At 67.9% G+C, this 112336-nt stretch carries 111 protein-coding genes and 1 riboswitch (2 of these 112 cut by a window edge); of the genes, 43 read left to right on the top strand and 68 right to left on the bottom strand.

What is annotated here, in order from left to right:
* Positions 1 to 946, top strand: the 3' portion of a protein-coding gene (locus KOF26_RS05295) for a multidrug effflux MFS transporter (protein ID WP_216321206.1). It extends 305 nt beyond the left edge of the window; the window shows 946 of its 1251 coding nt (coding positions 306-1251); its start codon lies beyond the left edge, outside the window; its stop codon occupies positions 944 to 946.
* A gap of 85 nt (positions 947 to 1031) precedes the next feature.
* On the opposite strand, the gene KOF26_RS05290 is transcribed toward KOF26_RS05295, so the two are convergent.
* The 16 genes from KOF26_RS05290 to KOF26_RS05215 form a co-directional block, all read right to left on the bottom strand.
* A complete protein-coding gene (locus KOF26_RS05290) occupies positions 1032 to 2327 on the bottom strand; it encodes a dihydrolipoamide acetyltransferase family protein (RefSeq protein WP_216321203.1) in 1296 nt (431 codons plus the stop codon).
* A gap of 3 nt (positions 2328 to 2330) precedes the next feature.
* Positions 2331 to 3335, bottom strand: coding sequence for an alpha-ketoacid dehydrogenase subunit beta (locus KOF26_RS05285; RefSeq protein WP_301183117.1), 1005 nt, complete (start codon positions 3333 to 3335; stop codon positions 2331 to 2333).
* 10 nt (positions 3336 to 3345) lie between these two features.
* Complete coding sequence (locus tag KOF26_RS05280) at positions 3346 to 4629, bottom strand: thiamine pyrophosphate-dependent enzyme (RefSeq protein WP_216321198.1); 1284 nt, start codon at positions 4627 to 4629, stop codon at positions 3346 to 3348.
* Between the two features lie 166 nt (positions 4630 to 4795).
* Complete coding sequence (locus KOF26_RS05275; protein WP_216321195.1) at positions 4796 to 6328, bottom strand: efflux transporter outer membrane subunit; 1533 nt, start codon at positions 6326 to 6328, stop codon at positions 4796 to 4798.
* Positions 6325 to 9522 carry an efflux RND transporter permease subunit gene (locus tag KOF26_RS05270; protein ID WP_216321190.1) on the bottom strand — a complete coding sequence of 1066 codons (3198 nt, stop codon included), beginning with the start codon at positions 9520 to 9522 and terminating at the stop codon, positions 6325 to 6327. Before KOF26_RS05270 ends, KOF26_RS05275 begins: the two co-directional genes overlap by 4 nt.
* The gene (locus KOF26_RS05265; protein WP_363181857.1) at positions 9519 to 10709 is read right to left on the bottom strand and encodes an efflux RND transporter periplasmic adaptor subunit; all 1191 of its coding nucleotides are present in this window, start codon (positions 10707 to 10709) and stop codon (positions 9519 to 9521) included. The genes KOF26_RS05270 and KOF26_RS05265 overlap by 4 nt, the downstream gene beginning before the upstream one ends.
* 110 nt (positions 10710 to 10819) lie before the next feature.
* Positions 10820 to 11845 (bottom strand): tRNA preQ1(34) S-adenosylmethionine ribosyltransferase-isomerase QueA, encoded by a 1026-nt coding sequence (queA, locus tag KOF26_RS05260; RefSeq protein WP_216321188.1) that lies wholly within the window; start codon positions 11843 to 11845, stop codon positions 10820 to 10822.
* Between the two features lie 12 nt (positions 11846 to 11857).
* Positions 11858 to 12619 (bottom strand): peptidylprolyl isomerase, encoded by a 762-nt coding sequence (locus KOF26_RS05255; RefSeq protein WP_216321761.1) that lies wholly within the window; start codon positions 12617 to 12619, stop codon positions 11858 to 11860.
* 94 nt (positions 12620 to 12713) lie between these two features.
* Complete coding sequence (gene coaD / locus KOF26_RS05250) at positions 12714 to 13217, bottom strand: pantetheine-phosphate adenylyltransferase (RefSeq protein ID WP_216321759.1); 504 nt, start codon at positions 13215 to 13217, stop codon at positions 12714 to 12716.
* Entirely contained in the window at positions 13217 to 14083 is an 867-nt protein-coding gene (locus KOF26_RS05245; protein ID WP_216321745.1) for a polyprenyl synthetase family protein, read from the bottom strand. Before KOF26_RS05245 ends, coaD begins: the two co-directional genes overlap by 1 nt.
* A 44-nt stretch (positions 14084 to 14127) precedes the next feature.
* Complete coding sequence (locus tag KOF26_RS05240) at positions 14128 to 14391, bottom strand: exodeoxyribonuclease VII small subunit (protein ID WP_216321185.1); 264 nt, start codon at positions 14389 to 14391, stop codon at positions 14128 to 14130.
* Positions 14392 to 14436: 45 nt separating this feature from the next.
* Positions 14437 to 14616 (bottom strand): hypothetical protein, encoded by a 180-nt coding sequence (locus KOF26_RS05235; RefSeq protein WP_216321182.1) that lies wholly within the window; start codon positions 14614 to 14616, stop codon positions 14437 to 14439.
* Between the two features lie 149 nt (positions 14617 to 14765).
* Positions 14766 to 16472 (bottom strand): long-chain-fatty-acid--CoA ligase, encoded by a 1707-nt coding sequence (locus KOF26_RS05230; protein ID WP_216321179.1) that lies wholly within the window; start codon positions 16470 to 16472, stop codon positions 14766 to 14768.
* A gap of 89 nt (positions 16473 to 16561) precedes the next feature.
* The gene (locus KOF26_RS05225; RefSeq protein WP_253201104.1) at positions 16562 to 17260 is read right to left on the bottom strand and encodes a DUF1013 domain-containing protein; all 699 of its coding nucleotides are present in this window, start codon (positions 17258 to 17260) and stop codon (positions 16562 to 16564) included.
* A 97-nt stretch (positions 17261 to 17357) separates the two neighbouring features.
* Positions 17358 to 17975: a glutathione S-transferase family protein gene (locus KOF26_RS05220; RefSeq protein WP_216321176.1), complete on the bottom strand. Its 618-nt coding sequence runs from the start codon at positions 17973 to 17975 to the stop codon at positions 17358 to 17360.
* Between the two features lie 9 nt (positions 17976 to 17984).
* Positions 17985 to 18995: an NAD(P)H-quinone oxidoreductase gene (locus KOF26_RS05215; protein WP_253201103.1), complete on the bottom strand. Its 1011-nt coding sequence runs from the start codon at positions 18993 to 18995 to the stop codon at positions 17985 to 17987.
* Positions 18996 to 19065: 70 nt separating this feature from the next.
* On the opposite strand from KOF26_RS05215, the gene KOF26_RS05210 reads away from it, so the two are divergent.
* The gene (locus KOF26_RS05210; RefSeq protein WP_216321740.1) at positions 19066 to 19263 is read left to right on the top strand and encodes a DUF1192 domain-containing protein; all 198 of its coding nucleotides are present in this window, start codon (positions 19066 to 19068) and stop codon (positions 19261 to 19263) included.
* 131 nt (positions 19264 to 19394) lie between these two features.
* A complete protein-coding gene (gene clpA, locus KOF26_RS05205) occupies positions 19395 to 21704 on the top strand; it encodes an ATP-dependent Clp protease ATP-binding subunit ClpA (RefSeq protein ID WP_216321173.1) in 2310 nt (769 codons plus the stop codon).
* A 263-nt stretch (positions 21705 to 21967) separates the two neighbouring features.
* Here the strand turns inward: clpA and KOF26_RS05200 are convergent, their stop codons facing one another.
* On the bottom strand, positions 21968 to 22144 hold the full coding sequence (locus tag KOF26_RS05200) for a hypothetical protein (protein ID WP_216321171.1): 177 nt from the start codon (positions 22142 to 22144) through the stop codon (positions 21968 to 21970).
* 176 nt (positions 22145 to 22320) lie between these two features.
* On the opposite strand from KOF26_RS05200, the gene KOF26_RS05195 reads away from it, so the two are divergent.
* The 3 genes from KOF26_RS05195 to KOF26_RS05185 are packed head-to-tail and all read left to right on the top strand — an operon-like array spanning position 22321 to position 24338.
* Entirely contained in the window at positions 22321 to 23148 is an 828-nt protein-coding gene (locus tag KOF26_RS05195; protein WP_216321168.1) for a dienelactone hydrolase family protein, read from the top strand.
* A gap of 54 nt (positions 23149 to 23202) precedes the next feature.
* Complete coding sequence (locus tag KOF26_RS05190) at positions 23203 to 23835, top strand: glutathione S-transferase family protein (protein ID WP_216321165.1); 633 nt, start codon at positions 23203 to 23205, stop codon at positions 23833 to 23835.
* On the top strand, positions 23832 to 24338 hold the full coding sequence (locus KOF26_RS05185) for a GNAT family N-acetyltransferase (RefSeq protein WP_216321163.1): 507 nt from the start codon (positions 23832 to 23834) through the stop codon (positions 24336 to 24338). Before KOF26_RS05190 ends, KOF26_RS05185 begins: the two co-directional genes overlap by 4 nt.
* A gap of 63 nt (positions 24339 to 24401) precedes the next feature.
* Here the strand turns inward: KOF26_RS05185 and KOF26_RS05180 are convergent, their stop codons facing one another.
* Positions 24402 to 25130: a Bax inhibitor-1/YccA family protein gene (locus KOF26_RS05180; protein WP_216321160.1), complete on the bottom strand. Its 729-nt coding sequence runs from the start codon at positions 25128 to 25130 to the stop codon at positions 24402 to 24404.
* A 234-nt stretch (positions 25131 to 25364) separates the two neighbouring features.
* On the opposite strand from KOF26_RS05180, the gene thpR reads away from it, so the two are divergent.
* The 3 genes from thpR to KOF26_RS05165 all read left to right on the top strand — a co-directional run bounded on the left by thpR (position 25365) and on the right by KOF26_RS05165 (position 26844).
* A complete protein-coding gene (thpR, locus tag KOF26_RS05175; RefSeq protein WP_216321158.1) occupies positions 25365 to 25895 on the top strand; it encodes an RNA 2',3'-cyclic phosphodiesterase in 531 nt (176 codons plus the stop codon).
* 87 nt (positions 25896 to 25982) lie between these two features.
* Positions 25983 to 26525 carry a hypothetical protein gene (locus KOF26_RS05170; protein WP_216321155.1) on the top strand — a complete coding sequence of 181 codons (543 nt, stop codon included), beginning with the start codon at positions 25983 to 25985 and terminating at the stop codon, positions 26523 to 26525.
* A gap of 85 nt (positions 26526 to 26610) precedes the next feature.
* Positions 26611 to 26844, top strand: coding sequence for a hypothetical protein (locus KOF26_RS05165; RefSeq protein ID WP_216321151.1), 234 nt, complete (start codon positions 26611 to 26613; stop codon positions 26842 to 26844).
* Here KOF26_RS05165 and KOF26_RS05160 read toward each other — a convergent pair.
* The 8 genes from KOF26_RS05160 to KOF26_RS05125 all read right to left on the bottom strand — a co-directional run bounded on the left by KOF26_RS05160 (position 26796) and on the right by KOF26_RS05125 (position 35859).
* Positions 26796 to 27086 carry a hypothetical protein gene (locus tag KOF26_RS05160; RefSeq protein ID WP_253201102.1) on the bottom strand — a complete coding sequence of 97 codons (291 nt, stop codon included), beginning with the start codon at positions 27084 to 27086 and terminating at the stop codon, positions 26796 to 26798. The genes KOF26_RS05165 and KOF26_RS05160 overlap by 49 nt on opposite strands.
* A gap of 98 nt (positions 27087 to 27184) precedes the next feature.
* Positions 27185 to 27727 (bottom strand): PEPxxWA-CTERM sorting domain-containing protein, encoded by a 543-nt coding sequence (locus KOF26_RS05155; protein ID WP_216321149.1) that lies wholly within the window; start codon positions 27725 to 27727, stop codon positions 27185 to 27187.
* A 190-nt stretch (positions 27728 to 27917) separates the two neighbouring features.
* Positions 27918 to 28847 carry an EamA family transporter gene (locus tag KOF26_RS05150; RefSeq protein WP_216321147.1) on the bottom strand — a complete coding sequence of 310 codons (930 nt, stop codon included), beginning with the start codon at positions 28845 to 28847 and terminating at the stop codon, positions 27918 to 27920.
* Positions 28848 to 28881: 34 nt separating this feature from the next.
* Positions 28882 to 31338: a DNA topoisomerase (ATP-hydrolyzing) subunit B gene (gene gyrB, locus KOF26_RS05145; protein ID WP_216321145.1), complete on the bottom strand. Its 2457-nt coding sequence runs from the start codon at positions 31336 to 31338 to the stop codon at positions 28882 to 28884.
* A gap of 46 nt (positions 31339 to 31384) precedes the next feature.
* Entirely contained in the window at positions 31385 to 32458 is a 1074-nt protein-coding gene (gene recF, locus KOF26_RS05140; RefSeq protein WP_216321143.1) for a DNA replication/repair protein RecF, read from the bottom strand.
* A gap of 22 nt (positions 32459 to 32480) precedes the next feature.
* Positions 32481 to 33980, bottom strand: a complete 1500-nt coding sequence (locus tag KOF26_RS05135; protein ID WP_216321732.1) for a PQQ-dependent sugar dehydrogenase — start codon at positions 33978 to 33980, stop codon at positions 32481 to 32483.
* 87 nt (positions 33981 to 34067) lie between these two features.
* Positions 34068 to 35180 carry a DNA polymerase III subunit beta gene (gene dnaN / locus KOF26_RS05130; protein WP_216321729.1) on the bottom strand — a complete coding sequence of 371 codons (1113 nt, stop codon included), beginning with the start codon at positions 35178 to 35180 and terminating at the stop codon, positions 34068 to 34070.
* Between the two features lie 112 nt (positions 35181 to 35292).
* Entirely contained in the window at positions 35293 to 35859 is a 567-nt protein-coding gene (locus tag KOF26_RS05125) for an outer membrane protein (protein ID WP_216321140.1), read from the bottom strand.
* Positions 35860 to 35981: 122 nt separating this feature from the next.
* Here KOF26_RS05125 and KOF26_RS05120 point away from each other — a divergent pair, with 122 nt between their 5' ends.
* Both KOF26_RS05120 and rlmN read left to right on the top strand, forming a co-directional pair.
* A complete protein-coding gene (locus KOF26_RS05120; protein ID WP_253201101.1) occupies positions 35982 to 36464 on the top strand; it encodes a hypothetical protein in 483 nt (160 codons plus the stop codon).
* A gap of 50 nt (positions 36465 to 36514) precedes the next feature.
* On the top strand, positions 36515 to 37702 hold the full coding sequence (gene rlmN / locus KOF26_RS05115; RefSeq protein ID WP_494516706.1) for a dual-specificity RNA methyltransferase RlmN: 1188 nt from the start codon (positions 36515 to 36517) through the stop codon (positions 37700 to 37702).
* A 40-nt stretch (positions 37703 to 37742) separates the two neighbouring features.
* On the opposite strand, the gene KOF26_RS05110 is transcribed toward rlmN, so the two are convergent.
* A complete protein-coding gene (locus KOF26_RS05110) occupies positions 37743 to 38258 on the bottom strand; it encodes an EF-hand domain-containing protein (protein WP_216321134.1) in 516 nt (171 codons plus the stop codon).
* 146 nt (positions 38259 to 38404) lie between these two features.
* Between KOF26_RS05110 and KOF26_RS05105 the strand changes: the two genes are divergently transcribed.
* Positions 38405 to 39619: an argininosuccinate synthase gene (locus KOF26_RS05105; protein ID WP_216321131.1), complete on the top strand. Its 1215-nt coding sequence runs from the start codon at positions 38405 to 38407 to the stop codon at positions 39617 to 39619.
* 162 nt (positions 39620 to 39781) lie between these two features.
* A complete protein-coding gene (locus tag KOF26_RS05100) occupies positions 39782 to 41347 on the top strand; it encodes a hypothetical protein (RefSeq protein WP_216321128.1) in 1566 nt (521 codons plus the stop codon).
* On the opposite strand, the gene KOF26_RS05095 is transcribed toward KOF26_RS05100, so the two are convergent.
* A complete protein-coding gene (locus tag KOF26_RS05095) occupies positions 41322 to 41726 on the bottom strand; it encodes a GtrA family protein (protein ID WP_216321126.1) in 405 nt (134 codons plus the stop codon). The genes KOF26_RS05100 and KOF26_RS05095 overlap by 26 nt on opposite strands.
* A 64-nt stretch (positions 41727 to 41790) precedes the next feature.
* On the opposite strand from KOF26_RS05095, the gene KOF26_RS05090 reads away from it, so the two are divergent.
* Positions 41791 to 43566, top strand: coding sequence for an AcrB/AcrD/AcrF family protein (locus KOF26_RS05090; protein WP_216321123.1), 1776 nt, complete (start codon positions 41791 to 41793; stop codon positions 43564 to 43566).
* Here the strand turns inward: KOF26_RS05090 and KOF26_RS05085 are convergent.
* The 8 genes from KOF26_RS05085 to rpoZ all read right to left on the bottom strand — a co-directional run bounded on the left by KOF26_RS05085 (position 43556) and on the right by rpoZ (position 49345).
* Positions 43556 to 44194: a MarC family protein gene (locus KOF26_RS05085; RefSeq protein WP_216321121.1), complete on the bottom strand. Its 639-nt coding sequence runs from the start codon at positions 44192 to 44194 to the stop codon at positions 43556 to 43558. The two genes, KOF26_RS05090 and KOF26_RS05085, sit on opposite strands and share 11 nt — an antisense overlap.
* Positions 44191 to 44847, bottom strand: a complete 657-nt coding sequence (locus KOF26_RS05080; protein ID WP_216321118.1) for a hypothetical protein — start codon at positions 44845 to 44847, stop codon at positions 44191 to 44193. Before KOF26_RS05080 ends, KOF26_RS05085 begins: the two co-directional genes overlap by 4 nt.
* A gap of 41 nt (positions 44848 to 44888) precedes the next feature.
* Positions 44889 to 45779 carry a bifunctional methylenetetrahydrofolate dehydrogenase/methenyltetrahydrofolate cyclohydrolase FolD gene (gene folD / locus KOF26_RS05075; RefSeq protein ID WP_216321116.1) on the bottom strand — a complete coding sequence of 297 codons (891 nt, stop codon included), beginning with the start codon at positions 45777 to 45779 and terminating at the stop codon, positions 44889 to 44891.
* Between the two features lie 69 nt (positions 45780 to 45848).
* A complete protein-coding gene (locus tag KOF26_RS05070) occupies positions 45849 to 46142 on the bottom strand; it encodes a YggT family protein (protein ID WP_216321113.1) in 294 nt (97 codons plus the stop codon).
* Positions 46143 to 46204: 62 nt separating this feature from the next.
* A complete protein-coding gene (gene argB / locus KOF26_RS05065) occupies positions 46205 to 47116 on the bottom strand; it encodes an acetylglutamate kinase (protein ID WP_216321110.1) in 912 nt (303 codons plus the stop codon).
* Positions 47117 to 47289: 173 nt separating this feature from the next.
* The gene (locus KOF26_RS05060; RefSeq protein WP_216321107.1) at positions 47290 to 47934 is read right to left on the bottom strand and encodes a queuosine precursor transporter; all 645 of its coding nucleotides are present in this window, start codon (positions 47932 to 47934) and stop codon (positions 47290 to 47292) included.
* A 42-nt stretch (positions 47935 to 47976) separates the two neighbouring features.
* Positions 47977 to 48846 (bottom strand): 3-hydroxybutyryl-CoA dehydrogenase, encoded by an 870-nt coding sequence (locus KOF26_RS05055; protein ID WP_216321103.1) that lies wholly within the window; start codon positions 48844 to 48846, stop codon positions 47977 to 47979.
* 157 nt (positions 48847 to 49003) lie between these two features.
* Positions 49004 to 49345 carry a DNA-directed RNA polymerase subunit omega gene (rpoZ, locus tag KOF26_RS05050; RefSeq protein ID WP_216321100.1) on the bottom strand — a complete coding sequence of 114 codons (342 nt, stop codon included), beginning with the start codon at positions 49343 to 49345 and terminating at the stop codon, positions 49004 to 49006.
* Between the two features lie 121 nt (positions 49346 to 49466).
* On the opposite strand from rpoZ, the gene KOF26_RS05045 reads away from it, so the two are divergent.
* The gene (locus tag KOF26_RS05045) at positions 49467 to 50618 is read left to right on the top strand and encodes a phospholipase D-like domain-containing protein (protein WP_216321097.1); all 1152 of its coding nucleotides are present in this window, start codon (positions 49467 to 49469) and stop codon (positions 50616 to 50618) included.
* A 6-nt stretch (positions 50619 to 50624) separates the two neighbouring features.
* On the opposite strand, the gene KOF26_RS05040 is transcribed toward KOF26_RS05045, so the two are convergent.
* Positions 50625 to 51233 (bottom strand): class I SAM-dependent methyltransferase, encoded by a 609-nt coding sequence (locus KOF26_RS05040; protein ID WP_216321094.1) that lies wholly within the window; start codon positions 51231 to 51233, stop codon positions 50625 to 50627.
* A gap of 163 nt (positions 51234 to 51396) precedes the next feature.
* Between KOF26_RS05040 and KOF26_RS05035 the strand changes: the two genes are divergently transcribed.
* The gene (locus KOF26_RS05035) at positions 51397 to 51720 is read left to right on the top strand and encodes an antibiotic biosynthesis monooxygenase family protein (protein WP_216321091.1); all 324 of its coding nucleotides are present in this window, start codon (positions 51397 to 51399) and stop codon (positions 51718 to 51720) included.
* Positions 51721 to 51799: 79 nt separating this feature from the next.
* Here the strand turns inward: KOF26_RS05035 and KOF26_RS05030 are convergent, their stop codons facing one another.
* The gene (locus KOF26_RS05030; RefSeq protein WP_216321089.1) at positions 51800 to 54079 is read right to left on the bottom strand and encodes a CDC48 family AAA ATPase; all 2280 of its coding nucleotides are present in this window, start codon (positions 54077 to 54079) and stop codon (positions 51800 to 51802) included.
* Between the two features lie 275 nt (positions 54080 to 54354).
* Here KOF26_RS05030 and KOF26_RS05025 point away from each other — a divergent pair, with 275 nt between their 5' ends.
* Positions 54355 to 55239, top strand: coding sequence for a LysR substrate-binding domain-containing protein (locus KOF26_RS05025; protein ID WP_216321086.1), 885 nt, complete (start codon positions 54355 to 54357; stop codon positions 55237 to 55239).
* A 176-nt stretch (positions 55240 to 55415) separates the two neighbouring features.
* Here KOF26_RS05025 and KOF26_RS05020 read toward each other — a convergent pair whose 3' ends face one another.
* The 7 genes from KOF26_RS05020 to KOF26_RS04990 form a co-directional block, all read right to left on the bottom strand.
* Positions 55416 to 55874, bottom strand: coding sequence for a peptidylprolyl isomerase (locus tag KOF26_RS05020; protein WP_216321084.1), 459 nt, complete (start codon positions 55872 to 55874; stop codon positions 55416 to 55418).
* Positions 55875 to 55937: 63 nt separating this feature from the next.
* On the bottom strand, positions 55938 to 56144 hold the full coding sequence (gene rpsU / locus KOF26_RS05015) for a 30S ribosomal protein S21 (protein ID WP_216321081.1): 207 nt from the start codon (positions 56142 to 56144) through the stop codon (positions 55938 to 55940).
* A gap of 124 nt (positions 56145 to 56268) precedes the next feature.
* Complete coding sequence (locus KOF26_RS05010; RefSeq protein ID WP_216321078.1) at positions 56269 to 57882, bottom strand: cisplatin damage response ATP-dependent DNA ligase; 1614 nt, start codon at positions 57880 to 57882, stop codon at positions 56269 to 56271.
* A gap of 19 nt (positions 57883 to 57901) precedes the next feature.
* Positions 57902 to 58078: a DUF1328 family protein gene (locus KOF26_RS05005; RefSeq protein WP_216321075.1), complete on the bottom strand. Its 177-nt coding sequence runs from the start codon at positions 58076 to 58078 to the stop codon at positions 57902 to 57904.
* 56 nt (positions 58079 to 58134) lie between these two features.
* On the bottom strand, positions 58135 to 58701 hold the full coding sequence (locus KOF26_RS05000) for a TMEM165/GDT1 family protein (protein WP_216321072.1): 567 nt from the start codon (positions 58699 to 58701) through the stop codon (positions 58135 to 58137).
* Positions 58702 to 58789: 88 nt separating this feature from the next.
* Positions 58790 to 58898, bottom strand: a riboswitch (yybP-ykoY riboswitch).
* A 63-nt stretch (positions 58899 to 58961) separates the two neighbouring features.
* Complete coding sequence (locus tag KOF26_RS04995) at positions 58962 to 59462, bottom strand: Dps family protein (protein ID WP_216321068.1); 501 nt, start codon at positions 59460 to 59462, stop codon at positions 58962 to 58964.
* 108 nt (positions 59463 to 59570) lie between these two features.
* Entirely contained in the window at positions 59571 to 59894 is a 324-nt protein-coding gene (locus KOF26_RS04990) for a hypothetical protein (RefSeq protein WP_216321065.1), read from the bottom strand.
* Positions 59895 to 60107: 213 nt separating this feature from the next.
* Between KOF26_RS04990 and rpmG the strand changes: the two genes are divergently transcribed.
* Entirely contained in the window at positions 60108 to 60275 is a 168-nt protein-coding gene (rpmG, locus tag KOF26_RS04985) for a 50S ribosomal protein L33 (RefSeq protein ID WP_010125625.1), read from the top strand.
* 57 nt (positions 60276 to 60332) lie between these two features.
* On the opposite strand, the gene KOF26_RS04980 is transcribed toward rpmG, so the two are convergent.
* The gene (locus KOF26_RS04980) at positions 60333 to 60695 is read right to left on the bottom strand and encodes a response regulator (RefSeq protein ID WP_216321062.1); all 363 of its coding nucleotides are present in this window, start codon (positions 60693 to 60695) and stop codon (positions 60333 to 60335) included.
* Between the two features lie 69 nt (positions 60696 to 60764).
* Here KOF26_RS04980 and KOF26_RS04975 point away from each other — a divergent pair, with 69 nt between their 5' ends.
* The 5 genes from KOF26_RS04975 (at position 60765) to KOF26_RS04955 (ending at position 64033) form a co-directional block, all read left to right on the top strand.
* The gene (locus tag KOF26_RS04975; RefSeq protein WP_216321059.1) at positions 60765 to 61022 is read left to right on the top strand and encodes a DUF3572 family protein; all 258 of its coding nucleotides are present in this window, start codon (positions 60765 to 60767) and stop codon (positions 61020 to 61022) included.
* 3 nt (positions 61023 to 61025) lie between these two features.
* The gene (locus KOF26_RS04970; RefSeq protein WP_216321056.1) at positions 61026 to 61658 is read left to right on the top strand and encodes an HAD family hydrolase; all 633 of its coding nucleotides are present in this window, start codon (positions 61026 to 61028) and stop codon (positions 61656 to 61658) included.
* 77 nt (positions 61659 to 61735) lie between these two features.
* Positions 61736 to 62200, top strand: a complete 465-nt coding sequence (locus KOF26_RS04965; protein ID WP_216321054.1) for a RidA family protein — start codon at positions 61736 to 61738, stop codon at positions 62198 to 62200.
* Positions 62172 to 62906, top strand: coding sequence for a glycerophosphodiester phosphodiesterase family protein (locus KOF26_RS04960; RefSeq protein WP_216321051.1), 735 nt, complete (start codon positions 62172 to 62174; stop codon positions 62904 to 62906). Before KOF26_RS04965 ends, KOF26_RS04960 begins: the two co-directional genes overlap by 29 nt.
* Positions 62903 to 64033 (top strand): GNAT family N-acetyltransferase, encoded by a 1131-nt coding sequence (locus KOF26_RS04955; protein WP_216321048.1) that lies wholly within the window; start codon positions 62903 to 62905, stop codon positions 64031 to 64033. The genes KOF26_RS04960 and KOF26_RS04955 overlap by 4 nt, the downstream gene beginning before the upstream one ends.
* Here KOF26_RS04955 and KOF26_RS04950 read toward each other — a convergent pair.
* Together KOF26_RS04950 and panC are read right to left on the bottom strand one after the other, a co-directional pair.
* Positions 64030 to 64320 carry an SEL1-like repeat protein gene (locus tag KOF26_RS04950; protein ID WP_216321045.1) on the bottom strand — a complete coding sequence of 97 codons (291 nt, stop codon included), beginning with the start codon at positions 64318 to 64320 and terminating at the stop codon, positions 64030 to 64032. The two genes, KOF26_RS04955 and KOF26_RS04950, sit on opposite strands and share 4 nt — an antisense overlap.
* An 85-nt stretch (positions 64321 to 64405) precedes the next feature.
* A complete protein-coding gene (gene panC / locus KOF26_RS04945) occupies positions 64406 to 65248 on the bottom strand; it encodes a pantoate--beta-alanine ligase (RefSeq protein WP_216321042.1) in 843 nt (280 codons plus the stop codon).
* 84 nt (positions 65249 to 65332) lie between these two features.
* On the opposite strand from panC, the gene KOF26_RS04940 reads away from it, so the two are divergent.
* Genes KOF26_RS04940 through pgmG form a run of 3 tightly spaced genes read left to right on the top strand, consistent with a single transcriptional unit; the run spans position 65333 to position 67837 of the window.
* Positions 65333 to 66121, top strand: a complete 789-nt coding sequence (locus tag KOF26_RS04940) for a division plane positioning ATPase MipZ (protein ID WP_216321039.1) — start codon at positions 65333 to 65335, stop codon at positions 66119 to 66121.
* 18 nt (positions 66122 to 66139) lie between these two features.
* The gene (locus tag KOF26_RS04935) at positions 66140 to 66400 is read left to right on the top strand and encodes a J domain-containing protein (RefSeq protein WP_216321037.1); all 261 of its coding nucleotides are present in this window, start codon (positions 66140 to 66142) and stop codon (positions 66398 to 66400) included.
* A gap of 54 nt (positions 66401 to 66454) precedes the next feature.
* Positions 66455 to 67837 carry a phosphoglucomutase/phosphomannomutase PgmG gene (pgmG, locus tag KOF26_RS04930; protein ID WP_216321034.1) on the top strand — a complete coding sequence of 461 codons (1383 nt, stop codon included), beginning with the start codon at positions 66455 to 66457 and terminating at the stop codon, positions 67835 to 67837.
* A gap of 64 nt (positions 67838 to 67901) precedes the next feature.
* Here pgmG and KOF26_RS17285 read toward each other — a convergent pair whose 3' ends face one another.
* From KOF26_RS17285 to KOF26_RS04910, 4 genes are all read right to left on the bottom strand, one after another.
* The gene (locus KOF26_RS17285) at positions 67902 to 71192 is read right to left on the bottom strand and encodes a calcium-binding protein (RefSeq protein WP_301183110.1); all 3291 of its coding nucleotides are present in this window, start codon (positions 71190 to 71192) and stop codon (positions 67902 to 67904) included.
* 105 nt (positions 71193 to 71297) lie between these two features.
* On the bottom strand, positions 71298 to 73121 hold the full coding sequence (gene glmS, locus KOF26_RS04920; RefSeq protein WP_216321031.1) for a glutamine--fructose-6-phosphate transaminase (isomerizing): 1824 nt from the start codon (positions 73119 to 73121) through the stop codon (positions 71298 to 71300).
* 92 nt (positions 73122 to 73213) lie between these two features.
* Positions 73214 to 73729, bottom strand: coding sequence for a PEPxxWA-CTERM sorting domain-containing protein (locus KOF26_RS04915; protein WP_216321028.1), 516 nt, complete (start codon positions 73727 to 73729; stop codon positions 73214 to 73216).
* Positions 73730 to 74139: 410 nt separating this feature from the next.
* Positions 74140 to 74691, bottom strand: coding sequence for a CAP domain-containing protein (locus KOF26_RS04910; protein WP_253201100.1), 552 nt, complete (start codon positions 74689 to 74691; stop codon positions 74140 to 74142).
* Between the two features lie 501 nt (positions 74692 to 75192).
* On the opposite strand from KOF26_RS04910, the gene KOF26_RS04905 reads away from it, so the two are divergent.
* The 3 genes from KOF26_RS04905 to KOF26_RS04895 all read left to right on the top strand — a co-directional run bounded on the left by KOF26_RS04905 (position 75193) and on the right by KOF26_RS04895 (position 80234).
* Entirely contained in the window at positions 75193 to 77349 is a 2157-nt protein-coding gene (locus KOF26_RS04905; RefSeq protein WP_216321025.1) for a type I secretion system permease/ATPase, read from the top strand.
* On the top strand, positions 77346 to 78740 hold the full coding sequence (locus KOF26_RS04900; RefSeq protein ID WP_216321022.1) for an HlyD family type I secretion periplasmic adaptor subunit: 1395 nt from the start codon (positions 77346 to 77348) through the stop codon (positions 78738 to 78740). The genes KOF26_RS04905 and KOF26_RS04900 overlap by 4 nt, the downstream gene beginning before the upstream one ends.
* A gap of 189 nt (positions 78741 to 78929) precedes the next feature.
* Positions 78930 to 80234: a UDP-glucose dehydrogenase family protein gene (locus tag KOF26_RS04895; protein ID WP_216321020.1), complete on the top strand. Its 1305-nt coding sequence runs from the start codon at positions 78930 to 78932 to the stop codon at positions 80232 to 80234.
* Between the two features lie 86 nt (positions 80235 to 80320).
* On the opposite strand, the gene KOF26_RS04890 is transcribed toward KOF26_RS04895, so the two are convergent.
* Positions 80321 to 81748 carry an undecaprenyl-phosphate glucose phosphotransferase gene (locus tag KOF26_RS04890; RefSeq protein ID WP_216321018.1) on the bottom strand — a complete coding sequence of 476 codons (1428 nt, stop codon included), beginning with the start codon at positions 81746 to 81748 and terminating at the stop codon, positions 80321 to 80323.
* Positions 81749 to 82050: 302 nt separating this feature from the next.
* Here KOF26_RS04890 and KOF26_RS04885 point away from each other — a divergent pair, with 302 nt between their 5' ends.
* Together KOF26_RS04885 and KOF26_RS04880 are read left to right on the top strand one after the other, a co-directional pair.
* Positions 82051 to 82296, top strand: coding sequence for an XrtV sorting system accessory protein (locus tag KOF26_RS04885; protein ID WP_216321016.1), 246 nt, complete (start codon positions 82051 to 82053; stop codon positions 82294 to 82296).
* A gap of 114 nt (positions 82297 to 82410) precedes the next feature.
* Positions 82411 to 83775, top strand: coding sequence for an oligosaccharide flippase family protein (locus tag KOF26_RS04880; RefSeq protein WP_216321013.1), 1365 nt, complete (start codon positions 82411 to 82413; stop codon positions 83773 to 83775).
* A gap of 7 nt (positions 83776 to 83782) precedes the next feature.
* Here KOF26_RS04880 and KOF26_RS04875 read toward each other — a convergent pair whose 3' ends face one another.
* Complete coding sequence (locus KOF26_RS04875; protein ID WP_216321010.1) at positions 83783 to 84607, bottom strand: capsular polysaccharide synthesis protein; 825 nt, start codon at positions 84605 to 84607, stop codon at positions 83783 to 83785.
* Positions 84608 to 84691: 84 nt separating this feature from the next.
* Complete coding sequence (locus tag KOF26_RS04870; RefSeq protein ID WP_216320994.1) at positions 84692 to 86239, bottom strand: O-antigen ligase family protein; 1548 nt, start codon at positions 86237 to 86239, stop codon at positions 84692 to 84694.
* Between the two features lie 167 nt (positions 86240 to 86406).
* Here KOF26_RS04870 and KOF26_RS04865 point away from each other — a divergent pair, with 167 nt between their 5' ends.
* Positions 86407 to 87963, top strand: a complete 1557-nt coding sequence (locus KOF26_RS04865; protein WP_216320992.1) for a hypothetical protein — start codon at positions 86407 to 86409, stop codon at positions 87961 to 87963.
* On the opposite strand, the gene KOF26_RS04860 is transcribed toward KOF26_RS04865, so the two are convergent.
* Genes KOF26_RS04860 through KOF26_RS04850 form a run of 3 tightly spaced genes read right to left on the bottom strand, consistent with a single transcriptional unit; the run spans position 87960 to position 90501 of the window.
* Positions 87960 to 88478, bottom strand: a complete 519-nt coding sequence (locus KOF26_RS04860; RefSeq protein ID WP_216320990.1) for a serine O-acetyltransferase — start codon at positions 88476 to 88478, stop codon at positions 87960 to 87962. The two genes, KOF26_RS04865 and KOF26_RS04860, sit on opposite strands and share 4 nt — an antisense overlap.
* A complete protein-coding gene (locus KOF26_RS04855) occupies positions 88475 to 89485 on the bottom strand; it encodes a glycosyltransferase family 2 protein (RefSeq protein WP_216320985.1) in 1011 nt (336 codons plus the stop codon). The genes KOF26_RS04860 and KOF26_RS04855 overlap by 4 nt, the downstream gene beginning before the upstream one ends.
* Positions 89470 to 90501, bottom strand: a complete 1032-nt coding sequence (locus KOF26_RS04850; protein WP_216320984.1) for a glycosyltransferase family 2 protein — start codon at positions 90499 to 90501, stop codon at positions 89470 to 89472. Before KOF26_RS04850 ends, KOF26_RS04855 begins: the two co-directional genes overlap by 16 nt.
* 126 nt (positions 90502 to 90627) lie before the next feature.
* On the opposite strand from KOF26_RS04850, the gene KOF26_RS04845 reads away from it, so the two are divergent.
* From KOF26_RS04845 to KOF26_RS04835, 3 genes are read left to right on the top strand one after another with little or no spacing between them, the layout of a single operon-like run.
* Positions 90628 to 91872, top strand: coding sequence for a glycosyltransferase (locus tag KOF26_RS04845; protein ID WP_216320981.1), 1245 nt, complete (start codon positions 90628 to 90630; stop codon positions 91870 to 91872).
* On the top strand, positions 91869 to 92612 hold the full coding sequence (locus KOF26_RS04840; protein ID WP_216320978.1) for a WecB/TagA/CpsF family glycosyltransferase: 744 nt from the start codon (positions 91869 to 91871) through the stop codon (positions 92610 to 92612). Before KOF26_RS04845 ends, KOF26_RS04840 begins: the two co-directional genes overlap by 4 nt.
* On the top strand, positions 92609 to 93772 hold the full coding sequence (locus KOF26_RS04835) for a glycosyltransferase (protein ID WP_216320974.1): 1164 nt from the start codon (positions 92609 to 92611) through the stop codon (positions 93770 to 93772). Before KOF26_RS04840 ends, KOF26_RS04835 begins: the two co-directional genes overlap by 4 nt.
* Here KOF26_RS04835 and KOF26_RS04830 read toward each other — a convergent pair.
* Genes KOF26_RS04830 through KOF26_RS04815 form a run of 4 tightly spaced genes read right to left on the bottom strand, consistent with a single transcriptional unit; the run spans position 93769 to position 97825 of the window.
* Positions 93769 to 94566, bottom strand: a complete 798-nt coding sequence (locus KOF26_RS04830; protein WP_216320971.1) for a CpsD/CapB family tyrosine-protein kinase — start codon at positions 94564 to 94566, stop codon at positions 93769 to 93771. The two genes, KOF26_RS04835 and KOF26_RS04830, sit on opposite strands and share 4 nt — an antisense overlap.
* 30 nt (positions 94567 to 94596) lie before the next feature.
* A complete protein-coding gene (locus tag KOF26_RS04825; RefSeq protein ID WP_216320968.1) occupies positions 94597 to 96048 on the bottom strand; it encodes a GumC family protein in 1452 nt (483 codons plus the stop codon).
* Entirely contained in the window at positions 96045 to 97238 is a 1194-nt protein-coding gene (locus tag KOF26_RS04820; protein ID WP_216320965.1) for a porin family protein, read from the bottom strand. The genes KOF26_RS04825 and KOF26_RS04820 overlap by 4 nt, the downstream gene beginning before the upstream one ends.
* An 11-nt stretch (positions 97239 to 97249) precedes the next feature.
* Positions 97250 to 97825: a polysaccharide biosynthesis/export family protein gene (locus tag KOF26_RS04815; protein WP_363181826.1), complete on the bottom strand. Its 576-nt coding sequence runs from the start codon at positions 97823 to 97825 to the stop codon at positions 97250 to 97252.
* A 281-nt stretch (positions 97826 to 98106) separates the two neighbouring features.
* On the opposite strand from KOF26_RS04815, the gene KOF26_RS04810 reads away from it, so the two are divergent.
* Both KOF26_RS04810 and KOF26_RS04805 read left to right on the top strand, forming a co-directional pair.
* Positions 98107 to 99615: a tetratricopeptide repeat protein gene (locus tag KOF26_RS04810; protein WP_216320959.1), complete on the top strand. Its 1509-nt coding sequence runs from the start codon at positions 98107 to 98109 to the stop codon at positions 99613 to 99615.
* Positions 99616 to 99644: 29 nt separating this feature from the next.
* The gene (locus tag KOF26_RS04805) at positions 99645 to 100895 is read left to right on the top strand and encodes a hypothetical protein (RefSeq protein WP_216320956.1); all 1251 of its coding nucleotides are present in this window, start codon (positions 99645 to 99647) and stop codon (positions 100893 to 100895) included.
* On the opposite strand, the gene KOF26_RS04800 is transcribed toward KOF26_RS04805, so the two are convergent.
* Both KOF26_RS04800 and KOF26_RS04795 read right to left on the bottom strand, forming a co-directional pair.
* Positions 100880 to 101827: a class I SAM-dependent methyltransferase gene (locus KOF26_RS04800; RefSeq protein ID WP_216320953.1), complete on the bottom strand. Its 948-nt coding sequence runs from the start codon at positions 101825 to 101827 to the stop codon at positions 100880 to 100882. The genes KOF26_RS04805 and KOF26_RS04800 overlap by 16 nt on opposite strands.
* On the bottom strand, positions 101820 to 102281 hold the full coding sequence (locus tag KOF26_RS04795) for a GtrA family protein (protein WP_216320948.1): 462 nt from the start codon (positions 102279 to 102281) through the stop codon (positions 101820 to 101822). Before KOF26_RS04795 ends, KOF26_RS04800 begins: the two co-directional genes overlap by 8 nt.
* Positions 102282 to 102439: 158 nt before the next feature.
* On the opposite strand from KOF26_RS04795, the gene KOF26_RS04790 reads away from it, so the two are divergent.
* The 5 genes from KOF26_RS04790 to KOF26_RS04770 are packed head-to-tail and all read left to right on the top strand — an operon-like array spanning position 102440 to position 108553.
* Positions 102440 to 103645 (top strand): hypothetical protein, encoded by a 1206-nt coding sequence (locus tag KOF26_RS04790; RefSeq protein WP_216320946.1) that lies wholly within the window; start codon positions 102440 to 102442, stop codon positions 103643 to 103645.
* Positions 103646 to 103666: 21 nt separating this feature from the next.
* A complete protein-coding gene (locus KOF26_RS04785; RefSeq protein ID WP_216320930.1) occupies positions 103667 to 105040 on the top strand; it encodes an NAD(P)/FAD-dependent oxidoreductase in 1374 nt (457 codons plus the stop codon).
* Complete coding sequence (locus KOF26_RS04780; protein ID WP_216320927.1) at positions 105037 to 106479, top strand: UbiA family prenyltransferase; 1443 nt, start codon at positions 105037 to 105039, stop codon at positions 106477 to 106479. The genes KOF26_RS04785 and KOF26_RS04780 overlap by 4 nt, the downstream gene beginning before the upstream one ends.
* A gap of 17 nt (positions 106480 to 106496) precedes the next feature.
* The gene (locus KOF26_RS04775; RefSeq protein WP_216320924.1) at positions 106497 to 107816 is read left to right on the top strand and encodes an FAD-binding oxidoreductase; all 1320 of its coding nucleotides are present in this window, start codon (positions 106497 to 106499) and stop codon (positions 107814 to 107816) included.
* Complete coding sequence (locus KOF26_RS04770; protein WP_216320921.1) at positions 107813 to 108553, top strand: SDR family oxidoreductase; 741 nt, start codon at positions 107813 to 107815, stop codon at positions 108551 to 108553. Before KOF26_RS04775 ends, KOF26_RS04770 begins: the two co-directional genes overlap by 4 nt.
* Before the next feature lie 75 nt (positions 108554 to 108628).
* On the opposite strand, the gene epsI is transcribed toward KOF26_RS04770, so the two are convergent.
* Complete coding sequence (epsI, locus tag KOF26_RS04765; RefSeq protein ID WP_363181822.1) at positions 108629 to 109312, bottom strand: exosortase-associated protein EpsI, V-type; 684 nt, start codon at positions 109310 to 109312, stop codon at positions 108629 to 108631.
* A gap of 32 nt (positions 109313 to 109344) precedes the next feature.
* On the bottom strand, positions 109345 to 110274 hold the full coding sequence (xrtV, locus tag KOF26_RS04760; RefSeq protein ID WP_216320918.1) for an exosortase V: 930 nt from the start codon (positions 110272 to 110274) through the stop codon (positions 109345 to 109347).
* Positions 110275 to 110512: 238 nt separating this feature from the next.
* Between xrtV and KOF26_RS04755 the strand changes: the two genes are divergently transcribed.
* Complete coding sequence (locus KOF26_RS04755) at positions 110513 to 111595, top strand: glycosyltransferase family 4 protein (RefSeq protein ID WP_363181819.1); 1083 nt, start codon at positions 110513 to 110515, stop codon at positions 111593 to 111595.
* Here KOF26_RS04755 and KOF26_RS04750 read toward each other — a convergent pair.
* Entirely contained in the window at positions 111580 to 112323 is a 744-nt protein-coding gene (locus KOF26_RS04750) for a class I SAM-dependent methyltransferase (RefSeq protein ID WP_216320912.1), read from the bottom strand. The genes KOF26_RS04755 and KOF26_RS04750 overlap by 16 nt on opposite strands.
* Positions 112323 to 112336, bottom strand: the final stretch of a protein-coding gene (locus KOF26_RS04745; RefSeq protein WP_253201097.1) for a glycosyltransferase family 2 protein. 970 nt of this gene lie beyond the right edge of the window; only the last 14 of its 984 coding nucleotides appear in the window; the start codon falls outside the window, past its right edge — the gene reads right to left on this strand; it ends in the stop codon at positions 112323 to 112325. The genes KOF26_RS04750 and KOF26_RS04745 overlap by 1 nt, the downstream gene beginning before the upstream one ends.

The following is a 112336-nucleotide window of genomic DNA, read 5'->3' as shown; positions in this document are numbered from 1 at the left end:
CGTGTCGGGCAGCTTCACCATGCTGATCATCGCCCGCGGGCTTCAGGGCGTCGGCGCGGCCGCGTCGCGCGTCGTCGCGGTATCGGTGGTGCGCGATTGCTATTCCGGGCGACCGATGGCTCGGGTGATGAGCCTCGCCTTCATCGTCTTCCTGGTGGTGCCGATCCTGGCACCGAGCGTGGGTACATTGGTGCTGATGGTCGGGCCGTGGCGGTGGATCTTCGGTCTGCTCGGCGTGCTCGGCGCGCTGATCCTCACCTGGACGGCGCTCAAGCTGCCGGAAACCCTGCATCCCGAATTCCGCCGCTCGATCGATCCGCGGGCCATCGCCGCGGCCTGGGCCCGCGTCGTCAGGGATCGCATGTCGGTGGGCTACACGCTGGCGATGACCTTGCTGTCAGGCGGGCTGTTCGGCTTCATCAACTCCGTGGAGCAGATCACGGCCGACACCTTCCATCGGCCGCATGCGCTGCCGGTGGTGTTCGCGACCATCGGCAGCTGCATGGCGGTGGGCTCCTTCCTCAACTCGCGCATCGTCGAGCGGCTGGGCACGCGGCGTGTGTCGCACACCGCGCTGATCGGGCTGCTCGGCTGCGGCGCCGTCCATCTCCTCGTCGCCGCGACGGGGCATGAGACGCTGGCCAGCTTCGCGATCCTCCAGGCGCTGACGATGTTCTGCTTTTCGCTGTGCGGCGCCAATTTCGGGGCGATGGCGATGGAGAATCTGGGCAGCGTCGCGGGCGCCGCGGCCTCGCTACAGGGCTTTGCGAGCACGGTGGGCGGGGCGCTGGCCGGCTTCGCCATCGGCCAGCAGTTTGACGGGACGACGGTGCCGGTGGCGGCGGGCTTCACGGTCTTTGCGATCGTCGCGCTGGGGATCGTGGCAGCGACGGAGCGCGGCAAGCTGTTCCGCGCCCATCACCAGCCGCCGGCGCCGGCGGCTTAAATCCCGACGGAGTCACCCGACCCCGTTCAGGCTGAGCTTGAACGGCAACGGAAGGGCGCGCCAGAGGCTGAACGTCGGTCGGGGGCTAGTCGGCGAACAGCAGCACCGGTGTTTCCAGCAGGCGGCGCACGGCCTGCACGAAGCTCGCCGCATCCCAGCCATCGACGACGCGGTGGTCGCACGAGATGGACAGGTTCATCAGCTTCGCCGCGACGATCTCGCCGTCGCGGATCACGGGCCGCTCGATCACCCGGTTGGGGCCGATGATCGCCACTTCCGGCCGGTTGATCACCGGCGTGGTGGCGATGCCGCCGAGCGGCCCGAGCGAGGTGACGGTCAGCGTCGAGCCGCTCAGCTCCTCGGACCTGGCCTTGCCGGTGCGCGCCGCCTCGGCGAGGCGGGTGATCTCGCTGGCGAGCTGCCAGATGTTGCGATCCTGCGCGTCGCGGATCACCGGCACCATCAAGCCCGCCGGCGTCTGCGTCGCCATGCCGAGATGGACGGCGCCGGAGCGGGTGACGACGCCGGCCTCGTCGTCGTAGCGCGCGTTGATCATCGGGAATTCGGGGATCGCCTTGCAGATCGCGACGATCAGCAGAGGCAGCATGGTCAGCTTCGGCCGCCCGCCGCGGCTGGCGTTGAGGTCGGCGCGCACCGCCTCCAGCTTGGTGACGTCGATTTCCTCGACATAGGTGAAATGCGGGATGTGGCGCTTGGAGGCGGCCATGTTCTCGGCGATGCGGCGGCGCATGCCGATGACGCGGATCGCCTCGTCGGCACGCTTCACGCCGGCCGCGCCGAAGCCCTGCGCGCCATTATAGCGCAGATAGGCATCGAGATCGGCATGGCGCACGCGATCGCCGTCCGCTGCCTTCACCTCGGCGAGATCGACGCCGAGATCCCGGGCGCGGGCGCGCACCGCCGGCGAGGCGAGCACCTTGCGGACCTCAGCTGTCGCGGCGGGTGCCGGCACGGGGGCGGGCGCGGGCGCAGCCGCAGGGGCCGCAACGGGAGCCGGCGCCTGTTCCGGCGCCTCGGCAGCGGCCTCGACCGGCGGCTTCGCTTCGGGCGCGGCGGGGCCGTCGGCGACCGGCGGGGCGGTCTCGCCGGCTCCCGCAGCGTCGGACGCGCCTTCCTCGCCGGCCGTCTCGAACACCGCGAGGATCGAGCCGATGGCGATCTGGTCGCCGACCTGGCCGTTGATCTCGATCACCGTGCCCGTGACGGGGGCGGCCATCTCGACCGTGGCCTTGTCGGTCATCAGGTCCGCGATGGGCGAATCCTCTTCGACATGGTCGCCCGGCTTGACGTGCCACGCGACGATCTCGGCCTCGGCGATGCCTTCGCCGATATCCGGCAGCTTGAACGGTACGCGCGCCACGGGTCAGTCCTCCAAAATACGCTTCAGGGCCTCGCCGACGCGGACCGGCCCCGGGAAATAGGCCCATTCAAGGCTATGCGGATAAGGCGTGTCCCAGCCGGTCACACGCTCCACCGGCGACTCGAGATGGTGGAAGCAGCGCTCGGTGACCAGCGCCGACAGCTCCGCGCCGAAGCCGCCGGTGCGCGTCGCCTCGTGCACGATCAGGCAGCGACCGGTCTTCTTCACCGAGGCCTCGATGGTGGCGATGTCGACCGGAACGATCGTGCGCAGATCGACCACCTCGGCATCGATGCCCTGCTCGGCGACGACCCCCATGACGACATGGACCATGGTGCCATAGGCGAGGATCGTCACCGCCTCACCGCCGCGCACCACCGCCGCCTTGCCGAGGGGCACGGTATAGTGGCCCTCCGGCACTTCGGAGGCGGGATGCCTCGACCAGGGCTGGACCGGGCGATCATAATGGCCGTCGAACGGGCCGTTATAGATGCGCTTCGGCTCGAAGAAGATGACCGGGTCATTATCCTCGATGGCGGCGATCAGCAGGCCCTTGGCGTCATAAGGGTTGGACGGGATCACCGTCTTCAGCCCGGCGACATGGGCGAAGATCGCCTCCGGGCTCTGGCTGTGCGTCTGGCCGCCGAAGATGCCGCCGCCGAACGGCGAGCGCACCGTGATCGGCGCGGTGAACTCGCCGGCCGAGCGATAGCGCAGCCGCGCCGCCTCGGAGACGAGCTGGTCCAGCCCCGGATAGATATAGTCGGCGAACTGGATCTCCGGCACCGGCCTGAGGCCATAGGCGGCCATGCCCACCGCCACGCCGACAATGCCGTTTTCCGAGATCGGCGTGTCGAAGGCGCGGTTCTTGCCGAACTTCTTCTGGAGGCCGGCGGTGGCACGGAAAACGCCGCCGAAATAGCCGACATCCTCACCGAAGACGATGACGTCGGGGTCGCGCTCCATGGCGACGTCCATGGCGCTGTTGATCGCCTGGATCATGTTCATCACTGCCATGTCAGATCCCCGCCGCCTTGCGCTCGGCGTTCATCTGGTCGCGCTGCTCGGCGAGATTCCACGGCATCTCCTCGAACACGTCCTCGAACATCGTCTGGAAATCCTGCTTGAAGTCGCCGCCGGACAGCACGCCCAGCTTTTCCGCCTCGCGCTGGGCGTCGCGGACCTGGACGGCAACCTCCTCGGCCTGCGCGGCATGGCGCGCCTCGTCCCATTCGCCGAGCAGGATCAGGTGCGCCTTCAGCCGTTCGACCGGATCGCCGAGCGGGAAGCATTTCGCCTCGTCCGCGGCGCGATAGGCGGACGGGTCGTCCGAGGTCGAATGGCCCTCGGCGCGATAGGTGAACATCTCGATCAGCGTCGGCCCGTGATTGCCGCGCGCCCGCTCCGCCGCCCATTCGGTGGCGGCATAGACGGCGAGCGCGTCATTGCCGTCGACGCGCAGGCCCGCCACGCCATAGCCGAGCGCCCGCGCCGCGAAGGTCGTCGCCTCGCCGCCGGCGAAGCCCTGGAAGGAGCTGATCGCCCATTGATTGTTGACGACATTGAGGATGACCGGCGCCCGATAGACGCTGGCGAAGGTCAGCGCCGAATGGAAGTCGCCCTCCGCCGTCGAACCCTCGCCGCACCACGCCGCGGCGATGCGCGTGTCGCCCTTGGCGGCGCTCGCCATCGCCCAGCCGACCGCCTGCGGATATTGGGTGGTGAGATTGCCGGAGATGGAGAAGAAGCCCGCCTCCTTCACCGAATACATGATCGGCAGCTGGCGGCCCTTCAGCCGATCGCCGCGATTGGAATAGACCTGGCACATCATGTCGACCAGCGACCAGTCCCGCGCGATCAGCAGGCCCTGCTGGCGATAGGAGGGGAAACACATGTCGCCCCGGTCCAGCGCCTCGGCGGCGGCGATGGAAACCGCCTCCTCGCCGGTGCATTTCATGTAGAAGCTGGTCTTGCCGGCGCGTTGGGCGCGATACATGCGCTCGTCATAGGCGCGGGTCAGCATCATCTTGCGCAGCATCGCGCGCACCCGGTCCGGCGACAGGCGCGGATCCCACGGGCCGACCGCGCGGCCCTCCGGATCGAGCACCCGGACCAGCGTATAAGGCAGGTCACGCATCGTATCGGGAGCGGCATCCGGCGCCGGCCGACGCACCGCGCCCGCCTCCGCCAGTGTCGGATCCTCGGCGAAGCTCACTATGTCCCCCGGGCGATAACGCGGCTCGGGCACATGGAGCGACAGCGGCGGGATGTTCCGCCCTTCGCCCGCCTGGGTCGTACTCATCTAGCCGTTCGGCTCCTCTCGGGGCGGATCAATCAGTCCGCGAAACGTCCGATAAGGTGAGCGCGTTTCCGCCGCCGCGTCAAATCGTGGTGCATTCACGCTGCGGCAAGCCGGCGAAACAGCGCATTCCGGCTACAGAAATTTTATTACCCTGCGGCGAAACTCTCTATCGCGGTGCAGCAGCGCTGCGGCGTTCGCTGGCGACGACATCACCCGTGCCGATTCGCACGCCGGTGTCGATCGCCGGCGCATCTTCCCACCCGCCGCCCAGCGCCTTGAACAGGCTGACCTGCGCACTGGCCAAGGTCGCGCGCGATTGCGCCAGCGCCGCGCGCGCAGTGGCGCGATCACGCTCCGCATCGAGCAGTTGCAGGAAGGAATCACGCCCCGAATCGAAACGCAGCCGCGACAGCTTCGCGGCATCCTCTGCGGCGGCGGCGGATCGTTCGCGCGCGGCATCGCTGTCCAGCGCGCCGGCATAGCGCGCCAGCGCCTGCTCCGTCTCGCTCAGCGCGGCGAGCACCGTCTTGTCGAAGGTGGCGAGGCTGGCGGCGGTGCCGGCTTCGGCCTGGCGGATGCGGGCGCGCGCCACCGAGATGTTCGGGAAGCTCCACTGGATCAATGGGCCGAGCGAGAAGCCGAAGGAGCGCGCCGAGCCGAGGTCGCCGGTGCGCGTCGCGCCGAGCGTCGCCGAGCCGGCCAGCGTGATCGACGGGTAGAGGGCCGCCGTCGCCACCCCGATCCGCGCCGTCTGCGCCGCCAGCCGCCGTTCGGCGGCGCGGACGTCCGGTCGCCGCGCGAGCAGGGCGGCGCCGTCGCCGACCGGGATCGGCGTCTTCACGCGCGGCGCGACGGTGCATTGCGCCGCCGCCTGGTCGACCTCGGCCGGCGGGCGACCGGTGAGCACGGCCAGTGCATAAAGCGAGGCGCGGCGCTCGGCTTCGAAGGTCGGCACCTGGGCGCGGGCATTTTCGGCGAGCACCGTCGCCTGATCGAGATCGCGCTGGGTGCCGCGCCCGCCGGCGAGCAGGCGGCGGGTGAGGTCGAGCGTCTGCTCCTGCAGCTCCGCGGTCTCGCGCGCCACCGCCGCCTGGGCAGCGGACGAGCAGGCCGAGGCATAGGTGCGCGCCGTCTCGGCGGCGACGGCGATGCGCGCGGCGTCGAGATTGGCGGCCGCCGCCTCGGCATCGCCGCGCGCCGCCTGGATCGAGCGCGTCACCCTGCCGAACAGATCGACCTCGTAGGAGGCGTCGAAGCCGAGCTGGTAGAAGTCGAAGTCATAATGGGTCGGGCCGGCCGCGCCGGCGCCGGGAATGCCCTGGCCGGCGAGCGCACCGGCGCCGATGCGCTGGCGGGTGTAGGAGGCCGATGGGGTCGTCGTCGGCAGGCGCGCGCCGCGCGCCTCGCTGAGCACGCCGCGGGCCTGCTGGAGATTGGCGGCGGCGGTGCGCACGTCCGGGTTATGGGCGAGGGCATCGGCGACCAGCCGATCCAGCGCAGGGTCCTCGAACAGCTTCCACCATTGGCCGCCGGCGGCGGCGGTCGACACGCGGCTGGCCTGCGGATCGCTGACGGCCGGTTCGGCGAAGGCGCCGGTGGCGTCCGCCGCCGGCTTCGGCCGCACATAATCCGGCCCGACCGCGCAGGCCGACAGGGCGAGGCCGCCGGCCGCGGCGAGAAGAAGCGCGCGGGCGATCATGCGCCGGCCTCCGGATGGGCGGCAGGGCCGTGCGGCGGATGTCGGTCGCGACGGAGCACGACACGGCCGGCCCAGTCACCGAACCGGCGGCTGATCACGTAGAAAGCCGGCGTGAAGACGAGGCCGAAGATGGTCACGCCGATCATCCCGAAGAACACCGCCACGCCCAGCGCCTGGCGCATCTCGGCGCCGGCGCCGTCGCTGGTGACCAGCGGCAGCACGCCGAGGATGAACGCGATCGAGGTCATCAGGATCGGGCGGAGGCGCTGATGGGCGGCGCGCTCGGCGGCGGCGCGCGTCTCCAGCCCCTCCTCCTCGCCCTGCCGCGCGAACTCGACGATCAGGATCGCATTCTTGGCGGCGAGGCCGATCAGCACGACGAGGCCGATCTGGGTGAGGATGTTGTTGTCCATGCTCATCGCGTTGACGCCGAGGATCGCGGCCAGCAGGCACATCGGCACGATCAGGATCACCGCCAGCGGCAGCACCAGACTTTCGTAGAGCGCCGCGAGCAGCAGGAACACGAACACCACGGCGAGGCCGAAGGCGATCACGCCGGTATTGCCCGCCTGCTTCTGCTGATAGGCGATCTCGGTCCAGTCATAGGAGAAGCCGGCCGGCAGCGTCCTGGCGGCGAGCTCCTCCATCGCGCGCAGCGACTGGCCGGTGGAATAGCCGGGCTTGGTATCGCCCTGCAGCTCGGCCGCCGGATAGAGATTGTAGCGCACCACGCGATAGGGGCCGGACGTGTTGGTCAACGACATGATCGCGGCCAGCGGCACCATCTCGCCAGAGGCGGAGCGCGTGCGCAGCTGCAGCACGTCCGACGGATCGTCGCGATAGGGCGCGTCGGCCTGCGCCGTCACCCGGTAGGTGCGGCCGAGATAGTTGAAGTCGTTGACATAGGCCGAGCCGAGATAGGCATTCAGCGTCGAGAAGATGTTGGCCACCGGCACGCCCATCTGCTCGGCGCGCTCGCGGTCGATCTCGGCGCCGAGGCGCGGCGTACCGACGTTGAATACCGAGAAGGCGCCGGCCACGCTCTCCAGCTGATTGGCCGCCCCCATCATCTGGAAGGTGGCGCCGGCGAGCGCCGCGTAGCCGAGGCCGCGACGGTCCTCGATCATCATCTTGAAGCCGCCACCCGTGCCGATGCCCTGCACGGGCGGCGGCTGGATGACGAGGATGTCGCCGCCGGTCACCCCGGCGAAGGCGCCGAACAACTCGCCCTGGACCTTGGCAGCGCCCTCGTCGTGGCGTTCCTTGCGCGGCTTCAGCGCGAAGAAGATGGCGCCGGCATTGGGGGCCGGCGTGAAGCTGGCGCCGTCGAAGCCGGCAAAGCCGACCGCGGTGCGCACCGACGGATTCTTCAGCGAGGCCTCGATCGTCTGGCGCAGCACCGCGTCGGTGCGTTCCAGCGAGGCGCCGGGCGGCAGCTGGACGATGCCGATCAGGTAATCCTGGTCCTGCGTCGGGATGAAGCCCGCCGGGGTCGACCAGAAGCGCCAGCCGGCCACCGCGATCAGCATCAGATAGACGACGCCGATCACCGCCAGCATGCGCACGAAGCGCGCCGTCCAGCGCCCATAGCGGGCCGAGAGGGCATCGAAGCCGCGATTGAACCCGCGCGAGAAACGCTGCGGCCAGCCGCGGATGCCGTCGCGCACCGGCCCGTCGCTGTGGCGCGGACGCAGGATGAGGGCGGCGAGCGCGGGCGACAGGGTCAGCGAGACGAAGGCCGAGATCACCGTCGCCGACGAGATGGTCAGCGCGAACTGGCGGTAGAACTGACCGGAGATGCCGGGAATGAACATCGTCGGCACGAACACGCCGACCAGCACCAGCGCGATCGCGATCAGCGCGCCGGACACCTCGTCCATGGTCTTGTGCGCGGCCTCGCGAGGGGCGAGCCCCTCCTCCTCCATCAGCCGCTCGGTATTCTCGATGACGACGATGGCGTCGTCGACGACGATGCCGATGGCGAGCACCAGCCCGAACAAAGAGAGGTTGTTCAACGAATAGCCGAACGCCGCCAGCACGGCCATCGAACCGACCAGCGAGATCGGGATGGCGATGATCGGGATGATCGCCGCGCGCCAGCTCTGGAGGAAGATCAGCACCACCAGCGCGACGAGGATGATCGCCTCGATCAGCGTATGCTGCACCTCGACGATCGAATCCTGGATGTAGATCGTCGGATCATAATCAATCGAATAGGCCATGCCGGCCGGGAAGCTCTTGGCGGCTTCCGCCAGCTCCGCCTTGACGGCAGCGGCGGTGGTCAGCGCGTTCGAGCCGGGCAGCTGGGTGATGCCGAGCGCCACCGCGCGCTTCTTGCCGAGATAGGCGTTGGTGCCATAATCCTGCGCGCCGAGCTCGATGCGGGCGACGTCGCGCAGCCGGGTCAGCGCGCCATTGGTCTCGCGCTTGACGATGATCTGGCCGAATTCCTCCGGGCTGGTGAGCCGGCCCTTGACCTGCACGCCGAGCTCGAAGGCCGAACGCGTCTTGCCATAGGGCGGCTGGCCGACGGCGCCGGCGGCCACCTGTGCATTCTGGGCGCGGATCGCGGCGACGACCTCGTCCACCGTCAGGTTGCGCGACGCGGCCAGGTCCGGATCGACCCACACGCGCATGTTGTAATCGCGCCCGCCGAGCGAGATGGTGCCGCCCACGCCCTGCACGCGTGACAGGCGATCCAGCACCTGCAGCGTGACGTAATTGCCGATATATTGCTCGTCGAGCGAGTTGTCCGGCGAGGTGAAGAACGCCACCATCAGGATGTCGGGCGAATTCTTGTTCACCGTCACGCCGATGCGGCGGACATCCTCCGGCAGGCGCGGCTCGGCGGTCTGGACGCGGTTCTGCACCAGCACCTGCGCCTGATCGACGTCTGTGCCCTGGCCGAAGGTGACGGTGATCTGCGTCTGTCCGTTGCCCGTCGACGAGGAGGACATGTAGATCATGCCCTCGATGCCGTTCACCGCCTGCTCGATCGGCGCGGCCACCGTCTCGGCCAGCGTCTCGGCGGTGGCGCCGGGATAGGTGGCGGTGATCACCACCGTCGGCGGTGCGATCTCCGGATATTGGGCGATCGGCAGCGACGGATAGGCGATGGCGCCGACAATCACGATCAGCACCGACAGCACGGCCGCGAAGATCGGCCGGTCGATGAAGAAATGCGGGAACTTCATTGCGCGCCCGCCGACGTCGCCTGCGATGAGGGCGGCGTGATCAGCGGCTGGGAATGCGGCGTATTGTCGGACGGCCTGGCCTTGATCTCGGTACGCTTGGGCGTCACCGGCATGCCCGGCTGGAGCCGGCCGATGCCCTCGATGATGACGAGATCGGTCGGCGCGAGGCCGGCGCGGACGACGCGCAATCCGTCGACGATCGGCCCGGTCTCGATGGCGCGCTGTTCGACCTTGTTCTCGCGGTTGGTGACCCACACCAGCTTGCGGGACTGATCGGTGACCACCGCCTCGTCGGGAATCATCAGCGCCCGGTAGGTGCCGGATCCGAGCAGGCGGGCGCGGCCGAACATGCCCGGCGTCAGGAAGCGCGTCGGGTTCGGCACCACCGCCTTGGCGCGGATCGTGCCGGAATTGGGATCGACGGCGTTGTCGAGGAACGCCATGCGGCCGTGCCAGCGATAGCCGGTCTCGTCGGCAAGCTGGATTTCCACGGGATTTGCGGTGTAGCGCGACGACCGGCGCTCGCCGCGCTGATCCTGGCGCAGATTCTTGAGGTAGAAGGCTTCGGCGCCCTCGAACGAGAACCAGATCGGGTCGATCGAGACCAGCCGCGTCATCACCGTCGTGTCCGCCGTCACCGAGGCGCCGAGATCGACCCGGCGATCCGAGACGCGGCCCGAGAAGGGCGCGCGCAGCGTGGTGAAGCCGACGTTCAGCCGGGCATTGTCCCGCGCCGCGCGGGCGGCGGCGAGATCGGCCTCGGCGGAGCGCACCGTCGCCTGATTATTCTCGAACTCCTCGCGGCTGACGGCGCGCGCCTCGAGCAGGGACTGGGTGCGCGCCTGGACCTGGCGGGCGTTGGTGACGGCGGCCTCGGCGCGGGCAATCTGTGCCTCCGCCTGCTGCAATGCAGCACGATAAGGACGGGGATCAATTTCGAACAGGGCCTCGCCCCGCTTCACGTCCTGGCCGTTCTTGAAATAGATGCGGGTCACCGTGCCCGTGACGCGGGGCCTGAGCTCGACATCCTGCGGCGCTTCGAAGCGGCCGACATAATCGTCCCAGTCGACCACCTCGCGGCCTAGCGGCGCGGCCACGGAGACTGTCGGCGGCGGCGGCGGAGCCTGCTTCTGCCCACCGCCACAGGCGGCCAGCATCAGCGCCGCGGCCAAGCTCAATCTCTTCACGACGGTCCCCTTTCGCGCCGCAAAAATAATGCGTCGCGTTAACCTCGCAAGAGCGTAACGAACACGGTTCACCGCTTTCCTGATTTATTACACTAATACAGCAGCTTGATTCAGGGCATCAACAGGCTCGAATCGCCATAGCTGTAGAATCGGTAGCCGCTTTCGATGGCGTGGGCGTAGGCGGCCTGCATCCGTTCCCGCCCCATCAGCGCCGAAACCAGCATGAACAAGGTCGAGCGCGGCAGGTGAAAATTGGTCATCAGCCCGTCGATCGCCCGGAAACGATAGCCGGGCGTGATGAAGATCGAGGTGTCCCCCTCGAACGGGCGGATGATGCCATCCTCTCCCGCCGCGCTTTCGAGCAGGCGCAGGCTGGTGGTGCCGACCGCGATCAGCCGTCCGCCGCCGCTGCGCACGGCATTGAGGCGATCGGCGGTGGCCGCGTCGATGCGGCCCCACTCCGCGTGCATGCGATGATCATCGGTGTCCTCCGCCTTGACCGGCAGGAAGGTGCCGGCGCCGACATGGAGAGTGAGCGTGGCATGGGCGATGCCCGCCGCGTCGAGCGCCGCCAGCAGCTGCGGGGTGAAATGGAGCGCCGCGGTCGGCGCGGCGACGGCACCGGGGGCGTCGGCGAACATCGTCTGATAATCTTCGGCGTCGGCGGCGTCGGTGGCGCGCTTCTGGGCGATATAGGGCGGCAGCGGCATGCGGCCGGCACGCTCCAGCAGCAGCTCGACCGGCTCGTCGCCGTCGAAAGCGAGCAGCACGCTGCCGTCAGCCGCCTTGTCGAGCGCGGTAGCGCTGACCCCGTGGCCGAAGTCGATCGTCTCGCCGACGCGAACGCGCCGGGCGTTGCGGAGGAAGGCCTGCCACGTCCTGAGCCCGGTCCGCTTGTGGAGGGTGGCGCCGATCCGCGCCTCGCCGCGCAGCCCCTCGAGCTGGGCGGGGATGACGCGGGTGTCGTTGAACACCAGCATGTCGCCGGGTCGCAGCATCGCCGGCAGCTCGGCGACGACATGGTCCGCCATCCCACCCTCATCGACGACGAGCAGGCGGGCGGCGTCGCGCGGGCGGGCGGGGCGGAGGGCGATTCGCTCCGCCGGCAGGTCGAAGTCGAACAGATCGACGCGCACGGCGCCGGCGCCTTATTGCCGGGTCGGTACCGGCGCGGGCGCGGGCGCAGGCGCAGGCGGCGGAGCCGGCACGGGCAGCGGCGGGGGCGGCGGCGGCGCGCTGACCGCGGCCGGCGCCTCGGCGCCGATCGTCGCGGTGACGATGCGCGACGGGTTGGCCGGGGGCTCGCCCTTCTCGATGGCGTCGACATATTGCATGCCGGAGATGACCCGCCCGAACACGGTATAGTGGTTGTCCAGCCGCAAATTGGGCGAGAGCATGATGTAGAACTGGCTGTTGGCGCTGTTCTCCTCCGCCGAGCGGGCGGCGGCGACGGCGCCGCGAACGTGGGGCAGCGCGTTGAACTCGGCCTTGACGTCGGGCAGGTCCGAGCCGCCGGTGCCGTCGCCCTTGGGATCGCCGCCCTGGGCCATGAAGCCGTCGATGACGCGATGGAAGGTGAGGCCGTTGTAGAAACCGCGGCGGGTAAGCACGCGAATGCGCTCCGCCATCAACGGCGCCTTGTCGGGCCGCAGCTGGATGACGACGCGGCCGCCGGTGGACAGATCCAGATTCCAGGTATCCTCCGGCGTCAGCGGCGGCGGCACGGCCGGGCTGGGCCCAAGCTGGGCGCCGGCGCGCGACGCCTGCGCCTTGCCCTTTTTCGGCTTCTTCGCCGCGTCCTGGGCCTTTTCCTCGGGCGTGGGCCTGGGCGGGCCGGCCGGCTGTTGGGCCGGCGCCGCCTGGGTGGCGAGAAGGAGGCCGAGGCCCGCAAGGATCGTCGTGACGCGCATTGTCCTGAAAGCCATCCCTTCACGCCGGCGCTGACATGCCGGCCTCATTCATGGTGCCCGTAATCGGCCGCGCTTGGCTGCTGCCTGAACGGCCTTATTCGCCCTTCCGCCCGATCTGGCCGACGCGCGCAACCACGTCCGCCTCGACGGCGGCCGGCACGAACCGGCCGATCGGCCCGCCATAGAGCGCGATCTCCTTCACCAGCCGCGACGCGATCGGTTGCAGCGCCACGTCGGCCATGAGGAATACCGTCTCGACGCGGTTGTTGATCTGCTGGTTCATCCCCGCCATCTGATATTCATACTCGAAGTCCGCCACCGCGCGCAGGCCGCGCACGATGATGCTGGCGCCCTGCCGGTCGGCGAAATCCATCAGCAGCGAGTCGAACGCCACCACCTCGATCGCGGCGCCGGCCACCGACGCCGTCTCGCGGCGGACCATGGCCAGCCGCTCGTCCAGCGTGAACAGCGGCGATTTGGAGGGATTGGTCGTGACGCCGATGACCAGCCGGTCGACCAGCTTCGCGCCGCGCCGGATGATGTCCATATGGCCCAGCGTGACGGGATCGAACGTGCCGGGATAGACGCCGACGCGCATCATCGGTCGCGCTCCACGATGTAGCGGGCGAGCTGGCGCAGCAGCTCCGCTTCGGAGCCGAAGGCGGCGAGATGGGCGATGGCCTGGTCGACCAGCATCCCGGCCTGGGTGCGCGCGCGCTCCTCCCCGAGCAGGGAGACGAAGGTCGCCTTCCCGGCCTCGGCATCCTTGCCCAGCGCCTTGCCGGCGACGCTCTCGTCGCCGGTTGCGTCGAGCAGGTCGTCAGCGATCTGGAAGGCAAGGCCGATATCGCGCGCATAGCCGCGCAGCGCCGTGCGCCCGGCCGGCGAGACATGGCCCATCACCCCGCCCGCCTCCAGGCAGAAGCCGATCAGGGCACCGGTCTTGAGCTGCTGCAGCCGCGTGGTGGTGGGCAGGTCGAACGTCTCGGACTCGGCGACGATATCCATCATCTGCCCGCCGACCATCCCGGCCGGGCCGGCGGCGCGCGCCAGCTCGGCGACCAGCTCGATCCGCACGAACGGATCGGGATGCGTCTCGGGATCGGAGAGAATCTCGAAGGCGAGGGTCTGGAGGGCGTCGCCCGCCAGCACCGCGGTGGCCTCGTCGAATGCCTTGTGGACGGTGGGCTTGCCGCGACGCAGATCGTCATCGTCCATGCACGGCAGATCGTCATGGATGAGCGAATAGACGTGGACGCATTCGATGGCGACGGCGACGCGCAACGCCTGCGGGCGATCCACCTTGAACAGGTCGCAGGCCGCGACGACGAGCAGCGGCCGCAGCCGCTTGCCGCCGCCGATGGCAGCATGGCGCATCGCGGCGTAGAGGCCGCGACGCGGATCGTCGGGCAGCGCGAGCAGCGCGTCGAACAGCGCGTCCACCTCATGCGCGGTGCGCGCCATGGCGGCGGCGAGATCGATCGAGGTCGGGCTGGTCACGTCGGCGGTCAATCCGCGTCGAAGGGCTGGACGCCGGTCGGCCGGCCGTCGGGCGAAAGCTGGATACGCTCGATGCGGGCCTGGGCGGCGGCCAGACGCCGCTCGCACTGGGCGCGCAGCGCGTCGCCCTCGGCATAAAGGGTGATCGATTCATCGAGGCTCGCCTCGCCGCTTTCCAGCCGCTGGACGATCGTCTCCAGCCGCTTCAGCGCATCCTCGAATGAAAGGCTCGCGATCGTCGCGTCCCCGGTCCCGGTGGCATCCTCTACCATGCGCCCCTGATGGCGGCGCGCGCGGGGCCGGTCAAGCAAGCCGGATCAGGCGGAAACCGAATCTCCCTTGTCGCTGCGTCGCATGCCGCCGACGAGCAGGCCGACGGCGAGCAGCAGCAGCCCGGCGGCCGCCGCCGGCGGCAGCGCATCCGGACTGATGACCAGCATACCGATGGTGGTGAATCCCGAAGCCAGCATGGCGAATGGCCGAAACCGACGCGACATGGAGCCATCTCCCGAACCACGCCAGAAAGCAGCGCGACTCCGCTGCTAGGCGCGTCCGGGTTGAGATTCCGTGACTATCCGCAGCGCAGCTAGTGGAGAATCGCCGCACCGCACCGCGAATCTGCGGGCGTGCCAGATCGGGGCGGAACTCAGCCTGCCGCGGCGCCGTCCGCGGCGAGCCCGGACGCCGCACGCGCCAGCTCCTCGGCGGCGAGCTCCTTGCGGCTGAGCTTGCCGATCATCGTCTTCGGCAGGTTTAGCCGCACCTCCACCGCCACGACCCGCTCATGCTTGCCGAGCTGCGGATTGAGCCAGTCGCGCAACGCCTCGCCGGTGATCGCGGTGGCGCCCGGCTTCAGCGTCACGAAAGCCTTCGGCATTTCGCCATGATAAAGGTCGGGCACGCCGAGCACGATCGCCTCGCGCACCGCCGGATGACGATAAAGGATCTGTTCGACCTGGCTGGGGAAGACCTTGAAGCCGCCGACCGCGATCATGTCCTTCAGCCGGTCGACGATGCGGACATAGCCGTCCTCGTCGATGACCCCGACGTCGCCAGTGCGCAGCCAGCCGTCGACGAAGGCGTCGGCGGCCGCCTCCGGCCGGTTCCAATAGCCGCGCATGATCTGCGGCCCCTTGATGACGATCTCGCCCGGCTCGCCGTCGAGCGCGTCGCGATGCGGGTCGTCGCGATCGACGAGGCGGAAGGCGGTGGCCGGCATCGGCTGGCCGATCGTGCCGCTCTTGTTCAGCCCCTCATAGGGATTGACGGCGGCGATGCCGCTCTCGGTCAGGCCATAGCCCTCGGCGAGGACGGCGCCGGTGCTCGCCTCGAACGCCTCCTTCAGCTCCACGGGCAACGGCGCGCCGCCCGACACGCACACGCGCAGCGACGACAGATCGGTGCGCGCGCAGGCCGGGTGATCGAGCAATGCGCGATACATGGTCGGCACCCCCGGCAAGGCGGTGGCGCGCGTGCGCTGGATCGCGTCCAGCGTCGCCTTGGCCTCGAACCGCGGCAGCAGCACCATCTCGCCGCCGCCGAGGACGGTGCGGTTGAGCACGCAGGCGTTGGCGAAGATGTGGAACAGGGGCAGCACACCGATGATCCGGTCCACTTCGCCGTCATGCGGATCGACCAGCCGCTGCTGGCGGGCATTGGCCGTGATCGCCTGATGGGTGAGCATGGCGCCCTTGGGGATGCCGGTGGTGCCGCCGGTATATTGGAGGAGCGCGAGGTCAGCCTCGGGATCGATCGCCGGGGCGGCATAGACCCCGTCATTGTCGATCAGCGTCGAAAAGGCGCAGACGCGCGGATCGTGCGGGCGGGGCGTCGTCTCGCCGCTGCGAAACAGGCGATAGATCAGAGACTTGGCGGCCGGCAGTGCCCCCGCCACCGATCCGACGATCAGCCGCTCCAGCCGGGTCTGCTCCAGCACGGCAAGCGCGTTGGGGAGCAGCGCCGTCGCCGACAGGGTGAAGAGCAGCCGGGCGCCCGAATCCTCGACCTGATGACAAAGCTCGTCGACCGAATAAAGCGGCGAGAAATTGACGACCACCGCGCCCAGCGACAGCGCGCCATAATAGGCCGCCACATAATGGGGCACGTTCGGCAGATAGAGGCCGATACGGTCGCCCTTGCCGATGCCGAGCGCGGCGAGGCCGGCCGCCACCCGCCGCACGCCCGAGGCAAGTTCGGCATAATCATAATGGCGGCCGAGGAAGTCGATCGCGACGGCGTCCGGCACTCGCGCCGCGGTGGCGGCGAACATCTCCGGCACGGACTGGATCGGGAATTGCTGCGCCCAGGGCAAGGGGTGCGCGTAATGAGTCTGCCACAGGAGCGCTGGGTCCATGGCCCGAGCCTAGCCCCTTACGTTCACGTAAGCAAATGAGTGCGCAGCAAAATAGTCCTCAGGGGGCACCGCCCCCTTCAGCCAGCCGGTCAGCGCTTGAACGGATCCTGCACGCCTTCGGGCAGGGCGTAGCTGCGCGTCTCGCCGGGCTCGTCCTCGGCGCCGGGCACGGCCGCGCCGCGACCGGCGGCAGCCTCGCGCTCGGCGCGGAGCTGGCCGATCAGCGCCTCTCGCTCACCCTCCAGCCGGTCGTCCACCGGGGCCTCGAGGCCGGCCGCCTTGGCCGCCTTGGCGACGACCGCGTCAAGCTCGCGCTGGCTGGTCAGGCCGAGCGTCACCGGGTCCTTGGGCACGATGTTGGCGATGTTCCAATGGGTGCGGTCGCGGATCGCGGCGATGGTCGTGCGAGTGGTGCCGATCAGCTTGCCGATCTGGCCATCCGACACCTCGGGATGATTGCGGATGATCCACGCGATGCCGTCGGGCTTGTCCTGGCGCTTGGAAACCGGCGTGTAGCGCGGCCCCTTGGTGCGGCGCACCGGCTCCGGCCCCTTCTGCATGACGAGGCGATATTTCGGATCGCGCTGGCCCTTCTCAATCTCGTCCATGGTCAGCTCGTGCGCGCGGACCGGGTCGCGGCCGGTGAGCTTGGTCGCCGCAGTATCGTCGGCGATGGCCTGCACCTCGAGGATGTGGAGGCCGCAAAAGGCCGCGATCTGCTCGAAGCTGAGCGAGGTGTTGTCGACCAGCCACGACGCGGTGGCGTGGGGCATAAGCGGCTGGGCCATGGAAAGTCTCCGGATAAAGAAAGGGCCGCCCCAGCGGGACGGCCTGATGTTGCACCGAGATTTAGTCCCGCTGCGGTCCGAAGGCAAGAAGATCAGGCTATTCTTCCATCGGGATATGGCCGGGCAGCGCCGCCATCCTCCCCAGCCAGCGGCCGAGATGAGGATAATGTTCGAGCGCGAAGCCGCCTTCGTCGGCGACATGGGTATAGGCATAGAGCGCGATGTCGGCGAGGCTCGGCCCGCCTCCGACGAAGAAATCATGGCCGGCGAGATGCGCGTCCATCAGCGCGAGCGCCGCCTCGCCGGCGGCCCGCCTCCCCGGCACCGCGGCGCGCTGGGCATCGCTCAGCCCGCCTTCGCCGATGATGCCGAGCCAGAAGCGCAACGTCGCGACATTGGGCTCGTGATGATATTGCTCGAAGAACATCCAGTGCAGCATGTCCGCCCGCTCGAACCGATCGGCGGGGATCAGCGGCGAGCCTTCCGCGAGATACCAGCAGGCCGCGCCGCTCTCCGCCAGAAAGCGGTCGCCGACCTGGAGCACCGGGATGCGGCCATTGGCGCTGACGCCGGCGAGAAATTCCGGCGTGCGCGTCTCGCCCTTGCGGATATCGTAGGCGCGCCGCTCCAGCGGCAGGCCGAGATGCGCGGCGACGAGCCTGATCTTGTAGCAATTGCCCGAGATCGGGTCCTCGTGGAGAATCAGCTTTTCCATTCCACCCCCTTATCCATCGGCGTCCTCGCCGATCCGCAACACCACCTTGCCGACATGCTCGCCGCTTTCCAGCCGGGCATGGGCCGCCGGAGCCTCGGCGAGCGGGAGGACGCGGTCGATCACCGGGCGCAGCCGGCCCGCCGCGACATGCGGCCAGACGGTGCGCATCAGCTCGTCGCGGACCAGCGCCTTGAACTCGTTTGCGCGAGCCCGGAGCGTCGAGCCGCTCAGCGTCAGCCGACGGCGCATCACCTCCAGGATGGGCAGCTCGGCGGTGGCGCCGCGCTGCACCGCGATCGAGACATGGCGGCCATCCTCTGCGAGCACCGCGAGGTTGCGGGACAGATAATCGCCGCCGATCATGTCCAGCACGATGTCGACGCCGCGCCCGCCGGTGGCGGCGCGCACCGCATCGACGAAGTCAGTGGTGTTGTAGTTGATCGCATGGGCCGCGCCGAGGGCCAGCGCGCGCTCGCATTTTTCATCCGTGCCGCAGGTGACGATCACCCTCAGGTTGAACAGGCGCCCGAGCGCGATGGCCATCGTGCCGATGCCGCTGGTGCCGCCATGCACCAGCACCGATTCGCCGTCGCCGGCATAAGCGCGCTCGAACAGGTTGACCCATACCGTGAACAGTGTCTCGGGAAGCGCCGCCGCCTCGATCATCGCCAGCCCGTCCGTCACCGGCAGACACTGGCCGACCGGCGCCACCGCATATTCCGCATAGGCGCCGCCGGCGACCAGCGCGCAGACCCGCTCGCCGATCAGGCCCCCGCCCATGCGCGGGCCGGCGGCGACGATCGTGCCGGCCAGCTCCAGCCCGAGGATCGCGGGCGCGCCCGGCGGCGGCGGATAGCGCCCCTGGCGCTGCAACAGGTCCGGCCGGTTGACGCCGGCGGCGGCGACGCGGATCAGCACCTCGTTCTCGCCGGGCACGGGCACGTCGCGCGTCACTGGCACGAGCAGTTCCGGCCCGCCGGAGGTGGCAGGATCAATGGCCAGCATGGTCTTCGGCGTCATAAGCCTCCTCGTCACCGGCCCCGGCGCGCGGTTTATTGACTTGAGGGCCTGTCCGGTCAACGCTGTCTCCATGGATTCGGACGATCTTCTGCCGCGGCGCGTGGACGATCCGCTGGCGGCGCTGGGCCGGCAGGACCTCGATCCGCTGTCGGTGGCCGAGCTGCGCGCCCGCATCGCCGCGCTGGAAGCGGAAATCGCGCGCTGCCGCGCTCATGCCGAGGGCGCCGTTAACCACCGCGCAAGCGCCGAGGCGTTATTCAAGAGATGAGTCGATGGCGCACCCTTGATCCAGGCTCCACTGGCAGGGCGGCACCAGCGCTTGATGAACGGCCGGCGGCACCCGACATAGGTCGGGAAAAGGGCCGCCCCCGGGCTTCGCCCGAAGGAGTATTGATTTAGATGCCTTCATTCGCCCGCGAACTCGAAACCACTCTCCATAATGCGCTGTCGGCCGCCAGCCAGCGCCGCCATGAATATGCCACCCTCGAGCACCTCCTGCTCGCGCTGTGCGGCGACGAGCATGCCTCCAAGGTGATGACGGCGTGCGGCGTCGACCTCGCCGAGCTGAAGGAGGCGGTGTCGCTTTATCTCGACACCGAGCTCGACGCGCTGAAGGTCGAGGGCGAGGCCGATCCCTCGCCGACCTCGGGTTTCCAGCGCGTCGTCCAGCGCGCCATCCTGCATGTCCAGTCCTCCGGCCGCGAGGAGGTGACGGGCGGCAATGTCCTCGTCGCGCTGTTCAGCGAGCGGGAGAGCTATGCCGTCTATTTCCTGCAGCAGCAGGATATGAGCCGCCTCGATGCCGTCAGCTATATCAGCCACGGCGTCGGCAAGGGCGGGCAGCCCACGGAGACGCGCGAGGTGAAGGGTTCCGACGAGGAGAAGCCGACCAAGGGCGAGCCCAAGCAGAAGGGCGAGAGCGCGCTCAAGCAGTTCACCGTCAATCTCAACGAGAAGGCCCGGGACGGCCGCGTCGATCCGCTGATCGGCCGCACCGCCGAGGTCGACCGCACCGTGCAGATCCTCTGCCGCCGGTCCAAGAACAACCCGCTCTATGTGGGCGATCCCGGCGTCGGCAAGACCGCCATCGCCGAAGGGCTGGCGCGCAAGATCATCGAGGGCGACGTGCCCGAGGTGCTCAAGGAGGCGGTGATCTACTCGCTCGACATGGGCGCGCTGCTCGCCGGCACGCGCTACCGCGGCGATTTCGAGGAGCGGCTGAAGCAGGTCGTGACGGAACTCGAGAAGCTGCCCCATGCCGTGCTGTTCATCGACGAGATTCACACCGTGATCGGCGCCGGCGCGACTTCCGGCGGGGCGATGGATGCGTCCAACCTGCTCAAGCCGGCGCTGTCGGGGGGCACCATCCGCTGCATCGGATCGACCACCTACAAGGAATTCCGCAACCATTTCGAGAAGGACCGTGCGCTTCTCCGCCGCTTCCAGAAGATCGACGTCAACGAGCCGACGATCGAGGATACGGTGAAGATCCTCACCGGGCTGCGCTCCGCCTTCGAGGAGCATCACCATGTCCGCTACACGCCCGACGCGATCAAGTCGGCCGTGGAGCTGTCGGCGCGCTACATCAACGACCGCAAGCTGCCCGACAAGGCGATCGACGTGATCGACGAGGTCGGCGCGATGCAGATGCTGGTGGTGCCGTCCAAGCGCAAGAAGGTGATCACCCAGAAGGAGATCGAGGCGGTGATCGCCACCATGGCGCGCATCCCGCCCAAGTCCGTGTCGTCGGACGACACCAAGGCGCTGGCCTCGCTCGATACCGACCTCAAGCGGGTGGTGTTCGGGCAGGACAAGGCGATCGAGGTGCTGTCCTCGGCGATCAAGCTCAGCCGTGCGGGTCTGCGCGATCCCGACAAGCCGATCGGCAATTATCTGTTCTCCGGCCCCACCGGCGTCGGCAAGACGGAGGTCGCCCGCCAGCTGGCGCAGATCATGGGCATCCCGCTCCAGCGCTTCGACATGTCCGAATATATGGAGCGCCATTCGGTCAGCCGGCTGATCGGCGCGCCGCCGGGCTATGTCGGCTATGATCAGGGCGGCCTGCTCACCGACGCCATCGACCAGCATCCGCATTGCGTGCTGCTGCTCGACGAGATCGAGAAGGCCCATCCGGACCTGTTCAACATCCTGTTGCAGGTGATGGACAACGGCAAGCTCACCGATCACCACGGCAAGACGGTCGATTTCCGCAACGTCATCCTGATCATGACGACCAATGCCGGCGCCGCCGACATGGCGCGTGAATCGCTCGGCTTCGGCAACCTCACCCGCGAGGGCGAGGACGAGGAGGCCGTGAAGAAGATGTTCACGCCGGAGTTCCGCAACCGCCTCGATGCGATCGTGCCGTTCGGCTATCTGCCGACCGAAGTGATCAACCGCGTCGTCGAGAAGTTCATCCTCCAGCTCGAGCTGCAACTCGCCGACCGCGAGGTGCACATCGCGCTCGACGACGAGGCCAAGACGTGGCTGACGGAGCGCGGCTATGACAAGCTCTATGGCGCGCGGCCGATGGGCCGCCTGATCCAGGAGAAGGTGAAGCAGCCGCTGGCCGAGGAGCTGCTGTTCGGCAAGCTCGTCCATGGCGGCGAGGTCAAGGTGCACGTCAAGGACAACGCGCTCGCCTTCGAGATCGTCGGCGCCGCGCCCAAGGCCGGCAAGCGCAAGACGAAGCCGAAGGTCAAGGCATAGGTTAGTGGGTGAAACGACGGGCCCGTCTCCCGGTGGAGGCGGGCCCGTTGTCGTTCACGGTGAGGAGCGACCGCCGGCCCTCCCCGCCATTGCCTGTCTTCCCGAACTGATTCAGCGTCCATGCCTCGCCAGCCGCCCGGCAGTCATGGCCGGGTGGATGCCGGGCCGGGGGGTGGGGCGACGGGTGGCTTCACACAGGACAAGGGCGCCCCGGCCTGGCCGGGACGCCCTGATGCGAGAGCTTCCACCCCTCGCGTGCCGGGTCAGCGCTCCTGCTGGTCGCGATCGCGAAGCTGGTCGCGGCCGCTCTGCGGCTGCTGCTGACCGCTGCGCTGCTGGTTCTGCTGGCGGTTCAGATTCTGCTGGCCCTGCTGCTGCTGGCGGCCGGCGTCCTGCCGGTCCTGGCTGGCGCTGCCGCCGCCTTGCTTCTGCTCGGTCATCCTCTTTCTCCTTGCGGATTCGCCCTCCTGCTTCGGAAAGCAAATCTTCAACGGATGGCATTAATGGCGGGTTTCCGTCGTTTTATGGCCGATACGACGGGCGGGGCGCTTGTCGCCACCGGCGGCGGCGCTATCCTCGCGCCGCTCTCATGTGGCGTTGGGGGGGGAGACTGTCTGTGACCGAGTCCGACATGCGCCGTCGCGCCTTCATCGCCGGTCTTACCCGACTGGCGGGCGGCGCCGTCGCGGCCGAACTGCTCGGCGCCCTGGCCCCCGCCCATGCCGCAGCCCTGATCGTGCCCGAGGAGGATGATCGGCTCGACGCGCAATATGTCACCGCCTCCGAGCCCGGCAGCCGCGAGACGCGCGGCTATTTCGTGCAGCAGAAATTCGGCGGCGATCGCCGGCCGGGCGTGATCGTCATCCATGACGACCGCGGACTGACGCCGTCGATCCGCGACGTGGCGCGGCGGCTGGCGCTGGAAGGCTTCGCGGCCTTCGCGCCCGATCTGCTGTCGCCGGCGGGCGGGACTCCGGCCGACGAGGGTCAGGCGCGCGCGCTTGCCGCCACGCTTGATCCGGCCGGCGCCGCCCTCGATGTGGTCGGCGTGATGCGCTGGCTGACGCGCGAAAGGCGTACCTCCGGCGCGATCGGGGTGATGGGCTTTTCATGGGGCGGCACCATGGCCAGCCGCGTCGCCGTGGTCGCCGGCCGGACGCTGCGCGGCGGGGTCGCCTATTACGGCCCGGCGCCCAGTGCCGCGGAGGCCACCAGGGTTTCGGCACCGATGATGCTGCATCTCGCCGGGCTGGATGCGCGCGCCAACAGATCCGGCGAGGCGTGGGTGAAGGCGCTGCAACGCGCCGGCAAGGAAGTGACGGCCTATTTCTACCCGGGCGTCGCCGCCGCCTTCGACGACGCGGAGGCGTCCGGCTATGACGCCGCTGCCGCGCGCCTCGCCTGGGATCGCACCATCGCCTTCTTCAATCAGCGGCTTGCCTGACCGGGGAATTTGTTCCTAATCCGTTCCCGTCGAGTCGGATGAGGGAGAGGGACGATGGCCGGACTGACATTCTACACCAACCCCATGTCGCGCGGACGCATGATCCGCTGGATGCTGGAGGAGACCGGACAGCCCTATGACACGGTGCTGCTCGATTATGGCACGACGATGAAGTCGCCCGAATATCTGGCGGTCAACCCGATGGGCAAGGTGCCGGCGATCCGCCATGGCGACGCCGTCGTCACCGAATGCGCCGCGATCTGCGCCTATCTCGCCGACGCCTTTCCCGAAGCCGGGCTGGCGCCCGCGCCCGGCTCGGCGGAGCGTGGCGCCTATTATCGCTGGCTGTTCTTCGGCGCCGGCCCGGTCGAGGCGGCGGTCAGCAACCACGCCCTCGGTATTACCGTGCCGGCCGAGCGGGAGCGGATGATGGGCTATGGCAGCTTCGCGCAGGTGATGGAGACGCTGGATCAGGCCGTGTCCGAGGCGAATGGCCGCGGCGGCTGGCTGGCAGGCGACCGCTTCACCGCCGCCGATCTCTATATCGGCAGCCATCTCGGCTTCGGCCTCGCCTTCAAGTCGATCGAGGACCGGCCGGCCTTCCACGCCTTTCATGACCGGGTGAAGGATCGCCCGGCGGCGCTGCGCGCGGCGGCGCTGGACGATGCCGCGATGCCGGCCAGGTGACGGAGGCGGCCACCATCCGGGCGGCGACGGCCGACGATGTCGCAGCGATCGCCGCCATCTACGCTCATCATGTGCTGCACGGCACCGGCACTTTCGAGGAGGTGCCCCCGGACGCTGCCGGGATGGGCGGGCGCTTCGCGGCGGTCGCGGCGCGCGGCTGGCCCTGGCTGGTGGCGACGGACGCGGACGGGGCGGTGATCGGCTATGCCTATGCTGCCCAGTTCCGCGACCGCGCCGCCTATCGCTATGCCTGCGAGGATTCGGTCTATGTCGCGCCGGGCGCGATGGGCGCGGGCGTCGGCGCGGCGCTGATGGCCGCGCTGATCCCGGCGGCGCGGGCGGCGGGCTTCCGCCGGATGATCGCGGTGATCGGCGACAGCGCCAATCTGGGCTCGATCGCGCTTCACCGGCGCTTCGGCTTCACCGACGCGGGCCGGCTCGACGAGGCCGGCTTCAAGTTCGGCCGCTGGGTGGACGTGGTGTTCATGCAGGCGGCGATCTAGCCGAAAGAAAAGGCCCGGCGGATCGCTCCGCCGGGCCGCCTTGTCCCGTCCGGGGAAAGCCGCTTAGCGGCGGTCGCCCATGAACTGGAGGAGGAAGGTGAACATGTTCACGAAGTCGAGATAGAGCGTCAGCGCGCCCATGATCACCGACTTGCCCATAAAGCTGGTGCCGGCGACCTGGAAATAGAGGCTCTTCAGCTTCTGCGTGTCATAGGCGGTCAGCCCCGCGAAGAGCAGCACGCCCAGGAAGCTCACCATCATCTGCAGCGCGGACGACTGCAGGAAGAGGTTGATCAGGCTGGCGATGAGCAGGCCGACCACGCCCATGATCAGGAAGGTGCCGAAGCCCGACAGATCACGCTTGGTGGTGTAGCCCCACAGGCTGAGGCCGCCGAACGCCGCCGCCGTCGCGAAGAAGGTCGTCGCGATCGACTGGCCGGTATAGACCAGGAACAGCGTCGACAGGCTGAGGCCCATCGCCACCGCGAACAGCCAGAACAGCAGCTTGGCGGTCGATTCCTGCAAACGCTGGATGCCGAAGCTCAGCACCATCACGAACGCCAGCGGCGCGAGGATGATCACCCAGCGCAGCGGCGTCACCATCACCTGCTGGGCATAGCCCGAACTGGCGAAGAGCAGCGCGACGATGCCGGTGAGCAGCACGCCCGAAGCCATATAGTTGTAGATCGACAGCATGTACGACCGCAGCCCCGCGTCAAACGCGGCCTCGCGGGCGGAGCCCGCGGAGCGCGGCACGGCGGACGTCGTGCGGGGGTCAGACCAGTTAGCCATCGTCGAAAAAACTCCTTCCCCGGCGACAGCGCCGGTACCGCCAATATCGGACATAGGGGGTCTTAATTCAAGCCGGTGGCCCAATGCATATATCCGCCGGAAACAAAGCGTAACAATCCCGCCTCACCGGCGGTGGGCTGGCCACTGTCCGGAAAGGCGGTAGGCTGCGAATCGCGTTCGGGAGTGCGCGCCTCCCGCGCATTCCCGAACAGACCCGAAGGGACCACGTCCGCCATGCATCGCCTGTTCGTCGCCATCCAGCCGCCGCGGCCGATTCGCGCCCGGCTTCTCGCGCTGATGGGCGGGATCATCGGCGCGCGCTGGCAGTCGGACGCGCAGCTCCATTTGACCTTGCGCTTCATCGGCGAGCTCGATCGTCACCGCGCCGAGGATGCCGCCGCCGCTCTCGGCACCGTCCATCACGCGCCGATCGCCGTGACGCTGGAGGGCATCGGCCAGTTCGATCGGCGCGGCCGCATCGACAGCCTGTGGATCGGCGCGCGACCGCAGGCGGCGCTCACCCAGCTTCACAACAAGATCGACCAGGCGCTGGTCCGGGTCGGGCTGGAGCCGGAGGGGCGGGCCTATCTGCCGCATGTCACGCTCGCCCGATTCGGCGCCCACGCCGGCGATATCGGCGGCTTCGTGGCGAGCGCCGGTGCCACGATCGGCCCTTTCGACGCCGAGGATTTCTGCCTGTACGAAAGCCATCTCGGCACCGATGGTGCCGCCTATGAGGTGGTCGCACGCTATCCGCTGGCCTGACGATTTGCGCCGAACTGGCGCTAATTCAAGAAGATAGGGACGCAGATCATTCGCTATCCTGCCGCCAAGCCGGGTAGGAGACCGACCATGTCCGCATCCCGCAGGACCGAAGCGCGGCTGCTCAGCCATGACGAGCAGCAGCTGGTCCGCACCACCCACCATCCGGCCATTTACGAGCATGGCCTCGACGCGCTCCACGAGCTGCGCCGGCGGCTGCGCGCGCTGCGCGACCGCGAGCGTACGCTCCTCCACCACAAGATGCGCGAGATTCGCGGCAAGGCCGAACCGCGTGGCGGCAGCTTTCCGGGCCTCGCCGATCATCCCGGCCGGCGCCGGCAGCTGTTCGCCCAGGCTTTGAAGCGGGTGAACGCCGAGGCCAGCCGCCTCGCCCGGATGACGGCGCGGGCGGTGATCGGCGACGGCGCCCGCCGGGCGCTGGCGTTGCGCAAGACGGGCGAGCAATGGCTGCGGCCGGCACCCTCCCCCTCGCCCGCGCCCGCGCCCGACCCGAGACCGCGCCCGAACCGGCGGGGCAAATCCCATATCCCCGGCCGCCAGGTCGGCAGCGTCTCGCAGGCCAATCGCCGCGCGCAGGCGGCACGCGACGCCCGCCCCGCGCCGCCCGCCTGAGCCGGCCCCGCGCTGCAATCCCGGACAGCAAGGATCAAGGTTCGCCCGCCTAAAGATGGCGGCCTTCGCAGCCGGGGAGAGGGACTTGAGCGAGGTGGAGCCGTTTTCGACGAGGCTGTCCGCGATCCTTGATCGCGTCCGCTGGATGGCGAATCCCGAGGCGGCGGAGCTGTGGGCCCGGGGCCGGTCCGGGCCGCTCTCCGCGGCCGAGAAGGACCAGCTCATCGCCCGCATCGAGCGAGCGCTCGACGAGATCGGCCCCGGCGCTCCTTATTCCAGCCCGCTCGCCGTCTCGCTCCCCGTCGAGGAGGCGGTGTAAGACGCGATCGGCGGGGCGGAAGCCGACTCCGGCGAGCCATAGACGCGATCGAGATAATAGCCCGCGAGCAGATAATGAGCCTTCACCGCAGCCGGGTGAATGGCCTGCTGGGCCTGGTTCAATTCCTGTTCGGCACGATTGTAGAGATAGCCCGCTTCGGGCGAATGATCGTAAGGGTCGCTCATCAACAGCTGCTCCGGACATCGGATGAGGCTGTCGACGCGCATGGACCCATCGTCCACGGCTTCGGCCCGGCCCCGCTCCTCCGGTGCGGAAAACTCCGCCGCGGCGATGCGGTTCCCAGGGCCGGGGGCCTCCGCGGGAAGGCCCCCGATCCGGATCAGGCGGCGAGCGATGTCCGGCGATCGCGCAGCGCGAAACCGATCATGCCGAAGCCGATCAGCATCATGGCCCAGGTCGCAGGCTCAGGCACCGACGGCCTCGTCGGGGGCGTCAGGCTGGCGTCGAACAGGGTCGCGTTGGACAGGGCCAGACCGTTCGTGTTCGGCACGATCGCGGTGACGCCGCCGGGCCCAGCGACAATGTGGAAGAAGGCGGTGCTGTTGCCCCACGGTGCCGCGGCGCCGGTGTGGAAAGCGACATAGATATCGCCGTAGAGCGCGCTCACGCCGAGGTCGCTGAGGAAGCTGGTGCCGGCGGCGCTGTAATTGCTGGCGATATGCGACAGCGACGTGCCGTCATAGGCGAGGCCCAGCTGATCGAGCGCGAAATCGATGGTGTCGGCGTCGCCGACCTTGTTCTTGTCGAAGAACCCGCACACGCCGACCACCGTGCCGCCGGTCACCGACAGATCGGCGAGCGTGGCGACGCCCGTCGTGTCGCACTTGGTCGGCGCAGCGGCGCTGGCCGTACCGCCGAGCATCGACGCTGCGGCAACCGCCGCAAGAACTGGTATCGCAAAAGTCTTCATGTCATCCACCCCGGTCAACTACAGACGCCAGGATGAAGCATATTCCGTGCCATGTTCGGCGAAATGCCGGATTCCCGAACTAATCAAGGTTAAGAACGCGCTGAATCGACACGGAGGCGTAAAGAAATCCGACATCGATCGTTCAGAACGACTTTCCCCCATCGCCAGACGCCGGCGCCCTTGCCGAAGGGGTCGTCGCCGCGCCCGGCGATAGGCGGGCCGGCCGGCCTCCTTCTCCATGACCGATCAGCAGCGCCCCGGCCACCACGACGAGGCACGCGCCGATGCGATAGACGGACAGCCGCTCGCCCAGGAACAGCCGTCCGATCAGCGCAGCGAATACGACGCTGCTTTCGCGAAGTGCGGAGACCGGCCCCATCGGACCGAGCGACATGGCGAAGATGACGATACCATAGGCGACGAGCGAGACGACCCCGCCGACCGCCGCCATGGCGGTTTCGCGCGGACCTCGCACCAGCGAGCGCCAGTCGCGTGCAACGGCATAGGCCAGCGGCGCCATCAGCCCCCACAGCATGCACATCCATAGCGTATAGCCGAGCGGCGCACCGGAGAGCCTCACGCCGATGCCGTCGGTGACGCTATAGGCGCCGATGAAGCAGCCGGTGCCCAGAGCATAAGGGAGGGTGCCGATGCCGCGCTCGCGCCGCTGGCCCTGGAAGGCGAGCGATATGATCCCGCCGGATATGAGCGCGACCCCCGCCATGCTGGCCGCATCGGGCAGCTCGCCCACGAACAGCGCCGCGCCCAGCGTGACGAGGAGGGGCGAGCTTCCCCGCGAGATGGGATAGGTCTGGCCGAGGTCGCCGCTGCGATAGGTCCGCACCAGGAAGAGATTGTAGCCGACATGCAGCAGGGCAGAGGTGACCACACACCCCCAGCTCGCCGCGGCCGGGACGTCGACGAACGGGACCAGCGCCGCGCAGACCAGGGCGATGGCGATGCACATAACCGTGATCGACCAGAGCCGGTCCTCGCCGGCGCGGAGCAGCGCATTCCAGCTCGCGTGCAGCACCGCGGCGAGCAGAACGATCAGGCTTATGCCCAGCGACATGTCGCGCCCCGGTCACCGGCGACCGGCGCCCCCCTCACACGTCGAGATTGGCGACGGACAGCGCATTCTCCTGGATGAACTCGCGGCGCGGCTCCACGACGTCGCCCATCAGCCGGGTGAAAATCTCGTCGGCGAGATCGGCCTGCACCGCCTCGACCCTCAGCATCGAGCGGTTGGCGGGATCGAGCGTCGTCTCCCACAGCTGGTCGGCGTTCATCTCGCCCAGCCCCTTGTAGCGGGATATGGCGAGGCCCTTGCGGCCGGCGGCCAGCACCGCGTCGAGCAATTGCGACGGACGCGCGATCAACGTGCCGCGCGCGTCGGCGACAGGCGCCTCCTCCTCGTCCCCGCGCTCGGCCTGCTTCTGGGTGATGAGGCGGGCGACGACGGCGTAGGATTCCGCCTGCTCGCCGGCCAGGCCGTGCAGCTTGCGCGCCTCGGCGGAGCCGACGAAACCGGCATCGACGAGGTGATGATCGGTGACGCCGCGCCACAGGCGCTTGAGGTGATAGCCGCCATCCGGCCCGATCTCGGCCGACCAGCTCGCCTCGGCATCGGCCCGGCCGAGCCAGCCGGCAACGCGCTCGGCCGCGGCCGAGCGATCCAGCACCGTCGGGTCGAAGCCGCCGACCAGCGCCAGCGCCTCGACCACCACCGGATCATAGCGGCCCGGCACATAGGCCATCAGCATGCGCATGCGCCGGGCATGCTCGACCAGCGCGCGCAGATCGACGCCGCTGCGCGCGCCAGACGGCGATTCCAGGACCACGCCGGAAAGGCCGGCGTCGATCAGATAATCGTCTAGGGCGGCATTATCCTTGAGATAGACCTCCGATCGGCCCTTGCTCACCTTGTAGAGCGGCGGCTGGGCGATGAAGAGATGCCCGTTCTGGATGATCTCCGGCATCTGCCGGTAGAAGAAGGTGAGCAGCAGCGTGCGGATATGCGCGCCGTCGACATCGGCGTCGGTCATGATCACGATCTTGTGGTAGCGCAGCTTCTCGATGTTGAAATCGTCGCGACCGATGCCGGTGCCCATCGCCTGGATGAGCGTGCCGATTTCCTTCGACGACAGCATCCGGTCGAAGCGCGCGCGCTCGACGTTGAGGATCTTGCCCCTGAGCGGCAGGATCGCCTGGAAATGGCGATCGCGCCCCTGCTTGGCCGAGCCGCCGGCCGAATCGCCCTCGACCAGGAACAGCTCGGACTTGGCGGGATCGCGCTCCTGACAGTCGGCGAGCTTGCCGGGCAGGGAGGCGATGTCCATCACCCCCTTGCGCCGGGTCAGCTCGCGCGCGCGCCGGGCTGCCTCGCGCGCGGCGGCCGCGTCGATGATCTTCTGCACGATCGAGCGGGCATGGGCGGGATTTTCCTCAAGCCATTCCGCAAGCTTGTCGGCCATCAGCGCTTCCAGCGGCTGGCGCACCTCGGAGGAGACCAGCTTGTCCTTGGTCTGGCTCGAGAATTTCGGATCCGGCAGCTTCACCGAGACGATCGCGGTCAGCCCCTCGCGCATGTCGTCGCCGGTGAGGCTGACCTTCTCCTTCTTCAGCGCGCCCGACTTCTCCGCATAATTGTTGAGCGTGCGGGTCAGCGCGGCGCGGAACGCGGCGAGATGGGTGCCGCCGTCGCGCTGCGGGATGTTGTTGGTGAAGCAGAGGACCTGCTCATAATAGCTGTCATTCCATTCCAGCGCGACGTCGATGCCGACATCGTCGCGCTGGCCGGTGACCGAAATCGGGTCCGGGATCAGCGGCGTCTTGGCGCGATCCAGCCACTTCACGAAGGCCGCGATGCCGCCTTCATAATAAAGCTCCACCGTCTTCGGCTCGGCATGGCGGGCGTCGTTCAGGAACAGGCGCACGCCCGAATTGAGGAAGGCGAGCTCGCGATAGCGGTGCTCCAGCTTCTCGAAATCGAATTCGGTGATCTTGAACGTCTCGGCCGACGGCATGAAGGTGACGCGGGTGCCGCGCTTGCCCTCGGACGGGCCGACCACGCGCAGCGGCGCCTCGGCATCGCCGCGGCGGAAGCGCATATAATGCTCCTCCCCGTCGCGCCAGATCGTCAGGTCGAGGAAATCGCTGAGCGCGTTGACCACCGACACACCGACGCCATGCAGGCCGCCCGAGACCTTGTAGGCGTTGCTGTCCGAGGCATTCTCGAATTTGCCCCCGGCATGAAGCTGGGTCATGATCACCTCGGCGGCCGACACGCCTTCCTCGGCATGGATGCCGGTAGGGATGCCGCGGCCATTATCCTCGACCGACACCGAGCCGTCGGCGTTGAGAGTGATCACCACCCGGTCGCAATGGCCGGCCAGCGCCTCGTCGATGGCGTTGTCGGAAACCTCGAACACCATATGGTGGAGGCCGGAGCCGTCATCGGTATCGCCGATATACATGCCGGGGCGCTTGCGCACGGCGTCGAGGCCCTTCAGCACCTTGATGGAATCGGCGCCGTATTCATTGCTTTCGGGAGTGCTTGCCATGGCGAGGATATAGGGACTCGGCGGCGCGAACCCAAGCAAAATGGTCCTAGCCGGAACGGATTGCGCTGCCCGCGACGGAGAGCCACGTCACATCGCCGGAAAGCCCGGCGAACAGCGCTTCCTCCGTGCCCGTCATCCACACCTGGCCGCCCTCGCCGGCAAGGCGATCGAACAGGGCGGCGCGGCGTGACGGATCGAGATGGGCCGCCACCTCGTCGAGCAGCACGATCGGCCGCCGGCCGCTGCGCTCGGCGACGAGATCGGCATGGGCGAGGACGAGGCCGAGCAGCAGCGCTTTCTGCTCGCCGGTCGAGCAGCGTGCCGCCGGCTGATCCTTGTCGAGATGGGTGACGGCGAGATCGGTGCGGTGCGGGCCGACCAGCGTGCGCCCCGCCGCCCCGTCCCGCCCGCGCGAGGCGCGCAGCTCCGCCGCCAGTCCCTGTGGCGCGCGCGCCCAACCCTCCAGCGCAAGGCCGGCGCGGGCGAACGGCCCGCGCGGCTGGCCGGCGAGGCGCTGGCCAAGCAGCGCCACCGCCTCGGCGCGCGCCGCCGCCATCGCCTCGCCATGCTCGGCCATGCCCGCTTCGAGCGCGGCGAGCCAGGCGGGGTCCGCCCCGTCCGGCTCGGCGAGCAGGCGGTTGCGCGCGCGCATCGCCGCCTCGTAGCGGGTGGCATGCGCGGCATGGCCGGGATCGAGGGCGAGAACGAGCCGATCGAGGAAGCGTCGCCGCCCGCCGGCGCCCTCCACGAACAGCCGGTCCATCGCCGGCGTCAGCCACAATATCGAGAGGCGTTGGGCGAGCGCCGCCGCCGCCGCGCCGGCCCCGTTGATGCGGACCTGACGGCGCTCGGGCGCGGTGGCCAGGGTGCCCGTGCCAAGCTCGGTACCGTCGTCGAGGCGCGCCGCCACCGCGAAGCCGCCCGGCCCCTGACCGCGGGCCATTTCCGACAGGGCCGCACCCCTGAGGCCGCGCCCCGGCGCGAACAGGGAGACAGCCTCCAGCACGTTGGTCTTGCCGGCGCCATTCTCGCCGGTGAGAACGACGAAGCCGGCGCCCGGTGCGATCAGCGCATCGGCATAGGAACGGAAATCGGTGAGCGCGAGGCGGGCGACGGCCATCTCCCGCCTCTAGAACAAAGGATCAGGCGAGGCGAACCCGCCTCTGTCGCCGCCGCAGCGCAGCGCCCGCCAGGCCAAGGCCGAGGATCATCGACAGCCACGTCGCCGGCTCCGGCACGCCGTTCGCCGCGAACCGATAAATGGCGCCGTCTCCCTTGGTGATCATGTAGATCTCGCCATCGGCATCGACCCCGAGGCGCAGGTCGACCCGTCGCTGGCCGCCATAGCCTTCGAGGTCGCGCAGCGTGACGGCGAGCCCGTCCATGGTCAGCAGCAGCTCGCGCAGCATTGCCGGCCCGCCGATGGCATCGGCCGGATCGAAGTAGAACAGCCGGCCCGAGACGAGATCGCTGAGCAGGATCATCCCGTCCAGCGCCGGCACCAGATCGCCCTCATAAACGAAGGCGCCGCCGATGCTGGCCAGCCGCGACAGCCCGTCGCGCTGGATTTCCTCGTGATCATATTGGCCGATCGGATCGACGTAGAGGCCGCCATTCGCCGGGCTGTCATAGATGTTGGTGTCGCCCTTGTCGGGGCTGTGGGCGAAGGTGCCCTCGCGCAGCGGCCAGCCATAATTGGCGCCGGCCATGCCGATATTCACCTCGTCGATCTGCTCCTGACCGATATCGGCGATGATCATCCGGCCGCTCTCGTCCCAGCTGAAATGCTGGGGGTTGCGCAGGCCATAAGCCCATACCTCGCCGCGCGCGCCGACATCGCCGACCAGCGGATTGTCGGCCGGCGTCCCATAGCTGAGCGGGCCGGCGCCGTCGGGATCGGTGGGGTCGATGCGCAGGATCTTGCCGAACGGCGTTTGCAGATTCTGGGCGTTGTTGAGCGGATCGTTGACGCCGCCGCCGTCGCCGAGGCCGATATAGAGCTTGCCATAATCGGCGCTGCCCTCGGTGGCGGCCGGGTTGAAGGCGATGGTGCCCGGCCCGTGATCGCGCTCCGGCTGGGCGGCGCGCATCACCTCGCGCTGGGAGAGGATCTGGGCGGTCGACGCCGTCGGATCGGCGACCGTCCATTCGCGCACGACATCGTCATGGCTGGCCGGCGACGCCCCCGACGGCCAGTCCGACTGGCCGGCGCCGGCAGCGGTGGTGTCGATGGTGTAGAAGATATTGTAGCCCGGCTTCTGCGGATCTTTGCCGAAATTCGGGTGGAAGGCGACGCTCATCAGCCCGGTCTGGGTGGGATCGGCGGCGTTGGAGAAGCCGATATTCTGGGCGCGCAGGTCGAGATAGGGGGTGGGCGTGCCGCCGGCGGTGGTGGTGACGTAGAGTACGCCGCGACTGTCCGGAATGAACAGCCGGCCTGATCCGTCGTCGACCGCCTTCAGCCCTTGCGCGCCGGTACGCGCCAGATTGAGCTGGGAGGCGGGGACATTGGTGAACTTCTCGATGCCGACGCTCAGCCCCGGCTGGATCGGCGGGATCGGATTGACGACCACCGCCGCCTCGCCGACGCCTGTGGCGCAGGCGAGCAGAAGCGTCGCAAGACGGAAGCGCCGAATCCCCATGTGACACCCCTCAGTGATTCCCGGGGCCAGTCATCTCATGTGGTTAATGGCGCAGTCAAACCCGTTTCCGCCGGAGCCCGCCGGCGCTCACACCCGCATCGGCATCAGCACGTAAAGCGCGGCGGCCTTGTCGTTCTCGCGAATCAGCGTCGGCGCGGCTGCGTCGGCCAGATGCACCTCCACCTGATCCCCCTCGATCTGGCCGAGGATGTCGAGCAGATAGCGGGCGTTGAAGCCGATCTCGAAACCCGCCGCGCTATAATCGCCGGGCACTTCCTCGGCCGCCGTGCCGTTTTCCGGCGAGGTGACGGAGAGGATGATCTTGTCGCGATCCAGCGCCATCTTCACGGCGCGGGTCTTCTCGCTGGCGATGGTGGCGACGCGGTCGACGCCTTCCATGAAGCTCTTCGGGTCGATCCTGAGCAGCTTGTCGTTCGCGGTCGGGATGACGCGCGAATAATCCGGGAAAGTGCCGTCGATCAGCTTGGAGGTGAGCGTGGCATTGCCCAGCCCGAAGCGGATCTTGGAGGTCGACAACGAGATCGCGACCGAGCCGTCCACCTCGTCGAGCAGCTTGCGCAGCTCCGCCACGCACTTGCGGGGAATGATCACGTCCGGCATCCCCGACGCGCCCTCGGGCCGCGCCACGGTGACGCGGGCCAGGCGGTGGCCGTCGGTGGCCGCCGCCTTGAGCACCGGCTGCGTCTCGTCCGAGACGTGCAGGAAGATGCCGTTGAGATAATAGCGCGTCTCCTCCGTGGAGATCGCGAAGCGCGTCTTGTCGATGATCTGCTTCAACGTCTCGGCGGGAAGCTCGAACCGGGTCGGCAGCTCGCCCTCGGCGATCACCGGGAAATCGTCGCGCGGCAGCGTGGCGAGGTTGAAGCGGGCGCGGCCGGCGACGACCTGCATCTTGCCCTCCGCCGCGGTGAGCTGGACCTGCGATCCCTCGGGCAGCTTGCGCACGATGTCGAACAGGGTGTGGGCCGAAACCGTCGTCGCGCCGGGCTGGTCGATCGCGGCGGCGACCGTCTCGACCACCTGCAGGTCGAGGTCCGTCGCCATCAGCTTGAGGCCCTCGCCGCCCTGCGCCTCGATGAGGACGTTGGACAGGATCGGAATAGTGTTGCGGCGCTCGACCACGGACTGGACATGGCTCAGCCCCCGAAGGAGGGTTGCGCGCTCGATCGTCGCCTTCATCATTGTCCCCGAAATGCTCTTGGAAGGCGGTTATAGCGCGCTCTTTGCCAAGCGAAAGAGGCCGGAGCGCTTCCGCCCCGGCCTCTTCGTTTTCAGTGACAGGCGACCCGGCTCAGAAACGGAAGCCGAAGCCCCCGACCAGCTGGTTGCGGCTGAAGCCGTCCTGATAATTGGAATAGCGATACTCGGCCTTGAGATAGGCGTTCGAGGTCAGCGCATATTCGGCGCCGGCGCCGACGCGCACGCCGTCGAGATTCTCATGGGCGCGGGTGGTGCCGTTCGGCGTCGTCACCGCGAGGCTGGCGCGGGCATTGGTGTAGCCCGCCTTCGCATAAAGCAGCGTGCGATCGCCGAGCACCGTGCCGACGCGGCCGCCGACATAGATGTCGCGACCCATGCTGGCGCACACGCCATTGCCGCCGACGCTCACGCCATAGCATTGCTTGACGTTGGAATCGCTGAGCTCCGTCTCGACGCCGGCGACGAGATTTCCGAAGCGCATGTCATAGCCGGCGCCGACGCCATAGGTGACGCCATCGTCATGCCCGTCATTGCTGACCCGATCCCAGCCGACGATTCCCTCGACGCGCGGCCCCGTGAACGAGGCGGCAGCGTCCTGCGCCAAAGCGGGCGCGGCTGCGGTCGCCGCAAACATCGCGGCGAGAACAAGATTACGCATAAGCAACTCCTTACTCTTTTGCCCTCGTGGAGAGGACGGAGCCCAGATGGGGCATCCGGGCCGGCTTTTCATGAACGCCACCTAAACGTCATAAACTGTTGCGCAGGTGTCACAGTCCGGCCATGACCCCGTCCATGCTCGGCAAGGCGATGATGCTGGCGTTCGCGACCGTCCTGCTGGCCAGCCCGGCCGCTGGGCGCGATCTGCTCGGCGCCTGGCAGGGATGGGCGGCCTTCCGGGACCGGGACCCGCCGCGCTGCTACGCCATCGCGCGCACCCCGCGCGCGCCGCGGGGCTTCGTTGCCGTCGCCCATTTCCCCGGGCGGCAGCGGGCGGTGCGGGTCCATCTCAGCCGCCCGGTCGCGCCGGGTGCCCCGGTGCGCCTGACGGTTGACGACCGCGCCATCATCCTGCCGGCCACCGGCCAGGAGGCGCGCGGCGCCAATGCCCATGCCGATGCCGCGATCATCGCCGCGATGCGGACGGGAGAGACGCTGCGCATCGACGCCACCGGCACCGATGGCCGGCGCTTCCGCGACGCCTACGCGCTGGGCGGCGCGGCGAGCGCGATCGACGCCGCGACGCTCGCCTGCCCGGCGCGCTAGAAAAAACACCGCGTTTCGCTTATGTGCGCGCGATGAACGCTCCCGTGACCATGCCGATTCCGGGTCTTGTCGACCCGGTGCCCGTGCCGCGCGCCATGCCGCAGCGGCCGGATGGGCGCATCGACCTGATCGGCCTTTCCATCGCCGAGATCCGCGCCGCCCTGTCCGAAGCGCAGCTCGATCCGCGCCAGGCGAAGCTGCGCGCCAAGCAGATATTTCACTGGATCTACAATCGCGGCGCCACCGATTTCGCGGTGATGACCGACATCGCCAAGGACATGCGCGGATGGCTCGCCATGCGCTTCGCGATCAGCCGGCCGGAAGTGGTCGAGGCGCAGGTATCCACCGACGGCACCCGCAAATGGCTGCTGCGCGGCGTCGACGGCCAGGATTACGAGATGGTGTTCATCCCCGACGCCGACCGGGGCACGCTTTGCGTCTCCAGCCAGGTGGGCTGCACGCTCAACTGCCGTTTCTGCCACACCGGCACGATGCGGCTGGTGCGCAACCTCACCGCGGGCGAAATCGTCGGCCAGGTGATGCTGGCGCGCGACGCGCTCGGCGAATGGCCGTCCAGCCCGGATGGGCGGATGCTGACCAACATCGTGCTGATGGGCATGGGCGAGCCGCTCTATAATTTCGACGCGGTGCGCGACGCGCTGCGCATCGTCATGGATGGCGATGGGCTCGCGCTGTCGCGTCGGCGCATCACGCTCTCCACCTCGGGAGTGGTGCCGATGATGGCCCGGGCCGGCGAGGAGATCGGCGTCAACCTCGCCGTGTCGCTCCATGCCGTGACCAAGGAGGTGCGCGACGAGATCGTGCCGCTCAATCGCAAATATGGCCTCGAGGAGCTGCTCGAGGCTTGCGCCGCCTATCCGGGCGCCAACAACGCGCGGCGCATCACCTTCGAATATGTGATGCTGAAGGACAAGAACGACAGCGACGCGGACGCCCGCGAGCTGGTCCGCCTGCTCAAGAAGTACAAGCTGCCGGCCAAGGTCAATCTCATCCCGTTCAACCCGTGGCCGGGCGCGCCCTATGAGACGTCCGACCCGGAGCGGGTCGCGCGTTTTTCGGAGATCGTCTTCGAAAGTGGCATCTCGGCGCCGGTTCGCCGCCCGCGCGGGCGGGACATCGCGGCGGCCTGCGGCCAGCTCAAGACCGAGGCGCAGCGCAAGAGCCGCGCCGAGCTCGACCGGCTGGTCGAGGAGAAGCAGGCGGCGATCCCGGCCTGAGGCCCTCTCCCCCGCGTCAGGGGAGAGGGGCTTCAGCCGGTCAGTTCCGTCCCTCGCCCAGCGGCCGCTCGCTCGCATCGCCGGCCGGCGCCCGCCGGCCACGTATCGCCATGCGCTGCTGGGCTGCCGCCTCTGCCTCGGCGAGCGAGACACGACCGTCATGATCCGCATCCATGCGGTCGAACATCGCCGACAGCATGCCGCCGCCGCCGGCGCCGCCCTGCGCCCCGCCGCGTCCCGGCTGGCCGCGCCGCGCCTGACCGGCGACTCGCGGCGCGGAGTCGAATTCCGGCCGGCTGATCGCCCCGTCGCCATTGCTGTCGAGCCGGGCGAAAGCCTTGTCGCGCTGGGCGGTGCGGCGTTCCTGCATGCGCTGGCGCATCGCGGCGCCCGCGGCATCGGCCTCGTCGCGGCTGATATAGCCGTCATGATTGGTGTCGACGCGATCGAACATCGCCTTCATCCGATCCCCGGCCGGCTGGCCCTGCGCCAGGCCGGCGGCGGGCGCGGCGACGGCCGCGGCAAGGCACAAACCCATCCAGTAAGCGGCACGCATCGTCTTGCACTCCCCACGGAAAAGCCGGGGCCGGGGATAGGCGCGAGCGGCTATATGGCCGCTGAATGATCCTGCGCTTGAACCGGGCGGGCAGCGATGGCAGAGGCCGCGCGCAATTCTCCCCCAATCAGATCAGGGAATCAGCCATGTCGGACGTCAAGAAGGTCGTGCTCGCCTATTCGGGGGGTCTCGACACGAGCGTCATCCTGAAGTGGCTGCGCGAGACCTATAATTGCGAGGTCGTCACCTTCACCGCCGATCTCGGCCAGGGCGAGGAGCTGGAGCCGGCCCGCCAGAAGGCGCTGCTGATGGGGGTGAAGCCGGAGAACATCTTCATCGACGATCTGCGCGAGGAGTTCGTCGCGGATTACGTCTTCCCGATGATGCGCGCCAACGCGCTCTACGAAGGGCTCTACCTGCTCGGCACCTCGATCGCGCGGCCACTGATCGCCAAGCGCCAGATCGAAATCGCGGCCAAGGTCGGCGCCGACGCCGTCTCCCACGGCGCCACCGGCAAGGGCAATGACCAGGTCCGCTTCGAGCTGGGCTATTACGCGCTCAATCCCGACATCAAGGTGATCGCGCCGTGGCGCGAATGGGATCTCACCAGCCGCACCCGGCTGATCGAATATGCCGAGGCGCACCAGATTCCGGTGCCCAAGGACAAGCGCGGCGAGGCCCCCTTCTCCACCGACGCCAACCTCCTCCACACCTCGTCCGAGGGCAAGGTGCTGGAAGATCCGTGGGAGGAGGTGCCCGACTATGTCTTCTCGCGCACCGTCAACCCGGAGGACGCGCCGGACACTCCCGAGATCATCACCATCGATTTCGAGCGCGGCGACGCGATCGCGGTGAACGGCGAGGCCTTGTCGCCGGCGAGCCTGCTCGCCAGGCTCAACGACCTCGGCCGCACCCACGGCATCGGCCGGCTCGATCTCGTCGAGAACCGCTTCGTCGGCATGAAGAGCCGCGGCATGTACGAGACGCCGGGCGGCACCATCCTCCACCTCGCCCATCGCGCGATCGAGCAGATCACGCTCGATCGCGGCGCCGCCCACCTCAAGGACGAGCTGGCGCCGCGTTATGCCGAGCTGATCTACAACGGCTTCTGGTTCTCGCCGGAGCGCGAGATGCTCCAGGCCGCGATCGACCACAGCCAGGCCAAGGTGGCGGGCACGGTGCGCCTCAAGCTCTACAAGGGCGGCGTCCATGTCATTGGCCGCAAGAGCCCGCACAGCCTCTACTCCGAGAAGGTCGTCACCTTCGAGGATGACGCCGGCGCCTATGACCAGCGCGACGCGGCGGGCTTCATCAAGCTCAACGCGCTGCGCCTGCGCCTGCTCGGCCGGCGCGATCGCTGAACCCTTCTTCGTCATGCTGAACCTGTTTCAGCATCCACTCATCCTTCCGATGGTGTCGCCTGTGGCGCGGTGGGTGCGGAAACAGGTTCAGCATGACGATGATGGATGCGGCGGCCCAGCGCCCGCTTGCCGCCGACCCCTCCCCCGCATAGCAATTCAGCGATGACCACCACCGTCGCCTCACCGCCCCGTGCCTGGTGGGAAGGGCGGCCCTATGCCCTGCTGCTGATCGCGCTGTCGGTGGTGCCCCTGTTGTGGCCGCCGATCCCGCCCCTGACCGACCTGCTCGGCCATATGGGCCGCTATCGGGTCCAGCTCGATATCGATAGCTCCCCCTATCTGGCGCAATATTTCGGCTTCAAATGGGCGATCCTCGCCAATCTCGGCGTCGATCTGCTGGTTCAGGCACTGGCGCCGCTGATCGGGCTGGAGCCGGCGGTCAAGCTCGTCGTTCTGGCCATTCCGCCGATCACCGTCGCCGGCCTGATCGGCATCGTCCGCGAGACGCATGGCCGGGTGCCGGCCACCGCCGCCTTCGCGCTGCCGCTGGCCTGGGGCTATCCCTATCAGTTCGGCTTCGTGAACTTCGCGCTGTCGATGGGGCTGGCGATGTGCGCCTTCGCGCTGTGGCTTCGCCTCGGGCGGCTGGGCTGGCGGCGGCTGCGTATGGGCCTGTTCGTGCCGATCGGCATCGCCATCTGGTTCGCCCATGTGTTCGGCTGGGGCGTGCTCGGCCTGCTCGTCTTTTCGGCCGAGCTCGTCGCCTACAGGCGCAGCGGCGACGGGCTGATCATCGCGGCGATCCGCGCCGGCCTCGCCTGCTGGCCGCTCTGGCCGCCGATCCTGCTGATGGTGGCGTGGCGCGGACAGGCAGCGGGCACCACCGGCGACTGGTTCTACTGGCGGGTCAAGCTCGGCTACCTGCTGTCGGTGCTCCGCGAGCGCTGGCGCGACTGGGATATCGTCGGGGCGCTGCTGCTCCATGTGCTGTTCGTGGTCGCGGTGGTGGAGCGGCGGTTCCGCGTCGACCCCGTGCTGGCGCTGGCCGCTGCGGTGATGGCGATCACCTTCGCGGTGCTGCCGCGCATCCTGCTCGGCTCCGCCTATGCCGATATGCGCCTCGCGCCGACGGTGGTGATGTGCGCGGTGCTCGCCTTCAATCCCTCAGGCTTCAGCCATCGCGGACAGGCGGCGTGGGCGATCGGCGCGACCCTGTTCTTCCTCGCCCGCGTCGGCACCTCGACGGCGGCGCTCGCCCTCTACAGCGCGGGCTGGCAGGCGCAGGAGCCGGCCCTCGATCACATCGCCCGCGGCAGCCGCGTGCTGGCGCTGGCGAGCATGCCCTGCTCGCGCGAATGGCACACCGCGCGCACCGAACATCTCTCCAGCCTCGCCACCGTCCGGCGCGATGCATTCGTCAACGATCAGTGGGTGATGCCCGGCGCGCAGCTGCTCACCGTCCATTACGACAAGGGCGGCCGCTACACCCGCGATCCGTCCCAGATCGTGCGGCCGACGCGGCGCTGCCGCTCGCGCGCCGAGAGCCTGCTCGAGCCGGCCGTGCAAAGCTTTCCGCGCGACGCCTTCGACTATGTGTGGCTGATCGACGTGGCGCCGGCCAAGCGGCCGGTCGATTATCCGGAGCTGATCCCGCTGTGGTTCGGCGAAAGGTCCGGCGCGCTCTACCGGGTGGATCATTCGGTCAGCGGAACACCCAGGTCCGATTGAACACGAACACGATCGCCGGCGTGACCAGCAGATAGGCGAGGATCGGCGTCCAGTCCGGCAGGTTGAGCGGCGAGGTGAGCAGCCACACCCACAGCGCGTTGAGGGCGATGCCGAACAGCGCCACCGCCACGAACCGCAGGAAGGTCGGCTCCTGCCCGCTGCCATGCCCCTTGAAGCTGTAGCGGCTGTGCACCTGATGGCCGACCACCACCGCGATCGCCGACGCCACGCAATGCGAGACGAGCGGCGCCAGATGCAGCGGGTAGACGCCGAGCCAGTAGATCGCGCTCTGCACCAGCGTCACCCCGACCCCGGTCACCGCATAGCGAATGATCTGGGCGATCAACGCCTTCCGCTCCGTGTCGATCGTGTCCAGCACCGGTGTCGTCCTTGCCCTTTACGCCGGACCGACTAGGGGCAGAAGCAGGCCAAGGAAAGGGTGTATGGACCAGGTTTTCGGCGGAAAAGGCTGGCTGAAATGGCTGTTCGCCGCCTGGGTGCTGGCCGCCGCCTGGATGCTCTGGTCAAAATGGGGGGCGATCGGCTGGTTCGCGCTCGGCGACACCGACGACAATCTGCGCTTCGCCGAGGTGCGTGACTGGCTGCGCGGCCAGGGCTGGTATGATCTGCGCCAATATCATCTCGATCCGCCGGGCGGCGCCAGCATCCACTGGTCGCGGCTGGTCGACCTGCCGATCGCCGGCATCATCCTCATCGTCCGTCCCTTCTGGGGGACGATCATCGCCGATAAGGCTGCGGTGGCGGTCGCGCCGCTGCTCCCGCTCGCGCTGGCGATGCTCGGCATGGCGCTGACCGCGCGGCGGCTGGTATCGCCGGGCGCATGGGTGGCGGCCGTGGCGATGATGCTGTGCGGCGAATCGGCCCTGCTGATGTGGATGCCGCTGCGCATCGACCATCATGGCTGGCAGCTCGCCTTCCTCGCGCTGACCCTGGCCGGCGTCGCCGATCCCCGCCGGCTGCGCGGCGGCGTGACGACGGGCCTCGCCACCGCCGCCTCGTTGACCATCGGGCTCGAGATGCTGCCCTATTTCGGCATCGCCGCCGCCGCCCTGGTGCTGCGCTGGGTGGCCGATCCCGGCGATGCGCGGCGGCTGGCCGGCTACGGCATCAGCCTTGCCGCCGGCGCGGGGCTCGGCTTTGCCGGCTTCGCCTCGTGGGACAATGCGGCGGCCGTGTGCGACGCGCTGTCGCCGGTATGGCTGTCCGATGCGCTGGTCGGCGGCGCGCTGGTCGTCGGGCTGGCGCTGGCGCGGGTCGGCGACTGGCGGGCGCGGCTGGCGCTGGCGCTGGCGGCGGGCGCGGTGCTCGCCGGCTTCCATGCGACGCAGTGGCCGCAATGCCTCGGCCGGCCGGAAAATGTCTCGCCCGAACTCAACCGCATCTGGCTGAGCCATGTCCGCGAGGCCCGGCCCATCTATCTCCATCCCTGGCGCACCGGCGTGCAGATCGCGGCGCTGCCGCTGGTCGGTCTGATCGGCGCGCTCTGGGCGACCTGGCGGTCCCGCGGCACCGCCCGATTCCCCGCCTGGGCCTGCGCCCTGTTCTTTGCCGCGGCGTCGAGCGCGCTCCTGCTGTGGCAGATGCGCGCGGCGCCGGCTGCCCAGTTGCTCGCCGCGCCCGGCGCGATGGCGATCACCTGGTATTCGCTGATATATTTCCGGTCACGCGAGGGGCGGCGGCTGTCGGCTGTGCTGCTGGTGCCGGCGGTGTTCCTGCTTGCTTCGGGAGTGGCGGCGCGGCTGCTGGTCCAGTCGCTGCCGCCGGCGGCGCCGACCCGCAAGGCGGACCTCAGGCCCGGCGTGCCCGATCGCAGCCGCTTCTGCTCGACATTGCCCTCCCTGCGGCCGATCGCCCGGCTGCCGGCGGCGACCTTCCTCACGCTGGTCGATTTCGGCCCGCGGCTGGTGGCGACGACGCATCACAGCGCCATCGCCGGCCCCTATCACCGCAACGGCGCGGCGATCCTCGACGTGCAGCACGCCTTCCGCGGCAGCGAGGCGGTGGCCCACGACGTCGTTCGCCGGCATGGCGTGCAATGGGTGCTGATCTGCCCCGGCATGGGCGAGTCGACGATCTACGCCACCGAGGCGAAGCAGGGCTTCTACATGATGCTCGCCAATGGCCGCGCGCCCGGCTGGCTGAGCCCGGTGGCCTTGCCGACGCGCAATCCGCTTCGTCTGTGGAAGGTTATCGGCTGATAAAGCTCTCGGTGATGCCGGTGATGACGAACTGCGCGGCGAGAGCCGCCAGCAGCACGCCGAGGATGCGGGTGATCATCGCTTCCATCTTCACGCCGATGGCGCGCATCAGCGGGCCGGCGGCGAGCAGCGACACCATCGTCACCAGCAGCACCAGTGCCAGCGCCCCCAGCACCAGCGCGCTTTCGGTGGGCCCGTGGCTGCGTGCCATCAGCAGCATCGAGGACGCGATCGAGCCCGGCCCGGCGATCATCGGGATCGCCATCGGGAAGACCGAGATGTCGTCATGCTCCGGATCGTATCCGGGCTCCTCATTGACCTCGCGCACCCGCTCCTCGCGACGCTGGGTGCGCTTCTCGAACACCATTTCGAGCGCGATCAGGAACAGCATGATGCCGCCGGCGATGCGGAACGCCGGCAGGCCGATGCCGAGCATGTGGAGCAACCGCTCACCGACCACTGCGAATACGAACAGGATGCCGGCCGCGACCAGGGTCGAGCGGATCGCCATGGCCGTGCGGTGCGCGGCCGGGGCGCCCCGCGTCAGCCCCGCGAAGATCGGCGCGCAGCCCGGCGGATCGATCACCACGAAGAAGGTGACCAGGGCCGAGAGGAAAAGTTCGCTCATCCGCCTGCGATAACCTCGATGACGGCGAGGCGATAGGCCGCCCCGTTCCAGGTCCACAGCCGGAAGAGGTGTGCGCCCTCGCCGGCCCCGGCCAGATCATTGACCGTCCAGCGCAGGCTGCGGTCGTCGGACACCCCCCCGGCGATGGCATCGCGGACGTCCAGCGCGCCGCCGCCGCCACCGCGCACGAGCAGCCCCGGCGCCGCGTTGCGGGTCAGCGCGGCAAGGTCCGTGCGGCCCTCCGGCGCCGCCGCGCGCGTCGCCGGCGGCAGGTTGCGGCAGGCCGGCCGGGTGGCCCGGACGCGGTCTCCGGCGGCAGCCGGCACGGCCACGTCGCCACCGGAATCATAGAGCCATTTCCAGCCGCCATCAGGCTGGCGCCGCCATATCGTCGAGAAGCTGCCCTGTCCCCGCCCCGGCCGCAGCCATGGGCCGGTCGAGAAAGCGAGGCTGGCATCGCAGGCGGTGACGGCGCGCGCCGGCCACCACATCAGGCTGCCGCGCGGCGGATCCTTGCGATCGGCCAGCAGATCATGGACGCGGACCCTGGTCGGCGCGAACATCATCGCGTCGGGCGCGGCGGTGGCGCGGAATGCGGTCCACTGGCCATCGCGCTGGGCGAGGGCGGCGAAGGCGCGCTCCGCCTCCCACACCGGCCCCGTGGTCGAGGCGAGGAGCAGGAGGGCGGCGTGGATCAGAAACCCTCTGGAGGCGCCAGTCCGGCGCGCGCATGGGCCGCGACCAGCGTGTTGCGCAGGAGCACGGCGATGGTCATCGGCCCGACGCCGCCGGGCACCGGCGTGATCGCGCCGGCCACCGCCGCGGCCGAGGCGAAATCGACATCGCCGACCAGCCGCGTCTTGCCCTCTTCCTCGCCGGGCACGCGATTGATGCCGACATCGATGACGGTGGCGCCGTGCTTCAGCCATTCGCCCTTGATCATTTCCGGGCGGCCGACGGCGGCGACGACGATGTCGGCGCGGGCGACCAGATCGGGCAGGTTGCGGGTACGGCTATGCGCGACGGTGACGGTGCAGCTTTCGGCGATGAGCAATTGCGCCATCGGCTTGCCGACGATGTTGGACCGCCCGATCACCACGGCATCGAGGCCGGTGAGATCGCCCAGCCGATCCTTGAGCAGCATCAGGCAGCCGAGCGGGGTGCATGGCACCATGCCCGGCGCGCCCACCGCCAGCCGGCCGGCGTTGACGACGTGGAAGCCGTCGACATCCTTGTCGGGATCGATCGCCGCGATCACCGCGGCCTCGTCCATGTGGCGGGGCAGCGGCAGCTGGACGAGGATGCCGTCCACCGCCGGATCGGCGTTGAGCGCCTCGACGAGATTGAGCAGGTCGGCCTGGGGGGCGTGGGCGGGCAGGCGATGCTCGAAGCTCTCCATCCCCGCCTCGCGCGTGGCGCGGCCCTTGGCGCGGACATAGACGTGGCTCGCCGGATCGTCGCCGACGATGACGACTGCCAGCCCCGGGGCGCGTCCGGCCGCTGCGACGAAAGCCGGCACGGCCTCCGCGATGCGGGCGCGCAGGCCCGAGGCAAAAGCCTTTCCGTCGACGAGGGCGGCGGTCATCTCACGATCTCCTGATCAAGTGCAGGGCGCCTTGCACCCCGCGCTCGACCAACACCCTAATCGCTTCGATCAGTAGAGGGAACCGAGGAAGATCTTGGGGAGCAGCACATTCTGCAGGATGTAGAGCAGGATCAGCACCACGATCGGCGAGAAATCGAGCCCGCCGAAATCCGGCAGGATACGGCGGATCGGCCGGTACAGCGGCTCCGTCACCCGATCGAGCGCGTAGAGCAGCTGACGGATGAAATCATTGTGGGTGTTGATGACGTTGAACGCCACCAGCCAGGAGAGGATCGCCTGGATGATGATGATCCACCAGACGACGTTCAGCAGAATCTGGAGGATAGCGTAAATGGCGTCCATGCTTGCTCCAAGGTGGTGGCCGGCGCGTCCTATCTAGGCGCGCGGGCGCGACACCACAACAATCAGCCCTTGCGGATCAGCGTGCCGGCCCCGCGGCGAGTGAAGATTTCCAGCAGCATGCCGTGCGGCACCCGCCCGTCGAGCACCACCGCGGCGTCGACCCCCGCCTCGACCGCGGCGACGCAGGTCTCGAGCTTCGGGATCATGCCGCCGGAGATGGTCCCGTCCGCGCGCAGCGTCGCGACGTCGGCCGGCGTCAGATCGGTGACGAGGTTCTTCTCCTTGTCGAGCACGCCGGGCACGTCGGTCAGCAGGAAGAAGCGCGACGCGCCGACCGCGCCCGCGATCGCGCCGGCCATGGTATCGGCGTTGATATTATAGGTGTGCCCGTCGGCGCCGATGCCGACCGGCGCGATCACCGGGATGACGCCGGCGCCGGCCAGCGTGTCGAGGATCGTGCGATCCACCGACACCGGCTCGCCGACGAAGCCGAGATCGACGTGGCGCTCGATGCCCTGCAACCGGTCCGGCTCGGTGCGATGCACCTTCTCGGCCAGCACCAGTCCCGCATCCTTGCCGGAGATGCCGATCGCCTTGCCGCCGGCCGCTGCGATCCAGCCGACGATCTCCTTGTTGATCGAGCCGGCCAGCACCATTTCGGCGATCTCGGCGGTCTCCTTGTCGGTGACCCGCAACCCGTCGACGAAGCGCGATTCGACGCCGAGCCGCTTCAGCATCGCGCCGATCTGCGGGCCGCCGCCATGCACCACCACCGGATTGATGCCGCACGCCTTGAGCAGGACGACGTCCTCGGCGAAGTCGCGCTGCAATTCCGGATCGCCCATGGCGTGGCCGCCATATTTCACGACGAAGGTCTTGCCGGCGTAGCGCTGCAGATAGGGCAGCGCCTCGGTGAGGGTCTCCGCCTTGGCGAGCAGCGCGGGATCGGGACCGTGGACGGGATTCGTGTTCATGCAAGCGCCCTTAGCGTCATCGTTGTTACCCTTCTACCGTGCGCGGCCCCTTCATCCGATTTCGTCAGGCTGAACCTGGGTCCCGCATACACTCACCCGGAACGCCCGGGATGCGGAGGGGTGGCCTTGCACCAGGTTCAGGGTGAGGAAGCGGGCGGGATTGGCGCCGCGCCCTATCCCCGCGCGTCCAGCCGGCGGCCGATGGCGACGAACAGGTAAATGAGCGGCGGCACCACCAGCGCCGACAGCACCACCTTGGCGATCGCCTGCCCGACGAGGATCGGGCCGATCGGGAACACGCCCCAGAAGGCGATGGTGATGAACAGGCCGGTATCGACGAGCTGCGAGCAGATCGAGGAGACGCCGGCGCGCAGCCACAGCAGCCGGCCGCCCTCGCGCCCCTTCATCGCCGTGAAGATCGTCACGTTGAGAATCTGCGAGGTGCCATAGGCGATGAGGCCGGCCAGCATCAGCCGCGCGCTCTGGCCGAGAATCGCCTCGAACGCAGCCAGCCGGTCGGCCGGCATCTCCGGCGAGGCGGGCAGCACCAGCACCAGCTGGATCAGCAGCATCGACAGGATCATCGGCAGGAAGCCGGTGATCACGGTGCGGTTGGCCGTCGCCCGGCCGTAAAGCTCGGCGATGGCGCTAGAGGTGACGACGAGCAGCAGGAAGGCGAAAATGCCCGCCTCCACCGCCAGCGGGCCGAGCGCGATCAGCTTGTTGCCGAGCACGCCCGCCATGCAGACGAGGCCGCCATAGACGAGGCTGAAGGTGAAAAGCCCACGCGGATAGGCGGGCGGAACGCTATCGGTCATGCGCCGCGACGATAGGGAGGCGCGCGGCGTCCGTCACCTCCCTCAGCGTGTCGGCACCGGCTCGGGCCCCGAATAATCGTAGAAGCCCTTGCCGGTCTTGCGGCCGAGCCAGCCGGCCTCGACATATTTGACGAGCAGCGGCGCCGGCCTGAACTTGGGATCGCCGGTACCTTCCAGCATCACGCGCGCGATGTTGAGGCAGGTGTCGAGGCCGATGAAATCGGCCAGCGTCAGCGGCCCCATCGGGTGATTGAGGCCGAGCGACACCGCCGCGTCGATGTCGCGCACATTGGCGACGCCCTCGCCCAGCGCGAAGCAGGCCTCATTGAGGAACGGGATCAGCACGCGGTTGACGATGAAGCCGGGCGCGTCATTGGCGTGGACCACCGTCTTGCCGAGCCGCTGCGCGAACGCCTCGACCGCGTTCACCGTCGCCTCCGAGGTGGCAAGGCCGCGGATCAGCTCGATCGGGCGCATCACCGGCACCGGATTGAAGAAATGCACGCCCATGAATCGCGCCGGATCGGGCGAGGCCTGGGCGAGCCGGGTGATCGGGATGGACGAGGTGTTGCTGGCGAGGATGGCGTCCGACCCGAGCACCTTGCCGACGCCCTCGAAGATCTTGCGCTTGATATCCTCGCGCTCGGTCGCCGCCTCGATGACGAGGGCGGCGGGCGCCATCGCGTCGGTGCTGGCGACCGGCTCGATCAGGGCGAGCGCGGCCTCGGCATCGGCTGCGGCGATCTTCTCCTTCTCGACCAGCCGGGACAGCTGCCTGGCGATGCCCGCCTTGCCCTTCGCCGCCACGTCCTGCGAGACATCGGACAACAGCACGCGGTAGCCGGCCTGTGCGGAGACCTGCGCGATGCCAGCGCCCATCTGCCCTGCACCGATCACGCCAACGACTTCCATGCCACGCCTCCGCCTTCAGGAAGATCGGCCTCTAGGAGCTGGCGTGGCGCGGAGCAACCGTACGGGCGGACCGTGAAACCCGTTCAAGGTGACGCGTACGGTGGGGGCGGCGGGGTGCCGGTCCGCCCGTCATGGGAGGCGGCGACATCCCCTTCGCTTACTCGTAGTCGCCGCCGGCGTTCTGGTTGCGCGGCGGGGCGGCGGCGGTGAGGCGGAGCGCCTCGGCCGACTGGGCGAGGTTGCCGATCGCGTCGGGCGCGTCATCCTCGTCGAGCTGGACGCGCTGGAGCGAGTTGACCACCGCTTCGCGCAGCTCGACCGGCACCACCATCTCCTCGGCGATCTCGCGCAGCGCGACCACCGGGTTCTTGTCGCGGTCGCGGTCGATCGTCAGCTCCGCACCCCCGGAGATCTGGCGGGCGCGATGCGCGGCCAGCAGCACGAGATCGAAGCGGTTCGGAACCTTGTCGACACAATCCTCGACGGTGACGCGCGCCATGGGCAGCTGCTCCCGGTAAAGCCTTGGGGAAGGGAAAGGCGCCGCAGGTAGCGATGCCGGGCGCGGAAGTCAATGAAACCGAGGCTTGCCAGCTTCGCGCCACGCCCGCAAGGGAACGCCCATGGAGCGCGCGGACGAGTGGGACAGGCCGTTTGCGATCGGCGCGGACCGGCTGACGCCGCTCACCGCCGGTCCCGCGCGCCTCGCGACGCTGATCGCGCTGATCGAGGGGGCGGAACGCTCGCTCAGGCTGCTCTACTATATCTTCGCCGACGACGAGTCCGGCCGGCGGGTGCGTGACGCGCTGGTCGCCGCCGCGCGCCGGGGGGTGAGCGTGTCGCTGATCATCGACGGCTTCGGCAGCCCGCTCAGCGACGCCTTCCTCCAGCCGCTCACCGATTCGGGGGTGGATCTGTGCCGGTTCATCCCGCGCTTCGGTCGCCGATACCTGTTGCGCAATCACCAGAAGATGACGCTGGCCGACGAGGCGCGCGCGCTGATCGGCGGCTTCAACGTCGAGGACGGCTATTTCAACGGCCAGTGGCGCGATCTCGGCCTGCTTGTCGAAGGCCCGGCGGCGGGGCGGCTGGCGCCCTGGTTCGACACGCTCGTCGCCTGGACGCACGACCCCAAGGCCAAGGTGCGCACGCTCCGCCGCGCGCTCGTCCGCCATAGTGAGTGGCACCGGGGCGCGCCGCTGCGGTGGCTGTTCGGGGGGCCGACGCGCGGCCCCTCCCCCTGGGCGCAGGTGATGCGGGTGGATATCGCCAACGCCCGGCGGCTGGACGTGATCGCGGCCTATTTCGCGCCCAATCCGGGCAACCTGCGGCGCATCGAGCGGGTCGTGCGCCGCAACCGCGGCGAGGCGCGAATCATCACCGCCGCACTTTCCGACAACAATGCCACGATCGGCGCGGCGCGGCATACCTACAGGCGGCTGCTGCGACGGGGGGTGCGCGTGGCGGAGTATCAGCCGGCGCGGCTGCACACCAAGCTCTACGTCGTCGACGACCGCGTCCATATCGGTTCGGCCAATTTCGACATGCGCAGCCTTTACCTCAATCTCGAGCTGATGCTGCGCGTCGAGGACGCCGCCTTCGCCGCGCATCTGCGCCGGTGGGCCGAAGCGGAATGGGCGGAGTCGCGCGAAGTCACCAACGCCGATCACGACAAGGTCGGGCCGCTGCTGCGGCTGCGCTGGTCGCTGGCCTATTTCGTGGTCGCGATCCTCGACTATCGCCTGACGCGGCGGCTGAACTTCGGGTTCGAGTGAGCCCGGTCAGTCCTTCCAGGCGGTCCAGATCTTGCACGGAGGCACGTTCATCCATTCCATATCGTCGTCGATGCGGAGGAAATGGGGGACGAGGAAGTTCCGGACGCGCGGATTGAACTGATAGACGAGGAAGGCGCCGCCCGGGCGCAGCGCGGCATGGGTCTCGCGGGCGATGGCGTCGCCGACGCCCAGCGGCAGCGTCGAGAAGGGCAGGCCCGACAGAATATAATCGGCATGATCGAAGCCGAGCCCGGCGAGGATCGAGCCGACCTCCGCGGCCGAGCCATGGCAACGCTGCAACCGGCTGTCGTGGATGGTCTGCCCGAGATAGTCGATGAAGCTCTTGTTGGTGTCGATCACCACCAGCGTCGCGTCCGGCGCCATCCGCTCCAGCACGACGCGAGTGAAGGTGCCGACGCCGGGGCCATATTCGACGAACACCTTGGTCGCCGCCCAGTCGACCGCCTTCAGCGTGCGATCGATGCAGGCGCGCGAGGAGGGAATGATCGAGCCGACCATCACCGGATGTCGCACGAACTCCCGGAAGAAGAGGCCCAGCGGACCAATCGCGGCCGGCCGGCGGCCGACGGCGGTGTCTGCGGAAAATCCCGGCATGTCCACTCCCAACGCATCGCCCTGAGAATCGGGCGGAACTCCAGCCGTTCGCAAAACTGCCACGTAAACGCAAGCGCCCGACGCATGGAGACGGCAGACCGTTCCATTCGCGGCACGATCACGTTATCGCCGTCACGTCGATCCGGGCAAGGAGCGCGATCGGATGACGAATAAATATGTAGCCGGAACGATTGCGGTGATCTTTGCCTCCCGGCGGACGGGCGAGGACGCCACCGGCTATGAAGCCGCCGCCGAGTCCATGGGAGCGCGCGCCGCGGCGATGCCCGGCTATCTCGGCATCCATTCCGCGCGCGGAGCGGACGGCTTTGGCCTCACCGTCAGCTATTGGGCGGACGAGGCGAGCGCGCTCGCCTGGCGCGACGACGCCGAGCACGCCCGCATCCGCGAGCTGGGGCGGATGCGCTGGTATGAAAGCTACGAGCTGATCGTCAGCAGCGTGACGCGGTCCTATGACTGGGAGCGGTGATCGCCGCGACACCGCCGCATCGCGCTGAACCTTCGAGGCGGGGATTGGCGAGGCGGATCGCCCCGCCAATCCCCGGCCTTCACCCGTCGCGCGGCCGCAGCATGCCGGGGCCGACGAAGCCGATCGGCTGCATCGCCGCCGCATCCTGCTTCAGCCGCGAGGCGATCTGCTCGTAATCATGCTCCATCTCGGCAGTGACGCTGGGATTCGATTCCTCCAGCGCCTTCTCGAAATGGCGCATGCGCAGGTCGCTGTCCTCGCGCAGCGCGTGCATGCCCGCACGGCGTACCAGCCCTTCCAGATCGGCGCCGGTATAGCGCTCCGTGCGCGCCGCGACCGAATCGAGGTCGACATCGTCGGTCAGCGGCATCTTGCGCGTGCGGATGCGCAGGATGTGGGCGCGCGCCGGCTCGTCCGGCACCGGCACGTAGATCAGCTCGTCGAAGCGGCCCGGCCGCAGCAGCGCCGGATCGACGAGGTTGGGCCGGTTGGTGGCGCCGATCACCACCACCGACTGCAATTCCTCCAGCCCGTCCATCTCGGCGAGGATGGTGTTGACCACGCGCTCGGTCACCTGCGGCTCGCCGAGGCCGCCGCCGCGCGCGGGCACGAGGCTGTCCAGCTCGTCGAAGAAGATCACCGTCGGCGCTACCTGGCGCGCGCGGGCGAACAGCCGCGCGATCTGCTGCTCGCTCTCGCCATACCATTTGGAGAGCAGGTCCGATGATTTGGTGGCAATGAAATTGGCTTGCGCGCCGCGCGCCACCGCCTTGGCGATCAGCGTCTTGCCGGTGCCGGGCGGGCCATAGAGCAGAAAGCCCTTGGCCGGCCGGATGCCGAGGCGGCGGAAGGCGTCCGGGCGGGTCAGCGGCAGTTCGACCCCCTCGCGCAATTTCTCCACTGTCTCGGAAAGGCCGCCGACATCCTCCCATGACACGTTCGGCGCCTGCACCATCACCTCGCGCATCGCCGACGGCTGCACGCGCTTCAACGCGGAGAGGAAATCCTCCCGCGTCACCGACAGGGCATCGAGCACCTCGGGCGGCACGGTGCGCTCCTCGAGGTTGAGCTGCGGCATGATGCGGCGCACTGCCTCGATCGCGGCCTCGCGGCTCAGCGCCGCGAGGTCGGCACCGACGAAACCATAGGTGGTCCGCGCCAGCTCCTCGAGATCGACCTTGTCGCCGAGCGGCATGCCGCGGGTGTGGATGCCGAGGATCTCGCGGCGGCCGCGCTCGTCGGGCACGCCGACGATGATCTCGCGGTCGAACCGGCCCGGCCGCCGCAGCGCTTCGTCGATCGCCTCGGGCCGGTTGGTGGCGGCGATGACGACGAGGTTGGCGCGCGCCTCCAGCCCGTCCATCAGCGTCAGCAGCTGGGCGACGATGCGCTTCTCCGCCTCGCCCGTCACCTGGCCGCGCTTGGGCGCGATCGAGTCGATCTCGTCGATGAACACGATCGAGGGCGCGTTGCGGGCCGCCTCCTCGAACACCTGACGCAGCCGGCTCTCGCTCTCGCCATAGGCCGAGCCCATGATCTCCGGCCCATTGATCAGGAAGAACTGCGCCTCGCTCTCATTGGCGACGGCGCGCGCGAGGCGGGTCTTGCCGGTGCCGGGCGGCCCGTGCAGCAGCACGCCCTTGGGCGGATCGACGCCGAGGCGCTGGAACAGCTCCGGATAGCGCAACGGCAGCTCGACCATCTCGCGCACCTGATCGATGGTGTCGCCGAGGCCGCCGATATCGTCATAGGTGACGTCGGCGCGGCGCTGATCCTTCGCCTCCTCATATTCGGGGCGCAGCTCGACCTCGGTATTGGCGTCGATGTGGACGAAGCCCTTGGGCGTCGTCGAGACGACGTTGAGACGGATTTCCTGCAACGAATAGGCCGGCCGGTTGAGCATCTGGCGGAGCTGAGGCGGCAGATTGTCGCCGTCGAGCCGCTGCTGCGCGGTGGTCGCGACGATGTCGCCCTGCGCGATCGGCTTCATCTGGAAACTGCGCTTCAACGCCGCGCCCGAACCGGTCAGCCGCAGATTCTGCTGGGCCGGCGCGAACACGACTCGGCTCGCCGGCTGGCTCTGGCCCTTGCGAATCTCGACGAAATCGCCCGAGCCGACGCCGGCATTGGCGCGCTGCAGGCCATCCAGCCGCAATATGTCGAGACCCTCATCCTCAGGATAGGGCAGGAAGGCGCGGGCAGGCGTCGAGCGCTTGCCGACGATCTCCACGACGTCGCCCTCCACCAGCCCGAGCGCCGCCATCGTCGCCTGGGACAGGCGGGCGAGGCCGCGCCCGCTGTCATCCGGCCGGGCATTGGCCACCTGCAACTTGCGGCCCGGTTGTTCGCCATCGGCCATGTGCGCCCTTCCTCCACTCGAAACCTGCCAACTCGGCAGCAGGGATATGGGTTCTGCGCACGAAAAAAAACGGGCCAGCCCGAGGGCTGACCCGAAGTTTTAGGAGAGGATGCCTGAAAGGCCCGTTCCTTGTGCAGCGCAGCGTGCTTTTGTGCAAGTGCGAAATTAGTCGTAAGGATTGCATTTCCTGCAAGGAGGGGTTTCATTTCGCTCATGCGGCAATGCGGCATGTTCCCGCTTGCACCGCACAAAACCATGTCACAGGATAGACATCCGTGAGACGCATGCCCCCCCTTACCGCCATCGAGGCGTTCATCCAGGTCGGCCGGCTCGGCTCGGTCAAGGCCGCGGCCGAGGAACTGGCGCTGTCCTCGCCGGCGCTGAGCCGCAGGCTGCAGGCGATGGAGCGATTCGTCGGGCGATCGCTGTTTGACCGGCGGCATCAGGCGATGGCGCTCAACGCCGAGGGCGAAGCGCTGCTCACCCGCATCGGCCCGGCGCTGGACGCGCTGGCGGTGGCCATCGGCGAAGCGACGGGGGACGCGGAGCATCTTCGCCTGCGCCTCAACGTCCAGCCGCTATGGGCCTCGCAGCAGCTGATGCCGCGCATGGACAGCCTGCGCGAGGCCTATCCCGATTTCCACCTGAACCTCGACACCGCGCCGCACGGCATCGCGCGCCTTGGCGACGGGCTGGACGCGGCGATCGTGCTGGGGCGCGAAGTGGACCCGGCGCTCTACAGCCGCCGGATCAGCCGCCACAAGGTCGTCGCCATCGCCTCGCGGGCAATGGCGGCCGAGATCGCCGGACCGATGGACCTCGCCAGCCGGACGATTCTTGTGCATCGCGACATGGCGGATCTGTTCTTCATCTGGCGGCGGGGCATGGATGCCGAGGCGCTGGAGCCGGCGGTGACGGACCATTTCGATGCCGGCCAGCTGATGCTCGATGCCGCAGCGCAAGGCATCGGCATCGCCTTCATGCTCGACGAGCATCTGGCTCAGGCCCACAATAACCAACTCGTTGCGCTGTTCCCGGAACGGCAGGTGGAAAGCGGCTACAGCTTCTGGTTCGCCTGTCGGCGCTCGGCGATGTCACGCCGTGCGGTGCGCATCTTCCACGACTGGCTGATCAAGGCGATGGCGACGCCGGCGGGATGACGGGTCAATAGAGCGGCGACGCCCGATCTAGCGTCAGGCGTCACCGTTCGACAGGCTCGTGTCAGCATCCACCCGCAAACCGGAAACCCGTGGCACAGTGAACCCGCAAACGGGTTCGGGATGACGGCCACGGGCGCTTAAACGGAGCGCCGGGTCAGCAAACGGAGTGAGGGCGCTCAGCCCTCGGCCCGCACCGTTGCCTTGAGGATCTTGCCCGGCGTGCGCGGCGGCTCGCCCTTGGGCAGCGCGTCGACGAAGTCCATGCCTTCGATCACTTCGCCCCAGACGGTATACTGGCCGTCGAGGAAGGTGGCGTCGTCGAAGCAGATGAAGAACTGGCTGTTGGCCGAGTTCGGGTTCGACGTGCGGGCCATGGAGCAGACGCCGCGGACGTGCGGCTCGCGGCTGAACTCGGCCTTGAGGTTCGGCTTGTCCGAGCCGCCCATGCCGGTGCCGCTGGGGTCGCCGCCCTGGGCCATGAAGCCGGGGATGACGCGGTGGAACACCACGCCATCATAAAAGCCTTCGCGCGCCAGCTCGGTGATGCGCTCGACATGGCCGGGCGCCAGATCGGGGCGCAGGCGAATGACGACGTCGCCGCCGCTGTCCAGCGAAAGGACGAGATTCTCGGCCATGGCCAATCCTTTATGGTTCAGAGCGGCGCATCCGCGAAGCGGATCAAACTCCAGACGGAAACCTTACCGGCTGCCGTCACGCTCCATGCGCTTGCGCTCCAGCTTGCGGGCGCGACGGATGGCAGCGGCACGCTCGCGGGCACGCTTTTCCGACGGCTTCTCATAGTGGCGGCGCAGCTTCATCTCGCGATAGACGCCCTCGCGCTGGAGCTTCTTCTTGAGAGCCCGGAGCGCCTGGTCGACATTGTTGTCGCGAACGATGATCTGCATAAAACCGTCAATCTCCAGTCGCAGCGCATAATCTTTTGCGCACGAAAAAAGGGTTCGTCGCGACATGAGTTCGCGCCGTGAGGGGCGGGCCCTAGCATTTGGAGCGATTCGGGGCAAGCCCGGGTCACGCGATCATCCGCTTCAGCGTGGCGATCAGATCCGCCTCCGCCGCCGGCTTGTCCTGGCGGACGCGGGCGATCCGGGGGAATCGCATCGCCAGACCCGATTTGTGGCGCCGCGAATCGTGGATCGAATCGAACGCGATCTCCAGCACCAGGGTCTTCGCCACCTCCCTCACCGGGCCGAAACGGGCGAGCGTATTGTTGCGCACGAAGCGATCGAGCCAGCGCAGCTCCTCGTCGGTGATGCCGGAATAGGCCTTGCCCACCGGCAGCAGCTCGCCGCCCTCTTCCGGCGGCGCCGTCCAGCAGCCGAAGGTGTAATCCGAATAATAGGAGCTGCGTTTGCCGTGCCCGCGCTGGGCATACATCACCACGCAGTCGGCGGTGAGCGGATCGCGCTTCCATTTGTACCACAGCCCGGCGCGGCGGCCGGCGACATAGGGCGAGGCGCGCTGCTTGAGCATCACGCCCTCGATCGCGGCATCGCGGGCGCCGGCACGAATCTCTTCGAGCGCACCGAAATCGGCGGCCTCGATGACCCGCGACAGGTCGAACCGCTCGGGCTCCAGCGCGCTCGCGAACGCTTCGAGCCGGGCCCGCCGCGCCGTCCACGGTAGCGGGCGAACATCGTCCATGCCGTCGAACAGCAGATCGTAAAGGCGCACGAAGGCCGGGAACTCGGCCCGCATCCGCGCCGACACCGCCTTGCGGCCGAGCCGCTGCTGGAGCGCGTTGAAGCTCGCCGCCGCCCCGCCCTGCTCCTCGCCGCCCTGGGCCTGGCCGCGCACCATCAGCTCGCCATCGACAACGCCATCGCGGTCGAACGCCTCCGCGACATCGGGAAAGCTGCCGGTGATGTCGTCGCCGGCGCGGCTGTAGAGTCTGGCCGGGCCGCCGGCGACGCGGACGATCTGCACGCGGATGCCGTCCCATTTCCATTCGGCGGCATAATCGGCGAGGTCGACGGTGGCGTCTTCCAGGGGGTGGGCGAGCATGAACGGGCGGAACACGGGCGTGTTCGCCGGCACCGGCTGCGGGCCCTGCCCCTCGGCCCAGGCAAACAGCGGCGCATAGGGCGCCGGAATGCCATGCCACACCTCCTCCACCGCATCGACATCGAGCCCGAAGGCCTGGGCGAGCGCGGTCTTGGCGAGGCGGGCGGAGACGCCCACGCGCAGCGCCCCGGTGGCCAGCTTGAGCAGCGCGAAGCGACCGGGCGAATCGAGATGATCGAGCATCTGGCCGAGCACCTGCTGCGCCTCGACCCGGCCCAGCGTCGACAGCCGCTCCACCACCGTCGACAGGCGCAGCGATCCGTCATCAAGCTCGGCGGGCTGGTCGATGCGCTTTGGCCAGATCAGCGCCACCGTCTCGGCGAGATCGCCGACATAGTCGCGGCTCAGCGCGAACAGCACGGGATCGACTCGCTCGGCGACCAGCGCGCCAATCTGGGCGGGCTTCACGGCGCGCAGATCGAGCGCGCCGGTCATCGCGGCCATCGCCCAACCCCGGTCCGGGTCAGGCGTGGCGCGCAGATAATCGGCAATCAGCCGGAGCTTGGTGTTGCGTGAACGGGTGTAGATGAGGGCATCGAGCAGGCGGGAGAAGTCACGCATCGCCGCTCCCGCCGATGCCCTAGTCCATGACCTTCTTGACGCCGATCACGCTGGCGACGAGCAGCACCAGGAACAGCGCAATCGCGACGAAAAACATCAGCTTCGCGGCGCCGACGAACACGCCGCCCAGCCCGCCAAAGCCCAATACGCCCAGCGCCAGGCCGATGACCAGGAAAACGAGTGCCATCTTCAACATTGGCATCCTCCTTTATGTCTGAATTGTAAAATGCATCAAAACCGACATCCGTTCCATCAGCGCAACAGCATGGCGAGCGCGACAGCGCCCAAAACCGCGAAAATCGCCGCCGCCACGATGCGCACCAGCCCCAGCGGCACGATGCGCACCGCTCGCTCGCCGAGCAGCACCGCCGGGACATTGGCGATCATCATGCCGAGCGTGGTGCCGGCCGCGACGGTGAGCACGGCATGATATTGCGCACCGAGCGCCACAGTGGCGACCTGCGTCTTGTCGCCGATCTCGACGATGAAGAATGAGACGAGCGTCGTCAGGAACGGGCCGAAGCGCGAAGGCCTCGCATCACCGTCGTCGTCCAGCCGATCGGGGACAAGTGTCCACAAGGCCATGGCGAGAAAGCCGAGCGCCACCGCCAGGCGGAACCACCAGCCGTCGAGCAAGCCGGCCACCTCGGCGCCGGCAAGGGCCGCCAGCCCGTGATTGGCGAGCGTGGCAAGCAGGATGCCGGCAATGATCGCGCCCGGCGCGCGGAAACGGCACGCGAGCAGCACCGCCAGCAGCATCGTCTTGTCGCCGATCTCGGCGACGGCCACCACCAGAGTGGAGGCGAGAAAAGCTTCCATGAAGGCATTCCGGGGCCGGGCGGTGGACACGACGATGCCGTGCGCGCGCCCGGCCGGCCGCGTGCACGAACATCATCGGTCTTGCCGAAGGGCCTGACAGGCCCCTTCCCGCGCCATGACCTCTCGGCCAAGCATGTTGACGCGGGGGCCCGGAACGCGTTCGTCCGGCCGGCTACTCCCCGAATGATCGGCGCGGGCTAGCCGCGCCGTGGGGTCGGGTCAAGCCGGGCAACCTCCCGGACGATGAGGTCGAGGGCCGATCACGCCTTGCGGCTGGCCTCGAACAGGAACCATGCGCGCTCCTCGGCGAGGTCGGTCCATTCGTCGAGGATGCCGGAGGTGGCGTTGTCCTTGGCCTCGTCGACAATGTCCTTCGCCTCGCGAAGCAGGGCGACGAGCGCGAGATTGTCCTCACGCAGCTCAGCCAGCATGTCCGCGGCGGAGACGAAGTCGGCGTCATTGTCGCGGATCGTCTGGCGGCGGCTGATATCGCCGATCGAGCGCAGCGTGGTGTTGCCCGTCTTGCGGACGCGCTCTGCGATCTGATCGGTCGTGCCGAGAATCTGCGTCGCCTGATCATCCAGCATCAGGTGATAGTCGCGGAAATGCGGACCCGAGACATGCCAGTGGAAATTCTTGGTCTTGAGGTAGAGCGCATAGCTATCGGCGAGAATGCCGTTCAGCGCGTCGGCCACGGACTTGGCTGAATTGTCCTTGATGTCGGTGGGCGTCTTGAGCGCAGGCTTGGGGGTTTCGGCCATGGCGGTCTTCCTTGCATCGTTTCAGGGGTGGAATCGTTCCTGAACGCCGCGAAGGCAATAGGGTTCATCCGCATCGGACCACGGAAGTTTCGATAAGATTGATCGGCTTCAGCCCATCCGCACCATCACCGCCGCGAGGCAGGCGTCGGCGACCATGTCGGCGTCCGTATCCTCGCAGTCGATGGCATCGGCGAGTGCCGCGAACCAATGGGTGAAGCTGTTGCGGCAGCGCGATTCGGAAAGCGCGCCGGTGAAGGCGCGGGCAACGCGGGCCGCCGCGGTCAGCCCTTCGGCGATGGCGATGCGGCGCAATTCCTCGATGCGGCCCGCCAGCACCGGCGGCGGCATCGTCTCGGCGGCGGCCGCCAACAGCGACAGCCGCCCGCAGAGCGTGATCCTTGCGTCCAGCCCCGCCGCGATCTTGTGTTGCATGAACCCTCCCCCACCGTTGCCGCGCCACTCGCGCCTCGGCGAGTGACGATATGCGCCAGCTGGTATTGCCTCGTGGTTAATAGCGTCGCGACTTGACAATTTCGGGACAGGCGTGCATCCGCGACCCCGATTGAGCGGCGGCGACGCCGCTTTATTTTTTCGCGGCCCTGGGACGATGCCCGCCGGTCGCGGCGACCAGCATTTGAGGACGATATGGCCAAGCCGACGACCGTCAAGATCAAGCTCGTGTCCACCGCCGACACCGGCTTCTTCTATGTGACGAAGAAGAATCCGCGCACCCAGACGGAGAAGCTCTCCTTCCGGAAATATGATCCGGTGGTGCGCAAGCATGTCGACTTCAAGGAAGCCAAGATCAAATAACATGGCCGGTGCCCCGGCCCGGCCGGGGAATCGGATGGTGCGACGAGGCGCCGCCGTTCAGGCGAGCGCCTGCACCTGCTGCACGAAGCGCGTCACCGACATCGGCTTCGATACATAGGCTTCCGCGCCGGCCGCGCGGATTCGCTCCTCATCGCCTTTCGCGGCGAAGGCCGTGACCGCCATGATCGGGATGTCGCGCAGCGTCTCATCCTTCTTCAGCGTTTCGATCAGGTCGAGCCCGCTGACGTGCGGCAGCTGGATATCCATGATGACGAGGTCGGGGCAGAAGCTCCGCGCCCGGTCCACCGCTTCGCGCCCGTCCCGTACCGGCTCGGGGAGGTAATCATGTACCCGGAGCAGGTCGCAGAACAGCTTCAGGTTGAGCTCATTATCCTCGACGACAAGTACGCGTTTGGACATGGTGTACACCCCAGTTCCGCCGCCGGCCCGGTCCGACTAGGGCCATGTCGGCCCGCCCGGAGGGATAGAATGCCAGACGGCCAGGAAAGTCACGCTTTATCTGCACTTATATGGATATTGAGTGAAGCCTCGCGCGCCCGGCGGCTGCTCGACCTGACCGGGCTGACGCCTGCGGAACTGCGCGAAGGGGTGGATGATCCGGCCGTGCTCGCCGCCGTCCTTGCCTTCCTCGAAGCCCACGAACCCGATCTGGTCGCATGCGCCGAGGCGCTCGACGTCCGGCCCCAAACGCTCATCGCCGCACGTCGTTCCCTGGAGGACAAATAATTTATGAGCCGCGGCAATCGCCCCCTCCTCGTCACCGATTGCGACGAGGTGCTGCTCCACATGCTCGGCCATTTCGCGGACTGGCTGGACGAGGCCCACGCCATCGACTTCGATCTGGCGAGCGGGCGCTGGCCGGACGCCTTCACCCGCCGCGCCGACGGCTGCAAGCTCGGCGTCGAGGAGGCCTTCCCGCTGCTCGACGGTTTCTTCGCCAGCGAGATGCACCGCCAGACGCCGGTGCCCGGCGCCGTCGAGGCGCTCGGCCGCATCGCCGAGACGGCGGACATCGTGGTACTCACCAATCTCAAGGATCATTGCCACGCCGACCGCGTCGATCAGCTGGCCCGCCACGGCATCGCCCATCGCGTGATCTGCAATCAGGGCGGCAAGGGCCGGCCGCTGGCGGCGCTGGTCGCGGAGATGGCCCCGGGGGCGACGGTGTTCGTCGACGATCTCGCCCATCACCACGAATCCGTGGCGCAGGCGCGGCCGGACGTGTGGCGGCTGCACATGGTCGCCGAGCCGCGGCTCGCCGCCAACCTGCCGCCTGCGCCCCATGCCCATGCGCGGATTGACGACTGGGATGTCGCGGCGGAGTGGATCCTGGAGCGGATGGCGGAAGGCGAAGCGGCTTAGGCCACACCCGTCGTCCCGCCGATCCCTCCGAGCGCCACCCTTGACCGGCGGCCCCGCCTGCTCCACCGCTTCACCCTATGAGCCACGACGCCAGACTCGCCGAACTCGGCCTTTCGCTGCCCGAAGCGGCGGCCCCGGTTGCCGCCTATGTGCCGACGGTCGAGGCGGGCGGGCTGCTCCATGTCTCCGGCCAGCTTCCCTTCCAGGACGGCGAGCTGATGAAGGGCCGGGTCGGCGCGGACCGCGATGCCGATTATGGCCGCGCCGCCGCCGAGCGCTGCGGCATGATGCTGCTCGCCCAGATCGCCAAGGCGCTGGGCGGCTCGCTCGACCGGGTCGAGCGGGTGCTGAAGCTTGGCGTATTCGTCAATTCCGCAGGCGATTTCACCGGCCAGCCGGCGGTCGCCAACGGCGCCTCGGAGCTGATGGTCCGCGTGTTCGGCGAGGCCGGCAAACATGCCCGCAGCGCCGTCGGCGTGCCGGCGCTGCCGCTCGGCGCGGTCGTTGAGGTCGATGCGGTCATCGCCGTCCGTCCCGCCTGAGCGGGCCTTCCTCATCCGCCGCCCCTTCGCCCATCGCGGGCTGCATGCGGGCGACGTGGTGGAGAATAGCCGGGCGGCGTTCGCGGCGGCGATCGCCACCGGCCAGGGCATCGAGTGCGACGTGCAGCTGAGCCGCGACGGTGTGGCCTTCGTGTTCCATGACGACGAGCTCGATCGCCTCACCGGGGAAAGCGGCCCGGTCGGCGCGCGCGACGCCGCCGAGCTGGCCCGCATCAGGCTGGCCGGCACCGACGAGACACTGCCGCCCCTCGCCGAAATCCTGGAGCTGGTCGACGAGCGGGCGCCGATGCTGATCGAGCTCAAGGCCGCCGGACCGCGCACCGGGGAATTGTGCCGGGCGGTCGCCGCCGATCTGATCGGCCACGGGAGCGACAAGGCAGTGATGTCCTTCGATCCGCGCATCGTGCGCTGGTTCCGCCGGCATGAGCCGTGGCGGCCGCGCGGCCTCGTCGTCACCGAGGACGGCCATCGCGGCCTGGGCGGAGCGATCCGCCGGCGATTGTCGCTGGCGGTCGCCGATCCGCATTTCGTCGCCTGCGACATTCGCGACCTGCCATCGGCCTTTTCGGAGCGGGTCCGTCGCTCGGGCCGGCCGCTGCTCACCTGGACGGTGCGCAGCGAGGCGCAGCGCGCCACCGCCGCCGCCCATGCCGATCAGATCATCCACGAGCTGCCCCGGTCATGACCGACATCGCGGTGCGCATCGCCGACGGCATCGGGTCGCTGCCCGCGGCGGAATGGGATGCGTGCGCCGGCGCGGACAATCCGTTCGTCTCGCACGCCTTCCTGTCGATCCTGGAGGAGTCGGGCAGCGTGTCGCCGCGCACCGGCTGGCAGCCGGTGCCGCTGGTCATCGAGGACGCGGACGGGCGCATTGCCGCCGTCGCGCCGGCCTATGCCAAGAGCCACAGCCAGGGCGAATATGTCTTCGACCATGGCTGGGCCAATGCCTGGGAGCAGGCCGGCGGCAGCTATTATCCCAAGCTGCAGATCGCCGTGCCGTTCACGCCGGTGCCCGGGCCCCGGCTGCTGGCGCGCGCGCCCGCGCTGCTGCCGGCGCTGATCGGCGGGGCTGAGGCGCTGGTCCATCAGCATGACCTCTCCTCGGCCCATGCCACTTTCATCGCCCCCGACCAGGTGGCGCTGTTCGAGGCGGCCGGCTGGCTGATCCGATCAGATCGCCAGTTCCACTGGACGAACGAGGGCTATCGCGACTTCGAGGATTTCCTCGGCGCGCTGGCCAGCCGCAAGCGCAAGGCGATTCGCAAGGAACGCGCCGCCGCACTGGACGGGATCGAGGTGCGCCACCTCACCGGGTCGGCGCTGACCGAGGCTGACTGGGATGCCTTCTGGCGCTTCTATCAGGACACCGGCTCGCGCAAATGGGGGCGGCCCTATCTTACCCGCGCCTTCTTCTCGTTGCTGGGCGAGCGCATGGCCGACAAGGTGCTGCTGATGCTCGCCTGCCGCGACGGGCGGCCGATCGCGGGCGCGCTCAACCTGATCGGCGCGAATGCCCTCTACGGCCGCTATTGGGGCGCCGTTGAGGACGTGCCGTTCCTCCATTTCGAGCTTTGCTACTATCAGGCGATCGATGCCGCCATCGCGCGCGGACTAAAGTCGGTCGAGGCCGGCGCGCAGGGCGAGCACAAGCTGGCGCGTGGCTATCGCCCGGTGACGACCTGGTCGGCGCATTTCATCCCCAACCCGTCGTTCCGCCGCGCCGTGGCTGAATTCCTCGCCGCCGAGCGCGCCGCCGTCGCCGAGGACATCGCGGTGCTGGACGAGCTGGGGCCCTATCGGAAGGACTAGGCCCGCCCGGCCGTGGCGAGGAAAGCGCGGGCCGCCTTCTGGGCGGTGGCGATCTCGCGCGGGCTCATCTCGCCGGCAATCTCGGCGCGGGCATATTGCGCTTCCTCGCAGCCGTTGAGGGCGGCGAGATTGAACCATTTATGCGCCTCGATCAGGTCGACGATCGTACCACCGGCGCCGGACGCATAGATACGCCCGAGGTCCAGCTGGGCATCGGCATCGCCGTGCCGGGCGCTGAGAATATGGTCGTCGACCCTGTGTGCCACATAGGCAAATTGGCTTGCCATCACCCATCTCCATCATGCGGGCGCGACCCCCATGGCGCCCGATTCGCTGATGAGAATCAGTCATGAAGGCAGATGGTTAACAAACTCAATCCGATACGGGGACGTTATCAATCAGCCGCGTGCGCCCGAGCCGGGCGGCGGCGAGCAGCCGGTCGCCCGGGGCCCCCTGGTCGAGCGGCGCCAGCGTCACCCCGTCGGTCAGCGTGACATAGTCGACCGGGTCGAAGCCGGCGTCGTGCAGCCGCTTGGTCGCTTGGGCAAGGGCGGCGGCGACGGGCATGCCGCCCTTGATGGCGCTTGCCGCCTCGCCGAGCGCGCGGGGCAGCGCGCGCGCCGCCTGCCGCTCGACATCGTCGAGATAGGCGTTGCGTGAGGACAGGGCGAGGCCGTCATCCTCACGCGCGATCGGCACGCCGACGATCTCGATCCCGAAATCGAGGTCGGCGACCATCCGCGTGACCACGGCGAGCTGCTGCCAGTCCTTCTCGCCGAACAGGGCGATATCGGGGCGGACCTGGTTGAACAGCTTGGCGACGACGGTGGCGACACCATCGAAATGGCCGGGCCTCACCGCCCCTTCCAGTGGCAGGGCCGGGCCCGCGAGCGTGATCGAGGTGGCGAAGCCCTCCGGATACATCTCGTCAACCTCGGGCGCCCAGAGGATCGCGGCGCCACCTTCCTCGAGCAGCCGGGCGTCGGCCGATTCGCGGCGCGGATAGCGGGCCAGATCCTCCTCGGGCGCGAACTGGCGCGGGTTGACGAAGATCGACACCACGACATGCTCGGCGCGGCGGCGGGCCTCGGCGACGAGGTTCATGTGGCCGGCATGCAGCGCCCCCATGGTCGGCACCAGCGCCACCCGGCCGCCGGAGGCGCGCAGCGCTCCTACTGCCTCGCGAAGGGCATCGACACGACGGATCAATTGCACGCTGAGCAACCCTCGGATATGGGCAGGGGCCGGTTCCTTGGGCGTGTAGCCTGCCGGAATCAAGGGGTTCGAACGGGCGAATACATGACTTTAGCGTCGACGCATTTCATCGTGTTCGCCAATGAGAAGGGCGGCACGGGCAAATCCACCACCGCCGTGCACGTCGCGGTCGCCCTCGCCGCCCAGGGCCGGCGCGTCGCCGCGATCGACCTCGATACGCGCCAGAAGACACTGGCCCGCTATCTCGAGAATCGCGCCGCGACGATCAAGCGCACCGGCGCCGCGCTGGCGATGCCGATTTTCGAGGTGTTCGATCCGGCGAAGAGTGCGCCCATCGACGAGCGGCTCGACGCGCTTGCCACGCAGGCCGACATCGTCGTCGTCGACACGCCCGGCCGCGACGATCCGCACGCGCTGCGCGCCGCATCGCGCGCCGACACGCTGGTCACCCCGATCAACGACAGCTTCGTCGATCTCGACCTGATCGGCCAGGTCGATCCGGATACCTTCAAGGTCAAGCGGCCGTCTTTCTATGCCGAGCTGGTGTGGGATGCGCGCAAGGCGCGCGCCAAGGCCGATGGCGGCACGGTCGACTGGGTGGTGCTGCGCAATCGTCTCCAGCATCTCGAGGCGCGCAACATGCGCCGCGTCGGCTCTGCGATCGACGAGCTCGCCAAGCGCGTCGGCTATCGTGTCATCCCCGGCCTCGGCGAGCGCGTCATCTATCGAGAGCTGTTTCCCAAGGGCCTGACCTTGCTCGATCTCGGCCAGATCGCGGAGGCCGGCCTGTCGCATGTCGCGGCGCGGCAGGAATTGCGTGAGATGGTGGCCGCCCTCGGCCTTCCCGACATGCCGCTGGCGATGGCAAGCTGATCCGCGGACGCCGCTCGCATGGCCCAGCTCATCCTTGCCGGCCTGCTCGGCTATATGCTCTGGAAGCTATGGACCGATCGCGAGCGCAACCACATGTCCGCGGCCGATGCGCGGCGGCTGCTCGATCTCTCCGCCAGTGCCGATGCTCGCGCCATCAACGACGCGCATCGTCGGCTGATCGCGCGGGTCCATCCCGATGTCGGCGGGTCCGAGGAACTGGCGCGCCGCGTCAACGTTGCGCGCGATACCCTTCTGGCCGAGCTTTCCCGCCGGTCTTGAACCTGTCACCAGATCCGTGCGCCATGTTGCGACGCAAAAGAGGAGACGCGCCCTGTGCCCCATAGCTTCGACCCCACTTCGCTCCGCGAATATGACATCCGTGGCGTGGTCGGCAAAACGCTGGGTCCGGCGGACGCGCATGCGATCGGACGCGGCTTCGCGACGCTGGTGCGTCGCGCTGGCGGCCGCCGGGTGGCGGTCGGCTATGATGGGCGCGTGTCCTCGCCGGTGCTCGAGGCGGCGCTGATCGAGGGGCTGACCCAGTCCGGCGTTGACGTGGTGCGGATCGGCCTGGGGCCGACGCCGATGCTCTATTTCGCCGAGGCGACGCTGGAGGTCGATGGCGGCATCCAGATCACCGGCAGCCATAATCCGGCCGATTATAACGGCTTCAAGATGGTGCTGCAGCACAAGCCCTTCTTCGGCGAGGACATCCAGACGATCGGCCGCATGGCCGCGAAGGGCGATTGGGACGACGGCGAGGGCCAGGTCACCAATGCCGATGTCGAGGATCTCTACGTCGACCGCCTGTTCGCCGGCTATTCGGGCGGCGAGTTCCGCATCGGCTGGGATGCCGGCAATGGCGCCGCCGGCCGCGTCATCGAGAAACTGGTGCGCCGCCTGCCGGGCCAGCATTTCACCCTGTTCACCGAGATTGACGGCAGTTTCCCCAATCACCATCCCGATCCCACCGAGGAGAAGAACCTCGCCGACCTCAAGGCGCTGGTCGCCGAGAAGGGGCTGGATTTCGGCCTCGCCTTCGACGGCGACGGCGATCGGCTGGGGGCGATCGACGGCCAGGGCCGGGTGGTGTGGGGCGACCAGCTGCTCGCCGTCCTCGCCGAGCCGGTGCTGCGCGCGGTGCCGGGCGCGACGATCATCGGCGACGTCAAGGCCAGCCAGGCCCTTTACGATCGCATCGCCGAGCTGGGCGGCCAGCCCCTGATGTGGAAGACCGGCCACAGCCTGATCAAGACCAAGATGAAGGAGACCGGTGCGCCGCTCGCCGGCGAGATGAGCGGCCACATCTTCTTCGCGCACGAATGGTATGGCTTCGACGACGCGCAATATGCCGCGGTGCGGCTGATCGGCGCGGTGCGCGCGCTGGGCGGCTCGCTGACCGCGATCAAGGACGCGATGCCGGTGATGATCAACACGCCGGAAATGCGTTTCCAGGTGTCGGAGGAGCGCAAATTTCCCGTGGTGCAGGAAGTGCTGGACCGGCTGGAGGCGAGCGGCGCCGAGGTCAACCGCACCGACGGCGCGCGCGTCAACACCGCGGACGGCTGGTGGCTGCTGCGTGCGTCGAACACTCAGGACGTGCTCGTCGCCCGTGCCGAGGCCCGCGACGAGGCGGGGCTGGAGCGCCTGCGCGCCCAGATCGACGAACAGCTCCGCCTGTCCGGCATCGAACCCGTGCTCTCCGCCGGCCATTGAGCCGATAAGCGAAAGGGGGAGCCCGGCGTCGGCCGGCCTCCCCCTTTGCCCCGATGACGGCCGATCAGAGGATGAAGTCGGTCGCCGCCAGGGTGCCGGTCTTGCTGTTCACGGTGAGGCTGTAGTCGGCCACGCCATCGCCGTTGAGATCGCCGGTGACGTCCAGATAGCCGGCATAGCTCGACACACGGATCTCGCCCGCCTTGCGGGTGAAGGCGCCGCCGCCGATGAACTTCTGCGCCACATTCTTGGGCAGGAGCGCGTCGAAGGCGGAGAGGTCGATCTTGTCGCCCTCGGCGCTGCTGAAGGCGAAGATGGTGTCGGTGTTGGCTCGCGCCGAGCCGAGGTCGCCCGGCGCGAAGACATAGCGATCGGCGCCGGCATCACCCTGCAGCCGGTCAGCGCCGGCGCCGCCCATGAGCGTGTCGTTGCCGGTGCTGCCGATCAGCATATCCGCGCCGGCACCCCCGATGAGCAGGTCATCGCCGTCATCACCCGAAAGCAGATCGTCCCCGTTGCCGCCGTCCAACGTGTCCGCGCCGGCACGGCCGTAGATCGTGTCCTTGCCGTCAAGGCCAAACAGCTGATCGCCGCCGCCGGCACCGGTCATCCGGTTGTCGAGCGCGTTGCCGGTGCCCTTTGTCCCGGCCGCATTGGTGATGGTGAGATTCTCCACCGTCCCGCCAAGCGTATAGGCGACACTGGTATAGACGATGTCCGTACCGCCGTCCGTCGCCTCGATAATCCGATCATCCGCATCGGCGACATAATAGCTGTCATCGCCATTGCCGCCGATCATCACGTCGGCGCCGGCATCGCCGCTCAACGTGTCGGCCCCGGCCCCGCCGATCAGCGTGTCGTTGCCGTCCTTGCCGGACAAGGAGTTGGCGGCGGAGCCGCCGGTGATGACGTTGGCCAGCGCGTTACCGACGCCCAGTTTGCCCTCGGCACCGCGAAACGTAAGGTTCTCAACCTCATTAGCGAGCGTGTACTTTGCCAAGGTAGTTACGACGATATCGAACCCGCCATTGAGCGCTTCGATCACAGCGTCGCCGCCATTGTCGACAAAGTAGGTGTCGTTGCCGAAGCCGCCGATCAGCCGGTCGGCGCCCAGGCCGCCGTCGAGCGTGTCATCACCGGCGCCACCAGTGATCGTGTTCGCTGCGTCATTGCCGGTGCCCGAAAAATTGCCCTGGCCAGCGAAGGTCAGCGCCTCGATTTCCGTACCAAGCCGGTAGCTGGCGAGCGTCGTGCGCACGGTATCGATGCCCGCGTTGGCTGCCTCGACCACCACATCACCAGCGTCTTCGACGATATAGGTGTCATTGCCCAGACCGCCGATCAGCGTGTCCACGCCGCCACCACCCGCGAGCGTGTCATTAGCGCTGTTGCCGCGGATGACATTGTTCAGGGCATTGCCCCTGCCGTTGGCGGCAAGTCCCATGGTGGTGAAGGTCAGATTCTCGACATTGTCGTCCAGCGTGTAACTGCCCAGCGAGGTCTGCACTTCGTCCGTCCCCGCCATCAGCAACTCGAGGACCATGTCCTTCGCGCTGTCGACGACATAGATGTCGTTGCCGAGGCCGCCCATCATCGTGTCGATGCCGGTGCCGCCGTTTAGCGAGTCGCTGCCATTTCCGCCGATCAGAATGTCGTTGCCTGCGGCGCCGAAGAGACGGCTCTGGCGGCCGCCGCCGGTGATCTTATTGCCGAGTGCATTGCCGGTGGCGGTGAAGACGCCCGCCGCCGCGCCATCATAGGTCACGTCGGAAAGGCCGCTCGCCATGACGTAAGAGGCCTCGGCCGTCTTCAGACTCGCGCTGCTCGGCGCTTGGTTGGCAAGCGCCACCAGTGCCTCATAGGTCGGACTGGTGTCATAAATGGTGTCCGTCGTGGCCCATGCGCCTCCCGTGTCATGGAAGATGTTGAGCAAGGTGCCGTCCGCGCTCTCGAAAGATTCGATGAACGAGTCGGTCACGCCGCCCATGCGCGGATCGCTCCTCAGGCGGGCATAGAAATCGGAAATTTCTACCCTTTGGTCGGCCGGAAAATCAGCAGTGTTGAGCTCGAGGCCGCCCTCGTAGGAGACGAGATCGAGGCCGTTCTGCGCCGCAATGTTTGACTGGTATTTGAACAATGGGACATTATCGGCGATCGAGGACTTGGCTTCCAGAAGCTTTCCGTCAAGGATCTCCTGAATCGCCGCGTCAATCCCCGCCTGGCCAGAACGGGCCCATTTGAGCACGGTCGCCAGATCATTGGCGCTGACTGCGCCGAGACCAAAATAGCTAGTAATCGCGTAGGAATCGAACAGGTCGGACGGTGCGCCCAGACCAGCCTTCGCAATACCTTGGAAGACGAAATTCTCGCCGCCGGTATTCACGGTCTGGGTCGAGATGACCGTGTTGACGCGATCTGCTTCGCCGCCGAACACCTGGTTGGCGATATTCGCGACCTGAGCCGAACGGTAGCCATAGTAGATGAAATTGCCACGGCCGACGCTGTCCTTGTCATTCACGCCGTCGCCATTGGCGTCCTTTCCCCATAGCTTGTCGGCTTGGTCCTGGGCATAACGCGCTTGGCGGAACGAGAAATTCCATACCTCGTTGGAATATTCGACATTGACCTTCAACGTCGGATCGAGATTGTCGCGAACATACTCCAACGTCTTGCGGACGAGATTATCATCCGCCTGCGCCGGGATATTGAGCCACATGTTGGTCTTGGTCTCGTTTGCGAGCCGTACCATAACCTCGATGGGGACACTGGCACTGGTCGAATTCGCCGCCCAGGACGCGCTGTCCAGCGTGGTGCGCTGCGACCAGGAGGTAAGGGTGTTGTTGTTGGTGTTCCCCCAGTCCATGTAGCGGATCGTGTCCCAATTTTCCGTCTTGGCTAGAAAATCGGGATTGAAGATTTCTCCCTTGTTGAAGAGATCAACCTGATCCTGGCGAACGATGTGGACATCGTTCAACGGGTTGGAACCATTGATACCACTGACCTTTAGCTGCATCATGTTCGAGCTGGTATTGTCGTATCGGAACACGATCTTGCCGGGCTCCGAGCTGATCACCTGTGCGCCCATCGGGCGGAAGCTCGCGTCGCCTTTGTAGGTCAGCACATAGGTATCGGTCATCGACATAGCGACCGGATCCAGCGCCACCATCACATAGAGGTTGCTGGCGCCGGCGGGCATGCCCGTCGGCCAGCCATTGGCGTCTACGTTCACAGCCGCGGACGTTCCCGCCGGCAGGCCTTGTGCCTGCCAGTTACCTGCAGCCTTAAAACGGTCGATGAAAGGGAACTGCGTGCTCCAGTAGTTCACTGGATTGAGATTCATGCCGATCGAAGTCATTTTTTTGGCCTGTCCGTGTGGAATGCAGGCCGATAAATCTCATGCTCCGCTTTGCGATTATGAAAAAGCTATGGTTAACAGCCCTTTCAGATTCCGCCTGACACTCTATTCCACCGTCACGGATTTGGCGAGATTGCGCGGCTGGTCGACATCCGTGCCCTTCGCCACCGCGACATGATAGGCGAGCAACTGCACCGGCACCGCGTAGACCAGCGGCGCGATCAGGGGATGGACCTTGGGCATGGTCAGCGTCGCCAGGCAATTCTCGCCGGCCTGCTCGACCCCGTCATAGTCTGAGATCAGAATCACCCGCCCGCCTCGTGCCTGCACCTCCTGCATGTTCGACACCGTCTTGTCGAACAGCGGCCCCGACGGGGCGATCACCACCACCGGCACCGATTCGTCGATCAGCGCGATCGGCCCGTGCTTCATCTCGCCGGCGGCATAGCCCTCGGCGTGGATGTAGCTGATCTCCTTGAGCTTCAGCGCGCCTTCCAGCGCCAGCGGATAGTCCGGCCCGCGGCCGAGATAGAGCACGTCGCGGGCATTGACGATCTGGGCGGCCACGGCCTCGATCGCCTCGTCATAGGCAAGCGCGGCATTGAGCGCGGCCGGCGCCTCCGACAGATGCCGGACGATGCGCCGCTCCTCCTCGTCGGACAGCCGGCCCTTGGCGCGGGCGAGATTGGCCGCGAACGCCGCCAGCACGGCAAGCTGGCAGGTGAAGGCCTTGGTCGAGGCGACGCCGATTTCCGGCCCGGCATGGGTGGGGAGCAGCAGGTCTGCCTCGCGCGCCATGGTCGAGGTCGGCACGTTGACAACCACGGCGATGGTCTGCCCGGCCTGCCGCGCATGGCGCAGAGCGGCGAGCGTGTCCGCCGTCTCGCCGGATTGCGAGATGAACAACGCCAGCCCGCCCGGCTCGAGCACCGGCTCGCGATAGCGGAACTCGGAGGCGACATCGATGTCGACCGGCACGCGGGCGAACTGCTCGAACCAATATTTGGCGACCATGCCGGCATAGAAGCTGGTGCCGCACGCGACGATCGTCACCCGGTTGACGGCGGTCAGGTCGAAATCGGCGGCGGGCATGGCGATCTCGCCTTCCAGCCGACGCACATAGGAGCGCAGCGTCTGGGCGACGACGATCGGCTGCTCGTAAATCTCCTTCAGCATGTAGTGGCGATGATTGCCCTTGGAGATCATCGCGCCCGACGCGCCGGAAATGGTGACGGCCCGCTCCACAGGCTGGTCGTCGCGGTCATAGACCTGCACGCCGTCGCGGGTGGCGACCACCCAGTCGCCTTCCTCCAGATAGGCGATGCGCTGGGTGAGCGGCGCGAGCGCGAGTGCGTCCGAGCCGAGATAGGTCTCTCCGTCGCCATGCCCCACGACCAGCGGCGAGCCGAGCCGCGCGCCGATCAGCAGATCGGGCCGCGAGCGGAACAGGATGGCAAGCGCGAAGGCGCCGTGCAGCCGCTTGAGGGTGAGGCGAACCGCCTCCACCGGGTCGACCCCCGCCTCGACCTGCTCGGAGATGAGATGGGCGACCACCTCGGTGTCGGTCTGGCTGGTGAACAGCCGACCGCGGGCGATCAGTTCGTCGCGCAGCGGCTTGAAATTCTCGATGATGCCATTGTGGACGACAGCCACCTCGCCGGTGGCGTGAGGGTGGGCATTGTCCTCGGTCGGCGCGCCATGGGTCGCCCAGCGGGTATGGGCGATGCCGGTCTTGCCGGGCAACGGCTCGGCGGCCAGCACGCGGGCGAGATTGTCGAGCTTGCCGGCGGCGCGCCGACGATCGATCACGCCGTCATGATCGGTGGCGATGCCGGCGGAATCATAGCCACGATATTCCAGCCGCCGCAGCCCGTCGAGAAGACGGGGCGTCACATCATCGTCACCGACAATCCCAATGATTCCGCACATCGCAATTCACCCCACGCCTGTGAACGGCCCGTCTCTAGGCGCGGGCGACGGCAAGGTCCATTGCGCTGCGGCGAAACCCGCCGCAGGGCGGATCACGCCTCCGGCGGGGCCGCCTTCAGCGCGGGCTGACGAAGCGCATAACGCGCCGCGCCGCCGATCAGCCCGAAGCCGACCAGCATCTGCACCCACGCGGTGGGCTCGGGAACGCCGGGAAACACCGGGCCGCCGGGGGGCGTGACGAGGAACGGCACACCGCTGCCGCCGCCGACCGGAAGCGGCGCGCGACTGGCCAGCTGCGGCAGATCGCTCATCCGGCCGAGGCTCGGCGTCTCGAAGGCGAGCGGGGTCGCCGGATTGTTGAGCGCGGCCGCGGTCAGCACCGGCTCGCATGGCGGCGCGGCCATGGCCGTCTGCACCGGAGCGGCGGAGGGCGCGTCCGGCTGGCGGACGCGGGTCTTGGGCAGCGCATAAGCGCGCGGCGTCGTCGCCCGGTGCACGGCCTCGCGGACCTGCGGCACGGCCATCGTGACGGCAACGCTTCCCGCCACGGGGCAGACGCAGGCCGCAACCAGCTTCGCCCCTTGCGATGCGGCAATAGTCTTGATCATCTTACCAGATTTCCCCGAAACCCCAGGCTGACCAATCGCCTAAACCGTCACTATGACCGCCAAAACTGAAGACGCAGTTACCGCGATCATACCGGCTTGCCGCTACCCGGCCCCCCGATCCCCGAACACCCGCCCGTTAGCATGACGAAATGTCGGGAAGCAGCGAATTTTGACTCGGTTCGCCGCTTTCCTGGAGTCCGGGACCGGATTGCAACATGCCTGCCCCCCGATAGCCCGACCGGGGAATTTTTGACAGATATAAAGATGGTTAGCGAAAATCCCGCCGCGCTGCAGTGCGCCGCGAACCGGCGACGGCGCGCAGCGCCCGCGGCGAATCGATCCGAAGCGGTTCTATCGGTGATACGGCAGAAATGCCGAAGGTGTTGCGGCCCCGGCCGGGTCCCGCACGATCAGAACGGCCATTCGCCGATGACGTTGCCGCCCTCCGCGTAGCGGCAGACGAAGAAGTCGTCGTGCCGGCCGCGCACCAGGGCGCAGCCAACCTCGCCGGACGAGCGCCACACCACCTGGGTGTAATGGCCGACATCCTCGAGATCGCCGGTGCGGCTGTTGGCCGGAAACAGGCCGGGGCGGAAATTCTTCTTCTCCGCGACCCACAGGCCGACCATCGATTCGAGGCTGTAATAGCCGCGTGTGCCCGCCCACAGATTCTCGCCCTGCGGATCGGGATCGCGCGGGTCGGTGGACGAATGGACGAGATAGCCGACGCGGGCGAGGTGCTCGCCCCATATGGCGGCGTCCCTGGCCAGCGCCTCGTTCCAGCGCATCGGCGCGATGCCCATGCCGGCGCGCTCCCGGTTATGCGCGGCGAGCACGCGCATCTCGAAATTGCCGGACTGGCTGCCGGTGGTCGCCAGCAGGGACGGGCTGAGCAGCGCCAGCCCGATCGCCAGCCCGATCCGACGCATCATCGCGGAAAGTCCGACACGGCGCGCGCCCATCACCAAAGCTCCGACATCTGGTTGTGATGCCGAAACGGATGTGCCCGATCGGGTAGCGGGGAAGCTGAAGAGGTTGGTTAACCACGATTTCAGCATCCGACTTAGGAAATGTTGGCAAAGCATTCGCGCTGAATAGAGCGCGCGGCCAAGCGCTCAGCGACTTGGCGACGAACCCGGATTTACCTCGCGACCAAGCCCCGTTCGAACGGCTGAACCACCCTTCGCGGCGACGAAATCGCCCCGGTCCGGCGACTTGTCCCGGGTTGGATCGGATCACCCCTGAAATGATGTCCGGTCGCTCGATTCGACGGCTTTATCGCGATGTTGACGATAATCGTCCGCGATACCCTGCGGGGATGGCCCGAAAAAAACTTCGCTAATGTTCGCGTTAACCAAAACTTTGATCTTATGCGCGAAACAAGCCGTGAAGCCCGGCGACTGAGGCTGTCGCTGGCGGGAGACAACCGGCATGTTGATGCTTACCCCCGCGGGAGGTGCTCGATGAGCGCCGCCCATCCCCATGCTTTCGCGGACGCCGAGCCGCTGGACGACAGCGCGCTGGAAGCGTTCGCCCGGCTGCTGGCGATCCACCGCATCGCGGTCGATCCGCGCCAGCTCCGGCACAGCCTTGGCCATGCCGATCGGGCCAGCGCGCAAGATCTGCTGCGGCTGGCGCTGACCATCGAGGGCGTCAAGGCCAAGCGCGTCACCGGCCAGCAGGGCAAGCTCAGCCGCCAGCCGCTGCCGGCGCTCGCCAACGGCCCGCAGGGCTGGTTCGTGATCGGCCGGCTGCTCGACGATGGCGTGCTCATCCAGTCCCCCGGCCAGCAGCCCCGCAAGATTGATCGCGACGAGATGGACGCGCTGTGGTCGGGCGAGTTGATCCTGCTCACCACCCGCGAATCCAGTGCTGGCCCGGCGCGCCGATTCGACATGCGCTGGTTCATCCCGCAGATCGTGCGCTATCGCCGGCTGATCGGCGAGGTGCTGCTGCTGACGCTGGCCATCAACCTGCTTGGCCTCGGCGGCCCGCTGCTATTCCAGACCGTGATCGACAAGGTGCTCGTCCACGACAGCCTGTCGACATTGTCGGTGCTGATGATCGCGCTGGTCGGCGTGTCGGTGTGGGAGACGGCGTTCGGCTGGATGCGCACGCGCCTTTATTCCGAGACCAGCCAGAAGATCGACGTCGAGCTCGGCGCCCGCCTGTTCCGGCACCTGCTGTCCCTCCCGCTCGGCTATTTCGAGGCCCGCCGCGTCGGCGACACCGTCACCCGCGTCCGCCAGCTGGAAACGATTCGCGAGTTCCTTACCAACGCGTCGCTGACCGTGCTGGTCGATCCGCTGTTCGCGATGGTCTTCCTGGTGGCGATGGCGGTCTATTCGCTGAAGCTGCTCGGCGTCGTCGCCATCAGCCTCGTCGCCTATGTCGTGGTCAGCCAGCTCGTCACCGGCCCGCTGCGCGAGCGGCTGAATGAGAAGTTCGAGCGGGGCTCGGCCTCGCAGGCGCTGCTCACCGAGAGCGTCACCGGCATCCACACCGTCAAGGCCGCCGCCGTCGAGCCGCAATGGCAGGAGCGCTGGGAACGCCAGCTCGCCGGCTATTCCGCCGCCTCGCAGCGCGTCATCAACCTCAACAACAGCGGCAGCCAGGCGATCCAGCTCATCTCCAAGCTGACCCTGGCGGCGATCCTCTATTTCGGGGCGCGCGAGGTGATCGGCGGTGCGCTGACCATCGGCGGGCTGGTCGCGTTCAACATGTTCGCCCAGCGCGTTTCCGGCCCGGTGGTGCGCATGGCGCAGCTCTGGCAGGATTTCCAGCAGGTCCGCGTTTCGGTCGAGCGGCTCGGCGACGTGCTCAACACCGCGCCCGAGCCGACCGGGGCGAGCGGCGTGGCGCTGCCCGCGATCAAGGGCCATGTCCGCTTCGAGGACGTCCGCTTCCGCTATGCGGCGGAAGGCCCGGCGACGCTCGACGGCATCTCGCTGGACATCCCGTCGGGCAGCTCGATCGGCATCGTCGGCTCATCGGGCTCAGGCAAGTCGACGCTCGCCAAGCTCCTCCAGCGGCTCTACATGCCGGCCTCCGGCCGGGTGCTGATCGACGATGTCGACGTGGCGCAGGCCGATCCCGCCTGGCTGCGCCGCCAGATCGGCGTGGTGCTGCAGGAGAACCTGCTGTTCAATCGCACGATCCGCGAGAATATCGCGCTCGCCAATCCGGCGATGCCGGTCGAGCGGGTGATCCAGGCGGCCAAGCTCGCCGGCGCACACGAGTTCATCCTGCGCCTGCCCCAGGGCTATGACACGCCGGTGGTGGAGCGCGGCGCGAACCTGTCCGGCGGCCAGCGCCAGCGCATCGCCATTGCCCGCGCGCTGGTCACCAATCCGCGCATCCTGATCTTCGACGAGGCGACCTCCGCGCTCGACGCGGAAAGCGAGGAGATCGTCCAGCGCAACCTTGCCGCGATCGCCAAGGGCCGCACCGTCATCATCATCGCCCATCGCCTGTCGGCGATCCGCAGCTGCGACCGGATCGTCGCGCTGGAGGCCGGCCGCGTCATCGAGAGCGGCAGCCACCATGAACTGCTCGCCGCCGGCGGCCGCTATGCCGCGCTGCATCACCGCCAGATGGGCACCAAGGGACTCGCCGCATGAACGCGCTCGTTGAACATGTGAATATCGCCCGCTCGGCGCTCCGCCACGAGCGCGAGATGGCCCGCAAGGCGATCCGCGTCGAGGAGACGGCGTTTCTCCCCGCCGCGCTCGAGCTGATCGAGCGGCCGGTGTCGCCGATGATCCGGCTCACCGCGCGCGTGCTGCTCGCCGGGCTGGTGTTCCTCGTCGCCTGGATGGCGCTGGGCCGCATCGACATCGTCGCCACCGCCCGCGGCAAGGTCATCCCGTCGGACAATGTGAAGCTGGTCCAGCCCGCCTTCCAGGGCGTCGTCCGCCGCATCCTCGTCCACGAAGGGCAGACGGTGGCCAAGGGCCAGCCGCTGGTGATGCTCGATGCGACCGAATCCACCGCCGATGCCGCCCAGGCGCGCAAGGCGATGGAGGAGGCCGAGCTGGATGCCGCCCGGGCCCGCGCGATATTGTCCGGGCTGGACGGCCACGGCGTCGTCTTCCGCGCGCCGGCCGGCGTCGAGGCCGCCGTCGCCGCCACCCAGGCGCAGCTCGCCCGGGCGCAATATGCCCAGATCACCGCCGATGCCGCGATGCAGGCGAGCGACGCCCGCGCCGCCGCCGCCGCGGTCAGCGAGGCGCGCCAGCAGGCCGAGAAGCTCGACGAGACGCTGCCGCTGCTCGATGAGCAGATCGCCGCAAACGAGACCCTGCTCACCAAGGGTTATGTCTCCAAGCTCAAGGTGATCGAGATGCGTCGCCAGCGCATGGCGTCCGCCCGCGATCGCGACATCGCAATGAAGACGGCGGTCCGCGCCCAGGCGCAGCTCGCCGCCGCCGGCAGCGGCGTCGCCAAGTCCCGTGCCGCCGCGCGCGCCGCGATCCTCGCCGATCTCGTCAAGGCCGAGGCCGACGCCAAGCTGCGCAAGGAAGAGCTGGTCAAGGCGGACAACCGCTCCGGCCTGCAGACGCTCGTGGCACCCGTCGCCGGCGTGGTCACCGCCCTCCAGCTCCACACCGAGGGCGGCGTGGCGGAGGCGACCCGCCCGATCATGTCGATCGTGCCGTCCGCCGGTGGCGTCATCGTCGAGGCGCAGGTGCTGAGCCGCGACATTGGCTTCGTGCGGGCCGGACAGGCCGTCTCGGTGAAGCTCGACGCCTTTCCCTTCACCCGCCACGGCACCGTGCCCGGCCATGTCGAGAGCGTCAGTGCCGATGCGCAGGACGTGGAGAAGCTGGGTCCGGTCTACACCGCCCGCATCCGGCTCGACCGCGCCACCATCGACCGCGGCGACCGCGTCGTGCCGCTGATCCCGGGCATGGCCGCCGCCGTCGACATCAAGACCGGCAAGCGCACCATCCTCGACTATCTGCTGAGCCCGATCGACGCCGCGCGCATGGAGGCGGGGCGGGAGCGGTAGCGCCGCCTCCCGCCGCTCGCCCCGGGCTTGTCGGGAAAGCGCCGCGCCGCGGGTGGCGGCTTCCCGACAAGCCATTCGCGGCATTTTCCGGCCGGACGCGGCCATTTCCTGACGCCGGGGCGGCCCTAGCCTGTCCCGGCGTCATGCTGTAACGCGGCGCGGAATCCATAAGGGACAGGGTTTTCGCAGATGCGTATCACGATGATCGGCACGGGCTATGTCGGCCTGGTTTCGGGCGCCTGTTTCTCCGACTTCGGTCACGACGTGGTCTGCGTCGACAAGATCGCCGCGAAGATCGAGGCACTGGAAGCCGGCCGCATGCCGATCTACGAGCCGGGTCTCGACCAGCTCGTCGCCACCAACGTCCGCGCCGGGCGCCTGTCCTTCACCACCGATCTCGCCAAGGGCGTCGCCGGCGCCGACGCGATCTTCATCGCGGTGGGCACGCCGTCGCGGCGCGGCGACGGCCATGCCGACCTGTCCTATGTCTACGCCGCGGCGCGGGAGATCGCCGAAGCCGTCACCGGCCCGTGCGTCATCGTCGACAAGTCGACCGTGCCGGTCGGCACCGGCGACGAGGTCGAGCGCATCGTCCGCGAAGTGGCGCCCGACAAGCAGATCGAGATCGTCTCCAACCCCGAATTCCTGCGCGAGGGCGCCGCGATCGACGATTTCAAGCGGCCGGATCGCGTCGTGCTCGGCACCAATGACGAGCATGCCCGCGCCGTGATGCGCGAAATCTACCGTCCGCTCTACCTCAATCACTCGCCCCTGCTGTTCACCAGCCGCCGCACCGCCGAGCTGATCAAATATGCGGCCAACGCCTTCCTCGCCACCAAGATCGGCTTCATCAACGAGATCGCGGATCTCTGCGAGCTGGTCGGCGCCGACGTGAAGGAGGTGGCGCGCGGCATCGGCATGGACAACCGCATCGGCACCAAGTTCCTGCACGCCGGCCCCGGCTATGGCGGCTCCTGCTTTCCCAAGGATACGCTGGCGCTGCTCAAGACGGCGGACGACGCCGAGAGCCCGCTCAGGATCGTCGAGGCGGTGGTCAATTCAAACGACCAGCGCAAGCGCGCCATGGGCCGCAAGGTGGTGAAGGCGATGGGCGGGGATGTCCGCGGCAAGACGGTGGCGCTGCTCGGCCTCACCTTCAAGCCGAACACCGACGACATGCGCGAGAGCCCGGCGCTCTCCGTGGTGCAGGTGCTGGAGGATGCCGGCGCCACGGTGCGCGCCTATGATCCCGAGGGGATCGAGCAGGCCCGCCCGATGCTGCCCAACGTCCAGTTCGCGGCCAATGCCTATGAGGCGGCGGACGGCGCCCACGCGCTGGTCATCGTCACCGAATGGGACGAGTTCCGCGCGCTCGACCTGAAGCGCATGGCCGGTCTGCTCGCCGAGCCGGTGCTGGTCGATCTGCGCAACATTTATCCGCCGGAGGAGGTGCTTCGCGCCGGGCTCGAGCTGACCGGGGTCGGCCGGGGCTAGAGCCTGAACGCTGCCAGCGCCGCCCTGGACCTGGTTCAGAGCGGCGCCGCCTGCCGGTGCAGGGGACCTGCCCTCTCCGACGCCTCTCAGTGCGCCATCTTCGAGAAGAACTGCGTCGCCGCGGTCTTGATCAGGATGTAGATGTCGAGGCTCAGCGACCAGTTTTCGATATAGTGGAGATCATGTTCGAGCCGCTTGAGCAGCTTCTCCTCCGTCTCCGTCTCGCCGCGCCAGCCTGACACCTGCGCCCAGCCGGTGATGCCGGGCTTCACATTATGCCGCGCGGCATAGGTGTCGATGATCTCGTGGAACATGCGCTCGCCGGCGCGCGTCGTCGGCGCATGCGGGCGCGGGCCGACCAGCGACATCTCGCCACTGAGCACGTTGAACAGCTGCGGCAGCTCGTCCAGGCTGGTGCGCCGCAACAGCCGGCCGACGCGGGTGACGCGATCGTCGTCGCGCTTGGCCTGGTTGATCTGGCCGTCCGGCTGAGCCGCCTCGACCCGCATCGAGCGGAACTTCCAGATGCGGAAGCGGCTGTTGTTGAAGCCCTCGCGCCACTGGCGGAAAAAGATTGGCCCCGGCGAATCGAGTTTCACCGCCAGCGCGCACGCCAGCATCACCGGCGACAGCAGCACCAGGATGAACGCGCCGAGGATGACGTCCTCCCAGCGCTTGGTGACCTGGTCGAAGCCCGACAGCGGCCGCTCGAACAGCGTCAGCGCCGGGAGGTCGCCGAGCATCACCAGCGGACGGTGGGCGAAAGCGAAGCTGGCGAGGTCGGGAGCGAGGCGGATGCGCACCGGCGTCACCGCGAGGCTCGCCGCCACCTTCTGTAGCCGCGCCTCGGCGAGCCACGGTAGCGCGACGATCACCTGATCGATGCCGCCGGCGCGGATCGCCGCGGTGAGATCGTTCATCGCGCCGAGGAAGGGCAGGTCTATCTCGCGCGCCGGCAGGCGATCCGGGGTGCGATCATCGTAGAAGCCGACCAGCGTGATCGTCAGCTTGGGATGGTCCTGGATATAGCGGGCGACGCGCTGGCCCTGCGCGCCCGCGCCGAAGATGGCGACGCGCTGGTTGAACACACCGCGCCGCTTCAGCCGGGTCATCCAGATGACCATCAGCGCCCGCGTCAGGCACAGGCCGCCAGCCGCGAATATCGCCCAGCCGATCGCCCAGCCGCGCGAATATTGTTCGGAGGCCTTGAACAGGAAGCTCAGCGTGAGAAGGAAGGTGGTCGTCGCCAGCCACGAGGTGATGACGCGGCGCCACGCCTGACGCAGCGTGAAGCGCACATCGACGTCATAGGCCCCGGTGACCTCGGCGAGGCCGGCGTAGAAGATCACGCCGACCAGCGTCGCATTCTGATAGTTGGACAGGTCCGGGCCGAGCCGGTCGCCGCTCAGGATCACCATTGCCAGCGACGAGAGCATGACGACGCCGGCCTCGGCCGCGCGCATCAGCAGCGCGGCGAGGTCCAGCAGCAGCAGATTCTGGGGACGATTGGCCATTAGGGCAGGTCAGTGTCGGCGCGCTGCAGCGGGTCCGGTCGGCGAATCGATGCTATCCGCTCTGTCTGCAGTGCCACTCACGGTCGATACCCCCACATCTTCGCATCGCACCATGGACATATAGACGGAAGCGTTCAAGCGCGGGAAATCCGTATCGTTTCGCCGAACCTGCTGGCCTCATGCGGCAAGGCTGGTCTATGCAACCCGCGGTGGCATTCCCCTCCGGGCCTGTCGCGCGGCATTCTCGCCGGGCGATAGCGGGGTCTCATCGCCTTCCGCAACACGAGCTTGGGAAGAAGTTCATGGAGACGCCCTACGACTGGATCACCGTCGCGATCTTCGCCGGTTTGGTCGTCGTGTTCCTGCAGCGTTCGGTGGGCGACACCCCGCGCGATTCGATTCTGAGCTACCTGCCTGCCGCGCTCGGCTGCGCGGTGTGCAACTGGCTGGGCAATGAAGGGCATGATCTGCTCGCCATCGCCGGCCTGGTGGCGTTGGCCGCCTATATCTGGTTCTTTATCCGCCCCTTGGAGAATTTCGGGCGCTGAGCGCAGCAGCGGGGCCTGTCCACGCCAGCCCGCAACCGATCGGAAACCGATTGTGTTTTATTGCGGGGTTGCACACTAGCCCCGCGACAACATCTGAGATTCGGAAAGCCCCCCTTGCGACACCTGGTTCGCGACATCGCAAAGGGCGACAGCACGCGAGCGCGCTCGCTGCGCAGCTCGATCATGGTCGGCATCGGCTTTGGCGGCTCGAACGTGCTGCGCCTCGCCTCCAACCTCGCGCTCACGCGGCTGCTGTTCCCCGAGGTGTTCGGGCTGATGGCGCTGGTGCAAGTGTTCATGACCGGCCTGCAGATGTTCTCCGATCTCGGCATCAACCTGTCGATCATCCAGCACGAGCGCGGCGAGGAACCGGATTTCCTCAATACGGCGTGGACGATCCAGATCATCCGCGGGGTCGCGCTGTGGCTGGGCAGCTGCATCCTCGCCTGGCCCGCCGCCCTTATCTATGGCGAGCCGCAGCTGGCCATATTGCTGCCGGTCGTCGGCCTCAACGCCATCATCCTCGGCTTCACCACTACGCGCATCGCGCTGGTCAACCGCAATCTCCAGATCGGCGTGCAGACCTTCACCGATCTCGGCAGCCAGGTCGCCGGTCTGCTCATCACCATCCTGCTCGCCTGGACGACGCGGAGCGTGTGGGCGCTCGTCATCGGCCTGCTGTGCACCAGCATGATCAAGGTCGTGGCCCAGCAAACACTGCTGAAAGGCCCGGCCAACCGACTGCATTTTGATCGCGATATGAGCCGGGAGATCATCCGGTTCGGCAAATATATCTTTCTGAGCTCGATCGCCGGCTTTCTCGTCAACCAGAGCGATCGCGCCATCCTCGGCGGCTACGTGCCGCTGACGGAGCTCGGCATTTATTCGGTCGCCTATGTGTTCGCGAATGTGCCGCTGCAGCTTGCCCAGGCGGCGGGCGGACAGATAATCTTCCCGATCTATCGCAAGTTCATGACGACGGAAAGCGCCGGGAATCGCGCCAAAGTGGCCAAAGCGCGCCGGCTGGTGCTGCTCTCGACGGTGTTGTTAGGCGGGCTGCTCACGCTGGCTTCCGTGCCGCTCGTCAATCTCCTCTACGATCACCGCTATACCGCAGCGGGCCCGATCCTGGCGCTGCTCGGCTTTTCTGTCACCGCCCAGATCGCCACCTCCAATTATGACGGCGCCCATCTGAGCCACGGCAATTCCAAGTGGCATTTCAACCTGATCTGCTTGCAGGCGATCGTGCAGGTGGTGCTTTCCTTCCTGCTGATCTCCCGCTTCGGGCTGATCGGCGCGGTGTTCGCGCTCGGCGTCAGCTCACTCGTCGTCTATCCGTTCAAGGCCTATGTCGCCAACCGTTACCGGGCCTGGGATCCGCTCGCAGATGGCGCGACCTTCGCCTTGGGACTAGGCTTTTTTGGGTTGTCGTGCGTGCTGTGGCACGACTCGATATCGGCGCTGCTCGCCGGCCGGTAGCGCCCGCCTAGAGACCCAGCGCTTCGAGCTTGGCGGCGAGCTCTTCGTCGGAGATGGAGAGCCGCCAATTGAGCTTGCTTACCGGGAAACCTGCCGCCCGCGCCCGGCGATAAGGTTCCGCGTCGATCAGCCCCTCGAGATGCCTCTGAAGGAAATAGGCCGGAACCGCCGGCAGGCTTCCTCGCGCGTTGAACGCCCAGCGCAACGACTTGCTGCGCCTGATCGCCCATTGCAGCGTGTAGATGTGCATGAAATATTTCTGCGGCGTCGCCGTCAGCCGCATCACATACCGCGTGTAGCCGGCCGCCCAGGCCTGGATCAGCGGGCTGTCGGGGTTGGCCGCGATGAACCAGTTGTCGATCCACCGATCATGCCACGGCCCGCCGAACACGAAAAACCCGGTCTGCCCGCCGAGGAGCGGCATCCAATCGTCGAGGGGACGATGGCAGAAGGCCGTCGCATCCGCCCAGACCCCGCCATGATGGGCGAGCAGGCGTAACCGCAGGAGGTCGGCATGCATGTATAGGGCGAGGCCCTTCGGCACATCCGAAATGTCGGCATAGTCGCCGACCGTTTCGCTGGTCAGCACGCGCACGTCCCAGCCGGGATTGCGCTCCTGCCAGCTGCGGATGCAGCGGCGCACCAGCGGCGGTGCCGCCGACTCGCCCTGCGCCCAGAAGATCCACACGATTTTTGGAATATCGTGGCCGATAAAGGGGGCGAAATAGGCGCGCTGCGCTGCCTCGCCGCCGCGGCTGAGGCTGATGTGAAGCCGTAGATTGTCCCGGGCAATAGCACGGCTGTAGGTCTCGAGACCCGGCGCCTTCGGCAATTCGTTCAGGCTCCAGGAACCCAAACTCCTCGCCCAGCGCCAAGCCGCCCCCAGCCTCGTGCGCATGCCCAAGTCCCCCTGGGCTTATCGCGGCAACAGGATGGCGGGTCGCGCCAGCCGTCTGCCCCTGCCCTTCACCGGCGCCCAGCGGACCGCGGAATGCCCTCCCCGCGACTGTACATCGCTGCGCTCTGCCGCCTCCTCGCGCGTGGCAGCTATGCACGGGGAGACCAAGCCGAGCGCCAGCGCTACCCACACCAGATTTCGATCGATCATCGAGGTGAAAATCAGCGAGACGAACGCTGTCGCCAGCATCGCAGTCGGCAGGATGGCGGGCGGGTAGCCGAGGCGTCGTCCGGTCCCGCGCGCCACGCGCCACGTCATGAGCGTTGGCACCAGCCACATCGCCAGCCAGAAGGCGAGCCCGATGCCGCCCGAGGTCAGCGCGACGTGGAGATGGCTATTCACGAAATCGATGATGCCCTGGCCCTGGATCATGTCCGCCATGTTCGATTCCAGCTGCACCCGGTTCTGTCCGAACAGCGGATGATTCACGAATTCCTGAAGGCCTCGCTCGAACAACCGAATACGATATTGCGCCGTTTCTGCACCTTGAGCGCCACCGATCGGGCCGCCGCGTCCCGATATCAAGGATTTGACGATGACGCCCCCCCCCACCGCCGCGATCCCGGCGAAAACTGCACCGAGTTTTCCGCGGCCGAACATGATCACCGCGAGTCCAACGGCGCCGCCTACCCAAGCGCCGCGGGACTGGGTGGCGAGGAGGCCTGCCCCAATCACCGCGAGTATGCCAAAGCGCGCCAAGCCGCCGAAATTTCGCCACGCACCTGGCACCACCGACAGCGCAACCGCAAGGTATAAGCCGAGGGCGGTATATTCCAGGAGCGGCCCCTGCGCGCGAAGCGCGCCGCTCCGGACGTTCAGCGTCTGGCTAAGGCCCGCGGGCATGCCGAGCGCGCTTCCATAGGCCTGATAGAGCGGCCACGAGCGTGCGGCCTCGAAGATCGCGATGCTCGCCGCCATGAACGCGCCCAGCATGAAGTGGACCATCACTTTGTGAAGATCGTCCCGGTCTCGGATAGTTCGTGAGGCGAGGAAATAGGGGATGATGATCAGGATCGCATTGGCCGCGAACAACCGCAGGAAGGACTGGAATTTATAATCCCAGAAGCTGGTGAGCGTGAACAACAGCACTGGCACCAAGATCAGCAGGTCGAACACGCCACCGGACCGCCTCGGCTTCCCCCGGGCGACGAAATAGCCGACGAGGGCGCCGAGATTGATGATGTGCGTTGTCGAGATCGCCGTCAGGTAGACCGAACCGGCCGAGAGCCAGAGGCCCAGCGAGGGGCAGAGCGTAATGAGCACGACATAAAGCGCAAACAGGTCGGATTTGGTACGCGAACCAAATGCGGCCACTGCAAATAGATAGGCGTAGAAAATATAGATGCTGCGGCAGAACAATGCGACGCACGGTGTCAGCAAAGCGATTGCCAGAATGCGGTACGGAAGGTTATCCCTGACTGCAGGCAATAGTGCGGAACGGTATCCAAGAAAGGATATCAGCAAGATAGCATCAATATATACCAAGGTCTTTGCATAATAAAGCATGCGTCTTGCTCCGCGGCGATCCCGGCTCGCCGGTTCCTAAAAGCGCGCCCGCTATATCGGGGAACGCGCCAGGACGGAAGCCTTGCGAGATGCCGATTTTGCAATGCAACGCAAGCTGCTAAAAGACGGTTATCAGCCGGTTGCGGGGACGGAGCAAGGGAGAGTTGATGAGCAAGGCAGTCAGTCGCGTCGCGGCTCTCATCGCCGTGGCGACCGGCCTGTCCGCGGTGGTCGGATACGGGCTATGCCGGCAAGCGGAAAGCGCGGCACCGGTTCCGACCGCAGCTTCGGCAAAGAGCGTCATTGCACCGATGGTCGTCGGCATGAATCTCGGTCGACTGATGTATTGGTCCGCCGAATGGCCGTTCAACGATCTTGTCAAGAACGCAGGCCAGCTCCGCGTCATCGATGCCAAGGGAGGCTGGGCCGGCAAGTCCGATCTCGTCCAGCTCGATGCCACCGGCCATCCGGTCGGCGTGGCGGCCAAGACCCGCCTCGTCATGATCCTTCAGCTCGGTGCGCTCAAATCGCGGGTCGGCACCTATCAGTGTCATATTTCACCGGGTTGGAGCGTCGGGGCGTTCGGGGACGCCAAGATCACCGGCAGCGGCACCAGCTTCACCTTGAAATTGCCCGGCGAGAAGAATGGATCCGCACTGTACGTGACGGCGGCGACCAATGGTGCCAAACTCAGCGACCTGTCCTGCACCGATGGCACCGCGCTGTTCAATCCCGCCTTCCTCGAGGACAACCGGCCTTTCAAGGTGCTGCGCTTCATGAACTGGATGGGGGTGAACAACGCCCCGCATCGGGATTGGGCTACGCGGCCAAGCCCAGCGTCGCTCACCCAGGATAGCGACAGCGGCGTCGCTGTTGAATATATGGTCGACTTGGCTAACGCCTTGAAATCCGACCCGTGGTTCAACCTGCCCTATGACGCCGACCCCACCTATTACCGGCAGTTCGCCAACTATGTGCGCGATCATCTCGCCAAGGACCGCAAAGTCTATGTCGAGCTGTCCAACGAGGTCTGGAACGTCTCTTTCCAGCAGGGCAAGGAAAATATCCGCCTCGGCCAGGCGCGCTATCCCGGCGCCAATGTCCAGCAGGCGTCCGACTGGTATTATGGCGATCGTGTCCGCGACCTGATGGCGATCTGGACCTCGGCGTTCAAGGGTCAGGAAGGCCGGCTGGTCCGGGTCCTCGCCTCGCAGGCGGTGAACCCGCTTCGCGCCGAACAGGCGCTGTCCCACAACGACACCTGGAAGTCGGTCGATGCGCTGGCGACCGCGCCCTATTTCGGCAAATTCTACAAAGGAACGGCCGCGCCCGGTCCGGAACGGGTGAACGCGATCTTCGAATCCATGCCTGCGGGCATCGACGAGGCGATCCGCTATGCCAAGGCCGGCAAGGCGGTGGCGAACCGTTATGGCCTGCGCTACGTCGCCTATGAAACCGGCCCCTCGCTCACCTCAGGCGGGAACGCGACGCTGGCGGAGGACAATTTCACCGCCGCGCATGATCCACGGATGTACACATTCTACACGCAATTCCTAAACCGCTGGCGAAACGAGGTGGGTGATGTCCTCGTCCTGTTCGACTCGATATCGAATCCGAACCGGGACGCATGGTACGGCCACAAGCAATATACCGGCCAGCCGCTGTCGGAGGCCCCGAAGATGCGCGCCGCGGTAGACGCCGCGTCGCGGACGGCGACCCCCTAGCCGCGCCCAATGCCCGGCGGCCGGGCGGGAATGCCGGACACGGTGACGCCGGGTGCCACGTCGTGCACCACCACCGCATTGGCCCCGACGCGGGCGCCGCGGCCGAGCGTGATGCGGCCGAGCAGGACCGCGCCGGCACCCAGCTCGACGCCCTCCTCCAGCACCGGCGCCGCCGTCAGATCGTCGAGCCGGCGCAGGCCGAGCGTGCAATTCTGGCGGATGATGCACCGGTCGCCGATCACGCTGGCGCCGTGGATGACGATGCCACCCTGATGCTCGATGACGACGCCGCGCCCGACCTTCGCCGACCAGGGCAGCTCGATGCCGTAGACGTTGCGGCAATGCCGGAACATCATGCGATAAACGAAGCTCAGCGGCGCGCGCAGCAGCTTCGGGCGCACGCCCATTCGCCACACGCCGAACCGATAGGCGGCGAGCGTGCGAAAGCCGGGCCGCGTCCAGTCCCGCCCATTGGCGCGCCAGTCCTCGGCGATCAGGGTGAACAGGCCGCTCATGCCGCACCGCCCTTATATTCGATCAACGCCGAGCGCCGCCCGCCGACCCGACCCCGCCAGTAGCGCGCCATGCCAACGAACTGGGCTGGCTTGGCCAGCATCAGGAAGGTCGCCAGGGTCATCGCCTCGTCCAGCGGCCGGCGTCGTGCCTCACGCCGGAACAGCCGCAGCAGCTGGACGAGCGGCAGCAGCAGGATCGCCCCGCCCAGCGCCGGTAGCCATCCCGGCCCGGCGATCAGCCCTGCCGCCAGCGCGGCCAGCCCCGCCACCGGCACTACCGCGCCCCAGAAGGCGACGCCGAGGCAGCGCCGCCGGTAATCGCCGCCATGGCGGTCGGCGAGCTCCGCATAGGCATGACCGGAACGCACCGTGCGCCGCCACCATTGGCCGAAGCGGGTGATGGCAGCATCGTGCAGGGTCATCTCGCGCGGAAGGCAGGCGATCCGCCAGCTCTGCGCGCGCAGACGGTGGGCGAGGTCCGGCTCCTCGCCGGCGATCATCTCGTCCGGATAGCCGCCGGCCGCGTCCAGCGCCCCGGCGCGCAACATCACGTCGCCGCCGAAATAGCGCGCCGGACCGGGCGGCACCGCCCATTCCACATCGCACAGCCAGTTGTAGCGGGTGGCTTCGGGGGCGATCTCGCGCCTGCGCCCGAACACTGCGGCGAGGCCGGGATCCTCGGCCAGCGCCGCCTGCGCCGCCGCCAGCCACCCCGGCTGGATGGCGCAATCCCCGTCGACGAACTGGACGATCCGCACGCCGGGCGACAGCGCGGCGCGCCCGGCATTGCGGGCGCGCGCGGCGGTAAACGGCCGGGTCATGTCCAGCGCCACCACCTGCAACCCGCGCGCCCTGGCCGCCTCGACGCTGCCGTCGGTCGACCCCGAATCGACATAGACCGTCTCCGCCGCCATATCGATCGAGGCGAGGCAGCGGATCAGCCGCGCGCCCTCGTTGCGGCCGATGACGACGATACCGAGCGCGCCGCCGCTCATCGCGCCATCCATGCCGGCAACTCCGGCGCGGGAAGACGGAGAGCGGGAATGGCGGCCTGTCCGTCGCGACGGCGCGGCCACAGGCTGTAGCGGATGAAGTCCCCGGTCGCCTGAAGTGGCCCGTCATCCTTGCGGCCTGTAAAGGCGAGGCGCAGCTTCCACACCAGCCGCCCGGCGAGCCAGCCGAGCCCCGAGGCGAGCGCATAGCCGCGCCCGCCGGCGAGGGTGAAATAACGCAGCCGCGATTCATACCAGTAGCGCGCCATGCGCTGGCGGCGCGGCAGCCCGGTCTCCGGATCGCGGATCTGGGTGGCGGCGCCGCCATGGTGAAAGACATGGGCAGCCGGCTCGTGCCAGATTTCCCAGCCCCGGGTGGCGATGCGCCGCAACAGGTCGGTCTCCTCGAAATAGAGGAAGAAACCCTCGTCGAACGGCCCGGCCTCCGCCAGCGCGCGGGCGCGGAACATCACCGCGGCACCCGTCACCCACGGCACCCGCGTCGCCGCCTCGGGCTCGATGCGGCTGGCGGGCTGGCGGAGCAGCCGGTCGATCACGCCGGTGCGCGCGCCCCGGCAGATCTCCCCGCGCACCGAGGGAAAGTGGAATGCCGAGGCTTGCGGTCGGCCGTCCTCATGCACCAGCCGCGCGCCGACGGCTCCCGCCTCCGGCCGGCGATCCAGCAAGGCCGCCATCGCCTCGAGCGCGCCGGGCCGGACGCGGGCGTCGGGATTGATGAGGGCGACATAGTCCGGCAGCGCGCCCTCCGCCGCCAGCGCGATCAACGCCCGATTATTGGCAAAGGCGAAGCCGCCATTGACCGGCAGCGCCAGCAGCCGCGCCCAGCCGCCGGCGCCCTGTGCGGCGATGCCGTCGGCGATGCGCTCCGCCGATCCGTCGCCGGAGCCGCCATCGACGACGATCGCGCGCAGCCCCGGAAACGCCGCCCGCGCCGGCGCCATCGCCTCGACGCAGGCGACGGCGAGATCGGGCGTGCGATAGTTGACGACGATCACCGCGAGATCAGCCACGCTTTCACCTTTTTCGCGGGCGCGAAGAATGCCGCCGCCCTTACGACCCCGATTGGTCATGCACCGCCCTTATGGGGCGCCGTTGTTGCATTTGCACAAATTCTTTGTCAAAGCCCCGCGAGCCCCATGCCGAGTGCCAGCCTCCCGACGCCGGCGCCATCGCCTCGATCGCCCGGCGCGGCGGCCATCCTCTATGTCGGCGCGCGCCTCCCGGAATTGTCCGAGACCTTCGTCTATCGCGAGCTGCTCGGCTTGCGCGGTCGCGGCCGACGGGTGCTGGCCGCCAGCGTCCACGCCCCGCGCCGCTTCGCCGATGATCCGGTACTCGCGCCGCTCGCCGCCGAGGCGCTGGTCGTCTACGCACCGGCCACGCTCGCCGCGCTGCCGCTGGCGCTGCTGCGCCATCCGGGGCTCGCCATCGGCGCGCTCGGCGATGCGGCGCGGGCCGATCATCCCGGCCTGTCGAGCCGGCTCAAGCATGTCGCCCAGGCATTGATGGGGCTGGCCGCCGGGTGGCGGCTGCGCGGTGAGGGCATCGGCCATGTCCATGCCCATATGGCCCATGTGCCGGCAACGGTGGCGCTGTATATCGCCCGCGCGCTCGGCGCCCGCTTCAGCTTCACCGGCCATGCCGCCGATCTGTTCGTGCAGCGCGCCGCCCTCGCCTTCAAGCTGCGCCGGGCCGGTTTCGTCGCCAGCATCAGCCATTGGCATCATGATTTCTACGGGGAGGTGGCCGGCATTGCGCCGGATCGGCGGCCGGTAGTGCGCTGCTCGGTGGCGATCCCGGAGGCCGTCGCCGACACCGACGCCCGCGAGATCGTCCTCGTCGCCAGGCTCGTCGCCAAGAAGGGCGTCGACCTGTTGCTGCGCGCCTTCGCCACGGCGGGAGCCGAAGGCTGGACGCTGCGCATACTGGGCGACGGCCCGGAGCGGGCGGCGCTGGCGGCGCTGGCCGTGGAACTCGGCATCACCGAGCGCGTCATCTTCGAGGGCGCCCGGCCGCATGCCGCCTGCCTCGCCGCGATCGCCGGCGCCGGGCTGTTCGTACTGCCCTGTCGCACCGCGAAGAGCGGCGACAAGGACGGCATCCCCGTCGTGCTGATGGAGGCGATGGCCGCCGGCCGCGCCGTCATCGCCGGCGACCTGCCGACCATCCGCGAGCTGGTCAGCGATGAGCGGGAGGGGCTGCTGGTGCCCCCCGACGATGTCGCCGCGCTCGCCGCCGCGATCGGCGCGCTGGCCGGCGATCCCGCCCGCCGCGCCGCGATCGGTGCGGCGGCGCGCGCCCATGTCGCCGCCGAGTTTTCCGACGCGGTCAATCTCGATCGCCTTACCGCCGCCATTGACGCAGCCCGGGAGCCCGCATGACGGCCCGCCGTAATTTCCTCGACCTCGATTTCGATCCGCTCACACCTGAGCAAGCCGAGGCGTGGCTGGCGGCGCGTGGGCAGGCGAGCCCGTTCGCCTATATCGTCACGCCGAACGTGGATCACATGGTCCGCCTCGCCAGCCAGCCGCAGGCGATCCGCGCCGCCTATGACGACGCCGATCTCTGCCTGTGTGACAGCCGCGTGCTCGCCCGCCTGGCGAAGCTGGCCGACGTCGCGCTGACGGTGGTGCCGGGCAGCGATCTCGTCGCCGCGCTGTTCGATCGGGTGCTGAAGCCCGGCGACCGCGTCTGCCTGATCGGCGGCGGTCCGGATCATGTCACCCGGCTCGGCGAACGCTATCCTGGCATCGTCGTGCTGCACCACATGCCGCCGATGGGCCTGCGCACCAACCCGGCGGCACGCGCCGCCGCCGTCGATTTCGCAGCGCGTAGCGACGCGCGCGCCATCCTCCTCGCCGTCGGCTCGCCCCAGCAGGAGTTGCTCGCGCATGAGATGAAGGCCGACGGCCGGGTGCGCGGCACCGCGCTGTGCATCGGCGCCGGCATCGACTTCATCGTCGGCGCCCAGGTGCGCGCGCCGCACATCGTGCAGAAGGCCGGCTTCGAATGGGCGTGGCGGCTGGCCAGCCAGCCCCGGCGGCTGGCCAAGCGCTATCTGGTCGACGGGCCGGCGATCTTCCCGCTGGTGTGGCGCTGGAAGCGGAGCCGGGGGCGTTGAGCCGGCCCACGATCCTCCATCTCGCGGTCGACTTCAACACGCCGCAGCGGCCGCGCACGACCACCGCCATCGAGTGGTTCGTCGAGGCGCTCGATGCGGACTTCGACAATGTCGTCGTCGCCTATCTGCGCCGCAGCCGCCCGGGCGGCCTGACCGCGCAGCTGTGCGAAAGCGGTCACGCCCGGCTCTATCACTTCCCCTTTTTCGGCCTGCCGCTGGGACTGGGCCTGTTGCCGGCGATGCGGGCGGCGGCGCGGCGCACCATCCGCCGGCTGGAGCAGGACGGCATTCGTCCGGATCTCGTCCACGCCCACAAGCTGACCTTCGAGGGGCTGGCCGGCTGGTATGTAGCGCGACATTTCGGCGTGCCGCTGTTCATATCGCTGCGCGGCGAGGTGGAGACCAAGGTCTTCCGGATGAAGCCCAATCTCCGCGGCTTCCTCCGCCGGCTGTGCGCCGATGCGGCGCGGCTCTATTTCGTCTCGGCGTGGTTTCGCGACGAGTATCACCGTTACGTGCCCGCCCAGCCCGACAAGGAGCGGCTGCTCCCCAATATCGTGCGCAACATCGCGCCGACGATCGAGCCGCAGCCGGCCGGGGACCGCTTCGTCTGCGTGATGAACCTCGATACCTGGAAGCGGAAGGGCCTGCGCTGGCTGCTCGAAGGCTTTGCCAGGGCCGCGGCGAGCGAGCCCGCGCTGAGGCTCGACATCATCGGCGGCGGCAGCGCGCAATCACGCGGCATCGCCGAGCGGATGATCGCCGAGGCCGGCCTCTCCCAACGCGTGACTTTGGTGGGCCGGCTGGCCAATGCCGAGTTGCTGGCCCGCCTGCCGGGCTATCGTGGGCTGCTCATGCCCAGCCTCAACGAGACGTTCGGCATGGTCTATGTCGAGGCGCTGTTTGCGGGCATCCCGATCCTGTTCACGCAGGGCACGGCGATCGACGGTTATCTCGACGGGCTGGACGTCGCCCATGCCGTGCCGCCGCGCGATGCCGCGGCGATCGCATCCGCCGTACTCGACATGCATCGCCGCAATGATGGCCTGCGCGCCAACATCGCGGCGGCGGCGCCCCGCCTGTTCCGGACCTTCGATCCCGCCGCCGCGCTGGCCGCCTATGCGGCGGACGTGCGCGCCGCGATCGGACGAAAAGCCTAGGAGTAATAGGTCCCGTAGTGGGACTGGCGGCCATAGCCGAAGCCGTAATCGTCGCCGCCGATGCCGCCGCGATAGCGGTTCAGCACGGTGCCGATGCAGGGCTCGGGCGCCAGCATGTCCATCGCGTCGCGCACCTGACGGGCGGTGGTACGCCCCTCCTCGACGACGAGGAGATAGGCATCGACCTGACGCACGATCAGCGAGGCATCGTCATTGGCGAACACCGGCGGCAGATCGCAGATGCTGATCGCCTGGCCGGGCAGCGCCTTCATCGCATTCGAGAGCGCGGTCATGCGGGTGCCGGCGAGCATCTCCGCCGACGGCTCGTTGGTCACGAAGCACGGGAAGATGTTGAGGTTCGCGTTGGGCACCACATAGCGCGATCCCTCCAGCGTGTCCGTCTCGCCGGAAAGGAAGGCGTTGAGGCCGATGCCGCGCTCGATCCCATAGGCCTCGGCGATCGACCCGCGGCGGAGATCGAGATCGAAGAGGTAGGTCTGCAATGTCGGGATGCGCGACAGCGACGCCGCCAGATTGCTGGCGATGAACGATTTGCCGACCCGCGGCGTCGGCGAGGTCACGCCGATCGTCCGCCAGCCATTGGTCGCGGCGATCTTCATCACCTGCGAGCGCAACAGGTTGAAGGCGCGCGAGCGGCGGTCGCGGCTATTGAAGCCGAAGATGCCAAGGCGCCCCCAATCGTCCACATTCAGCTGCAGCGGCGGCGAGTGCAGGGCGAGGATATCCTGCCCGCCATGGGCGCGCACATTGTTTTCGTCTGACACGATCGGCATGTCCCCAAAATCCCCAGTACGCAACGGTCACTATGCCTGTTTGCGACGGAACGGCCACAGCCGGAAACCGCGCGTTCTCGGGTGGCTGCCCTTGCCGCTCAGGATCGGCACCACCCCCAGCGGCGGCGCGCCGACCAGCCGGGTGAGCGTGCCGACGCTCCGGATCGGGCGCATCACCAGCTCGATGAGCAGCACCAGCGCGAGGCCGAGGGCAAGGCCCCCAAATATGCCGCCGGCGATCAATATCAGCCGGTTGGGCTTGGTCGGCTTGTCGGGCGTCACCGGCGGATCGATCAGCGTCAGATGTTCAGCGCGCTGCTCGCCGGTCAGCTTGACCACCGACTGGGCGCTGACCAGGCTGGCGTTGATGCGGCTGAGATTTCCGCGCAGCGAATCGGCGCGCGCCTGCAGCTGATTGACCTGCTGCACCACCGCCGGTCCGCGGGCCTGGGCGGCCATGATCGTCGCCGCCCGGCTTTCCTGGAGATCCTTCTGGCGGCGGATCTGGTTGATCAGATTATTGTTGTTGGCGATCTGCTGGCGGATGGCGGCGTCATTGTCGCCACTGCGCTGCTGCGAGGCGACGCGGCGCGCCGCCTCCAGCTGGCTCTGCGCCAGCTTCACGTCGGGATGGTCGTCGGCGTAGATCGCCTTGGCCGCGGCGAGGCGCGCCTCGGCAGCAGCGACCTGCGGATCGCGATCCACCGAGCCGTTGCCGATCTGTGCGGAAAGCTGGGCATTGTCGCGCTGGATTTGCGCGATCTGGCTTTCGAAGCCGGTGGCGCCGGTCCCGAACATGAAGGCGCTGCCGCCGGCATTGGCCAGCGCCATGCCGTTCTGCCCGGTGATCCGGTTGATCTCGCCCTCGATGGCGCTGATCTGGTCCTGCAGGCTGCTCGCCTGGTCCTGCAGGAAGCGGACATTGTCCTCCGCCTGCTTCTGCGTCTCCGAAGCATCGAGCCGCAGCAGGCGATCGACAAACGCCTGGGCGACGAGCTGGGCCGGGCCCGGCTCCGGATAGTTGAAGGTCAGCGCGAACGCGATCGAGGACGAGCCACCGCGCGTCGGCGCGATGTCCGCCTCGACCGGGCTGATGTCGGTCGCACTGCGCATCCTGGCGACGAGATCGGTCAGCGACTGGTTGTGCGACGACGCCTTGTAGAGGTCGTTGGCCTGGATCAGCGCGATGAGGTCCGGGCGGCTCAGGATCTGCTCGCGGATGCGCGCGATGCGGCGATCGATGACTTCGCCGACCGACCCGTTCGTCCCGATATCGACCGGCAGGCTCTGCGATTCGACGAGCAGCACGGCGCGCGATTCGTAACTGCGCGGCAGCAGGAACGCGGCCGCAACCCCGGCGATCGAACAGAGCACAAACGGCACCAGCAGCAGCCATTTGCGCTGCCACAGAATGGCGTGGATGTTGGAGAGGAGCGCCGACCCGTCGCCCTCGTCGCTTGCATAAGCCTCAGCTGCACTCATCGACGATCCCCAAGCGTGTAGGAAAGGCCAAGGCGGCCGCCAAGATCGCTCCGCACGTTGGTGCTCGATCCCGCGAACCGCCTGTAGAAGGCGCCCGAGGTCACGGACAGGCGCTCGGTCAGCTGGTGGCTCAGGCCGACATTGGTCGCGAAAACGCGATCGATCACCCCGCCCGCCAATCCGAGGCCGCGCCCGCCGAGATCGGTGTAGCTCACCGATCCATTGAGGCGGGTACGCTCGCTCAGCGAATAATTGCTGGTAAGGCCGATCTGGGTCTGGTTCTGGGTACCGGCGAAACCCGTCGGGCGCACCTGCCGGCTCGCGTTCAGGCATTCCTGATGGCGCTGGCCCCGGCGGCAGAGCGTGATGCTGCCCGAAAAGGTGGTGCTGGTGCCGCTGCCCGACAGGTCGCCGCCGCGCTTGATGAAGCTCGCGCCGACCGCGCCGTTGAGCGTCCAGATCTCGCTGAGCTGCACGTCGAACGTCGCCTGCGGCGAATAGACCTTCGTCAGCCCGCCGCCGAGGCTGGCCTCGCTGCGCTGATAATCATTGTAGGAGGCGCTGCCCTGCAGGCCCAGCTTGACCCGCGCGGACACCTGCCGCTGGTAGGCGAGCGATCCGCCATAGCTGTCGTAATTGCCGAGGTTGCCAAGCGTATGATAGCGGCTTGCCGTGTAGAAGCCGCTGCCGTTGATGCTGTCGCGCGCGGAGAGGGCGTAGGCGAAGCCGGCATTGGCGCCATAAGTCTGCCGGCGGTCGCTGGTCCCGAACAGGCCGACATCCTGGCCGGCATCGACAGGCTCATCGATCGGCGTGTCGATGATGTCGGCGACCGACGATCCAATGACCGAGCTGTCATAGGACAGGCGCGCATTCAGCGACAGCCGCTCGGTCGTCTGATTGGTGATGGTCGCGCCGGCACCGTAGGAATTGGACTCCCGGTAACTCTTGAAATAATCCTGCAGGCTGGCGTGGCCCGTGAGCGATACGTTGGTACGCTCGGTCAATATGTCGAAGGTCGGCGCGATGGCCGCGGAATAAAAGCCGCTGCCGCCGCGATAATTCGCACCCGATGTCGAGAAAGGATTGCGCGAATAGCCGGCGCCAGCCGTCGCCACGGCCGACCAGCGCGTGTCGGCCGCCTGCGTGGCGGTCGACAGCAGCACTGCACAGAGAATCAGGCCCCTCACCTGACGCCGCATCACGGTACGATCACCGTGTCGCCGGTCTCGATCTGCGGAAGATCGACATTGTCGCGGACATTACCCTTCAGCACGTCATTCAGGCGCACTCGCACCGAGACGAGCCTGTCGCCCTGCTTGCGCAGGATCGTGACATTGTTGAGGTCGGCGAAATCGGCCGGGCCGCCGGCCATGCCGATGGCCTCGAGCACGTTGACATAGCGGGTCGGCGTGAACGTACCCTGCGCGCGCACCTTCCCGGCGACCGAGAATTGCATGCCGGCAGTGGCGCGAACCGACACCGTGACCTGCGGCACCTGATCGCGATACTGGCCGCGCAGGCCGGCAGTGACCGCCTTCTCGATATCGACGGGCAGCAGGCCGGCGGCCTCGACGCGGCCGACCAGCGGATAGGAGAAGGTGCCGTCGGGCAGCACTTTCACGCTGCGCTGCAACCGCTCCTCGCCCCAGACATAGATTTCGAGCTCGTCGCCCGGATTAATCCGATAGTCGCGCAGCTTCTGCGCGGCCCTGGGGGCCTGGGTGGCATTGGTCTGCGCCAAGGCGGGCTGAACCGCCACGAGCAAGGCCAACACACAGCTTCCTGCAACCCGCATCCCGCACTCCCTTGCGATAGCTATTAGCTCGCTCAATCCGCCCGCCGGACAAGGCGTCCCCAAGCCCGGTCCAGGATTTCGCATGTCGCGATGCTCTAGCCCAAAGACCCGGGCCAGCGCCACCCCAATCGCGGAATGCGTTCTGCCACGAATCCTGTTGCCAATCCGTTGACAACGCGGCTTAGCGTGACGTCCCCCGGCAGATTCAGGCCGGCAGCAGCAGCGGAGCGGCAGCACGGATGGCAGGAACAGGCGCCGTAATGCGAGGCATCTTCGCGGCCGCAGCAACGCTGGCGCTGCTCGCCGGCTGCTCGTCGCGTGCGGATCGGGCGAGCAAGGCGGCGATCGCGGCCGAATCCTATATGCAGCAGGGCAATCTGCGCGCCGCGATCGACAGTGCCCGAAAGGCGACGAGCGAGCGCGACGACATCTCCGACTATTGGCTGCTGCTTGGCCGGATCGCCGTGACGGCGGGCGACGCCACCGGCGCCTATACGGCCTATCAGCGCGCCGTCGAGCTCGATCCCAATAATGGCGAGGCGCTGATGACGCTGGGGCGGCTGGGCATGTCGCTCGGCCGCGCCGACGATGTCGATCGCTATGCCGACCGCATCCTCCTCGCCGACCCGAGCAACCGTGGCGCCCGGGTGATGAAGGCGGCTTCCGCCCTCCAGCACGGCGACAAGGCGATGGCGCGTCGATATATCGACGATCTGCTCGCCGCCAACGCGCAGGACATGGATGCGATGATCCTCAAGGCGAGGCTGCTCGCCAGCAGCAATGACGCGGCCGGCGCCGCCAAGCTGATCGAGGAGACGCTGGATACGGTGCAGCAGGACCCGGGCGGGCGGCTGACCTTCCTGCGCACGCTCTATGCCGGGACCGGCGAACGGGCGAACCTGATGCGCACGCTGCGCCGGCTGTCCTTCCTCGAAAAGCCCGATCCAGCCGACCTGCTGGCCTATGCCGGGATGCTCTACGAGGATGGCGACACGGGCGCCGCCGACGAGACGGTCGCCAGGGCGATGAAGCAGGCGCCCAACAGCCTCGATCTCGCCGCCGACATCCTCGAGCTGTGGCGGGATGCCGGGCCGGCCGTGCCGCCGGCTGCCAGCCTCGCCGCCGTCGTTCCCGATCTGTCGCTGGAGATGAGGGCGGTAAAGGCGCAGCGCGCCAATGATCTCGGGCGGCCGGACGTGGCGCTTGCCATTCTCGGGCCGGACGTGGCGAAAGCGGCGACGACGTCCGCCAATGCCGATGCGCGCGCCGCCTATGCCGCCGCGCTGGCGCTGCGCGGTGCCACCGGGCAGGCGGGGGCGATGCTCGACGAGATTCTTGCCCGCGACCCGGGGCAACCGCGCGCGCTGCTCGCCCGCGCCCGGCTGGCGGCGGCGCGGCGCGATTTCCGGGCCGCCGTTGCCGATGGTCGCCGGGTGGTCGCTGATGACGCGCGAAATGCCACGGCCCGCATCCTGCTGGCCGGCTGGTTGCGCGGGCTGGGCGAGGAGGATCTCGCCCTCAGCCAGCTGCGCGAAGGCGCGCGCGCCGCGCCGGACAATGTGCGGATGGCGGAAAGCCTGGTGAAGGCGCTGATCGAGCGCGGCGACAAGGCGGGTGCCACCGACGCGCTGGAGAATCTCGCCCGCGCCGCGCGCAACAGCACCGGCGCGGCACGGCTGCAGGCGCGGATGTGCGGCGAGATCGGCGACGCCGGATGCCTGGCACGGATGCGTCGGGCGGCGACGGAAGGTTCTGCCAGCATGGTGTAGCGGCTTTGCCCGGGGGTGAGGGGGGTAGCATGCGTGAACGGAGACAAAGCGAGGCCGGGCGGGCCATCCTGCTCGCGCTGATCGCCGGCGCGGCGGTGGCGGCCGCGTGCCGCAAGCTCCTGCCCTGGGCGATCGGCCGGCCGGGGGCCAGTGATCCGGACATGTTGCTCGGCCCTTATCGGCGCGACATCCTTTGGCCGAATTACGTCGAAAACGGATTCATCCGGCGCGGTCTCGGCGGCACGCTGATGGAATTGCTCCGCGATGCCGGACTGGCCCAGCCGGCGGCCGGCTACCAGCTGCTCACCGCGATATTGCTGGTGGTGCCGTTGACCTTGCTGTTGTCGGCGCTCGCCCGCCGGGGCGGGCGGAGCTGGCTGTGGTTCGGCGCCCTGCTCGTCATGTCGCCGCAGCTGTTCCTCGGCTGGGGCACCGATTTCGGGCGGGGCGACATGCTGACGATCAGCTTCATCGCCTGGGCGGCGGTGGCCCTGGCGCACCGCCGCCATTGGCTCGCCGTCGCCGCGCTGCTGGCCGGAACGCTCGCGCATGAGACAGCCCTGTTCTACGGCGTGCCGCTCGTCGCCGCCTTCGCCTGGAGGGATCATCGCACCGGCCGGCTGACTTTGCGTCAGGCAGCGGGGCTGGCGGCGCTGCTCATGGGTGGAGTTGCGGTGCTGATCCTTGCCCAACGCCTGCTCGGCGACAGCAAGGCGCGCATCGCCGAGACCATCCTCGCCCATGATCCCGTCGAGGGAGCGAGCGCCGCCTACATGACCGTCGGCGGCTTGCGGACCTTGTTCAGCTCCGCCTGCATCAGCTTCGGGACAGGGCATGCGCCGTTCATGATTGCCAGCTGCGTCGTGGTGCTGGCACTCTACATGGCGATCCTGCTGCCCGGCAGCCGACGTGATCTCGCCCTTCTCGCCTTCGTGTCATTCCTGCCCTTTGCAGCGATGTCCGTCGTGGCGGTCGACTATGGGCGCTGGCTGATGCTCGCGGTGATCACGGCGTGGCTCTCTGCCATCCTGCTCCGCATCCGCGATCCGCGGACAGATGCCGTTCCACGCCGGCACGTGGCGATCGCGGCGATGCTTCTCCTCCTGCTGCTCCCGATGCGCACGGCGAGCACCTACTTCGGCAACGACGCCGCGCGCCTGCTCGCCGATCGAATGCTCGGACCGTCGAGGGATCGCGGGCAGCTGTTCGAGCCGTGCGACCCCGGCTGGCGATCGGTGCTCCCGCAGTCCGCGACGGGGGTGGCTCAGCGCGCCCGGTAGACGCCGAGCATGATCCCCGCCGGTGCCGGCAACACCATGCGCGACAGCGCGCCGACACCGAACGTCCCCTTCATCCCGAAGGTCTGCGCCAGACGGGTGGCGATATGCGCGACCGGCGCGTCGAAGGGCACCGAGCGGACCTCGATCTGCTCGAAGCCGTGCCGCGCCAGGAAGCGCGCCAGCGTCGCGGGCGAGAAATACCAGAGATGCTCGAGCAGCAGCATGTTCCACCGCCGGCCCATCGCCCTGGCGACGAGGCTCTCGACATTGGGCACGCTGGCGAAGAACAGCCCGCCCGGCTTCAGCACCGCGCGGATCAGCGCCACATCCTCGTCGATGCGCGGCAGATGCTCCAGCACGTCGAAGGCGGTGAGGTAATCGAGCGAGGCGCGGGGGCAATCCGGGGAAGTGGCGAAGCTGGCCCAATCGCCGGTGATCACTTCGCTGCGCCCGGCCGAGCGGCGCCCGGGCAAGCCCACCTCGAACCCGCGCCCGCGCGGGTCGTCGAACAGACGCAGGAAACCACCATCGCCGCAGCCGAGATCGAGGAAGTCGCCGCCCTCGGGCAGATGTCTGCGCACGATGTCGCCCAGCCGCCGGAAGCGCGCCGCCTTGGCCGCGTCGAACGCCTCATCAAGGTTGTCCGGCGCATGGATACCGCCATAGATGCGGTCATAGTCAGCGCCGGAGAAACGCGGGCTGGTGAACACGAAGCCGCAGCCGCCGCAGCGCACGATCGGCCCATGGGCGGTGGCGGCGCGATGGGCCAGGAAATAGCCGGCCGCCCCGGCGATCGTGCCATGATAGCTGGGCGGATAAAGCGCCTCGTGCGCGGTCTCGCCGCAGATCAGGCAGGGATCGGGCGCGCGGGCCAGCGCCGGCCAGTCGATCGGCGCTTCGCGCGCCTCGCTTGCGGCCATACCCTCATTCATCGCCACCCCCTTCGCCATAGGTGTAGAACCGGTGGCCGAAATAGCTGGTCAGCGTCATCACCCCGGCGCCGATCAGGACGCCGAGCAGCTCGGCCTGCTGACGCGGCAGCAAGTGCGGCAGGATCGCCTGCCCCGCCAGCATCGACACCCCCCAATAAAGCGTGACGCCAAACCCGTAGACGACGAAGAACCGCGCCATTTCTCCTCTCGCCGCACTCCATGAACGCGAGCGGAAGGCGAACAGCTTGGTGAGCAGGAAGGACAGCGTCATGCCCGCGCCGATGCCGGCGAGCAGCGCCAGGCTATAATCGACGAAATGCCGCGCCAGCCACATCGCCCCGACATTGCCGCCGGTGGCGACCACCCCGGTGACGACGAAACGGGCGAATTCGCCGCCGTCCACCGGCGCCCGCCGCTTGGCCTCGGCGGCTGGCAACACACTCCCCCCCGGCATGGGATCCCTCATCGCTGCGGCGCGCAATCTAATCCCCCGCCCCGCGCCGGCGGTCAACCTGATAACCCGATCTTTACCATAGTTCGGGCACGGTCGAGGGGGCCTACGAACCGAGGATCGGTACGATTTCGATAGACGCGACGTGGCGGACAGCGGGCGTGAGGACATCGGTGCTGGCCCTGCTTGCCGCCGACATAGTGCTGGTGTCGTGCCGACGGCTTCTACCGGGACAGGCTGATGGCCCGATCGCCGACGCCTACCAGATGGACATTTTGTGGCCGAGCTACCTCGACAACGGCTTCATCCGACGCGGCGCCAGCGGGACGGTGATGGCGCTGATTCGCGACAGCGCGCTGATCGATCCGGCAGCCGGCTATCATATCCTTGGCACGCTTCTGCTGCTCGCGCCGCTCATCCTGCTGTTGCGCCGGCTGGCGAACCGCCACGAAAGCGGTTGGCTGTGGTTCGCCGCCCTGCTTGCCCTCTCGCCGCAGCTATTTGCCGCCTGGGCGCTCGATCTCGCGCGCAGCGACATGCTTGCGATGAGCTTCGTCGCCTGGGCGGCTCTGGCCATGGTCGACGGGCGACAGCGAATCGCCGTGGCGTCGCTGCTGGCCGGATCGCTGGTTCACGAGGTGGCGCTGTTTTACGGCGGGGCGCTGCTCGCCGCCTTCGCCTGGGCTGACGCGCGTACGGGCCGCCTGCCGGCACGGGCCGCCGTGACGCCGCTCGCCCTCCTCGTCAGCGGAATAGTCGTCATCGCCGGCGCCCAGTCGGCATTCGGCGACGATGGGCCCGCGATCGCGCGCACCATCCTGCGCCACGATCCGGTGACGGGCATGCACGCCGCCTACATGTCGGCTGGCGGCCTGCGAACGCTGGTCACTTCGGCGTGTATGAGCTTCTCTGATGTCCAGACCGGCATCTTCATCAGCAGCTGCGTGGTGGTTCTGGCATGTTACATGTACCTGCTGCTGCCCGCCGGCCGCGACGAACTCGCGCTCCTGGCCTTCGTTTCTTTCGTGCCGATGGTGGCGTTGGGCGCGGTAGCGATCGATTATGGCCGCTGGCTGACGTTGGCGGTGATGAACGGCTGGCTGGCCGCCGTCATCTTGCGTCTGCGTGCCCCGAAAGCCGGCGTGGCGACAGCGCCGCGACTACCGCTGGCGGTGGCGCTGCTCACCGCGCTCGTGTCGATGGGCGAGGCTCGCATCTATTTTGCCAACGACGCCGCCATGATCCTCGCCAACGCGGTCTATCCCTACCCCGTCCCTCGCAAGCACTTCGAGGCTTGCGACCCAAGTTGGCGATCTGTGATAGCGCCGCCGGACGGGAGGAATTTGGAGGGTAGCTCATCATCATGACTTCCGGATGACCAACGATGAATGAGATTCTCCTTAGGTTCGTGCTTGCAGGTCTTCCCCGCGCAGGATAATTCCGCACTGCGAAAGATTGAGGGGTCTTTGCAGATGGCGCGTGTTGTGGTGATCGGCGCCGGCGCCATGGGCCTCGCGGCTGCCTATCACGCCGCCAAGGCCGGGCATCATGTCGAAGTGGTCGAGGCCGCACCGGAGCCGGGGGGCATGGCCGCGCATTTCGATTTCGACGGACTGTCGATCGAGCGCTTCTATCATTTCGTGTGCAAGGCAGACCTGCCCACTTTCGCCCTGCTCGAGGAACTCGGCCTCGGCGACAAGATGCGCTGGCGGGGTACGTCCATGGGCCATTTTTCCGGCGGTGAGCTGCATGGCTGGGGCAATCCGGTCGCGCTGTTGCGCTACCCGGGAATCAGCCTCCTCTCGCGGCTGCGCTATGGCCTGCTCGCCTTCATCTCCACCCGGCGCGAGCGCTGGGACGCGCTGGAAAAACAGTCAGCGCGGGAGTGGATCACGCGCTGGGGCGGGCGCGAGGTCTACGACAAATTGTGGAAGCCGCTCTTCGACCTGAAATTCTACGAATATGCCGACAATGTCTCGGCCGCCTGGATCTGGACGCGGGTGAAGCGCATCGGCCGCTCGCGCAGGTCGCTGTTTCAGGAAGAGCTCGGCTATATCGAGGGCGGCTCCGAGACGCTGGTCAAGGCACTGTGCGATCGAATCGAAGGCCTCGGCGGCAAGATCCACCTGTCCGCCCCGGCGACCCGGGTGCTGAGCGAGAACGGCCATGTCACCGGCGTCGAGACCCCCGGTGGCGTGATCGCCGCGGACGCGGTGATCTCCACCGTACCCACGCCGCTCGTCGCCGATATGGTCCCCGACCTGCCGGCCGAATGGAAGGCGAAATACGCCGCCATCCACAATATCGGCGTGTGCTGCCTGGTGTTCAAACTGGCGCGATCGGTCTCCCCGCATTTCTGGGTGAACATCACCGAGCCGGACATCCCGGTCCCCGGCATCATCGAATTCTCGAACCTGCGGCCGGTCGGCGGCGATGCCATCGTGTTCGTGCCCTATTACATGCCGGTCACCAATCCGCGTTTCGCCTGGCCCGACGATCGCCTGCTCGACGAAGCCTTCGCCGCGATCCGCCGCATCAATCCGGCCGTCACCGAACAGGACGTGCTGGCCCGCAAGGTGGCGCGCCTGCGTTATGCCCAGCCGATCTGCGAGCCTGGCTTTGCCGACAAGATCCCGCCGATCCAGACGCCGATCGCCGGCCTCCAGATCGTCGACACCTGTTTCTACTATCCCGAGGATCGCGGCATCTCCGAAGGCGTGCGGCTGGCGCGCGAGATGGCCGCAAGGCTTGGCCCGGCATGAGCAGGGTGGAGGCGATCACGGGGCCGGACCCGATCCCGCTCGCGGTGGATGTGGACGGCACGCTGCTGCGCACCGATCTCCTCCATGAAGCGGCACTGCATTTCATCGCCCGCAACCCGCTGCAGGCGCCGCAGCTGCTTGTCTGGCTGATCGGCGGCAAGGCACGGCTCAAGGCGAATCTCGCCGACCGTATCGAGCCCGGCACCGACTCCGTTCCGCTGCGCGAGGAGACGCTGGCGCTGATCCGCGCCGCACAGGCGGAGGGGCGGCCGGTGTGGCTCGCGTCGGCCTCCGACCGGCGTTACGTGGAGGCGCTGGCCGATCGCATCGGCGGGATCGCCGGCGTCATCGCCACCGATCGCGACACCAATGTCGCCGGCGCGGCCAAGGCGCAGCGGCTCACCGAGGCCTTTGGCGAGCGCGGCTATGATTATGTCGGCGACATGCCGGTAGACATGGCGGTGTGGCAAAGCGCGCGCCGCCGGCTGCTCGTCGCCCATAGTCGCGGCTTCGAGGCACGCGTGCGCCGCGCCTTTCCCGATGTCGAGCTGGTGGCGCGGCCGCGCTCCCGCCCGCGCGGCTACATCCGGGCGATGCGTCCGCATCAATGGGCGAAGAACGCGCTGCTGTTCCTGCCGATGATCGCCGGCCATCATTTTGACGCCGCAACGATCCTGGCCACGCTCATCGCCTTCGTCTGCTTCTGCCTGGCGGCGTCCAGCGCCTACATCCTCAACGACCTGCTCGATCTGCCGGGCGATCGCGATCATCCGCGCAAGTGCCGCCGGCCATTCGCCGCCGGCGAGGTGCCGATCGTCCACGGCATCCTGCTCGGCGTGATGCTGATCGCGGCGGCGATCGCGCTCGCCCAGCTGCTGCCAGTCCGCTTCCTCGGTACGTTGCTCGTCTACGTCGTCGCCACGGTCGCCTATTCGATGATCCTCAAGCGCAAGGTGGTGGTCGACGTCATCGTGCTCGGCGGGCTCTATACGCTGCGCGTGCTCGGCGGGCTCGCCGCCACCGGCACTCAGCAGTCGCCGTGGCTGCTGATGTTCAGCCTATGCATCTTCCTCAGCCTGGCGCTGGTCAAGCGCTGCTCGGAGCTGGTGCAGCGCCGCGATGCCGGCAAGACGGCGACGACCGGCCGCGGCTATCGCGTCGGCGATCTCAACGTGCTCTTCCCGCTTGCCGCGGCGGCCGGTTATGGCGCGGTGCTGGTGGTGACGCTCTACATGTCGAGCCCTGAGGTGATGGCGCTCTATGCCCATCCCGCCCGCATGTGGCTGGTGTGCCCGCTGCTGCTCTACTGGATCAGCCGCGTGCTGATCCTGTCCAGCCGCAGCGAGTTGCACGACGACCCGGTCATCTTCGCGATCACGGACCGGGCGAGCTGGGCCACCGGCCTGTGCGTCGGCGCGATCATCGCGGTGTCGATCTGAACGCTGCGCCCACACGGATGCTGAGCGGCTGGGGACGCTGGCCGATTGCGCGCTGCGCGGTGACGGAGCCGGGCACGTCCGCGGCCGCCGGCGCGGCACTGGCCGATTTCACCAGCATCATCCCGCGGGGCAATGGCCGCTCCTACGGCGATGCCAGCCTCAATCCCGACGGGGTGCTCCTCACCAGCCGGCTCGGCCATATGCTGACGCTGGACGAGGCCGCGGGCGTACTGGAATGCGAAGGCGGCACGCTGCTCTCCGACATCATCGAGGCGCTGCTGCCGCGCGGCTGGTTCGCGCCGGTGACGCCGGGAACGCGCTTCGTCACCGTCGGCGGCATGATCGCCGCCGATGTGCACGGCAAGAATCACCACGGCGCCGGCGGGTTCGGCGGGCATCTGCTGTGGCTCGATCTTGCACTGCCGGACGGGCGGGTGCTGAGGTGCAGCCCGGCCGAGCATGAGGAGCTGTTCGCCGCGACCTGCGGCGGCATGGGGCTGACCGGCCTGATCCTGCGTGCAGCCTTCCGCCTGCTCCGCGTCGAGACGGCGCGCATCCGCCAGCGCACCGTGCGCGCACCGGACCTCGACGCGGCCTTCGCCATTTTCGAAAGCGCGCAGGACTGGACCTATTCGGTCGCCTGGATCGACGGGTTGCAGACCGACGCGCGGCTCGGTCGCTCGCTGCTCTTTCTCGGCGAGCACGCCCGGGCCGAGGAGCTGCCCCTCGCCGAACGCTCGCGGCCGTTCGCGCGCGCCGCGCGGGCGCCGAAGCGCGTGCCGATCGACTTCCCGGCCATCGCGCTCAGTCGCCTGCCGGTGCGCGCCTTCAACACCCTCTACTATCAGCGCCAGCGGCCGGGCGACGCGCTGGTCGATCTCTACCCCTATTTCTATCCGCTCGACGCCCTGCTCGAATGGAACCGCATCTATGGGCGCCGCGGCTTCGTCCAATATCAGTGCGTGCTGCCGCTCGCGGAGAGCCGCGCCGGCATGCGCCGCCTGCTTGAGGCGATCGCGCGGGGCGGCAATGCCTCGTTCCTCGCCGTGCTGAAGCGGATGGGGGCGGAATCCTTCGGCCATCTGTCCTTTCCGATGGAAGGCTACACACTGGCGATGGATTTCCCGACCAGCACCGGCAACCTCGCCCTGCTCGACCGGCTCGACGCGATCACCGCCGAGCATGGCGGGCGCATCTATCTCGCCAAGGATGCGCGCGCGGCGCCGGCGACGATGCGCGGCTATCCGCGGCTCGAGCGGTTTCGCGCCGTGCGCCGCGACTATGGCCTCGTCGGCCGCCTCGAATCCCTGCAATCGCAACGCCTGGAGATCGGATGACCCAGCCCCTCTCGCCCGTGCTCATCATCGGTGCCGGCTCGGACATCGCCCGCGCGCTCGCCCGGGCCTATGCCGCTCGCGGCTGCGCGTTGATCCTCGCCGCGCGCGATCCGGCCGCACTGGCGACGCTGGCGAGCGACCTCGAGATCCGCCACCGCGCGGCCGTGACGCTGGTCGCCTGCGACGTGACGGCAGCCGATCCCGAGCCGTTCGTGACCAGCCTGCCGGTCTTGCCCGGCACGGTGGTGATGGTCGCCGGCCTGCTCGGCGACCAGGCCGAATCGGCGGCCGATGCGGCCGTCGCGGAGCGCGTGATGGCGACCAACTATAATGGCCCGGCGCGGCTGCTGCTCTCGCTGGCGCGGCGCATGGAGGCGCGCGGCAGCGGCGCGATTATCGGCATCAGCTCGGTCGCCGGCGAGCGCGGCCGCGGGTCCAATTTCATCTATGGTTCCGCCAAGGCGGGGTTCACCGCCTTCCTGTCCGGCCTGCGCAACCATCTCGCCAGAAAAGGCGTGCACGTGCTGACGGTGAAGCCCGGTTTCGTCGCCACCCGCATGACCGAAGGCATGGAGCTGCCGCCCCGCCTCACCGCCCGGCCCGAGCAGGTCGCCGAGGCGATCCTCCGCGCCCAGGAAAAGGGCCGTGACGTGGTTTATGTGAAGCCGCTGTGGCGGATGATCATGGCGATCATCCGCGCTGTCCCCGAAGGGGTGTTCAAGAAGCTTTCGCTCTAGAGGGGCACCCGACACCCCGCCGAGACATGCGGAAACGAGCCTGTCGAAGGGTTCGGTACCACCCGAAAGCAGGGCTCAGGCGATGTTTCCGATCAGCAGGTGGCGCAGGCGCGGGCCGGCGGCCTTGATGAGATCGTCGGCGAAACCGTCGAGAATTGGCCGGGTATCGCCATTGACCCCGGTCGAGATGCGCACCAGCAGGCCGTCAGGGATGCGGCCGGCCATATTCTCCTGGACGACGGCGAGATGTTCCTGCCCCCAGGTCGTCGGGAAATGCGGGCCGATGCGGGTCCAGTAGACCAGTTCCTCGTTGCGCACCTGTCCTTCGGTGACGACGTAGCGCGCCGGCAGCGTGCCGCTGTTCGGCAACGGCAGCGCATGCGGCTCCGAGCTGACCAGCCGATAACCGCTGGCCGGGTAGCAGACCTCCGGCCGGTGCACCTGCAACGTGCCGTCCTGGCGCCCGCTATAGGCGATCAGCAGCATCACGCTGGCGCCGTCCTCGCGCTGGTAGATACGGGTGAGCAGGTGGCTGTAGATCTTGTCGCGCAGCTGGTCGGCGGGCGGCAGGATCAGGCCGCTGTCCGTCTGGTAGGTCCACGCGCCGATCCGCGCCGGCATGATGTCGTCGAGCTGCGTCTTGCCGAGCGGGTCGGGCGTCGGGCGCGGCGTACGCAGGAAGGCGGCGGCGGCGGCAAGCATCAGGGCGCCACCGACCAGCATCTCGCGCCGGCTGGTGCCGGGCCGGGGTTCGCCCACTCTTTCCCCTCCGGTATCTGCCCGCATGCCGCTCACGCCTCAGCTCCTTCGCGCGCCAGACGATTGCGGATCGGCGTGCCCAGCAGATCGATCAGGAAGATGCTGAGCAACGCGACGGTGAACATGAACAGGCCCGCAAACTCGTGGAAAAAGCCCTGCCCTGCCGCCTCGCCGAAATGATAGGTGACGAGCACCAGCGCCATCGCGCGGATGACGTTGGCGAGGATCGCCACCGGCACGATCGCGACCATCAGCACCAGCATGTAGCGCCAGTTCGAATTGTGGCGGACATAGGTGTAGAACAGGCCGATCGCCGACAGGCTGATCAGCGAATAGACGCCGGCGCAGGCGGCGGCGACGAGCAACTCGTAATTGCCGATCTGGATCGATACGCCGGAGCCGGCGATCGGATAGCCGACGCCATGCAGGATATCGACCACCCAGCGCGATACCGCGATTTTCAGCGGCTGGGTGATCATCGCGAACACCGTGTCCGGTGGCGGGAAGATGAAGAGGAGGTAGACCAGCGGAAACCAGATCGCGGCCAGCGCCCTGCGGCCGATCAGGCCATAGGCGACGACCACGACCGCGGCGTACATCGCCGCCCCTTCGATCTCGATGATGCTGGTGATGCGCGCGAAAGTGAACAGCAGCAGCAGCGGCACCAGCATCAGCCACATCACCCTGCCGTTGCCCGGCCGGACGGCGGCGGCGACGGCGTCCTTCTGCCGCGCGATCAACCACAGGCCGGTGGCGAGCACGATCGGCCCGTGCGCGCCCTGCTCGCTGGACCAGGTCGCCTGGGCGACGCGCGCCATGGTCGGCAGCACGAAGGCGGCAAGGCCGACCCACAGATAAGGGCGCCGGCGAACCGATTCGAGGAGAGAAAACCCGGCCCGCGAGCCATGATGAGGAGGGAGCTCTACACCCGATTCCGTCCTCACGACCTGCCCAACAGACATTCGAGACTCCCGCTATGCAAACCAATGATCGGCCGCACGCCCCTCTGGGCTAGCAGAAACCTTGCCACAGAAGAAGAAAAAGGTCGCTTAACGTCGCCCTGCAGACTTCCGGATAAAATGTCCCGATCTGGGTCAATCCGACATTTATTGTCGAAATCGGCGGGTTGGTGATGGTGGACGATAGCTATTGGGTCGTGTAACCAGCGCCCCTCGCCTTCCCGCCGAGGATTCCTGTCAAATGCGCGTTACTTTCGTGTGTGCGCCCTTTACCATGTCTGGCGGAGATCGCGTGATCGCCATCTATGCGCGACAGCTTCACGAACGGGGCCATAGTGTGTCAGTGGTCTGCCAGCCGCCTCGTGAGCCGACCTTACGCCAGCGTTTTTCGAATTTGCGGCACGGCCGCAAGTTCGTCAGGAAATCGCCCGAACCCTATTACGCTGGCTCCAGCGTCACGCCGCGGATGATCGACCGGCATCGGCCGATCGTCGCTGCCGACCTGCCCGATGCCGATGTGGTGATCGGAACCTGGTGGGAGACGGCGGAGTGGGTTGCGGCGCTGCCCGCCTCCAAGGGTAGTCATGCTCATTTCATCCAGCACTACGAAGCGATGTTCGATGAGCGATTCAAGGATCGAGTCGACGCGGTGCTGCGCCAACCGTCGTTCAAGATCACCATTTCCAAGTGGCTTGACGATCTGCTGCGTGACAAATTCGGCAATCAGCGCGTTGCGATGATCCCGAACAGCGTAGACATGACGCAGTTCAATGCGGCGGCGCGCGGTCGGCATTCCCCGCCCACGGTCGGCCTGCTCTATTCCCCGACCCCCTGGAAGAATTGCGAGGCAGGCATCCGCGCCTTCGAGGCTCTCCGCCGGCGCCTGCCCGGGGTGAGGCTGCGCACCTTCGGGGCCATCGACCCGACGCCGGCCCTGCCACTCCCCGAAGGCACCATCCACACGACGCTGCCGCCTCAGGACACAATTCGCGACATCTACGCCGAATGCGATGCCTGGCTGTGCATGAGCCGCGGCGAGGGCTTCCACCTTCCACCGCTCGAGGCCATGGCCTGCCGCTGCCCGGTCGTCTCGACGCCGGTCGGCGGACCGATCGATATCATTCGCGAAGGGGAGAATGGCTTCATCGTTCCCTTTGACGATGCCGAGGCAGCGGCGAGCCGGCTGGAACAGATGCTCTCCGGGTCGGAAGCGGACTGGCGCCGCATGTCTGATGCCGCCTACGCCACGGCGACATCCTATAGCTGGAACGACGCGGCGACCCTGTTCGAGGCCGCGCTGGTCAAGGCTCAGGACGAGCGCTGAGCCTCGGCCACCACGGCCAGCGACACGCCGGCCGGCAGGCTATGGCGTGCCACCCAGTGCCGCTCGGCACCGAACAGCGTTTCCAGCAAACGGTTGACGCCTGGCGAAGGCAGCGCGTCGTCGCCGCCCTCGCGGCCCGTCAACTTGCCGACCGCGCGCGCCGCGACGATCGCCGGCATCAGCACGCTGTTGAAATGGGTGAGGTGGCGGACGCGATAGCCGGTCCGCTCCACCACTGCGCGGAGTGTCGCGCGGGTGTAGCGGCGCTGGTGATGATGGGCGACGTCGTGCGCGCTCCACAACCACGGCATCGCCGGCACCGTCATCAGCAACCGCCCGCCGGGCGCCAGCTTCTGCCTGAGCGCACCGAGCGCACCGACATCGTCCGGAATATGCTCCAGCACGTCGAGCAGCACGATCAGATCATAGGCGCCGTCTTCCAGTTCGACGCCGTCGGGCAGCAGGCCGCCCTTGACCGCGATGCCGGAGCGCGCGGTGGCCAGCGCGCGGGCGCCGTCGTCCGGCTCGATTGCGTCGACCGCGCCATAATGCTGGAGCAGCGCGAGATTGGAGCCCGTCCCGGCGCCCACTTCGAGGATTCGCGGCTTGCGGCCCTTGGGCAGCCCGGCCTGCGCCTCGATCAGCCCCGCGATGATCCGCCGCCTGGCGACGAACCACCAATGCGCGCCGTCGATCTCGGCCATGCGATCATAGGTCGCGCGTTCCATCAGCCCTGTCCTT

The sequence above is a fragment of the Sphingomonas quercus genome, assembly GCF_018863195.1.
In the GTDB taxonomy this organism is placed as follows: Bacteria; Pseudomonadota; Alphaproteobacteria; order Sphingomonadales; family Sphingomonadaceae; genus Solisphingomonas; species Solisphingomonas quercus.
This window is presented reverse-complemented; position numbering and strand designations above follow the sequence as displayed.

Coding starts and splice junctions, on each gene's coding strand:
- KOF26_RS05070 (WP_216321113.1), bottom strand. CDS start 46,142: ATGGACGCCATTTACGCTATCCTCCAGATTCTGCTGAACGTCGTCTGG.
- KOF26_RS04890 (WP_216321018.1), bottom strand. CDS start 81,748: ATGGCCAATCGTCCCCAGAATCTGCTGCTGCTGGACCTCGCCGCGCTG.
- KOF26_RS04940 (WP_216321039.1), top strand. CDS start 65,333: ATGACTTTAGCGTCGACGCATTTCATCGTGTTCGCCAATGAGAAGGGC.
- KOF26_RS04755 (WP_363181819.1), top strand. CDS start 110,513: ATGCGCGTTACTTTCGTGTGTGCGCCCTTTACCATGTCTGGCGGAGAT.
- KOF26_RS04895 (WP_216321020.1), top strand. CDS start 78,930: ATGCGTATCACGATGATCGGCACGGGCTATGTCGGCCTGGTTTCGGGC.
- KOF26_RS05240 (WP_216321185.1), bottom strand. CDS start 14,391: ATGGTAGAGGATGCCACCGGGACCGGGGACGCGACGATCGCGAGCCTT.
- folD (WP_216321116.1), bottom strand. CDS start 45,779: ATGACCGCCGCCCTCGTCGACGGAAAGGCTTTTGCCTCGGGCCTGCGC.
- glmS (WP_216321031.1), bottom strand. CDS start 73,121: ATGTGCGGAATCATTGGGATTGTCGGTGACGATGATGTGACGCCCCGT.
- KOF26_RS04995 (WP_216321068.1), bottom strand. CDS start 59,462: ATGGCCGAAACCCCCAAGCCTGCGCTCAAGACGCCCACCGACATCAAG.
- KOF26_RS05270 (WP_216321190.1), bottom strand. CDS start 9,522: ATGAAGTTCCCGCATTTCTTCATCGACCGGCCGATCTTCGCGGCCGTG.
- KOF26_RS05285 (WP_301183117.1), bottom strand. CDS start 3,335: ATGAACATGATCCAGGCGATCAACAGCGCCATGGACGTCGCCATGGAG.
- xrtV (WP_216320918.1), bottom strand. CDS start 110,274: ATGTCTGTTGGGCAGGTCGTGAGGACGGAATCGGGTGTAGAGCTCCCT.
- KOF26_RS04885 (WP_216321016.1), top strand. CDS start 82,051: ATGGAGACGCCCTACGACTGGATCACCGTCGCGATCTTCGCCGGTTTG.
- KOF26_RS04840 (WP_216320978.1), top strand. CDS start 91,869: ATGACGGCCCGCCGTAATTTCCTCGACCTCGATTTCGATCCGCTCACA.
- KOF26_RS04975 (WP_216321059.1), top strand. CDS start 60,765: ATGCCAGACGGCCAGGAAAGTCACGCTTTATCTGCACTTATATGGATA.
- KOF26_RS04935 (WP_216321037.1), top strand. CDS start 66,140: ATGGCCCAGCTCATCCTTGCCGGCCTGCTCGGCTATATGCTCTGGAAG.
- KOF26_RS05030 (WP_216321089.1), bottom strand. CDS start 54,079: ATGGCCGATGGCGAACAACCGGGCCGCAAGTTGCAGGTGGCCAATGCC.
- KOF26_RS05180 (WP_216321160.1), bottom strand. CDS start 25,130: ATGGCTAACTGGTCTGACCCCCGCACGACGTCCGCCGTGCCGCGCTCC.
- KOF26_RS05105 (WP_216321131.1), top strand. CDS start 38,405: ATGTCGGACGTCAAGAAGGTCGTGCTCGCCTATTCGGGGGGTCTCGAC.
- KOF26_RS05155 (WP_216321149.1), bottom strand. CDS start 27,727: ATGCTCGGCGGTACGGCCAGCGCCGCTGCGCCGACCAAGTGCGACACG.
- KOF26_RS04810 (WP_216320959.1), top strand. CDS start 98,107: ATGCGAGGCATCTTCGCGGCCGCAGCAACGCTGGCGCTGCTCGCCGGC.
- KOF26_RS05235 (WP_216321182.1), bottom strand. CDS start 14,616: ATGTCGCGTCGGTTTCGGCCATTCGCCATGCTGGCTTCGGGATTCACC.
- KOF26_RS04960 (WP_216321051.1), top strand. CDS start 62,172: ATGCGGTCATCGCCGTCCGTCCCGCCTGAGCGGGCCTTCCTCATCCGC.
- rpmG (WP_010125625.1), top strand. CDS start 60,108: ATGGCCAAGCCGACGACCGTCAAGATCAAGCTCGTGTCCACCGCCGAC.
- KOF26_RS05190 (WP_216321165.1), top strand. CDS start 23,203: ATGGCCGGACTGACATTCTACACCAACCCCATGTCGCGCGGACGCATG.
- gyrB (WP_216321145.1), bottom strand. CDS start 31,338: ATGGCAAGCACTCCCGAAAGCAATGAATACGGCGCCGATTCCATCAAG.
- KOF26_RS05135 (WP_216321732.1), bottom strand. CDS start 33,980: ATGGGGATTCGGCGCTTCCGTCTTGCGACGCTTCTGCTCGCCTGCGCC.
- KOF26_RS04910 (WP_253201100.1), bottom strand. CDS start 74,691: ATGGGCGCGCGCCGTGTCGGACTTTCCGCGATGATGCGTCGGATCGGG.
- KOF26_RS05045 (WP_216321097.1), top strand. CDS start 49,467: ATGGAGCGCGCGGACGAGTGGGACAGGCCGTTTGCGATCGGCGCGGAC.
- argB (WP_216321110.1), bottom strand. CDS start 47,116: ATGAACACGAATCCCGTCCACGGTCCCGATCCCGCGCTGCTCGCCAAG.
- KOF26_RS05210 (WP_216321740.1), top strand. CDS start 19,066: ATGGATTCGGACGATCTTCTGCCGCGGCGCGTGGACGATCCGCTGGCG.
- KOF26_RS05215 (WP_253201103.1), bottom strand. CDS start 18,995: ATGACGCCGAAGACCATGCTGGCCATTGATCCTGCCACCTCCGGCGGG.
- KOF26_RS05200 (WP_216321171.1), bottom strand. CDS start 22,144: ATGACCGAGCAGAAGCAAGGCGGCGGCAGCGCCAGCCAGGACCGGCAG.
- KOF26_RS17285 (WP_301183110.1), bottom strand. CDS start 71,192: ATGACTTCGATCGGCATGAATCTCAATCCAGTGAACTACTGGAGCACG.
- KOF26_RS04870 (WP_216320994.1), bottom strand. CDS start 86,239: ATGCTTTATTATGCAAAGACCTTGGTATATATTGATGCTATCTTGCTG.
- KOF26_RS05010 (WP_216321078.1), bottom strand. CDS start 57,882: ATGCGTGACTTCTCCCGCCTGCTCGATGCCCTCATCTACACCCGTTCA.
- KOF26_RS05125 (WP_216321140.1), bottom strand. CDS start 35,859: ATGCGTAATCTTGTTCTCGCCGCGATGTTTGCGGCGACCGCAGCCGCG.
- KOF26_RS04905 (WP_216321025.1), top strand. CDS start 75,193: ATGAGCGCCGCCCATCCCCATGCTTTCGCGGACGCCGAGCCGCTGGAC.
- KOF26_RS04865 (WP_216320992.1), top strand. CDS start 86,407: ATGAGCAAGGCAGTCAGTCGCGTCGCGGCTCTCATCGCCGTGGCGACC.
- KOF26_RS05005 (WP_216321075.1), bottom strand. CDS start 58,078: ATGTTGAAGATGGCACTCGTTTTCCTGGTCATCGGCCTGGCGCTGGGC.
- KOF26_RS04770 (WP_216320921.1), top strand. CDS start 107,813: ATGACCCAGCCCCTCTCGCCCGTGCTCATCATCGGTGCCGGCTCGGAC.
- KOF26_RS05060 (WP_216321107.1), bottom strand. CDS start 47,934: ATGACCGATAGCGTTCCGCCCGCCTATCCGCGTGGGCTTTTCACCTTC.
- KOF26_RS05035 (WP_216321091.1), top strand. CDS start 51,397: ATGACGAATAAATATGTAGCCGGAACGATTGCGGTGATCTTTGCCTCC.
- KOF26_RS04855 (WP_216320985.1), bottom strand. CDS start 89,485: ATGGATGGCGCGATGAGCGGCGGCGCGCTCGGTATCGTCGTCATCGGC.
- KOF26_RS04955 (WP_216321048.1), top strand. CDS start 62,903: ATGACCGACATCGCGGTGCGCATCGCCGACGGCATCGGGTCGCTGCCC.
- KOF26_RS04970 (WP_216321056.1), top strand. CDS start 61,026: ATGAGCCGCGGCAATCGCCCCCTCCTCGTCACCGATTGCGACGAGGTG.
- KOF26_RS05000 (WP_216321072.1), bottom strand. CDS start 58,701: ATGGAAGCTTTTCTCGCCTCCACTCTGGTGGTGGCCGTCGCCGAGATC.
- KOF26_RS05230 (WP_216321179.1), bottom strand. CDS start 16,472: ATGGACCCAGCGCTCCTGTGGCAGACTCATTACGCGCACCCCTTGCCC.
- KOF26_RS04830 (WP_216320971.1), bottom strand. CDS start 94,566: ATGCCGATCGTGTCAGACGAAAACAATGTGCGCGCCCATGGCGGGCAG.
- rpoZ (WP_216321100.1), bottom strand. CDS start 49,345: ATGGCGCGCGTCACCGTCGAGGATTGTGTCGACAAGGTTCCGAACCGC.
- KOF26_RS05275 (WP_216321195.1), bottom strand. CDS start 6,328: ATGATCGCCCGCGCGCTTCTTCTCGCCGCGGCCGGCGGCCTCGCCCTG.
- KOF26_RS04965 (WP_216321054.1), top strand. CDS start 61,736: ATGAGCCACGACGCCAGACTCGCCGAACTCGGCCTTTCGCTGCCCGAA.
- KOF26_RS05090 (WP_216321123.1), top strand. CDS start 41,791: ATGGACCAGGTTTTCGGCGGAAAAGGCTGGCTGAAATGGCTGTTCGCC.
- KOF26_RS04990 (WP_216321065.1), bottom strand. CDS start 59,894: ATGCAACACAAGATCGCGGCGGGGCTGGACGCAAGGATCACGCTCTGC.
- KOF26_RS04980 (WP_216321062.1), bottom strand. CDS start 60,695: ATGTCCAAACGCGTACTTGTCGTCGAGGATAATGAGCTCAACCTGAAG.
- clpA (WP_216321173.1), top strand. CDS start 19,395: ATGCCTTCATTCGCCCGCGAACTCGAAACCACTCTCCATAATGCGCTG.
- KOF26_RS05170 (WP_216321155.1), top strand. CDS start 25,983: ATGTCCGCATCCCGCAGGACCGAAGCGCGGCTGCTCAGCCATGACGAG.
- KOF26_RS04750 (WP_216320912.1), bottom strand. CDS start 112,323: ATGGAACGCGCGACCTATGATCGCATGGCCGAGATCGACGGCGCGCAT.
- KOF26_RS05245 (WP_216321745.1), bottom strand. CDS start 14,083: ATGGCGCGCACCGCGCATGAGGTGGACGCGCTGTTCGACGCGCTGCTC.
- recF (WP_216321143.1), bottom strand. CDS start 32,458: ATGGCCGTCGCCCGCCTCGCGCTCACCGATTTCCGTTCCTATGCCGAT.
- KOF26_RS04860 (WP_216320990.1), bottom strand. CDS start 88,478: ATGAGCGGCCTGTTCACCCTGATCGCCGAGGACTGGCGCGCCAATGGG.
- dnaN (WP_216321729.1), bottom strand. CDS start 35,180: ATGAAGGCGACGATCGAGCGCGCAACCCTCCTTCGGGGGCTGAGCCAT.
- KOF26_RS04775 (WP_216320924.1), top strand. CDS start 106,497: ATGCTGAGCGGCTGGGGACGCTGGCCGATTGCGCGCTGCGCGGTGACG.
- KOF26_RS05100 (WP_216321128.1), top strand. CDS start 39,782: ATGACCACCACCGTCGCCTCACCGCCCCGTGCCTGGTGGGAAGGGCGG.
- KOF26_RS05255 (WP_216321761.1), bottom strand. CDS start 12,619: ATGCGCGTCACGACGATCCTTGCGGGCCTCGGCCTCCTTCTCGCCACC.
- KOF26_RS04785 (WP_216320930.1), top strand. CDS start 103,667: ATGAGATTCTCCTTAGGTTCGTGCTTGCAGGTCTTCCCCGCGCAGGAT.
- KOF26_RS04805 (WP_216320956.1), top strand. CDS start 99,645: ATGCGTGAACGGAGACAAAGCGAGGCCGGGCGGGCCATCCTGCTCGCG.
- KOF26_RS04795 (WP_216320948.1), bottom strand. CDS start 102,281: ATGCCGGGGGGGAGTGTGTTGCCAGCCGCCGAGGCCAAGCGGCGGGCG.
- KOF26_RS05150 (WP_216321147.1), bottom strand. CDS start 28,847: ATGTCGCTGGGCATAAGCCTGATCGTTCTGCTCGCCGCGGTGCTGCAC.
- KOF26_RS05110 (WP_216321134.1), bottom strand. CDS start 38,258: ATGCGTGCCGCTTACTGGATGGGTTTGTGCCTTGCCGCGGCCGTCGCC.
- KOF26_RS04800 (WP_216320953.1), bottom strand. CDS start 101,827: ATGAATGAGGGTATGGCCGCAAGCGAGGCGCGCGAAGCGCCGATCGAC.
- KOF26_RS04900 (WP_216321022.1), top strand. CDS start 77,346: ATGAACGCGCTCGTTGAACATGTGAATATCGCCCGCTCGGCGCTCCGC.
- KOF26_RS04915 (WP_216321028.1), bottom strand. CDS start 73,729: ATGATCAAGACTATTGCCGCATCGCAAGGGGCGAAGCTGGTTGCGGCC.
- KOF26_RS05020 (WP_216321084.1), bottom strand. CDS start 55,874: ATGGCCGAGAATCTCGTCCTTTCGCTGGACAGCGGCGGCGACGTCGTC.
- KOF26_RS05220 (WP_216321176.1), bottom strand. CDS start 17,975: ATGGAAAAGCTGATTCTCCACGAGGACCCGATCTCGGGCAATTGCTAC.
- KOF26_RS05280 (WP_216321198.1), bottom strand. CDS start 4,629: ATGAGTACGACCCAGGCGGGCGAAGGGCGGAACATCCCGCCGCTGTCG.
- KOF26_RS05120 (WP_253201101.1), top strand. CDS start 35,982: ATGACCCCGTCCATGCTCGGCAAGGCGATGATGCTGGCGTTCGCGACC.
- rlmN (WP_494516706.1), top strand. CDS start 36,515: ATGCCGATTCCGGGTCTTGTCGACCCGGTGCCCGTGCCGCGCGCCATG.
- thpR (WP_216321158.1), top strand. CDS start 25,365: ATGCATCGCCTGTTCGTCGCCATCCAGCCGCCGCGGCCGATTCGCGCC.
- KOF26_RS04825 (WP_216320968.1), bottom strand. CDS start 96,048: ATGAGTGCAGCTGAGGCTTATGCAAGCGACGAGGGCGACGGGTCGGCG.
- KOF26_RS04845 (WP_216320981.1), top strand. CDS start 90,628: ATGCCGAGTGCCAGCCTCCCGACGCCGGCGCCATCGCCTCGATCGCCC.
- KOF26_RS05055 (WP_216321103.1), bottom strand. CDS start 48,846: ATGGAAGTCGTTGGCGTGATCGGTGCAGGGCAGATGGGCGCTGGCATC.
- KOF26_RS05085 (WP_216321121.1), bottom strand. CDS start 44,194: ATGAGCGAACTTTTCCTCTCGGCCCTGGTCACCTTCTTCGTGGTGATC.
- KOF26_RS04780 (WP_216320927.1), top strand. CDS start 105,037: ATGAGCAGGGTGGAGGCGATCACGGGGCCGGACCCGATCCCGCTCGCG.
- coaD (WP_216321759.1), bottom strand. CDS start 13,217: ATGCGCGTCGGCGTCTATCCCGGCACGTTCGATCCCGTCACGCTGGGC.
- KOF26_RS04950 (WP_216321045.1), bottom strand. CDS start 64,320: ATGGCAAGCCAATTTGCCTATGTGGCACACAGGGTCGACGACCATATT.
- KOF26_RS05225 (WP_253201104.1), bottom strand. CDS start 17,260: ATGGCCCAGCCGCTTATGCCCCACGCCACCGCGTCGTGGCTGGTCGAC.
- rpsU (WP_216321081.1), bottom strand. CDS start 56,144: ATGCAGATCATCGTTCGCGACAACAATGTCGACCAGGCGCTCCGGGCT.
- KOF26_RS05040 (WP_216321094.1), bottom strand. CDS start 51,233: ATGCCGGGATTTTCCGCAGACACCGCCGTCGGCCGCCGGCCGGCCGCG.